This window comes from Corynebacterium sp. KPL4035 (assembly GCF_037908325.1).
Classification (GTDB): Bacteria; Actinomycetota; Actinomycetes; order Mycobacteriales; family Mycobacteriaceae; genus Corynebacterium; species Corynebacterium kefirresidentii.
The window spans coordinates 1-112,900 of record NZ_JBBMGF010000002.1 but is presented as its reverse complement, the minus strand read 5'-3'; the positions used below and the strand labels follow the sequence as shown (position 1 = coordinate 112,900).

Annotated in this window: 110 protein-coding genes, 3 tRNA genes and 2 pseudogenes (1 of these 115 cut by a window edge); 50 read left to right on the top strand and 65 right to left on the bottom strand. The window is 58.1% G+C overall.

The window, feature by feature from the left end:
* Positions 1 to 83 carry the 3' portion of a hypothetical protein gene (locus WMP96_RS02335; protein ID WP_340432097.1) on the top strand. 496 nt of this gene lie to the left of the window's left edge, so 83 of the gene's 579 nt are visible here — the last part of the coding sequence; the start codon falls outside the window, past its left edge; it ends in the stop codon at positions 81 to 83.
* Here the strand turns inward: WMP96_RS02335 and WMP96_RS02330 are convergent.
* From WMP96_RS02330 to WMP96_RS02315, 4 genes are all read right to left on the bottom strand, one after another.
* Positions 80 to 775, bottom strand: coding sequence for a CPBP family intramembrane glutamic endopeptidase (locus tag WMP96_RS02330; RefSeq protein WP_301716441.1), 696 nt, complete (start codon positions 773 to 775; stop codon positions 80 to 82). The two genes, WMP96_RS02335 and WMP96_RS02330, sit on opposite strands and share 4 nt — an antisense overlap.
* A gap of 5 nt (positions 776 to 780) precedes the next feature.
* Entirely contained in the window at positions 781 to 2,238 is a 1,458-nt protein-coding gene (locus WMP96_RS02325; protein ID WP_340432094.1) for a phytoene desaturase family protein, read from the bottom strand.
* A gap of 306 nt (positions 2,239 to 2,544) precedes the next feature.
* Positions 2,545 to 3,198, bottom strand: coding sequence for a rhomboid family intramembrane serine protease (locus tag WMP96_RS02320; protein WP_239206158.1), 654 nt, complete (start codon positions 3,196 to 3,198; stop codon positions 2,545 to 2,547).
* Between the two features lie 109 nt (positions 3,199 to 3,307).
* Positions 3,308 to 3,838: a peptidylprolyl isomerase gene (locus tag WMP96_RS02315; RefSeq protein WP_034656094.1), complete on the bottom strand. Its 531-nt coding sequence runs from the start codon at positions 3,836 to 3,838 to the stop codon at positions 3,308 to 3,310.
* Positions 3,839 to 3,907: 69 nt separating this feature from the next.
* Between WMP96_RS02315 and WMP96_RS02310 the strand changes: the two genes are divergently transcribed.
* Positions 3,908 to 4,567 carry an HAD family hydrolase gene (locus WMP96_RS02310; protein WP_301716439.1) on the top strand — a complete coding sequence of 220 codons (660 nt, stop codon included), beginning with the start codon at positions 3,908 to 3,910 and terminating at the stop codon, positions 4,565 to 4,567.
* Here WMP96_RS02310 and WMP96_RS02305 read toward each other — a convergent pair.
* Positions 4,527 to 6,164 (bottom strand): dihydroxyacetone kinase family protein, encoded by a 1,638-nt coding sequence (locus WMP96_RS02305; RefSeq protein WP_248099362.1) that lies wholly within the window; start codon positions 6,162 to 6,164, stop codon positions 4,527 to 4,529. The two genes, WMP96_RS02310 and WMP96_RS02305, sit on opposite strands and share 41 nt — an antisense overlap.
* A gap of 142 nt (positions 6,165 to 6,306) precedes the next feature.
* Here WMP96_RS02305 and WMP96_RS02300 point away from each other — a divergent pair, with 142 nt between their 5' ends.
* Positions 6,307 to 6,945, top strand: coding sequence for a DedA family protein (locus tag WMP96_RS02300; RefSeq protein WP_340432089.1), 639 nt, complete (start codon positions 6,307 to 6,309; stop codon positions 6,943 to 6,945).
* Positions 6,946 to 6,993: 48 nt separating this feature from the next.
* Here WMP96_RS02300 and metE read toward each other — a convergent pair whose 3' ends face one another.
* Positions 6,994 to 9,264: a 5-methyltetrahydropteroyltriglutamate--homocysteine S-methyltransferase gene (gene metE, locus WMP96_RS02295; RefSeq protein ID WP_301716438.1), complete on the bottom strand. Its 2,271-nt coding sequence runs from the start codon at positions 9,262 to 9,264 to the stop codon at positions 6,994 to 6,996.
* On the bottom strand, positions 9,251 to 10,183 hold the full coding sequence (locus WMP96_RS02290; protein ID WP_301716437.1) for a methylenetetrahydrofolate reductase: 933 nt from the start codon (positions 10,181 to 10,183) through the stop codon (positions 9,251 to 9,253). The genes metE and WMP96_RS02290 overlap by 14 nt, the downstream gene beginning before the upstream one ends.
* 282 nt (positions 10,184 to 10,465) lie before the next feature.
* Between WMP96_RS02290 and WMP96_RS02285 the strand changes: the two genes are divergently transcribed.
* The 3 genes from WMP96_RS02285 (at position 10,466) to WMP96_RS02275 (ending at position 12,110) form a co-directional block, all read left to right on the top strand.
* Complete coding sequence (locus tag WMP96_RS02285; RefSeq protein ID WP_340432086.1) at positions 10,466 to 11,203, top strand: hypothetical protein; 738 nt, start codon at positions 10,466 to 10,468, stop codon at positions 11,201 to 11,203.
* 133 nt (positions 11,204 to 11,336) lie between these two features.
* Positions 11,337 to 11,540 (top strand): hypothetical protein, encoded by a 204-nt coding sequence (locus WMP96_RS02280; RefSeq protein WP_005326240.1) that lies wholly within the window; start codon positions 11,337 to 11,339, stop codon positions 11,538 to 11,540.
* Positions 11,541 to 11,639: 99 nt separating this feature from the next.
* Positions 11,640 to 12,110 (top strand): GNAT family N-acetyltransferase, encoded by a 471-nt coding sequence (locus tag WMP96_RS02275; protein WP_023020214.1) that lies wholly within the window; start codon positions 11,640 to 11,642, stop codon positions 12,108 to 12,110.
* Here WMP96_RS02275 and WMP96_RS02270 read toward each other — a convergent pair.
* Entirely contained in the window at positions 12,107 to 12,355 is a 249-nt protein-coding gene (locus WMP96_RS02270; protein ID WP_005329702.1) for a hypothetical protein, read from the bottom strand. The genes WMP96_RS02275 and WMP96_RS02270 overlap by 4 nt on opposite strands.
* Before the next feature lie 208 nt (positions 12,356 to 12,563).
* Positions 12,564 to 12,636: transfer RNA gene (locus WMP96_RS02265), tRNA-Ala, on the bottom strand.
* Positions 12,637 to 12,803: 167 nt separating this feature from the next.
* On the opposite strand from WMP96_RS02265, the gene WMP96_RS02260 reads away from it, so the two are divergent.
* Complete coding sequence (locus tag WMP96_RS02260) at positions 12,804 to 13,667, top strand: polysaccharide deacetylase family protein (protein WP_301716436.1); 864 nt, start codon at positions 12,804 to 12,806, stop codon at positions 13,665 to 13,667.
* Positions 13,667 to 14,215 carry a DNA-3-methyladenine glycosylase gene (locus WMP96_RS02255; protein ID WP_301716435.1) on the top strand — a complete coding sequence of 183 codons (549 nt, stop codon included), beginning with the start codon at positions 13,667 to 13,669 and terminating at the stop codon, positions 14,213 to 14,215. The genes WMP96_RS02260 and WMP96_RS02255 overlap by 1 nt, the downstream gene beginning before the upstream one ends.
* A gap of 12 nt (positions 14,216 to 14,227) precedes the next feature.
* Here WMP96_RS02255 and WMP96_RS02250 read toward each other — a convergent pair whose 3' ends face one another.
* The 6 genes from WMP96_RS02250 to gyrA all read right to left on the bottom strand — a co-directional run bounded on the left by WMP96_RS02250 (position 14,228) and on the right by gyrA (position 18,584).
* Complete coding sequence (locus WMP96_RS02250) at positions 14,228 to 14,713, bottom strand: MarR family winged helix-turn-helix transcriptional regulator (RefSeq protein ID WP_301716434.1); 486 nt, start codon at positions 14,711 to 14,713, stop codon at positions 14,228 to 14,230.
* Positions 14,714 to 14,779: 66 nt separating this feature from the next.
* Complete coding sequence (locus WMP96_RS02245; protein ID WP_301716433.1) at positions 14,780 to 15,208, bottom strand: MmcQ/YjbR family DNA-binding protein; 429 nt, start codon at positions 15,206 to 15,208, stop codon at positions 14,780 to 14,782.
* A gap of 161 nt (positions 15,209 to 15,369) precedes the next feature.
* Positions 15,370 to 15,442, bottom strand: a tRNA-Ala gene (locus WMP96_RS02240).
* Between the two features lie 9 nt (positions 15,443 to 15,451).
* Positions 15,452 to 15,528: transfer RNA gene (locus WMP96_RS02235), tRNA-Ile, on the bottom strand.
* Between the two features lie 161 nt (positions 15,529 to 15,689).
* Positions 15,690 to 16,028, bottom strand: a complete 339-nt coding sequence (locus WMP96_RS02230; RefSeq protein ID WP_023020209.1) for a DUF3566 domain-containing protein — start codon at positions 16,026 to 16,028, stop codon at positions 15,690 to 15,692.
* 3 nt (positions 16,029 to 16,031) lie between these two features.
* On the bottom strand, positions 16,032 to 18,584 hold the full coding sequence (gene gyrA, locus WMP96_RS02225) for a DNA gyrase subunit A (protein WP_301716431.1): 2,553 nt from the start codon (positions 18,582 to 18,584) through the stop codon (positions 16,032 to 16,034).
* A 78-nt stretch (positions 18,585 to 18,662) separates the two neighbouring features.
* Between gyrA and WMP96_RS02220 the strand changes: the two genes are divergently transcribed.
* Genes WMP96_RS02220 through WMP96_RS02200 form a run of 5 tightly spaced genes read left to right on the top strand, consistent with a single transcriptional unit; the run spans position 18,663 to position 21,520 of the window.
* Positions 18,663 to 18,884 carry a CopG family transcriptional regulator gene (locus tag WMP96_RS02220; RefSeq protein WP_086588404.1) on the top strand — a complete coding sequence of 74 codons (222 nt, stop codon included), beginning with the start codon at positions 18,663 to 18,665 and terminating at the stop codon, positions 18,882 to 18,884.
* Positions 18,885 to 18,890: 6 nt separating this feature from the next.
* Positions 18,891 to 19,151: a cell filamentation protein Fic gene (locus WMP96_RS02215; protein ID WP_301716430.1), complete on the top strand. Its 261-nt coding sequence runs from the start codon at positions 18,891 to 18,893 to the stop codon at positions 19,149 to 19,151.
* Between the two features lie 37 nt (positions 19,152 to 19,188).
* A complete protein-coding gene (locus WMP96_RS02210; RefSeq protein ID WP_023020205.1) occupies positions 19,189 to 19,545 on the top strand; it encodes a hypothetical protein in 357 nt (118 codons plus the stop codon).
* A 20-nt stretch (positions 19,546 to 19,565) separates the two neighbouring features.
* Positions 19,566 to 20,003, top strand: a complete 438-nt coding sequence (locus WMP96_RS02205; protein ID WP_301716429.1) for a DUF6918 family protein — start codon at positions 19,566 to 19,568, stop codon at positions 20,001 to 20,003.
* A gap of 41 nt (positions 20,004 to 20,044) precedes the next feature.
* The gene (locus WMP96_RS02200) at positions 20,045 to 21,520 is read left to right on the top strand and encodes an MFS transporter (protein WP_340432080.1); all 1,476 of its coding nucleotides are present in this window, start codon (positions 20,045 to 20,047) and stop codon (positions 21,518 to 21,520) included.
* A 70-nt stretch (positions 21,521 to 21,590) separates the two neighbouring features.
* On the opposite strand, the gene gyrB is transcribed toward WMP96_RS02200, so the two are convergent.
* From gyrB to dnaA, 5 genes are all read right to left on the bottom strand, one after another.
* Complete coding sequence (gene gyrB / locus WMP96_RS02195) at positions 21,591 to 23,660, bottom strand: DNA topoisomerase (ATP-hydrolyzing) subunit B (protein WP_301732839.1); 2,070 nt, start codon at positions 23,658 to 23,660, stop codon at positions 21,591 to 21,593.
* A 157-nt stretch (positions 23,661 to 23,817) separates the two neighbouring features.
* Positions 23,818 to 24,387, bottom strand: coding sequence for a DciA family protein (locus tag WMP96_RS02190; protein WP_340432078.1), 570 nt, complete (start codon positions 24,385 to 24,387; stop codon positions 23,818 to 23,820).
* Positions 24,380 to 25,573: a DNA replication/repair protein RecF gene (gene recF, locus WMP96_RS02185; protein ID WP_301716426.1), complete on the bottom strand. Its 1,194-nt coding sequence runs from the start codon at positions 25,571 to 25,573 to the stop codon at positions 24,380 to 24,382. Before recF ends, WMP96_RS02190 begins: the two co-directional genes overlap by 8 nt.
* Positions 25,573 to 26,754: a DNA polymerase III subunit beta gene (gene dnaN / locus WMP96_RS02180; protein WP_248100278.1), complete on the bottom strand. Its 1,182-nt coding sequence runs from the start codon at positions 26,752 to 26,754 to the stop codon at positions 25,573 to 25,575. Before dnaN ends, recF begins: the two co-directional genes overlap by 1 nt.
* A gap of 699 nt (positions 26,755 to 27,453) precedes the next feature.
* Positions 27,454 to 29,091, bottom strand: a complete 1,638-nt coding sequence (gene dnaA, locus WMP96_RS02175) for a chromosomal replication initiator protein DnaA (protein WP_340432074.1) — start codon at positions 29,089 to 29,091, stop codon at positions 27,454 to 27,456.
* Between the two features lie 669 nt (positions 29,092 to 29,760).
* Between dnaA and rpmH the strand changes: the two genes are divergently transcribed.
* From rpmH to WMP96_RS02140, 7 genes are read left to right on the top strand one after another with little or no spacing between them, the layout of a single operon-like run.
* Positions 29,761 to 29,904 carry a 50S ribosomal protein L34 gene (gene rpmH / locus WMP96_RS02170; protein WP_003847033.1) on the top strand — a complete coding sequence of 48 codons (144 nt, stop codon included), beginning with the start codon at positions 29,761 to 29,763 and terminating at the stop codon, positions 29,902 to 29,904.
* A gap of 3 nt (positions 29,905 to 29,907) precedes the next feature.
* A complete protein-coding gene (gene rnpA / locus WMP96_RS02165; RefSeq protein WP_023020197.1) occupies positions 29,908 to 30,270 on the top strand; it encodes a ribonuclease P protein component in 363 nt (120 codons plus the stop codon).
* A 47-nt stretch (positions 30,271 to 30,317) separates the two neighbouring features.
* Positions 30,318 to 30,533 carry a membrane protein insertion efficiency factor YidD gene (yidD, locus tag WMP96_RS02160; RefSeq protein WP_259887629.1) on the top strand — a complete coding sequence of 72 codons (216 nt, stop codon included), beginning with the start codon at positions 30,318 to 30,320 and terminating at the stop codon, positions 30,531 to 30,533.
* Positions 30,534 to 30,546: 13 nt separating this feature from the next.
* Entirely contained in the window at positions 30,547 to 31,524 is a 978-nt protein-coding gene (gene yidC, locus WMP96_RS02155) for a membrane protein insertase YidC (RefSeq protein WP_239206128.1), read from the top strand.
* A 29-nt stretch (positions 31,525 to 31,553) separates the two neighbouring features.
* Entirely contained in the window at positions 31,554 to 32,153 is a 600-nt protein-coding gene (rsmG, locus tag WMP96_RS02150) for a 16S rRNA (guanine(527)-N(7))-methyltransferase RsmG (protein WP_049359070.1), read from the top strand.
* A gap of 10 nt (positions 32,154 to 32,163) precedes the next feature.
* The gene (locus tag WMP96_RS02145) at positions 32,164 to 33,012 is read left to right on the top strand and encodes a ParA family protein (protein ID WP_023020194.1); all 849 of its coding nucleotides are present in this window, start codon (positions 32,164 to 32,166) and stop codon (positions 33,010 to 33,012) included.
* 6 nt (positions 33,013 to 33,018) lie between these two features.
* Entirely contained in the window at positions 33,019 to 34,059 is a 1,041-nt protein-coding gene (locus WMP96_RS02140) for a ParB/RepB/Spo0J family partition protein (RefSeq protein WP_301732842.1), read from the top strand.
* A gap of 592 nt (positions 34,060 to 34,651) precedes the next feature.
* Here the strand turns inward: WMP96_RS02140 and WMP96_RS02135 are convergent.
* From WMP96_RS02135 to WMP96_RS02100, 8 genes are all read right to left on the bottom strand, one after another.
* Positions 34,652 to 36,013, bottom strand: coding sequence for an MFS transporter (locus WMP96_RS02135; RefSeq protein ID WP_436406969.1), 1,362 nt, complete (start codon positions 36,011 to 36,013; stop codon positions 34,652 to 34,654).
* Between the two features lie 94 nt (positions 36,014 to 36,107).
* Complete coding sequence (locus tag WMP96_RS02130) at positions 36,108 to 37,289, bottom strand: N-acetylmuramoyl-L-alanine amidase (RefSeq protein WP_023020191.1); 1,182 nt, start codon at positions 37,287 to 37,289, stop codon at positions 36,108 to 36,110.
* Between the two features lie 85 nt (positions 37,290 to 37,374).
* Positions 37,375 to 37,698: a thioredoxin gene (trxA, locus tag WMP96_RS02125; RefSeq protein WP_023020190.1), complete on the bottom strand. Its 324-nt coding sequence runs from the start codon at positions 37,696 to 37,698 to the stop codon at positions 37,375 to 37,377.
* A gap of 6 nt (positions 37,699 to 37,704) precedes the next feature.
* Positions 37,705 to 38,631, bottom strand: a complete 927-nt coding sequence (gene trxB / locus WMP96_RS02120) for a thioredoxin-disulfide reductase (RefSeq protein WP_023020189.1) — start codon at positions 38,629 to 38,631, stop codon at positions 37,705 to 37,707.
* Between the two features lie 84 nt (positions 38,632 to 38,715).
* The gene (locus WMP96_RS02115) at positions 38,716 to 39,264 is read right to left on the bottom strand and encodes an RNA polymerase sigma factor (RefSeq protein ID WP_023020188.1); all 549 of its coding nucleotides are present in this window, start codon (positions 39,262 to 39,264) and stop codon (positions 38,716 to 38,718) included.
* 82 nt (positions 39,265 to 39,346) lie between these two features.
* Positions 39,347 to 41,872: an aminopeptidase N gene (gene pepN, locus WMP96_RS02110; protein ID WP_340432064.1), complete on the bottom strand. Its 2,526-nt coding sequence runs from the start codon at positions 41,870 to 41,872 to the stop codon at positions 39,347 to 39,349.
* 253 nt (positions 41,873 to 42,125) lie between these two features.
* Complete coding sequence (locus WMP96_RS02105; protein WP_301716420.1) at positions 42,126 to 42,359, bottom strand: hypothetical protein; 234 nt, start codon at positions 42,357 to 42,359, stop codon at positions 42,126 to 42,128.
* Between the two features lie 4 nt (positions 42,360 to 42,363).
* Positions 42,364 to 42,936 carry a hypothetical protein gene (locus WMP96_RS02100; RefSeq protein ID WP_301716419.1) on the bottom strand — a complete coding sequence of 191 codons (573 nt, stop codon included), beginning with the start codon at positions 42,934 to 42,936 and terminating at the stop codon, positions 42,364 to 42,366.
* A 242-nt stretch (positions 42,937 to 43,178) separates the two neighbouring features.
* Between WMP96_RS02100 and WMP96_RS02095 the strand changes: the two are divergent.
* The 3 genes and pseudogenes from WMP96_RS02095 to WMP96_RS02090 all read left to right on the top strand — a co-directional run.
* Positions 43,179 to 43,376: pseudogene (locus tag WMP96_RS02095) on the top strand (IS256 family transposase); the annotation flags it as partial.
* A 114-nt stretch (positions 43,377 to 43,490) separates the two neighbouring features.
* Positions 43,491 to 43,757 carry an integrase core domain-containing protein gene (locus WMP96_RS11720; RefSeq protein ID WP_366918349.1) on the top strand — a complete coding sequence of 89 codons (267 nt, stop codon included), beginning with the start codon at positions 43,491 to 43,493 and terminating at the stop codon, positions 43,755 to 43,757.
* Positions 43,758 to 44,181: 424 nt separating this feature from the next.
* Positions 44,182 to 44,817 (top strand): hypothetical protein, encoded by a 636-nt coding sequence (locus tag WMP96_RS02090; RefSeq protein ID WP_301716418.1) that lies wholly within the window; start codon positions 44,182 to 44,184, stop codon positions 44,815 to 44,817.
* Positions 44,818 to 44,937: 120 nt separating this feature from the next.
* On the opposite strand, the gene WMP96_RS02085 is transcribed toward WMP96_RS02090, so the two are convergent.
* The 5 genes and pseudogenes from WMP96_RS02085 to WMP96_RS02065 all read right to left on the bottom strand — a co-directional run.
* Positions 44,938 to 45,237: a hypothetical protein gene (locus tag WMP96_RS02085; RefSeq protein WP_301716417.1), complete on the bottom strand. Its 300-nt coding sequence runs from the start codon at positions 45,235 to 45,237 to the stop codon at positions 44,938 to 44,940.
* A gap of 168 nt (positions 45,238 to 45,405) precedes the next feature.
* Complete coding sequence (locus WMP96_RS02080; protein ID WP_248100268.1) at positions 45,406 to 45,939, bottom strand: YceI family protein; 534 nt, start codon at positions 45,937 to 45,939, stop codon at positions 45,406 to 45,408.
* Between the two features lie 215 nt (positions 45,940 to 46,154).
* Positions 46,155 to 49,583 carry a murein biosynthesis integral membrane protein MurJ gene (murJ, locus tag WMP96_RS02075; RefSeq protein ID WP_301716416.1) on the bottom strand — a complete coding sequence of 1,143 codons (3,429 nt, stop codon included), beginning with the start codon at positions 49,581 to 49,583 and terminating at the stop codon, positions 46,155 to 46,157.
* 18 nt (positions 49,584 to 49,601) lie between these two features.
* Positions 49,602 to 51,797 (bottom strand): DUF6049 family protein, encoded by a 2,196-nt coding sequence (locus WMP96_RS02070; protein ID WP_301716415.1) that lies wholly within the window; start codon positions 51,795 to 51,797, stop codon positions 49,602 to 49,604.
* A pseudogene (locus tag WMP96_RS02065) lies at positions 51,797 to 52,435 on the bottom strand (NUDIX hydrolase); the annotation flags it as partial. The pseudogene WMP96_RS02065 and the gene WMP96_RS02070, both read right to left, overlap by 1 nt.
* 43 nt (positions 52,436 to 52,478) lie before the next feature.
* Between WMP96_RS02065 and WMP96_RS02060 the strand changes: the two are divergent.
* From WMP96_RS02060 to WMP96_RS02045, 4 genes are read left to right on the top strand one after another with little or no spacing between them, the layout of a single operon-like run.
* The gene (locus tag WMP96_RS02060) at positions 52,479 to 53,915 is read left to right on the top strand and encodes a CCA tRNA nucleotidyltransferase (RefSeq protein ID WP_301716414.1); all 1,437 of its coding nucleotides are present in this window, start codon (positions 52,479 to 52,481) and stop codon (positions 53,913 to 53,915) included.
* A complete protein-coding gene (locus WMP96_RS02055; RefSeq protein ID WP_301716459.1) occupies positions 53,915 to 54,511 on the top strand; it encodes a YqgE/AlgH family protein in 597 nt (198 codons plus the stop codon). Before WMP96_RS02060 ends, WMP96_RS02055 begins: the two co-directional genes overlap by 1 nt.
* A gap of 39 nt (positions 54,512 to 54,550) precedes the next feature.
* Positions 54,551 to 55,279 (top strand): AzlC family ABC transporter permease, encoded by a 729-nt coding sequence (locus WMP96_RS02050; RefSeq protein ID WP_301716413.1) that lies wholly within the window; start codon positions 54,551 to 54,553, stop codon positions 55,277 to 55,279.
* Positions 55,280 to 55,609 (top strand): branched-chain amino acid transporter permease, encoded by a 330-nt coding sequence (locus tag WMP96_RS02045; protein ID WP_301716412.1) that lies wholly within the window; start codon positions 55,280 to 55,282, stop codon positions 55,607 to 55,609.
* Positions 55,610 to 55,621: 12 nt separating this feature from the next.
* Here the strand turns inward: WMP96_RS02045 and WMP96_RS02040 are convergent, their stop codons facing one another.
* From WMP96_RS02040 to WMP96_RS02020, 5 genes are all read right to left on the bottom strand, one after another.
* A complete protein-coding gene (locus WMP96_RS02040) occupies positions 55,622 to 55,930 on the bottom strand; it encodes a hypothetical protein (RefSeq protein ID WP_301716411.1) in 309 nt (102 codons plus the stop codon).
* A 15-nt stretch (positions 55,931 to 55,945) separates the two neighbouring features.
* Positions 55,946 to 56,911, bottom strand: coding sequence for a bile acid:sodium symporter family protein (locus WMP96_RS02035; protein ID WP_301716410.1), 966 nt, complete (start codon positions 56,909 to 56,911; stop codon positions 55,946 to 55,948).
* A 101-nt stretch (positions 56,912 to 57,012) separates the two neighbouring features.
* On the bottom strand, positions 57,013 to 57,378 hold the full coding sequence (locus tag WMP96_RS02030) for a Rieske (2Fe-2S) protein (protein ID WP_301716409.1): 366 nt from the start codon (positions 57,376 to 57,378) through the stop codon (positions 57,013 to 57,015).
* Between the two features lie 85 nt (positions 57,379 to 57,463).
* On the bottom strand, positions 57,464 to 57,685 hold the full coding sequence (locus WMP96_RS02025) for a hypothetical protein (RefSeq protein ID WP_301716408.1): 222 nt from the start codon (positions 57,683 to 57,685) through the stop codon (positions 57,464 to 57,466).
* 340 nt (positions 57,686 to 58,025) lie between these two features.
* Positions 58,026 to 58,496: an SdpI family protein gene (locus WMP96_RS02020; RefSeq protein ID WP_301716407.1), complete on the bottom strand. Its 471-nt coding sequence runs from the start codon at positions 58,494 to 58,496 to the stop codon at positions 58,026 to 58,028.
* 192 nt (positions 58,497 to 58,688) lie between these two features.
* Between WMP96_RS02020 and WMP96_RS02015 the strand changes: the two genes are divergently transcribed.
* Complete coding sequence (locus tag WMP96_RS02015; RefSeq protein ID WP_340432053.1) at positions 58,689 to 59,900, top strand: dicarboxylate/amino acid:cation symporter; 1,212 nt, start codon at positions 58,689 to 58,691, stop codon at positions 59,898 to 59,900.
* A gap of 68 nt (positions 59,901 to 59,968) precedes the next feature.
* Here WMP96_RS02015 and trpA read toward each other — a convergent pair whose 3' ends face one another.
* Genes trpA through WMP96_RS01985 form a run of 6 tightly spaced genes read right to left on the bottom strand, consistent with a single transcriptional unit; the run spans position 59,969 to position 66,657 of the window.
* Complete coding sequence (trpA, locus tag WMP96_RS02010) at positions 59,969 to 60,835, bottom strand: tryptophan synthase subunit alpha (protein WP_340432051.1); 867 nt, start codon at positions 60,833 to 60,835, stop codon at positions 59,969 to 59,971.
* Positions 60,835 to 62,040, bottom strand: coding sequence for a tryptophan synthase subunit beta (trpB, locus tag WMP96_RS02005; RefSeq protein WP_301716404.1), 1,206 nt, complete (start codon positions 62,038 to 62,040; stop codon positions 60,835 to 60,837). Before trpB ends, trpA begins: the two co-directional genes overlap by 1 nt.
* Before the next feature lie 13 nt (positions 62,041 to 62,053).
* Complete coding sequence (gene trpCF / locus WMP96_RS02000) at positions 62,054 to 63,460, bottom strand: bifunctional indole-3-glycerol-phosphate synthase TrpC/phosphoribosylanthranilate isomerase TrpF (protein WP_340432048.1); 1,407 nt, start codon at positions 63,458 to 63,460, stop codon at positions 62,054 to 62,056.
* Positions 63,460 to 64,494, bottom strand: a complete 1,035-nt coding sequence (gene trpD, locus WMP96_RS01995) for an anthranilate phosphoribosyltransferase (RefSeq protein WP_340432046.1) — start codon at positions 64,492 to 64,494, stop codon at positions 63,460 to 63,462. The genes trpCF and trpD overlap by 1 nt, the downstream gene beginning before the upstream one ends.
* Position 64,495: 1 nt before the next feature.
* Positions 64,496 to 65,143, bottom strand: coding sequence for an anthranilate synthase component II (locus WMP96_RS01990; protein WP_301716700.1), 648 nt, complete (start codon positions 65,141 to 65,143; stop codon positions 64,496 to 64,498).
* Positions 65,140 to 66,657, bottom strand: a complete 1,518-nt coding sequence (locus tag WMP96_RS01985) for an anthranilate synthase component 1 (protein WP_301716701.1) — start codon at positions 66,655 to 66,657, stop codon at positions 65,140 to 65,142. Before WMP96_RS01985 ends, WMP96_RS01990 begins: the two co-directional genes overlap by 4 nt.
* Positions 66,658 to 66,979: 322 nt before the next feature.
* Here WMP96_RS01985 and WMP96_RS01980 point away from each other — a divergent pair, with 322 nt between their 5' ends.
* Both WMP96_RS01980 and WMP96_RS01975 read left to right on the top strand, forming a co-directional pair.
* Entirely contained in the window at positions 66,980 to 68,461 is a 1,482-nt protein-coding gene (locus tag WMP96_RS01980) for an NAD-dependent succinate-semialdehyde dehydrogenase (protein ID WP_445292938.1), read from the top strand.
* Between the two features lie 352 nt (positions 68,462 to 68,813).
* Positions 68,814 to 70,025 (top strand): MFS transporter, encoded by a 1,212-nt coding sequence (locus WMP96_RS01975; protein ID WP_301716703.1) that lies wholly within the window; start codon positions 68,814 to 68,816, stop codon positions 70,023 to 70,025.
* Positions 70,026 to 70,305: 280 nt separating this feature from the next.
* Here the strand turns inward: WMP96_RS01975 and WMP96_RS01970 are convergent, their stop codons facing one another.
* Both WMP96_RS01970 and WMP96_RS01965 read right to left on the bottom strand, forming a co-directional pair.
* Positions 70,306 to 70,938, bottom strand: coding sequence for an MOSC domain-containing protein (locus WMP96_RS01970; RefSeq protein WP_301716704.1), 633 nt, complete (start codon positions 70,936 to 70,938; stop codon positions 70,306 to 70,308).
* Between the two features lie 10 nt (positions 70,939 to 70,948).
* Entirely contained in the window at positions 70,949 to 73,531 is a 2,583-nt protein-coding gene (locus WMP96_RS01965) for a hypothetical protein (RefSeq protein ID WP_340432040.1), read from the bottom strand.
* A 173-nt stretch (positions 73,532 to 73,704) separates the two neighbouring features.
* On the opposite strand from WMP96_RS01965, the gene leuS reads away from it, so the two are divergent.
* On the top strand, positions 73,705 to 76,551 hold the full coding sequence (leuS, locus tag WMP96_RS01960) for a leucine--tRNA ligase (protein ID WP_301716706.1): 2,847 nt from the start codon (positions 73,705 to 73,707) through the stop codon (positions 76,549 to 76,551).
* Here the strand turns inward: leuS and WMP96_RS01955 are convergent, their stop codons facing one another.
* Entirely contained in the window at positions 76,552 to 77,193 is a 642-nt protein-coding gene (locus tag WMP96_RS01955) for a hypothetical protein (protein WP_340432037.1), read from the bottom strand.
* 332 nt (positions 77,194 to 77,525) lie between these two features.
* Here WMP96_RS01955 and WMP96_RS01950 point away from each other — a divergent pair, with 332 nt between their 5' ends.
* Positions 77,526 to 77,996, top strand: a complete 471-nt coding sequence (locus WMP96_RS01950) for a MarR family winged helix-turn-helix transcriptional regulator (protein WP_301716708.1) — start codon at positions 77,526 to 77,528, stop codon at positions 77,994 to 77,996.
* 62 nt (positions 77,997 to 78,058) lie between these two features.
* Here the strand turns inward: WMP96_RS01950 and WMP96_RS01945 are convergent, their stop codons facing one another.
* Positions 78,059 to 79,033: an MDR family oxidoreductase gene (locus tag WMP96_RS01945; RefSeq protein ID WP_301716709.1), complete on the bottom strand. Its 975-nt coding sequence runs from the start codon at positions 79,031 to 79,033 to the stop codon at positions 78,059 to 78,061.
* 78 nt (positions 79,034 to 79,111) lie between these two features.
* On the opposite strand from WMP96_RS01945, the gene WMP96_RS01940 reads away from it, so the two are divergent.
* Entirely contained in the window at positions 79,112 to 79,702 is a 591-nt protein-coding gene (locus WMP96_RS01940) for a VanZ family protein (protein ID WP_301716710.1), read from the top strand.
* Here the strand turns inward: WMP96_RS01940 and WMP96_RS01935 are convergent.
* The 4 genes from WMP96_RS01935 to WMP96_RS01920 all read right to left on the bottom strand — a co-directional run bounded on the left by WMP96_RS01935 (position 79,699) and on the right by WMP96_RS01920 (position 83,215).
* On the bottom strand, positions 79,699 to 80,448 hold the full coding sequence (locus tag WMP96_RS01935) for a DUF364 domain-containing protein (protein ID WP_301716711.1): 750 nt from the start codon (positions 80,446 to 80,448) through the stop codon (positions 79,699 to 79,701). The two genes, WMP96_RS01940 and WMP96_RS01935, sit on opposite strands and share 4 nt — an antisense overlap.
* A gap of 82 nt (positions 80,449 to 80,530) precedes the next feature.
* The gene (locus tag WMP96_RS01930) at positions 80,531 to 81,505 is read right to left on the bottom strand and encodes an NAD(P)-binding domain-containing protein (protein ID WP_301716712.1); all 975 of its coding nucleotides are present in this window, start codon (positions 81,503 to 81,505) and stop codon (positions 80,531 to 80,533) included.
* Positions 81,505 to 82,122, bottom strand: a complete 618-nt coding sequence (locus WMP96_RS01925; RefSeq protein WP_301716713.1) for a response regulator — start codon at positions 82,120 to 82,122, stop codon at positions 81,505 to 81,507. The genes WMP96_RS01930 and WMP96_RS01925 overlap by 1 nt, the downstream gene beginning before the upstream one ends.
* Positions 82,115 to 83,215, bottom strand: a complete 1,101-nt coding sequence (locus WMP96_RS01920) for a sensor histidine kinase (RefSeq protein ID WP_301716714.1) — start codon at positions 83,213 to 83,215, stop codon at positions 82,115 to 82,117. The genes WMP96_RS01925 and WMP96_RS01920 overlap by 8 nt, the downstream gene beginning before the upstream one ends.
* Positions 83,216 to 83,368: 153 nt before the next feature.
* Between WMP96_RS01920 and WMP96_RS01915 the strand changes: the two genes are divergently transcribed.
* Both WMP96_RS01915 and WMP96_RS01910 read left to right on the top strand, forming a co-directional pair.
* Entirely contained in the window at positions 83,369 to 84,352 is a 984-nt protein-coding gene (locus WMP96_RS01915) for an ABC transporter permease (RefSeq protein ID WP_301716715.1), read from the top strand.
* A gap of 1 nt (position 84,353) precedes the next feature.
* Positions 84,354 to 84,995 (top strand): ABC transporter ATP-binding protein, encoded by a 642-nt coding sequence (locus tag WMP96_RS01910; RefSeq protein ID WP_301716716.1) that lies wholly within the window; start codon positions 84,354 to 84,356, stop codon positions 84,993 to 84,995.
* Here WMP96_RS01910 and WMP96_RS01905 read toward each other — a convergent pair.
* Both WMP96_RS01905 and WMP96_RS01900 read right to left on the bottom strand, forming a co-directional pair.
* Positions 84,992 to 86,569, bottom strand: a complete 1,578-nt coding sequence (locus WMP96_RS01905) for a bifunctional ADP-dependent NAD(P)H-hydrate dehydratase/NAD(P)H-hydrate epimerase (protein ID WP_340432032.1) — start codon at positions 86,567 to 86,569, stop codon at positions 84,992 to 84,994. The two genes, WMP96_RS01910 and WMP96_RS01905, sit on opposite strands and share 4 nt — an antisense overlap.
* A gap of 18 nt (positions 86,570 to 86,587) precedes the next feature.
* Complete coding sequence (locus tag WMP96_RS01900; protein ID WP_340432030.1) at positions 86,588 to 87,403, bottom strand: Fpg/Nei family DNA glycosylase; 816 nt, start codon at positions 87,401 to 87,403, stop codon at positions 86,588 to 86,590.
* Positions 87,404 to 87,530: 127 nt separating this feature from the next.
* On the opposite strand from WMP96_RS01900, the gene WMP96_RS01895 reads away from it, so the two are divergent.
* Positions 87,531 to 89,027 carry a DUF1846 domain-containing protein gene (locus WMP96_RS01895; RefSeq protein ID WP_023020147.1) on the top strand — a complete coding sequence of 499 codons (1,497 nt, stop codon included), beginning with the start codon at positions 87,531 to 87,533 and terminating at the stop codon, positions 89,025 to 89,027.
* A gap of 109 nt (positions 89,028 to 89,136) precedes the next feature.
* On the top strand, positions 89,137 to 90,072 hold the full coding sequence (gene trhO / locus WMP96_RS01890; RefSeq protein ID WP_005326978.1) for an oxygen-dependent tRNA uridine(34) hydroxylase TrhO: 936 nt from the start codon (positions 89,137 to 89,139) through the stop codon (positions 90,070 to 90,072).
* Here the strand turns inward: trhO and WMP96_RS01885 are convergent.
* The 6 genes from WMP96_RS01885 to WMP96_RS01860 form a co-directional block, all read right to left on the bottom strand.
* Positions 90,069 to 90,821 (bottom strand): aminotransferase class IV, encoded by a 753-nt coding sequence (locus WMP96_RS01885; RefSeq protein WP_301716718.1) that lies wholly within the window; start codon positions 90,819 to 90,821, stop codon positions 90,069 to 90,071. The two genes, trhO and WMP96_RS01885, sit on opposite strands and share 4 nt — an antisense overlap.
* The gene (locus WMP96_RS01880) at positions 90,812 to 92,671 is read right to left on the bottom strand and encodes a chorismate-binding protein (protein WP_301716719.1); all 1,860 of its coding nucleotides are present in this window, start codon (positions 92,669 to 92,671) and stop codon (positions 90,812 to 90,814) included. Before WMP96_RS01880 ends, WMP96_RS01885 begins: the two co-directional genes overlap by 10 nt.
* A gap of 18 nt (positions 92,672 to 92,689) precedes the next feature.
* The gene (locus tag WMP96_RS01875) at positions 92,690 to 93,172 is read right to left on the bottom strand and encodes a hypothetical protein (RefSeq protein ID WP_239206484.1); all 483 of its coding nucleotides are present in this window, start codon (positions 93,170 to 93,172) and stop codon (positions 92,690 to 92,692) included.
* Between the two features lie 9 nt (positions 93,173 to 93,181).
* Positions 93,182 to 94,153, bottom strand: coding sequence for a universal stress protein (locus WMP96_RS01870; protein WP_340432025.1), 972 nt, complete (start codon positions 94,151 to 94,153; stop codon positions 93,182 to 93,184).
* A gap of 87 nt (positions 94,154 to 94,240) precedes the next feature.
* A complete protein-coding gene (locus tag WMP96_RS01865; RefSeq protein WP_049359192.1) occupies positions 94,241 to 94,741 on the bottom strand; it encodes a MarR family winged helix-turn-helix transcriptional regulator in 501 nt (166 codons plus the stop codon).
* Between the two features lie 54 nt (positions 94,742 to 94,795).
* Complete coding sequence (locus WMP96_RS01860) at positions 94,796 to 95,884, bottom strand: inositol-3-phosphate synthase (protein WP_023020139.1); 1,089 nt, start codon at positions 95,882 to 95,884, stop codon at positions 94,796 to 94,798.
* Positions 95,885 to 96,002: 118 nt separating this feature from the next.
* Between WMP96_RS01860 and WMP96_RS01855 the strand changes: the two genes are divergently transcribed.
* The 8 genes from WMP96_RS01855 to dnaB all read left to right on the top strand — a co-directional run bounded on the left by WMP96_RS01855 (position 96,003) and on the right by dnaB (position 103,710).
* Entirely contained in the window at positions 96,003 to 96,380 is a 378-nt protein-coding gene (locus tag WMP96_RS01855; protein WP_340432171.1) for a DUF5318 family protein, read from the top strand.
* Between the two features lie 75 nt (positions 96,381 to 96,455).
* Positions 96,456 to 98,708, top strand: a complete 2,253-nt coding sequence (locus tag WMP96_RS01850; RefSeq protein WP_301716720.1) for a transglycosylase domain-containing protein — start codon at positions 96,456 to 96,458, stop codon at positions 98,706 to 98,708.
* 6 nt (positions 98,709 to 98,714) lie between these two features.
* Complete coding sequence (locus WMP96_RS01845) at positions 98,715 to 100,112, top strand: glycosyltransferase family 87 protein (protein WP_301716721.1); 1,398 nt, start codon at positions 98,715 to 98,717, stop codon at positions 100,110 to 100,112.
* Complete coding sequence (locus tag WMP96_RS01840; RefSeq protein ID WP_023020135.1) at positions 100,109 to 100,297, top strand: hypothetical protein; 189 nt, start codon at positions 100,109 to 100,111, stop codon at positions 100,295 to 100,297. The genes WMP96_RS01845 and WMP96_RS01840 overlap by 4 nt, the downstream gene beginning before the upstream one ends.
* A 122-nt stretch (positions 100,298 to 100,419) precedes the next feature.
* Positions 100,420 to 100,710 (top strand): 30S ribosomal protein S6, encoded by a 291-nt coding sequence (rpsF, locus tag WMP96_RS01835; RefSeq protein ID WP_023020134.1) that lies wholly within the window; start codon positions 100,420 to 100,422, stop codon positions 100,708 to 100,710.
* A 49-nt stretch (positions 100,711 to 100,759) separates the two neighbouring features.
* A complete protein-coding gene (locus tag WMP96_RS01830) occupies positions 100,760 to 101,311 on the top strand; it encodes a single-stranded DNA-binding protein (RefSeq protein WP_086588342.1) in 552 nt (183 codons plus the stop codon).
* 48 nt (positions 101,312 to 101,359) lie between these two features.
* Positions 101,360 to 101,812, top strand: coding sequence for a 50S ribosomal protein L9 (gene rplI / locus WMP96_RS01825; protein ID WP_023020132.1), 453 nt, complete (start codon positions 101,360 to 101,362; stop codon positions 101,810 to 101,812).
* Positions 101,813 to 102,279: 467 nt separating this feature from the next.
* Entirely contained in the window at positions 102,280 to 103,710 is a 1,431-nt protein-coding gene (gene dnaB, locus WMP96_RS01820; RefSeq protein ID WP_023020131.1) for a replicative DNA helicase, read from the top strand.
* Position 103,711: 1 nt separating this feature from the next.
* Here the strand turns inward: dnaB and WMP96_RS01815 are convergent, their stop codons facing one another.
* The 4 genes from WMP96_RS01815 to WMP96_RS01800 are packed head-to-tail and all read right to left on the bottom strand — an operon-like array spanning position 103,712 to position 107,878.
* Positions 103,712 to 104,215 carry a VanZ family protein gene (locus WMP96_RS01815; protein WP_408918631.1) on the bottom strand — a complete coding sequence of 168 codons (504 nt, stop codon included), beginning with the start codon at positions 104,213 to 104,215 and terminating at the stop codon, positions 103,712 to 103,714.
* Complete coding sequence (locus WMP96_RS01810) at positions 104,205 to 105,506, bottom strand: MFS transporter (RefSeq protein WP_340432019.1); 1,302 nt, start codon at positions 105,504 to 105,506, stop codon at positions 104,205 to 104,207. The genes WMP96_RS01815 and WMP96_RS01810 overlap by 11 nt, the downstream gene beginning before the upstream one ends.
* A gap of 9 nt (positions 105,507 to 105,515) precedes the next feature.
* A complete protein-coding gene (locus WMP96_RS01805; protein WP_340432017.1) occupies positions 105,516 to 107,669 on the bottom strand; it encodes a heavy metal translocating P-type ATPase in 2,154 nt (717 codons plus the stop codon).
* An 8-nt stretch (positions 107,670 to 107,677) separates the two neighbouring features.
* Positions 107,678 to 107,878 (bottom strand): heavy-metal-associated domain-containing protein, encoded by a 201-nt coding sequence (locus WMP96_RS01800; protein ID WP_023020127.1) that lies wholly within the window; start codon positions 107,876 to 107,878, stop codon positions 107,678 to 107,680.
* A gap of 64 nt (positions 107,879 to 107,942) precedes the next feature.
* On the opposite strand from WMP96_RS01800, the gene trxA (WMP96_RS01795) reads away from it, so the two are divergent.
* The gene (trxA, locus tag WMP96_RS01795) at positions 107,943 to 108,365 is read left to right on the top strand and encodes a thioredoxin (protein ID WP_445292937.1); all 423 of its coding nucleotides are present in this window, start codon (positions 107,943 to 107,945) and stop codon (positions 108,363 to 108,365) included.
* 84 nt (positions 108,366 to 108,449) lie between these two features.
* Positions 108,450 to 109,187: a PspA/IM30 family protein gene (locus WMP96_RS01790; protein ID WP_086588336.1), complete on the top strand. Its 738-nt coding sequence runs from the start codon at positions 108,450 to 108,452 to the stop codon at positions 109,185 to 109,187.
* On the opposite strand, the gene WMP96_RS01785 is transcribed toward WMP96_RS01790, so the two are convergent.
* A complete protein-coding gene (locus tag WMP96_RS01785) occupies positions 109,184 to 110,281 on the bottom strand; it encodes an NYN domain-containing protein (RefSeq protein ID WP_301716726.1) in 1,098 nt (365 codons plus the stop codon). The genes WMP96_RS01790 and WMP96_RS01785 overlap by 4 nt on opposite strands.
* Positions 110,282 to 110,484: 203 nt before the next feature.
* Between WMP96_RS01785 and WMP96_RS01780 the strand changes: the two genes are divergently transcribed.
* Genes WMP96_RS01780 through WMP96_RS01770 form a run of 3 tightly spaced genes read left to right on the top strand, consistent with a single transcriptional unit; the run spans position 110,485 to position 112,627 of the window.
* A complete protein-coding gene (locus tag WMP96_RS01780; protein ID WP_023020124.1) occupies positions 110,485 to 110,859 on the top strand; it encodes a GntR family transcriptional regulator in 375 nt (124 codons plus the stop codon).
* A complete protein-coding gene (locus WMP96_RS01775) occupies positions 110,856 to 111,659 on the top strand; it encodes an AAA family ATPase (RefSeq protein WP_301716727.1) in 804 nt (267 codons plus the stop codon). Before WMP96_RS01780 ends, WMP96_RS01775 begins: the two co-directional genes overlap by 4 nt.
* Positions 111,656 to 112,627 (top strand): beta-carotene 15,15'-monooxygenase, encoded by a 972-nt coding sequence (locus WMP96_RS01770; protein WP_301716728.1) that lies wholly within the window; start codon positions 111,656 to 111,658, stop codon positions 112,625 to 112,627. The genes WMP96_RS01775 and WMP96_RS01770 overlap by 4 nt, the downstream gene beginning before the upstream one ends.
* Positions 112,628 to 112,900: the final 273 nt, after the last annotated feature.

The following is a 112,900-nucleotide window of genomic DNA, read 5'->3' as shown; positions in this document are numbered from 1 at the left end:
TCGCCGCTGCGACTCTCTGGCTCATCGGCGCAGGCTTCCTTATTTGGCAGCGGCGAGCACGACCCAAGGTACAGCAGGATTAACCGTTAAGTGCGACCAGGAATACCACGGCGTTGTTTACGCAGTGTATGAGAAACGGCGCAGTGAGGGATCTAAACCACAGTCGTGCCACAACAAGTGATGTGCCAGCAAAGAAGAGGTAGACCACGACCATGGGGATGCCGTGCATTACTGCAAAAATGGCCACTGTTGCGGAAGCAGCTGTGGCGGTAGGCATCTTTCCTTGCAACCAATCAAAAAGGATTCGTCGGAAGGCAACTTCTTCGATTAGGGGAATGACCACTGCACCGCACACGGCCGCGAGCACAGAAGCAACAGGACTGATGCCTATACCATCAGCAATACTTGAAGATTTTTGCTCAGTACCAAAAAGCCATCCAATCACTCCCGTAGCCGCGCCACCGCCCAGCAGGGTAAGCGGTATCCACCACAGGAGGTGCCAAAGCGAATGTGTACAGGGGAGAAATCCGAGTTCGCGGTGGGACCAGCCTAGACGCCGACAGAAACCGTACCATAAAATGCCCAACCCACTAATCGCGCCGCCTAGTGAAACCCCCAGGGCAACCCAGGACCGCTCCCCGCCGGAAAACAGCCCACAGGCGATACCGACAATCGCCGCACCAGCGAACATGGCAGCTACACTTGCTGCCGCCCACGCCATATGCACACCTCGGACCGGAGGATGAAGCTGAGAATTCTTCGATACAGTAATCATACTGTCTAACGTTCCATCCCCCGTCTAATACTTGGGAATGATTTTATTTGCGAGTTCCGTGCTTCCTCGGCGGCCCACCATCCCGGCATACCGTGCACACCAGCACCGGGAGCGGCGGAGCTGGAGGCCATATATACTCTCGGAGCGAGGCGATGCGGATGGGGCGAAAGGCGTGGCCGCAGGAGAGTTTGCAGCCCAGTCATGGATCCGCCGGCAATATCGCCGCCCACCAGGTTGGGATTCCACCGCTCCAGCTCGGCCGGGCTAGTGGCGTGGGTAGCCAGGATGGTATCCCGAAAACCGGGGGCAAAGCGTTCGATCTGCGCAGTAATCAGCTCGGTTACCTCACCCGGATAGCGCTCCGCATAGCCGCGCGGGACGTGCGCATAAGTCCACAGCGTAAGCCCACGGGAAGGGTCGGCCACGTATTGTTGGCATGCCATTACTAGGGGGTGATCGGGCATGCGCCGCTTGCCAACGTCCCCCTCTGCCTTACAGATCTCCTCCACCGTGCCTCCCACATGCACGGTGCCGGCCTGGCCCACGCGCGGGTCGGTCCACGGCACGGGCTCGCTGAGGTGGAAATCCACTTTGAAGACGGCGCTGCCATATCGCCAGCGCGCCAGGCTCCGGCGAACACGGCTGGGAAGCTCCAGCCCACGCAGCCCCAGGATCTGCTGCGGGGTCAGGTTCACAATGATCGCCTCGGCTGCGGGCAATTCCCGCAGGTCGCGAACCTCGCATCCGGTGTGGAGGCGGGCATGATGGGAACGGAGGAGGTTTAAGAGGGCGTCGATAAGAGCGCCGGTGCCGCCCTCCACTACGGGCCAGCCGCGGGTCATGCCTAGCCCGCCAAAGAGCAGGCCGAATGCGGAGGTAAATGGCCTCGTAGGCGAGGTAATCGCGTGTACCGCGCTGCCCGCAAAGAGGGCGCGGGCTTGTGGCGTAGCAAAGGCCGCTCGGCCGAGCTGACTGGCGGGCACGATGCCGGCCGCGCCGAACTGTGCCAAGCGCACGGGGCGATCGGGCCAGCGTACCAGCGGCGTTAGTGCATTCCCCACATGCTCATCAATGTGCCGGACAATGTGTCCGTGCAACCGCGTCCACGCGCGGGCATCGGCTCCCAACTCCGCGGCCGTATCCGCCAAGGAACCCTGCAAGACCCCGGCCGGGGCTCCCTCTAGCGGATGGGCCATGGGATAGGGGGCGTTAAGCCACCGCAAACCATGGGATTCCAGATCGAGGGCGCGGAACGCCGGACTCGCCACGCCAAAAGGGTGCCCGGCCGCTCCGAGATCCACAATCGTGCCCGGAAAAATCTCCGCCGAGGAGGCTGCCGCACCACCGGCCCAGTCGGCCCGTTCGTAGATATCCACGCTCCAGCCAGCCATGGCCAAACGCGCCGCGGCCGTGAGTCCATTAGGTCCTGCGCCGACGATCACAGCGCGAGGTTGATTAGCCACAATGCTCCTTATGCAGGTCAGTACCCAAATTTATCAGTCTTGCTCACACAGTGGGTAGAAAGTTATCCACAGGCTGTGGAGAAAGCCTGTGAAATGTGAATTTCACACAATTATTAACACCCTGTGGATAACTGTTTTCACGGACTTCCACAGGCGGATTTTCTTACTTCCGCACGGTCTAGACCAGCGCGATCAGGGAAAACTCCGGAAAAGCGTTCGGTAAATTACAAAAATGTAGTTATCCACATTGTGGATAAACATTGTGGAATTATTTCGCACATGCTTTCCGGTGATCAAAATTCACAGTTATCCCCAAAACCCAGCTTGTTGGGCTAAGAGCGCGAGGATTACCGCGGCCACCACAACAACACCGCCCCAGCGAAGAGAGGGGCTTTTTCGATAGAGAAAAAGGCTCAACACGAGGCCTGTGCACAACCCACCCAAGTGTCCCCACAGGGATACGCCATTGGCCAGGAAGGTATAGGCCACGTTCGCCACAACCAAGGCGATGGGCGCGCGGAGATCGAGCCCGCGCTGGCGATAAGCACCTACCAGCATGACCATGAGTGCGAAGAGCGCACCGGAGGCGCCGACGGTGGGGGTATTGAAGTCGAATTTCAAGATCATGGCGGATGCGCCTAGGCAAGAGGTGAAATAAGCGGCAAGATACAACCCGGTGCCAAGCGTCCGCTCCACTTCCCTGCCTATGAGCAAGAGCATGATCATATTCACCGCCAAATGGCCCGCGTCTAGGTGCATGAACTCCGAAGACAGCGCAGTCTGAGGGCGGAAGGGATAATCCGGTCCCCACAGGCCCCAATCCGCTGCGAGCGGGGAATCATAGAAGGTGGCTCCTAGCGTGCGCGCCTGCACCGCGGTAATCAGCCAAGCGATGATGCAGACGGCGGCGATGAGCGCGGTCGCTGGGGTAGCGCGAACATAGTTTCTCACCATGGTCATGAAGTTGTCAGTCCTTTAGGCGGGGGTCTGGCTGTGGATAGCTCGGGAAAACTGCAACGAGCCCGCCGCCGCACGAATAATGCGGTGACGGGCCCGAGGAAAAAGGCGATTACGCGATATCGATGGACTCGATAACAACGTCCTCGTGCGGACGGTCCATGCGGTCGGTATCCACCTTGGCGATCTTGGATACAACCTCCTGGGAAGCAGCGTCAGTTACCTCGCCAAAGATGGTGTGGTGGTTGTTCAGGTGCGGGGTCGGCGCCACGGTGATGAAGAACTGGGAGCCGTTGGTGCCCGGGCCGGCATTAGCCATGGCCAGCAGGAATGGGCGGTCGAACTGCAGCTCCGGGTGGAATTCATCCTGGAACTGATATCCCGGGCCACCGCGGCCGGTGCCGGTCGGGTCGCCGCCCTGAATCATGAAGTTATCGATGATGCGGTGGAAGATTGCACCGTCATAGAACGGTCCGGACTGCTCGCCCTTTGCGTTCTGGGAGGAGTAGTCCTTCTCGCCCTTGGCCAGGCCGATGAAGTTTTCAACGGTTACCGGTGCATGGTTACCGAAGAGATCGATAACAATGTCACCGTAGTTGGTATGCATCGTTGCAGTTGCGGTCTTCTGAGTCATGCCAGCCATTGTAAAGAATTTAACGCGTGCCTGCCGCGCATGACATAACGCTGTCAGCGATCGCGCTAGCCTGAAGGCATGATTCGCGCGCTTCTTTTTGATCTGGATGACACCTTGCTCGATCACACCGGCGCGGCTCGAGACGCGGTGGATCAATGGTGCCGCCAGCTCGGCCTGCCCGAGGGCCAGCATGCGCGGTTCGCGGCCATTGAACGAAAGTGGTTTCAAGCCTATGAGCGCGGCGAGGTCTCCCACCACGGCCAGCGCGCGGCGCGCTGCCGCGAATTCCTCGGCCAAGAAATGAGCGATGCCGAGGCGCTGGCCGCCTATGACGGCTATCTTTCCGCCTATCGGGAGCAATGGCGCGCTTTTTCCGACGCCCTGCCCACCCTCACCTGGGCTCTCGAGTCCGGCTTTCAGGTAGGCATACTCACCAACGGCGAGCGCGAAATGCAGCAGGCGAAGCTGGAGGCTACGGGCCTTGCGCTTGCCGACGTCCTCCTCATCCCCACCGTCGACCTCGGCTGCCCCAAACCACAACGGGAGGCCTACCTCGCTGCTTGCCGCCAGCTCGAAGTAACCCCCGCAAACACACTCATGGTGGGCGATTCCCTGGCCAACGACGTACAGGGAGCTCGCACAGCGGGTCTGCATGCGCTCCACCTCGACCGTACCGGTAAGGGAGATCTCAGCTCGCTTAGTGCGCTGAGAGAGGCTCTCCCCCAAAGAGCCAGCTGACCACGATGGCGCCCGGATCGATAACGCCCTTGCTGCGATCTCCCAGGTAGGAGGCGCGGCCTTTCTTTGCCGCGAGATCCTCGGTGTCGAGGGCGCCGGCATGGGCGGCGTCGAAAAGCGCCTGCAAGGTCTCCGCATCCGGATCCTTCACACCTAGCTCGCGGGCTTTTTCTGCAGCCGGAATGAGGGCATCGAGCATGGTGCGATCACCACGCTGGGCGCCGCCAAGCTCGTGGATTAGGTCAGCCGCTGCGTTGAGCCCATCCGCCAGCGACTCCGCCCGAGCCAATTCATTAAAGAGCGTGCCGAATACGGCGCCGGAGGTACCACCGGCGAGGACGAGCAGGCGCTTGGCCAGCCCGGTGAAGATCTCGGTATCCGTACCGCGCAGGGGAAGCTTGATGCCACCGAAGGCAGCCTCCATGTTCTGGCCAAAGTCGCCGTCGCCGGCCCGGCGGTCTAGCTCAGTAAGCGCTTCAAAAGAGGCTTGCAGGCGTTCCACAAAGGCGGTGAGCCACTGATTCTCTTCGCCCTCGGTAGAAAGTTCATCCTGGAAGGTGATGGTGGCGGGTTCCACCGCCTTCGCGCGGCCCAGGGTGTGCGGCCAGGCGGGGGCGGCAGTGGGGGCGTCGACAAGCTCGAGCAGCTCCGCATCTGCCTTGAGCAGAGTAAAGGAAGCACCGTGCATATTGACCGCGGTGACATAGGAACCCACCAACGACCGGGCTACGGTGACGCCACGCTGGGCCAACTGCGCGGCGGCCTCACCAAAGAGCAAACTCAGCTCCAGCGGGGTGGTGCCGCCTAGGCCGTTGACCAGGCACACCACTTCATCGCCTTGACCCAGCTCAAGGGCTGGCACGATCTTATCCAGGACCTGATTTACGATAGCGCTCGCGCTATCTACCTGCTCGGTGTGGGTGCCCGGCTCACCGTGAATGCCCACACCCACCTCCATCTGGCCGGCTGCAAGATCAAAGGTCTCGCGGCCGGTAGTCGGCATAAAACCGGCACCCAACGCCACGGACATGCTCCGAGAATTATCCGCGGCGCGCTGCCCTAATTCAGCAACCTTATCCACGTCATCGCCGCGGTAGGCAGCAGCTCCTGCGACCTTTTCCACCAGGATGGTCGCACCCGTACCGCGGCGACCGGGGCCGTCCTCATTGCCATCGGTGGCAATATCATCGGCCACCAGCACCGTGCGGGTGTCTACCGCCTCGGCGGCGTTGCGAGCGACGGTAAAGTTCATGACGTCTCCGGTGTAATTCTTCACCACATGGACTACTCCCCTGCCCTGGTCAGCCCACTGGGTGGCCTCGCTGACCTGGACCGCGTTCGGGGAGGTAAAGAGCAACCCCGGGCAGGCCGCTGCGAGCATGCCCTGGCCGACAAACCCGGCATGCATCGGTTCGTGACCGGAACCGCCACCGGAAATCACCGCCACTGCCGGATCACCGTCCGCGGTGCGCAGCGGCGTGGAGCGGCCAATGAAGCCAACGTCGTGCCAGCGAGCATCGGGGTGGTTGGCGATGAGCCCAGCGAGGGCGTCGGAGAGAAAAGTGTCTTGACTATTACGGAATGCGGAGTGGTTCATACTCCCAGGCTAGTGATGTTTCTTACCCGGAAGCTAGGAGGAGAAAAGAAACATATCGGTTCCATTCGGACACCCAGTGGATTCGCAGCTACTTTGCAGTTTGCGGAGGATACTAAAAGAACCACTAAGAAAGGATCCGCACATGGATTTCTTGTCCTCCCTCCACAACCTTATGGACGCAGGTTCCCTGCTCCAAAGCTTTGGACCTTATATTCTGCTCGGCGTCGCCGTGGTCATCTTCATCGAGTCCGGCGTGCTTTTCCCGTTCCTGCCGGGTGATTCTTTGCTCGTTACCGCGGCCATCCTGCGCCACGAACTCGACATCAACGCCTGGCTGCTCTTTGTCGTGGCCGCGGTGGCCGCCTTTGCCGGCGACCAGGTGGGCTTCTACTTGGGCCGCCGCTTTGGCCGCAAGCTTTTCAAGGACGATGCCCGCGTTCTGCGCACCGAACACCTCGATAGCGCGGAAGACTTCTTCCAGCGCCACGGCCCGGTGGCCCTTGTATTGGGCCGATTCGTACCAATCGTGCGCACTTTCGTCCCCTTCGCCGCCGGCACCGCGGAAATGAGCTACTCCTCCTTCTTGCGCTGGAATATCCTCGGTGGCATCGGCTGGGTAGGCTCCATGCTGCTGGTCGGCGTACTTCTGGGCGGTATCCCGGGCATTGCTCACTCCATCGACATCATCATGCTGATTGTGGTGGCAATTTCCGTGCTGCCGATGATCATCGGGTGGATCAACAAGCGCCGCAAGGCAAAGCGCGAAATCCCGGCCAGTTAAGGGCTAGTTGCCCATTTCCCAGCCGGGATTCTATGAGGTTAAGAGGACTTAGAGGGAATCACGTACCTCATCGCGAGCCAGCACCATATTGCGCAAGGAGGCCTCGGTCTCCTCGTAGCCGCGAGTCTTAAGGCCGCAGTCTGGATTAACCCACAGGCGCTCGACCGGCACGTGCTTGAGCGCAGCGCGGATGAGCTCGGCCATCTCCGCCACGGAGGGCACGCGTGGGGAGTGGATATCGTAGATGCCCGGGCCAATCTCGGAATGGAAGGTCTCGTCGATATCTTCGAGCAGTTCCATGCGGGAGCGGGCCGCCTCGATGGAGGTGACATCGGCATCGAGGCCGGCAACGGCATCGATGATTTGGCCGAACTCGGAGTAACACAGGTGGGTGTGGATCTGGGTGGTCGGCTTGGCCTCGAGTGCAACGAGGCGGAAGGAGCGCACGGCCCAGTCCAGGTAGGCCCTGCGGTCTTCCTCACGCAAAGGCAGCAGTTCACGCAAGGCGGGTTCATCGATCTGAATGATGTCGATGCCGGCCTCTTCCAAGTCCCGGACCTCATCCGCCAGCGCGACGCCGAGCTGGTCCGCAGAGATGGACTGGTGGACGTCATCACGCACGAAGGACCAGGCCAGGATAGTCACCGGGCCGGTAAGCATGCCCTTGACGTGGTGCTCCGAGAGCGACTGGGCGTACTTGGACCACTCGGTGGTCATCGCAGCCGGGCGGGAGATGTCGCCTACGACTATTGGCGGGCGGGTGCAGCGGGAGCCATAAGACTGGACCCAGCCGTTTTCGGTGGTTACGAAACCATCGAGCAGCTCGGCAAAGTACTGGACCATATCATTGCGCTCTGGCTCGCCGTGTACAAGTACATCGAGGCCGAGGCGCTCTTGCAGCTCGATGACGGACTTGACCTCATCCTTGAGTGCGGCGTTGTAATCGGCGTCGGAAAGCTCGCCCTTGCGGTGCGCCGCACGTGCTTGGCGGATTTCCTTGGTCTGGGGGAAGGAACCGATGGTGGTAGTCGGCAGCTGCGGCAGGCCGAGTTCCTTTTGCGCCTCGTTGCGCTCGGCAAAGGCGGGCTCGCGCTTGACCTCGCCGGCCGGCAGCTCCTCGATGCGCGCCTTCACCGCCGCGTTGTGGATGCGCTCGGATTCGGCACGGGTGCGCACTGCGCGGTCGCTGATGCTATAAGCCTCTGGTGCCTCCAGCGGACCCTGGGAGAGGGCGACGACTTCCTTGACCTTCTCGTTGGCGAAGGAGAACCAGGTGGCGACGTCTGCAGGCAGCTTGGTTTCTGCCTCCACGGTGTGCGGCACGTGCTGCAAGGATACGGAGGTCGATACGGACAGGGAGTCGAGGCTGCTCTCTAGGTCCTCGTACTTGGAGCGCAGGTCACGCAGGTTGGCGGCCCAGACATTGCGGCCGTCGATAAGCCCGGCAACCACGTGAGAGTTCAGCTTCTTCACGCGCTCAAGGTAGCCCTCATCGAGAGCCAAGGTGCCCACGGACAGATCCACCTGGACGGCCTCTGGCTTAAGTTCCGCCAAGACCTCAAGGCCCTTGCGCGCGGAGCCATAAGGGGTGGTGAGGTAGACCTGCGGGCGGTTATCCGCACCCAAGATGGCCTCATAGGCGCTCTTGATGTGGGCAGCAAGCTCCTCATCGGTGGCAACGGTCAGGTCCGCTACCAGGGCAGGCTCGGCCAGCTGTACCCACTTCACGCCGGATTTATCCAGCTCGGCCAGTACCTCCTGGTAGGCCTTGACGGCATCATCCAAGCGGTCGAGCGGGGACTTGGTCGCGCCCTCGGCCTGCTTGGACAGGGCCAGCAGGGTAACCGGGCCGACGAGGTATGGGCGCACGGTGTGGCCTGCTGCGCGGGCTTCTTCCACCAGCTTGATAACGCGCTGTGGGCGCGCCTTAAAATCCTGGTCATCAGAAATTTCCGGGACGATGTAGTGGTAGTTGGTATCGAACCACTTAGTCATCTCTAGCGGCGCGGTGTCCTTATTGCCGCGGGCCAAGGTGAACTCATCATCCAGGGTTTCGCCGGCTACGGCGCCTACGGTCAGTGCGGTCTCGAGCACCTGGTCGTAGTAAGCGACGTCGGCAGGAATGGCGTAGTCCTCAGTAAGACCGAGGTCGCGCAGGCGGTTATAAGTATCCAGGCGCAGAGAGTGTGCGGCGGACTCGAAGGTCTCTGCATCGATGCGGCCGGCCCAGTAGGATTCCAGCGCGCGCTTGAGCTCGCGGTTAGCACCAACGCGCGGATAGCCTTCAATCGTCGCCTTGGGGAAATTATTGTTCGTCATTGTTTACTCCGATTCGAGATAACAGGTCTTGCGTAATGTCGGGATTGTTGTGGGTATAGATATGGAGGCCTTCCGCTCCCCCGGCCACGATGGTGCGGGCCAATTGGGCGCTAAGCTCCATGCCGATTTCGTATTCCTCTTCTGGGGTTTTCGCTGCCGCGAGCCGAGTGCGCACCCTTTCGGGTACGGCAAGCCCGGACAGCTGCCCCATTCGTTCCAACCGGCGCAGGCTGGTCATGGGCATAATCCCCGGAATAAGGGGAATTTTCACCCCGGCCAACTCCGCCCTTTGGGCGAAGCGGAGGAAATCCTCGGCATCAAAAAAGAGTTGGGTGATGGCGAAGTCCGCGCCGAGGCGCTGCTTATTGAGCAGGACGTCGAAGTCCTCGTCCTCGTTCTTGGATTCAGCATGGCCGCTGGGATAGCACGCCACGCTTACTGCGAGTCGGCCGGCAGCAAAGCGGGCCGCTTGGTGGCTCTCCAATTCCCGGATGAGGCGAACCAGTTCATCGGCATGCTGAAGGTAGTGTTCTGGCATGCCCCCTTCAGGGAGGTCACCCCGCAGAGCTAGCAGGCCACGCACTCCGGCATCTACCAAGCGATTAATCCACCCGATGAGCTCGTCGCGCGAGCCGGCCGTGCACGCCAGGTGCGCCAGCGGGCGCATAGCGGTGTTCTGCGAGATTTTCTCAATGAAGGCCGCGGTTCCCTCTAGCCAGCCGGAGCGCTGGGAACTGGTTACCGCGATGTAATCGGGGTGATAGCTTTCCAGGACCTCTAGCAGGCGGTCGATCTTGGCGGCATCGGCATCGTGGCGCGGTGGGATTACCTCGAAGGAAAGGGCGAGGCGCTCAGGTACATGGGATTCCTCTTCGCTTTCATAATCCAAGGGCGCGGAAGCCGAAAGTCGCGGGCTCATAGTCACCTCCTTTGCTGGTCGTCGTCGGTGCGTTGACAAAAACGTACCAAGCTGTTCAGTTTGTGCGGTAGCGATTTTGCAATGGTATTACCATTGCAAGCCCGCAAACTGCGAGGTTGGCGAAAAATTGGCTGAATAATAATCGCACATTCTGAACCAAGCGGTCTATTTGTGACCCGTTCCCCCAGCACGCCGCCGCGCTCACGGTGGTACACCACCCACTACGTCACTATGCTGGGTGAAAGCGAATTGATAAATCTGAGTTAAGGAGTGTTCCACCCCATGAACCCCACCACATTGAACCTGGCCTTCAAGACCGCATCGAACCTGTGGAGCCAGTTCAACAACTACCGCGAAGAAAAGTCCCGCGAAGCCTACACCGCCCTAGAGGAGGCTGCGCAAAAGATGGACGAGCGCGATAACGGCAGCTTCGCCGAGTCCCGCCGCCAGGCGGGCGCCGTCACCCGCGCCGCACACTCCCGCCTCGAGCGCGCCCTGGAGGAGTTCAACAACTACCGCGAGGACGCCACCGAGCGCCTGAACGACGCCAAGGAAGAGGCCACCAAGAAGGCTAAGAAGGCCCGCAAGCAGGCCAAAAAGGATTCTCAGAAGGCGCAGAAGAACCTCAAGAAGAAGTCCGCCAAGGTAGCCAAGAAACAGAAGAAGCAGAAGTCCTCCAAGGGCTGGATCTTCGCCGGCATTATCGCTGTGCTTTCCGCCGCGGCCGGTGCCGCCTACTACTGGCTGCGCTCCAACGACAAGCCATCCCAGACCCCACCGCCCGTGGATGACTTCCAGTCCGCCTCCCACACCGCCCCTGAGTCCACCTTGGTCTACACCTCCACCAGCGAGAATGACACCCAGTCTGACCTCGTTGAGGAAGGCGCTGTACGCGATGAGGAACTGCTGGGTTCCATCGACGAACAGCTGGCCAAGCACCGCGAAGAAGAAGCAGCTCAGCCGGCCGACACCACCCGCATCACCGATGACCACCAAAACGAGGGCAAGCACCGCCTGTAGACCAAAGAATAAATACGCTTTCCACCCCGCCGTGGGGGTATATTCAGCGTTGCCTAGATCTCATTTCTTTGCTTAGACAAAAATCTCTTGATTGAATTCCCACATTAGGGATCTTTCTACAAGGAGATGAACAATGAGCTTTGAGTCCCTCACCGTCAAGCTCAAAGACGGCTCAACGTACTACTTCCCAGCGGGTGCGGTGTCTAAAGACCCTTCCTCTCGCGTGGATAACCTGCGCTTCGCCATCGATAACGGAACCACTTTCCACTCCGTAGACGAGGCCGGTATCGAGCGCGAGTTTAACGGTCACGACGTCCGCAATTACCACCTCGCCTAAGCGGCAGCCACATCCCTTCCCCACAGGTCACTGTCCTGTGCGGAGGGGATTTTCGCATGCGTACCCCGTGCTGCACCACTGGCGTCTATCGTGGATTCCATGGAACTTCGCGCAACCCAAGAATCTGACCGCACCTACCTCGCCCGCCTCAACTTCCTCACCGATACTTTCGGTGACGAGCACGGCGAGCTCTCCCCTGACTTCGCCGCTGATTTTGCCTTCTACGTGGAAAATTGGGATCCCAACCAGGGCGGTTTCATCGCCTGGGAGGAGCTTGTCCCGGCCGGTGGCGTGTGGCTCAATTGGGGCACGGAGGACAACCACGGATTTGGCTTTGTCGAGCCCGCCATTCCGGAGCTCGCCATCGCGGTCGAGGCCCGCTATAAGGGACAGGGCATTGCCACCGCGCTTATCGACGCCGCTATTTCCCTCGCCTACACCCTGCATGCCCCCGGCATCTCGCTAGCCGTCCACCCCGATAACCCCCGCGCCAAGGGGCTCTATGAGCACCTCGGCTTTGAACACGTGGGCAGCCACGAGGGACACTTTGTGATGCTGAAGCGCTTCTAAAGCGAGCGCAGGCGGGCGTGCGTAACGTAAATCGGCTCATTATCCACGGCCGTCTTAAATTCCTCGGTCAGCCCAGCCATAACCGCCTCGCGCGCCTCTTCACGAGTGCCGTGAAAGCTCATGACCTCGCCATCCACTGCGGCCTCGCCACGTTTGCGCACCACAACGTATTCTGCGCCTTCCGGCGCCGAGACTTTCTTCTCTGTGGAGGTAAAGGGATCGTTGTAGCGAACGTTGGCGGCCATGGTTAGTCTCCTAATGGTTTCGCGTAATAGTAATAATTCCCCACTTACTGTACTTAAAATTTCCTCCCCGCGACCGTGCGCGTACATCCCTGCCATTTCCGCCGACAAAAATGGAGTTTACATCGAAAAATCGCGACATCGCCCCCTAGCTGCCCTTGCGCAGAGAAAAGTCCGGCGCCCTCCGAAGAGGAAACCGGACTTCATGCTGTGGAGCATAGGAGAATCGAACTCCTGACCTTCTGCTTGCAAAGCAGATGCTCTACCAATTGAGCTAATGCCCCAGTGCCTACACACTTTACTACCGCAGCCGAAGCAACCACAAACCGCTTAAAACCTGAACCACTCAAATCACTTTGGACACTTTAGGCATGTCCTATCACTTTGGTTACATTCGGGCGCTAGGGTCATGGGCACATCATGTCCACTTTCCCTCATTTTTAGGAACACTATGCGCCGCATCCTCACCTCTGCACTCACCGTGCTTATTGCCGCCGCCATGCCAGCAGCCGCTCATGCACAGTTACCGCAAATCCCGCGATTGCCTGCATCTTCAAGCACGGATATTCAAGGAGAAATCAACCATCGCCTCGAGGATGCCCGCGCACAGGTCGAAGATTTCAGCTCCCAGGCATTTCCACACTCTGCCCCCGGGAAGAAGGCACCCGCCGCCCCAGCTCCAAAGAAGCCGCAGCCGCGCAGCGAAGGTGGCGTCGACTGTGCCAATTGCGTAGCTATCACCTATGACGACGGCCCCGGTGCCGAGACCAACCGCCTACTGGACAAGCTCAAGGCGAAGAACGCGCACGCAAGCTTCATGGTGCTAGCCCCCAACGCATATCAGCATCCTGAGCTGCTCAAGCGCATGAAGGCCGAGGGCCACACCATCGGCAACCACACCAAGAGCCACCGCCAGCTCAACACCCTGTCCTATGACCAGGTATCCCAGGAAATCGACGCCGGCAATGCCGCCATCAAAAAGGCCACCGGCCAAGGCACGCGCTGGGTACGCCCGCCCTATGGCGCGACCAACGCCACCGTGGATCAGGCCACCCGCGATAAGGGCGTCTCCCAAGCGTTGTGGGACGTCGACACCGTGGATTGGAAGGACCGCAACTCCGACCATGTGTGCTCCGCGGCCGTCCAAGGCGCCCGCGCCGGCTCCATAGTGTTGATGCACGATATCCACCCCACCACCGTGGACGCCGCCGATTGCGTTATCGACGGCCTGCGCGCCAAGGGCCTCGAGCCAGTTAGCCTAGATCGCCTCCTACGCACCCCCGTGGCAGGTAAGCGCTACTACGCTCGTGGTTAATGATTGATTTTGCCCTGACTGCCGACGCCGTCGCTCCCCAACTCCTCGGCTGTACCCTCACCCATGCCGGGGTAAGCATCCGCCTCACGGAGGTTGAGGCTTACCTCGGTGCCGAGGATTCCGCTGCACATACCTTCAATGGCAAGACCCCGCGCAATGCGGCCATGTTCGGTCCGCCGGGTAGGTTCTACGTCTATATTTCTTATGGTATCCACCGCAACGTCAATATCGTTTGCGCCCCTGATGGCACCGGCCAAGGCTGCCTGCTGCGCGGCGGCGAAATCATCGAGGGCGCCGATATCGCCTTCGCCCGCCGCGGCACCACCGATTTTCATAATCTTGCCCGCGGGCCAGGAAACTTGGGCAAGGCCTTAGGCTTCACGTTGGAAGATAACCACCAACCAATTCAGATTGTTGAGCGAACTTCCGAACCAGAATGGGTACGCGGACCGCGCATCGGCATCTCGAACAACAAGGAAGCACCCCTGCGGTTTTGGATCCCTTTCGATAAAACCGTCTCGGGCCGCCGCGGCTATCCCAAAAAGTAACGAGGAAGCTGCCTAATAGCGCCCACCGTAGCGCTCATCATTCTCAATGGCTTTAATGATCCGCTGATTGATCTGCAGCATCTGGCGGATCTGCGTGCGGGCCAAGTTATCCATTACGGACTTCCGAGCCTGCTTAGCGTGTCCAGGCGCGGTCTCTACTACCTTATCCCAGCCGCTATCCGTCAGCTGTGCCATGGTGGTGCGGCCGTCAGTCGGGCACGGCTGGCGCACGACCCACCCTTGCTTTTCTAGGCGCGTAACGACCTGGCTCAAGCGAGACAAAGATCCATTGGCGGTAATCGCCAGATCACGCATACGCATCTCGCGATTTTCCGCCTCAGATAGTCGAGAGAGCACCGTATATTCAAAAAAGCTCAGGCCTGCGTCATCGCGCAGCTGAGCATCCAAAATATTGGTCAAGCGAATATTTACGCTCATTAGGGACATAAATGATGCGAGTTCTTCATCATTTAGCCAGTAGTCATCGCGCTCGGTCATGGGATTTATTCTATCAACTTGGCTTTGATTCTAAAGTGACTCATCACTGCCCTAAACGCAAAGACCTTAGTGCCCAAAGGACGTATCGATCGGCCGCTGCCCTCTTGGCAGCTTCTCCGCCACCAAACGATAGGAATCCGTGACTAACTCCTCTATCAGCTGTTGGTCCAGTTCTGCGTGTGGGTAGACGGAAACCCAATGCCGCTTATTCATGTGGTAGCCCGGCGCAATGAACGAATACTGCTGCTGTAGCGCTTGGCAGTCCTCCGGCTCGGCCTTAATGATCATTTGCTGTTGACCTGTCACCGCTGTCAGTAACAGGAAAATTTTGTCGCGTACCTTGAATACTTCCCAGTCGGGCCCGAAAGGATGCTGTACCTGCGAGCCGAGCATCTCTTCGGCGCGCTGCCGTGCAACTGTGTAGAGGCCACTGCCATCCATCATCGGCTCCCTCTTCGAGACTGGCTTAGTGCTGTCTTCAACGATATCGTCCATCCAAACCTCGGTTTTCGTCGACGGTTTTGCCGGTTTATATGGACGAAAATGGTGATCCGAGTGGAGCGCTCGCCATTGTGTCACTTCTCAGTGCGCTTGGGAACGACCGCGGAAATAAAAAATGTCCGGCCCCTCCGAAGAGGAGGCCGGACTTCATGCTGTGGAGCATAGGAGAATCGAACTCCTGACCTTCTGCTTGCAAAGCAGATGCTCTACCAATTGAGCTAATGCCCCATTGTTCCGTGGTGGGCCTAGCTGGAATCGAACCAGCGACCTCATCGTTATCAGCGATGCGCTCTAACCGACTGAGCTATAGGCCCTTGTGCGGAACGAGAACTAACTCTACATACTATCCCCGGATTTATACAAATCGCCTGCTCAAGAAGCTTTTCAGACCATTAGCAAAAGGGGAAGATTCGTACTGAAGAAAGAAAAATGCCGGCACCCGAAGGTACCGGCATCTTCAAACGCAAGAGAGGTGCTAGCGGTTGTCTAAGTCGACTCGCAGGCCGCCAAAGACGTCCACGATGGCGTTATAAATAACCGCCATCAGAGGCGCCAGCAATGTAAGGAGAACGGCGAAAATAACGCCGATGAGCGCGGAGGCGGAGATGACGACACCGAAGGTGACCTCGAATCCGCCGCCGACGCCGCCGACGAGGCTATTGAGCGATTCCCAAATCCCCACCTGGTTCAGGCCAATATAAAGCAGGCATACGGCCAGCATCCAGGCGATCAGTCCGACGAGTGACAGGGCCAGACCGACGCGGAACGCCGAAATAGGCGAGATTCGCGTAATCGTTATGTCTCGTCGTGCCATTAATTACTCCTCATCCTTGGAAGCATCGCCAGCCTTGTGCTCCTGCTGGACCTCATCCACGGTCTTTTCGCCCTTAGCCACGGCCTGAGCGTCTTCCTCACCATCTTCTTCCACGTTGCGGTCGATGGCAAGCAGTTCGACATCGTCACCCAGGTTGACCAAGCGCACGCCCATCGTGGCACGGGAGGACGGACGAATCTGGTCCACCTCGGTGCGGATGACGCCGCCGGCGGAGGTAATGGCGAAGATTTCATCATCCTCATCCACAGAGATGGCGCCGATTAGCTTGCCGCGCTTCGGGGTGTACTTGAAGGTCATGACACCCAGGCCACCGCGGCCCTGCGTAGTGTATTCCTCGATAGCGGTGCGCTTACCGTAGCCGCCGGAGGTGGCAACCAAGAGGAATTCGCCATCGTGGACCACGGACATGGACAGCAGCTGGTCATCGCCGCGGAAGCGCATGCCCTTCACACCAGCGGTAGCGCGGCCCATGGGGCGCAGCTGGTCGTCGTCCGCAGTAAAGCGGATGGCCTGTCCTTGCTCGGAGGTGAGCAGGATGTCGTCGCCCTCGGAGACGAGCTGTGCGCCAATGAGAGCATCGCCCTCGTTGAGGTTGATGGCGATAAGGCCAGCGGAACGCGCGGACTCATAATCGGTCAAACGGGACTTCTTCACGCGGCCCTGCTGGGTAGCGAGAACCAGGTAAGGAGCATCCTCGTAGGACTGGATCTGGATGACCTGGGCAATCTTTTCTTCCGGCTGGAATTCCAGCAGGTTTGCCACGTGCTGGCCACGAGCGGCGCGACCGGCCTCTGGCAGCTCATAAGCCTTGAGGCGGTAGACGCGGCCGAAGTTGGTAAAGAACAAGATCCAGTCGTGAGTGGAGCAGACGAAGAAGTTCTTGACAATATCGTCCTGCTTGAGCTCAGCGCCGCGTACGCCCTTGCCACCACGCTTTTGCGCCTTGTAGGAATCCACCTTGGTGCGCTTAGCGTAGCCCGTAGAAGTAATGGTAACTACAACGTTTTCGCGGGCAATAAGATCCTCATCGGTCACATCGCCGGTTGCCGGAATGATTTCGGTGCGGCGTTCATCGCCATACTTATCGACGATCTCTGCCAGCTCATCGTGGACAATCTGGCGCTGGCGCTCCTCGCGGGCGAGGATATCCTTCAGATCAGCGATCTCGCGCTCGATTTCCGCCAACTCATCGATGATCTTTTGGCGTTCCAGGGCAGCCAGTTTGCGCAGCTGCATGGCCAGGATGGCGTCGGCCTGGATATCGTCGACGTCGAGAAGCTCCTTCAAGCCCTCGCGTGCCTCGTCCACGGTGGGCGAACGGCGGATGAGGGCAATGACCTCATCGAGCATGTCTAGGGCCTTGACCAAACCGCGCAGAATGTGGGCGCGCTTTTCGGCCTCATTCAGGCGGTACTGGGTACGGCGAACGATGACCTCGATCTGGTGCTCCACGTAGTAGCGCAGCATCTGATCCAGGCGGAGGGTGCGCGGCACGCCATCGACAATGGAGAGCATATTCGCGCCGAAGGACGTCTGCAGCTGAGAGTGCTTGTAGAGGTTATTGAGCACCACGCGAGCCACGGCGTCGCGCTTGAGGGTGACGACGATGCGCATGCCAACGCGGTCGGAGGATTCATCCTCAATCTTGGAAATACCCGCGATCTTGCCGCTGGCCACGGACTCCGCGATATTGGAGATGAGGTTATCCGGGTTGACCTGGAACGGCAGCTCGGTAATCACAATGGTCTGGCGGGATCCAGACTCCTCGATGGAGGTCACACCGCGCATGCGGATGGATCCGCGGCCGGTGGTGTAGGCATCCTTGATGCCCTGATCGCCCACGATGAGGCCCGCGGTGGGGAAATCCGGGCCCTTGACGCGTTCCATGCAGGCTTCCAGCGCAGCCTCTTCATCGGCGTCTGGATTATCCAGTAGCCAGTAGATGGCCTCAGCCAGCTCGTTGAGGTTATGCGGAGGGATATTGGTGGCCATACCCACGGCAATGCCGCCCGAACCGTTCATCAGCAGGTTTGGAACGCGGGACGGCAGTACGTCCGGCTCGCTGGTTTTGCCATCGTAGTTGGGCGAGAAATCAACGGTGTTTTCGCGGATATCGCGCACCATCTCCATGGCCAGCGGAGTGAGCTTACACTCCGTATAACGCATTGCTGCTGGGCCATCGTTACCGCGGGAGCCGAAGTTACCCTGGCCATCCACCAGTGGGTAGCGCATATTCCACGACTGGGCCAAGCGCACCAAGGTGTCATAGATGGCGGAGTCACCGTGCGGGTGGAACTGACCCATGGTGTCCGAGACCGGGCGGGCGGACTTTACGTAGCCGCGCTCCGGGCGGTAACCGGAATCGAACATCGCGTAGAGGATGCGGCGGTGCACCGGCTTTAGTCCATCGCGCACCTCCGGCAGGGCACGGCCGACGATGACGGACATGGCGTAGTCGATGTAGCTCGACTCCATCTCCTCATTAATGTCAATGGGAAATATGCGATCAAAAAGATCGTCGTTATTGTCACTCATAACGCCAGATTCTACCCTTTAGCGCCTTTCAGGGCCCGAATTACCGCACGCATGGTATCACCGTGGTACCACTAAGGCATGGCAATGACATTGCGGCTTACGGCCGAACAAGACCACGCGCTCACCCTGCTGGCCTCGGCGCAGGGTACCTCCAAACATGAAGCGGTAGTGCGCGCCATCGTTGCGGCGGCAGCCCGCACGCTTGCCGACGCCCACGTGCAATCCACCGCCCGCGCCCTCCTCCCCGGCCGCGCTGAACTGGAGGCGGAAATCCGCCGCGCCCGGCCCACTCAGTCCTAGGTGATTATGAGTACCGAACAGCTCTACCTTTTGGCACGCGAGTTTTGCGCGCGCTTTAACGTCCGCATCACCAATTTTGCTGCTCTTGCGGCCGCTGCGGCGGCCAGCACTGCCAAGGTGGAAGGAATAGCCATCCACGATAGCCACCGCGATGCCGCCCGCGCTATGGCGGAGGTTTTAGCCCGCGTTCCGGCGCTGAGCGGGTATAACGCAGAGTTCGCAAAGTTCACCGTGCGCGTCTACCTTAGTGTTAAAGAAGTTGCCTAAGTTTTGGGAAGAGTGACCCAAGGAAGGAACTAGCACCATGTCCCACGTCAAGAAGATCGCCGTATCGAGCCTTACGGCCGTTGCCCTAGCTGCCACCGCCGTCACTGCTCCTACCGCTACTGCAGCTGAGGCGGATTCCTGGAAAGACGAGGTAAATCCGGAATTTGAACAGGGCCAGACTGGTGGTTCCTCTACCGGTTCTTCCCAGCTGGATCTCACGTTGATCATCACCGCAGCGGCCGCGGGCGTCACCGCCCTGGCCAGCGCCGTGGCCCTCTACTCCCCCAACGTGGATCTGGAAAAGGCAGCCCGCGATGCTGGCTTGGGCCAGATCGCCGATCAGATTGCTGCCATTCAGGCCAACCTTCCTGGCCTGCCGGGACAGCCGGCTTAATTCGCGTAAGGTGGTGCAGCATGGCACATCTTTCTGAACTTATGTCAGGTCCGCAGCGCACTGCGGTGATAAGCGATTGTGGCGAGCTGGTTGAGAGGGTCGTCGCCAAGCAATCGGGCATTACCGGCATGGCGCTGAAGGGCGCAGTCGCCGCCGCGAAGAAGGTCGACTCCGCCATCATCACCAAGGCGCTAAGCCGCGTGCTACCGGATGTTCTCGACGCTATGGACCCGCACTGGCAAGAGTTTGAAAACAGCTCTGAGCAGGATTTCGGTTCCTTCCTGGAGCCGCGCAGCGCCGAGGTCAGTGATGCCATCATGGCGGTAGCCGATAAGCATGCCGAGCAGGTCAACTCCCCCGCACTATCCAAGCCTTATAACTCCCTGCGCGCTAAGGCTTCGAAATTCCTCACCCCTGCGGTTCCGGATTTCGGCCGCGTGCTGCAGAAGCATATGTAGATTCCGGCAGTTGAATCGCCTTCTAAACGCCAGGTATAAGTGTGGAAGTGACTACTTCCGCAGCTAACCAGACCGAGTACCCTGCCGGCCAAGATCCCGCTCGCTGGCGGGTACTTATCGTTTTGCTCACGGCGCTCTTTATGTCGCTGCTGAGCGTATCCATTGTTAATGTGGCCCTGCCCTCTATTCAATCGGGTTTAGGGGCCTCTAATTCGGATGTACAGTGGGTGCTCTCCGGCTATGCGCTCACCTTCGGCGTCATCCTCGTGGCGGCCGGCCGCGCCGGAGATCTCGTCGGCCGCGGCGGCATCTTTCTAGCTGGCATCGCTATCTATTCCATCAGCGCCGCAGTCGCCGGTTTTGCCCCTAATGCTGAGGCACTCAATGCCGCCCGCTTTATCCAAGGCATAGGTGCTGGCCTGCTTACTCCCCAGGGTGTGGGCATGATCCAGCAATACTTCCGCGGCCCCGAGCGGGCCCGTGCCTTCGGCTATTTTGGCTCCACGGTGGGCCTCGCCGTGGCCATTGGACCGGTACTTGGTGGCCTACTCATACGCCTGGGTGGCGCGGACCTGGGCTGGCGGTTGACTATGCTGGTCAATTTCCCCGTCGGCCTTTTTGCCATCATCTTGGGATTGATGTGGTTTCCGCGGCCGCTGTTTTCTCGTGTACGCGATGAAATGGGCAATAAACTGGGAATTTTCAAGACCCTAGCCACCCTTGATCCCATTGGTGCTGTCATCCTTGGCGCCGCCGTGTGGGCCATCCTCTTCCCCTTTATGGAGTCTTCTGGAACACCTGGCGTGTGGTGGCTGCTGCTCCTGGGCGCGTTTTTGCTGGTGGCATGGGTGCTGTGGGAGCGACGACACAAGGCCACCGGTCATCCACCAATGGTGGATCTTAATATCTTTGCTACTGCGAGCTTTCGCAATGGCACCATCATCGCCACCTTATGGTTCATGGGCATTACCAGCATTTGGGTGCTCGTCGCGCTCTACTTCCAAAGCGGTCTCGGGCACTCCGCCCTCGCTGCCGGATCCGTAGGCATTCCGGCCGCTTTGTTGAGCTCTATTTCTGCCACACTGGCCGGCCGGTCAGTGTCCGTCCACGGCCGCAAGGTCGTGGTTATCGGCATGATGGTGACCATCTCCGGGCTCGTTTCCACCATTGCGCTCATCTGGGCCACCGAGCAATGGGGTACCAGCGAATGGTGGATGGTCCTGTCGCTCTCCTTGGTGGGCGGCGGGCAAGGCTCGGTCATCTCCCCTAACCAGACGCTCACCTTGGCACATGTCCCTCAGGCCTACGCTGGATCGTCGGGCGCTGTCCTCCAGACCGGCCAGCGCATCGGCACGGCCATCGGTCTTGCCGTCATCACGGCCACAGTCTTTGCCACCCTGCACGGCACGAACGCGGACTGGCCGCTTTCCATCGTCGCCGGCTTCGGCGTCATCCTAGCCATGTGCCTAGCCTCCCTGGGATTCGCCGTAGCGGATCAGCGCAGCTCCCAGGCCTAGGGCTCGCGCTTTAAAACGCCACAATTAAAGCCCACCGCAGTATTTTCCACGGTGGGCTTTGTGCTGCGGTTTAGATGTCTAGGAAGCGGACGTCCTTGGCGCGGCGGGTAATGAAGGAGCGGCGGGCCGAGACATCGTCACCCATGAGGATGGAGAAGAGCTCATCGGCGCGCTGCGCGTCTTCCAAATCCACGCGGCGCAGGATGCGGGTGCTCGGGTCGAGCGTAGTTTCCCATAGCTCGGCGGCGTTCATCTCGCCCAGACCCTTGTAGCGCTGGATGCCGTCATCCTTGTTGATCTTGCGGTTTTGCTCCAGACCCTCGGCCAACAGCTTATCGCGCTCGTCGTCGGAAAAGGCATAGCCCGGAGTGCCCTTGGACCACTTGAGCTTGTACAGCGGCGGGTTAGCCAGGTACACGTGCCCGTCCTCAACCAGCTGTGGCATAAAGCGGAAGAGCAGGGTCAATAGCAGCGTAGCAATGTGCTGGCCGTCGACGTCAGCATCGGCCATGAGCACGATCTTGTCGTAGCGCAGCTTCTTGATATCAAACTCCTCGTGGATACCGGTACCCAGTGCAGTAATAATCGCCTGGACCTCAGCATTCTTGAGGACCTTATCCATGCGGGCCTTCTCCACGTTCAAGATCTTGCCGCGCAGAGGCAAGATGGCCTGGAACATGGAATCACGGCCGCCCTTAGCGGAACCACCTGCGGAGTCACCCTCCACGATGTAGAGCTCGGAAATCTTCGGGTCCTTGGAGCGGCAATCCGCGAGCTTGCCGGGCAATCCGCCCAGGTCGGTGGCGGATTTGCGGCGCACCATCTCGCGGGCCTTGCGGGCAGCCATGCGAGCATGTGCGGAGGACACGGCCTTATTGATAATGGCCTTTGCCTCAGCCGGATTGGCATCGAACCAGTCATTGACGTGCTCGTTCACCGCACGCTGGACAAAGCCCTTGATTTCGGAATTGCCCAGCTTGGTCTTGGTCTGGCCCTCGAACTGCGGATCGCCCACCTTGACGGAAATGACGGCGGCCAAGCCCTCGCGGCAGTCATCGCCGGAGAGGTTGCCATCCTTTTCCTTGATGAGCTTATGCTCCTTGGCATAGCGGTTCATCAAGGAGGTTAGGGCCGCGCGGAAGCCTTCTTCGTGCGTGCCGCCCTCGTGGGTATTGATGGTATTAGCAAAAGTGTGCACGGACTGCTTATAGCCCTGATTCCACTGCAGTGCTACTTCCACCTCATGATCTTCGCCCTTGGCATCGAAAGAAACGATAGTCGGGTGGATCGCGGTCTTGGACTTATTGAGGTACTTGACGTAATCGGTCAAGCCATCCGGGTAGTGGAAGGTGACCTTCTTGCGGCGCTTCTTTTCCGCCGCAGCTTCCGCCGCTTCACCGGATTCTTCGTTGAAAGTATCGCCAGCGTCCGGGGCATCATCGAAGGAGGTTTCATCCGCACTGGTCTCGCCGGATTCTGCATCGGCTATTTCTTCCAGCTCGATCTGCTCTTCGGTAACGCGCTCATCGATGAGCTCAATGGATAGGCCCTTATTCAGGAAGGCCATTTCCTGCAGGCGGCGAGCAATGATGTCGTAATCGTACTCGGTAGTTTCAAATACTTCCGGATCCGCCCAGAAGCGGATCTTGGTACCCGTGCCGCGGGCGTTGCCACCCTCAACGAGATCATCCGGGACGGCATTCTGGAAGTTTTGATACCAGTGCTTACCATCGCGTTTAATTTCCGCTTCTACGCGGGTAGAAAGTGCGTTCACCACGGAAATGCCGACGCCGTGCAGGCCGCCAGATACGGCGTAGGAGTCGGAGTCGAATTTACCGCCAGCGTGCAGCTGCGTCATGACCACTTGGACGGTAGGTGCGCCGGAGGCGTGCATTTCTACCGGGATACCACGGCCATTATCGATGACCTCGACGCCGCCATCTTCCAGCAGTTTGACGGTAACCTTATCGGCGTAGCCGGCCATAGCCTCATCGACGGAGTTATCAACGATCTCCCAAATGAGGTGGTGCAGGCCGCGCGAACCGGTCGAACCAATGTACATGCCGGGGCGCTTACGGACGGCCTCGAGGCCCTCCAGGATCGTAATTGACCCGGCATCATATGCGTGTTCTTCAGCCACGGATTCGTGCTCTCCTTTTGGCTATAGCTAATTCTAAGACCTTAACTATTCTACACGGATACCCCCTACTGAAAGACACCCCACACCCGTGAGAGATAGGAATCTGGCGCGCTCTGAGGTTATTTAGGATTTAAAGGTCGGATCCAAGTGCAACTTATTAGCCATACGTATCTTGCGATCCTTGTGGTTTCACCCACTGCCGCCCCTCATAATTTCGCTGCTGCTTGGGCCCATGAATGCGCAGCTCAACAATGACATCCGGGCCTAGGCGGTCAGAGATTTTCCGCAGGATTTGTCGCTGCAGATAGCGCAGCTCCGTAGCCCAGGTGGAGTTATCGCAGGACACATAGACAACCTTGTCCTTAATCCGTTGCGGCTGCGTATGGGCGGCGATGCGCTCGCCCACGAGATTCTCCCAATTACCCATCACCCAACCATTGGCCAAGTCGTGCTCCCAGCCGCGATTGACTACCTCGCGGCTGATTTGGGCTCCCAGGCTCGGCACCGCCAGCGTTCGCCGTTTCTTCCTGCCATCTGGTCCCGTAGGAATGCCCCGTTGATAGCCCATATACCCCTGCTTTTGTGCCTTCTCCAGAGAGGGCACCGGCATCTTTGGCACAGGGCGGGTTAGCTTCGGCGGGTTCTTGGAGGTGGACCGTAGCAATTTAAAGTACTGGGTGACAGGATCAATGCGCTGCTTGCCGACGCCCCCTTGTTCCTCACTCATCCTTGTCACCATCCCCATCCTCAACGGCATCCTCAGCGCTGAGCTTGGAGATGCGGCCGGTATCGGTATCTTCCACGCTCACGCGGTAGCGCACGATGGGTTCCAAGTTCCCCGGTAGGTCCTCATCTACCGCCGCGGTAATGAGCACCTGCTCGGCCTCGGCGGCCAGGTGGACAAGCTGCTTGCGGCGCTTGGCGTCAAGCTCGGCAAATACATCATCCAAAATGAGCACCGGATCCGATCCTCCCTCTTGCCGCAGCAGATTAAACTCCGCCAGGCGCAGCGCAATGGCATAGGACCACGTCTCACCATGGCTGGCAAAGCCCTTGGCCGGCTGATCACCCAGATTAAGCACCAGATCGTCGCGGTGCGGGCCCACCAGGGAAATGCCGCGTTCAATCTCGCGCTGCCGGGCGGTGGCCAACTCGGTAAGCAAGACGGCCTCTAGTACCTCGCGATCCGAGGTATCGATAGTGGACTTATATTCCACCTGCGCCGGCCGCGATTCTGGTGCCAGGCCGGAATAAGCGGCGGGGATGTGGTCCAAGAGGGCGTCGACAAGCGCAAGGCGCGCGGCGATTACTTGGGCGCCGAGCCGGGCAAGCTGCGCATCCCAAGTATCCAAGGTAGCCAATGCGGCGGCACCGTCGCTATCGGAATAGCCGCGGCGCAGGCTGCCGGAGGCTGATTTCAGCAAGGCATTGCGCTGCTTGAGTACCTTGTCATAGTCGGCCTTTACACCCGCAAGGCGCGGAGTCCGCGAGGCAATGATGCTATCGAGATAAGCGCGCCGTCCGGCCGGCTCCCCGCGCACCAAGGCCAAATCCTCCGGGGAAAAGAGCACCGTTTTTACCACGCCCAGCAGCTCACGGGGGCTGCGCAGGCGCGTGCGATTGATCTGCGCTTGATTGGCCGCGTGGGGTTTAATCAGCAAATGGGTAGTGAGCTCGCGGCCCTGGTTCACCGCGGTAATAGACACCCGTGCACTATCGGCACCCTGCCGCACCAACGGTGCATCGTGAGATACGCGATGGGAGGAAAGATGGGCAGTATAACCAATGGCCTCGACGATATTGGTCTTGCCAAAGCCATTGCGCCCGACAAAAAGGGTGATCCCGGGCCCTAGCTGCACATTAAGTTCGGGCCATGAGCGAAAATCCCGAACATCGAGATCCCTGACGTACATTAGCCCGGCAGGCGAACCGGCATGAGCAGGTAGGTGAAGTTGGTCTTCGGCGTGGGGAAGTTGCCATCTTCATCGGCCTCAGGCAGCTCTTCCGGTTCTGGGATCATAATGGCTGGGCGGGAAGGCTCGGTGAAGCCGAAGACCACGCGGTCGGTGTTGATGACGGCCAAGCCATCTTTGAGGTAGCCCGGATTGAAGGCAATGAGAAACTCATCGCGGCCATGGAAGGCGCACGGCAAGGTCTCGGTCGCATTACCGGCATCCGCGCCGGCAGATAGGGTTACCTGACCATCGGCGAATTCCATGCGAATCTGTGCATTGCGATCCGTCAGCAAAGAAACGCGACGGATTGCTTCCTGCAGCGGAGCCACCTCAATGGAGGCAATATTGGTGTGATTCTTCGGCAGCAGCGGCTGCACATTGGGGAAGTCCGCATCCAGCATGCGCGTGGTGGTTTCGCGGTTATCCGCGTGCAAACCAAAGAGACCATCCGCACCAATATTGTCATCGGTACCTACGGCAATCTCTACCGGAATGTTGAGATGCGGGTCCAGGGAACGACCGGTTTCCTGGAGGGTCTTAGCAGGTACCAATAGCTTGGCTTCGACATCCGGGGACTTCGGCTCCCATTCCAAGGTGCGCATGGCCAGACGGAAGCGGTCCGTTGCCGTCATCTCAATGTCTTTGCCATGGATATCCATGTGCACACCGGTGAGCATAGGCAAAGTGTCATCCTTGCCGGCTGCGGCAGCGACCTGGTGGATGGCCTCGACGAAAAGCTGTGGCTGGATAGTGCCCGTAACCTCTGGCAATACCGGAAGCTGAGGGTAATCATCCAGTGGGATCAGTGGCAGCTCGAAGCGAGAGGAACCACAAGTAACCAGTGCCTTGGAATCTACCTGGGAGATCTCTACTTCCTTGTTGGGCAAAGAAGCAACGATATCGGAGAGGAGCTTGCCGGCTACCGCAATCTGTCCGGGCTCATCCACCATGCCGGCGATGCGGACGCGGGTAGAAACCTCATAATCGAAGCCGGTGAACTCAAGACCATTGTCATCCGCGGTGATCAACATCGCGCGAAGCACGGGCTGAGTGACCTTGGAAGGCAGGCTGCGAGCAACCCACGCTACGGCGTTGGCAAGGTCATCTTTGGCAACGCGAAATGACACGGCTTCATCCATGGTGCGAAGAGCTCCTCTGAGGCAAGTAGGAAATTTGTTACTTACAAAAGACTGGCTTCCAACTTACCGCATTGGGCGCGGTGCGCCACAACGTGTAATTCCATCTTTGCCCGCTCGATCCGCGCCTGGCCGGAGGCGGGGCGGGCCGAATTCCACACACCCTCTTTCTTCTATACAGATCAGAGAAATAATTTAGTAGTAGTAATAAGCGGTGTGGGATCTGTGGGTAACTAGGTAAATGACAAGTTCATGGCGCAGATCCGGGGTGTGGCAAATCTTGTGATCTTGCTGTGATCAATCGGGGTGAATTGTGGACAACTAGTGGGATCGCCGTTTTATCCACAGGTTTTGTCATTTGATCACTGATCTACACACAACACTGATCACAGGGTGGTTCTCCCAGCACAAGGCCTGTGGAATTAAAAACTGTGAGTAAGATCTATGAATTACAAAGTTGAAATTACACAAGTGTGAATAACGCTGTGGATAACCTTTCTTGCAGATAAACGGCCCTTTTTAGAGGGTTTCGGGCCTTATTTGTGAAATTACACGGGTGTGCCGGTGCGGCGTGGAGGATTCTGTCTAGCTTTCTAGCTGGTTTCAACCCCAAGTGACCCGGGCGAAATCTGGGAAGCGGGATCGGGAAAACAAAAGCGCCCTCCTTATATAAAGGAGAGCGCTGAGGCAGCACGCTAAGACTTAGGCGCGACTGCGATTCTTGATGCGTTGGGTAAGCGCCTGGATCTCGTCATAGGTATTGCGCTTTTCAGTCATCTCTTTGCGGATTTTGCGATCGGCATAAATGACGGTGGTGTGGTCCTTACCGCCGAACTGTTCACCGATCTTGGGCAGGGATAGCTCGGTAAGCTCGCGGCACAAATACATTGCCAGCTGGCGAGCATGCGCTACCGCGCGCTTCTTGCCGGCGCCGCGCAGAGTTTCTACATCAATATCGAAGAAGTCTGCCGTGACCTCCATGATTGAGGTAGCGGTAATCTTTCGATCAGCGGAATCCGGGGCCAAATCGCGCAATGCGATTTCCGCCATCTCTACGTTGATTGGCTCATCTACCAAAGAGGAATAGGCCGAAACACGGATAAGTGCGCCTTCGAGCTCGCGAATGGAAGATTCAAAGCGCGAGGCAATGAGCTCAAGCACGGAGCGATCCACCTCGGTGCCGTCATTTGCCGCCTTCTTCATCAAAATCGCGATGCGCGTTTCCAGATCTGGTGGCTGAATATCGGTAATAAGACCGCCTTCAAAGCGCGTGCGGAGGCGATCCTCCAGCGTTGTCAGCTGCTTCGGCGGGCGGTCCGAAGACAAAATGATCTGCTTATTGGCTTGGTGCAGCGCATTGAAAGTATGGAAGAACTCTTCCTGGGTGGATTCTTTGCCCTCCAAGAACTGGATATCATCGACCATCAAGATGTCGAGATTGCGGTAGCGCCGTTTGAAGGATTCCTGGCGGTCATCACGCAGCGAATTAATATAGTCATTCGTAAATTCTTCCGAAGACACATATTTCACGCGCAAACCCGGGTGCAGCACCTGGGCGTAATTACCAGCGGCGTGCAAAAGGTGCGTTTTGCCTAGACCAGAGCCACCCCAGATGAATAGTGGGTTATATGCACGGGCGGGATTTTCGGCCACGGCAACGGCTGCACCATTGGCAAAACGATTCGAAGACCCGATAACGAAGCTATCGAAGGTGTGCTTCGGATTCAGTGAAGTTTCACGGTTGGGATCATGTGCCGGAGCCTCGCGCGGGATGCGAGCGGAATTAGAGCTAGCATCGGTGAAATTTCCCGCGGACTGCGCCTGCTGCTGGTTATAGTGCTGGGCAAGCTCATCCAAGCTGGCTGGGGCATGGCTGGATTGCCAGTTGTTTTGGGCGGGTGCCGGTTGTGAACCGGTATCAGAGTGTTGCGGGCGCGGAATGTAGTTCTGGGGAGGCTCCGTGCGCTGGGGTTGTTGCGCTTGCGGAGCCTGCTGCTGTTGCGGGGGAGCTGCCTGGGGAGAAGGCTCTGTGGCTGGTGGTTGTGGTTCTTGCGGAGTAGCCAAGGTAACCGCGAAGGAGCAGGGACGTCCGAGGTGTCGGGTTAAGGCCTTGGCGATGTACTCGCCCAATTCATTTTCGACCACATTTTTGGCATCGAGATTCTCGGCGGCGACGAGGGTGTAGCCCTCGACCATCATGATGGGGCGGACCAGTTGGAGGTAAAGGCGCTGTGAATGGGAAAAACTAGGGACCTCGGAATTGGGTTGCTCGGATTGTGCGAGCAGGTCATCAACGACCGCGCGCCAAATGGCATGCAGGCTCGCTTGTGGGTCAGTCACAACAGGCTACCTTTGTGGAATTTAGTCGGGAACGGGTGGACATTGAATAACAATTTTCACCGTGGATTCCACCGTGGTTTTCACAGTGGTTTTTATCGAGTCACCTCGATCTCCACAGAGTTATCCACAGGTGTGGATGAAAGAGTTATTCACAGCTTAGTTCATGGCTGTGGATAACTCTTCATAGGCCGGTTTATGGCATTAAGCTGCGGAAACTACAAAAGTCTCAAGCGTTGATTTAGAGTTATCCACATGCCAGGCTTGGCTGTGGAATTTGATTCTTCTGTTGTACCGCCGAAGCGGCGGGTGTGTCTAGTGAGAAAAATTCACCCCCTGGACGCCGATCTGGATAGGTCTTCCAGTGCGGTGGATTCGGCGCAGTAAGAGCCCGGAATCTGGCCGCCTAGCTGCAGGAAAAAACATTTATGTAATTTCGGGTGTACCCGGGTGTCGATTTGTTTCTAGCGGCAGAAATCACGTAATCTGGCATGGTCTATTGCAACAAAGAGTTGCGCGTGAAAGTGACAGCGTCACCTCGCACTGGCTGGGCCCGTCGGCTCGCCGTGCACCGGAGAGACTGTGATGCGTCAGGTTCATGGAATCTAATCATCAGTGGGTGCGCCGCTGTTAGCGGTGGTGTGCCTACGCACAACTTCAAGGAGAATTAACGTGGCAAAGGGTAAGCGCACGTTCCAGCCGAACAACCGTCGTCGTGCTCGTAAGCACGGTTTCCGCACCCGCATGAGCACTCGTGCAGGTCGCGCAATCGTTGCGGCTCGTCGCAAGAAGGGCCGCGCAAAGCTGACTGCGTAAGTTATGCTTCCGGCCCAGCACAAGCTCACATCGCCGACACAGTTTCGGCGCACGATGAAGGGCAGTCGCCGGGCGGGCACTCGTACGGTAGTCGTGCATGCGCGCGATAACGCAGGTACGGACAAGGAAGCCGAAATCGCAGCCACTGGGCCGCGCTTTGGCTTAATTGTTTCTAAAGCCGTCGGGAATGCAGTGGTTCGCCACCGCACCTCCCGACGGCTTCGCCATGTGTGCATGACTTTCATTCCCAAGCTGCCTGCCAGCGTGGATGTGGTCATTCGTGCACTGCCCGCTAGCGCCACTGCTAGCAGTGAGCAATTAGAAAAAGATCTTGCTAAAGCACTGCGCAAGCAATGGGATATCTAAATTCCCGCGGGGAGGAAATTCCCCCAGCCAGAGGATTGGCCAAACCAATGGTCAAAGTGGTTCGTTTCTACCAAAAACATGTCTCTGGCCTTAAGATGGTATCGACCTGTCGGTTTGAACCGACATGCAGTGCTTATGCCCTTGAAGCGCTATCCAAACATGGCGCATTCAAGGGTACGGCGATGGCAATTGCCAGGGTCTGCAAATGTGGCCCCTGGCATCCGGGCGGATTTGATCCGGTTCCGGATACCAACAACAACTGAGGATTAAACACTCGTGCTTAATTTCATTTATTGGCCAATTTCGGCCGTTTTATGGTTCTGGCACTGGCTGCTTTCCCTCGTAATGGACCCATCCTGGGGCATTACGTGGATTCTGGCCATTGTGCTGCTGACCTGGACGCTTAAGGCGCTGATGGTCAAGCCGACTATCAGCCAGATTCGTTCCTCGCGCAAAATGCAGGAAATCCAGCCTAAGGTGCAGGAAATCCGTGCGAAGTACGGCAACGATCAGACCAAGGCTGCACAGGAAATGCAGAAGGTCTACAAGGAATCTGGCGTTCGTCCAATGGCCGGCTGCCTGCCGGTATTCGTGCAGATTCCAATGTTCGTTGGTTTGTTCCACGTACTGCGCTCCTTCGACCGCACCGTTGCAGTAGCCGGTGGCATTGGCCACCCCAGCGGCGATCCAATGTCCATTGAGGAAAACGCTAATACCGCAAACTACATCTTTAAGCCGGACCTGGTCCAGCAGTTCTTGGATGCCAAGATTTTCGATGTCCCGCTGGTCACCAACCTGCGCTTGAACTCGCCGATTGTGGAGGGCGTAACCACCAGCCAGGCCGCCGTAATCATCGTTCCGATGATCGCCATCATTGCGGTCATGACGCACTTCAACGCCCGCATGAGCCTAAACCGCCAGGAACAGCGCCGCGCCGCCGGTAAGACCCAAGCGCCACAGGGCCAGAATGCGGAAATGATGCAGCAGCAAATGGCCATGATGTCCAAGATGATGCTCTGGGTCATGCCAGCCATGTTGATCTTCTCCGGCTTCATCTGGCCAATCGGTTTGCTGTTCTACATGATGGCCAATACGGTCTGGACCTTCTTCCAAACCCGCATCGTCTATGCCAAGATGGACCGCGAGGAAGAAGAAGAGGAAGCCGCGAAGGCTGAGGCCAAGCGCACTTCCGCACCTAAGCCGGGTGCCCGCAAGAAGGACAACCGCACCAAGAAACAGCGCAAAAACAAATAAACACGGAGGAGAACCCCATCGTGTCCAAGATGGACCCGTCAGTAGTATTCGGCTCCCGCTTGCCCCTCGCGCAGGCTTACCATGATTCGCTCGCTACAGACGGGTCCACTCGTGGTTTTATAGGCCCACGGGAGGTGCCGCGTTTGTGGGACAGGCACATTATTAACTGCGCCGTCGTCAAGCAGGCAATCCCCGAGGGTGCCACGGTCATCGATGTAGGCTCGGGCGCCGGACTGCCTGGCATTCCGCTGGCCATTGCGCGTCCAGATCTGCGGATAACCCTGATCGAGCCGCTATTAAAGCGCTATAACTACCTCAACGAGGTGGTAGAAGAGCTCGGTCTCGACAACGTGACGGTCCTGCGCGGCCGAGCTGAAGAAGGCCCGATCAAAAAGGCCGTGGCGGGGGCCGATGTGGTGACCTCGCGCGCCGTCGCGCCCCTGGGAAAGCTTGCGAAGTGGTCGCTGCCGCTAGTGCGCAAGGGGGGCGAGATGATCGCACTGAAGGGCTCTTCCGTACACGAAGAACTAGAACGCGATGCCGCTGATATCAAGAAGGCCGGCGGTGGAAAGGCCGAGGTCAGCACCATCGAGGGAACCACGATCATTCGTGTCCCGCGCGTGAACTAAAGTAGACGGCATGACTAATCCGCGCCTTATCACCATTGCTAACCAGAAAGGCGGCGTAGGCAAAACCACCTCCGCCGCCAACTTGGCCGCAGCGCTTGCCGCAGAGGGCAAGAAAGTGCTGGTGATCGATCTCGACCCGCAGGGAAATGCTTCCACGGCCATGGGTGCGGAACATAATTCCGGCACCGATTCCAGCTATGAGGTGCTCCTCGGGGACTGCAGCGCCGAGAAGGCTATGCAACCTTCTTCGCACAACGAGAACCTTTTTTGCATCCCCGCCACCATCGATTTAGCTGGCGCGGAGATTGAAATGGTCTCCTTGGTACGCCGCGAATTTCGGCTTTATGACGCCCTGCATAATGGCTTCCTCGAGGAGCATGGCTTCGAATACGTTTTCATTGACTGCCCGCCATCGCTAGGTTTGCTTACCATCAATGCGATGACGTGCGCGGAAGAGGTCATCATCCCGATTCAATGCGAGTACTACGCCCTCGAGGGTGTGGGCCAGTTGCTGGGAAATATTTCCATGATCCGTGAACACCTCAACGAGGATCTGCATATCTCCGCCGTGCTGTTGACCATGTATGACGCCCGCACGCGCTTGGCAGAAGATGTGGCAGATAACGTTCGCGAGCAATTTGGTGCCGTGGTGTTGGGCAATGTTATCCCGCGCTCCGTGCGCGTTTCGGAGGCGCCGGGATACGGTACTACGGTTATTGATTACGCTCCTTCGTCCACCGGTGCCCGCGCCTATCTTGCGGCGGCGCGCGAGCTTAACCGGCGCGGCGATTATCGCCCGCACCCGACCACCGGGGCGATTGGCGTGAGCCCAGAGATTTACGCGGAATTGGAAGGATAGGAACTCATGGCAGAACAGAAGCAAGGTGGACTCGGCAAGGGTCTCGCCGCACTCATCCCATCCGGCCCTGATGCCCCTACCCGCAAGCCGCGGCTGGGAGATTCCGCGGCGGATATCATCTTGGGAAATGCCACCCCGCAGCCTGGCCGCAAGGGCGGCGACGGCAAGCGTGTAAAGGGCGCGCCCACCATTCAACAGGGTTCTGGCTCACAATCTTCGAAGAAGCGTCAGGCCACCCCGGCTCCCATCGGTGCGACCTACCGTGAGATTTCCATTGGGGATATCATCCCTAATCCGAAGCAGCCACGCACCGTCTTCGACGAGGATGAGCTGGGCGAGCTCGTTCACTCGATCCGCGAGTTTGGCCTCTTGCAGCCCATCGTTGTTCGCCCTTCCGAGGAGGGTGGCTTCGAGCTCATCATGGGTGAGCGCCGTTGGCGCGCTTCTTCCAAGGCGGGTCTGGCTACTATTCCAGCCATCGTGCGCGATACCAAGGATGACAACCTGCTGCGCGATGCCCTGCTGGAAAACATCCATCGCGTGCAGCTCAACCCTCTGGAAGAGGCACACGCCTACCAGCAGCTATTGGAAGAGTTTGGCGTTACCCAGAACGAGCTGGCGGACCGCATTGGCCGCTCGCGCCCACAGGTGACCAATATGCTGCGCCTGCTTAAGCTGCCGGTAGAGGTACAAAAACGTGTAGCCGCTGGTACCTTATCCGCCGGCCACGCGCGTGCGCTTCTATCTTTGGATGACACGGAGGCGATGGAATATATAGCCAACCGCATCATCGCGGAGGGCCTGTCTGTCCGCGCCACTGAGGAGGCAGTCACCCTTTATAAGCGCGATGGCAAGCCGGCCGAATCAAAAAAGAAGCAGTCGGCGCCACAGCCACAGTACTTTACCGATTCTGCCGAGCGCCTATCGGACCGCTTTGACACCAAAGTCACCGTGACCATGGGCAAACGCAAGGGCAAGATGATCGTGGAATTTGGTGATCAAGAAGATTTTGAGCGCATCATGGCACTAATGCAGCCAGGTGGATAACTTTCGAAAGATGGAAAGTTTAAACAAATGCTATTTTGCGGTCACTTAAAATATTCGATCTTTTAATCCCAAGGCAGGCTTTAGTAGCAGCACTGATTATTTAACTCCTAAAGTCAGGCTAATGGCTTTCTGAACTTTCGATTGACGTCTCCAGGTATTTAGATTTGATACGGACGTAGGATCCCAAAGGGGGTCTTGTGTCGTTCAATAGAATGTTGCTAACTTTGGGATGATGAATTATTTGCAATTATTGCATTGCTGCCGATTTTGCTTTATGTAGTTAAATACCTCTCTGTGAAGTTTTACAATTCACTTGCAAGGAAATCGGTACTCTTTGTCAAAGTGAAAAGTAGAAGAAGTAATTGGTACACCCCTAAATTGCACTTTTGATCTGCTCGGGTTGAAAGGCCGTCAGAGAGGGACGTTGGCGTTACTCTCCTATTCTGATTCAGAATCGTTCAATGACAGCTACAGCCTGTCAAGCAGAGCGTGTTCGACTCGGATCATTTGTCCGAAACTCCACGAATTGACCATAAAATAGTCACAGTGAAGATTATGGGAATCGGATGGCTCAGTTCTACCGTTGTTTAGGTTACTTACCAAAAATAAACGGACTTTTAGATTGTTCCGTTTCAAAATCAGGGCTAAGAGGGATACCTTTTCTTTCTTGGAGAAGCAAGATAGCAGTAAAACCTACGAGGCTTGCAGCTACTAGATAGATTGTAACCGCAACTGTTGTGCCTGTTGCATCTACTAAAGATGCAGCGATCATAGGTGCAAATGCGCCGCCGAGAATTGATCCAATGGCATAAGATATCGATACCCCTGATGCACGAACGGATGCAGGGTAGAGCTCAGCATACATGGCGGACTGGGCACCATAAGTTAATCCTAGGCCTACAGTTAGAAAGATAAGCGCGACATAAAGAAGGCCCAGTGAAGCTGAGTTGACCAGTGGGAAGAGTATTCCAGCTCCAATTGCCTGTACGAGAAATCCAATGAGATAAGTCCTTCGTCGACCGATATAGTCCGACACCCAGCCGGCGAATAGCGTGAATATTAACCAAGTTACGGCAGACAAAGTAACTGCGTTGAGCACATCACCGCGCTCAAAGGAAATGGGTCCTTCTGGGTTGGTGGCATAATTTTGAATATAGCCTCCTGCTGTCATATAACCTACAGCTCCGTTGCCTGCAAATACCAGTGCGGCGACAAATACAAGAGGTAGATGCTGTTTGAAGAGAACTCCAATGGGATTCGGGCCCTCATGACTTTTGTTGCCCGCTATAACTTTGAAAACCGGCGATTCATCGACGCCGATTCTTACTACGTAGCCCACGACAACCAACACGAAGGAAAGTAAGAAGGGGACGCGCCAACCCCATTGAAAGAATGCATCTCCGGGCGCAATTCTATTCATAATGGATAAAATTCCCGAGGACATGAGAAGACCGATGGGAACTCCAATTTGGGGTCCGGCACCGTAAAGGCCACGCTTCTGGTTCGGAGCATGTTCAACCGCCAGCAATACCGCTGATCCCCACTCCCCTCCAGCGGATACGCCTTGAATAATGCGGAGAAAAATGAGCATAATGGGAGCCCATAGACCTACCGTTTCGTAAGTAGGTAAGAGGCCGATTAACGTGGTTGCGCCCCCCATGGAGAAAAGTGTGACCATGAGGACGATTCGTCGACCGTAGCGATCTCCATAGTAGCCGGCTAAAAACGCACCGAGGGGCCGAAACAAAAACGATAGGCCCACAGAAGCGAAAGACACGATGCTGGCCAAACTTCCGGTTAAGGGAGAAAACATTACTTGGTTAAAAACGAGTCCGGCTACTGCAGCGTATAGAAAATAGTCGTACCATTCAATCGCCGTACCGATTGTGGTTGCAGCTACTACACGTCCCATTTCCTTGGGAGAGATCGCGGAGGGGCTCGAAGCATCCATCATGAAGATCCATTCAAATAGTAGAAATGAAGATTATCAGTAGATACTAATCGAATGATTCGCTTCGAACCAAGATTTGTGGGCAGATCTCGTTGACTTAGGACTGCTCAGCTTGAAGGAGTTCAGAAAATTTATAGGTACCTGTCACAACTGTATCCTGATCCATGAGATACATACGCTTTACCGCGATGACGATGGCCTCAGCAATATCGTCGCGGCGGGACGGATTGGTGAGGATCTTTATGTCTTCTGGGTTGGTGAGGTAGCCCAGCACGATCTGGATGACCGGCATTTGGGTCAGGCGAAGCAGATCCCAGGTGCGGCCGTGGTTGCCGCAGTCCAGCAGCTCGGTGCGTGCGACAATCTCACGCTGGATAAAGCCGGATAGGGTCTCACCAATAAGCGAGGAATTGCCGGATTCGGAACCGAAATAGAAGGTGGCAACACCATTGGCCTTCTCATTGGGGTAGGAATCACAAGCCAAAGAGATGACAATGTCCGCATCGAAGGCGTTGGCCAACTCCGCGCGGGACTTCACGTCCGCATCGGAGGTCCGAGGACGGGAGATGATGGTCTCCATGCCGGCGGCAATCATGCGTCCCTCGATGCGTTGGGTGAGGTCCCACAGGATCTCTTGCTCAGAAATATCACCAAAGCGTCCCTTGACCTGTTGGCCGGCGTCGCCGCCGCTCAAGGCGGGATCGATCACAACGCGCTTGCCCGCCAGTTTAGGGCCGGCGTTGCGCACGCGCTCGCGCTCTTGGATATTGTGCGCGGATCCGCCGGTGATACGGCGGCCAAGCAGACTGAGGGCGCGGATGGTGGCGGGACCGCATACACCATCTTCTTGCAAGCCACAGTTGTGTTGGTATTCCTTGAGCGCCGCGTAGGTATTGGTGCCAAAATGGCCGTCTACGCGCTGCTGGTAAAAGCCCAGCTCCTGCAGCTGTTGCTGGAGCTGCGAGATATCATCACCCACGAGCTCATTTGCGGGCTCGTAGGCAAGTACACGGCTGCCGAGCGTATACGAGGCCTGGCGCAGTTCGCGCAGGGTGAGATCATCGATCTCTCCCGTGGGCACGATGCCGCGCGATTGCTGGAAGGCCTTGAGGACCTCAGACAAATTGGCATCAAAGCTCTTGTCGCTCTCGGAGTACTTCTGCTTTTTCCACGCAGAAAGTTCCCCCTTGAAATCTGACAAGAGGCCGAGACGGGCCAAGGTGGCGCGAGCCTCAGCTACACGCACGCTTGTATCGCCGACTCGAAGAACGCGGTTCACGTCTTTTACCCCTTTCACAGCCCGTGTTTAGGGGCCGCATTTCAGAATTTCTACACGCTTAATCTAATAGGAATTAGATTAACAGTTAAAGTTGCTTTTTCACTTGCGCCACGATGTCATCTTTAGAACGCAGACCAACAAATTCGTCTACCTTCTCGCCGTGGTTGAAAATCAGCACGTTAGGGATGGACATGATCTGGAACATGGCACCTAGGTTGCGCTCTTCGTCGACGTTGACTTTGGCGATGGTGACCTCGCCGTCTAGCTCCTCTGCTACCTCTTCCAAGATGGGGGATAGCTTCTTGCAGGGGCCGCACCATTCGGCCCAGAAGTCGACGACGACGGGCTTATCGGACTCGATGACGTCCTTGCGGAAGGTATCGGTGGTTACTTTCTTGACGTTGCTCATACTGAATTAACGGCTTTCTGCGAGGAAATGTTCCGCATCAATTGCCGCGCGGCAACCGGAGCCGGCCGCGGTAATTGCCTGCTGGTAGTGGTCATCCACCAAATCACCGCAGGCAAAAACGCCAGGCTGGGAGGTCTTGGTGGTGGGTTGTTCAACTACAACATAGCCATTGTCATTTAGCTCGACCTGACCATTGAGGAAGGAAGAGCGCGGATCATGGCCAATTGCTACGAACATGGCAGTCACGTCCAAGGTAGAGGTCTCGCCGTTGGTGACGTCCTTGAGCTTGAGACCGCCAACTTTGCCGTCGGCTTCAATGACCTCTTCGACGACCTTATTAGTCTCCCATTTAATCTTCTCATTGGCCTGGGCGCGCTCCAGCATGATTTTAGAGGCGCGGAAGTTCTCGGAGCGGTTCACAATGGTGACGGAGTCCGCGAACTTGGTGAGGAAGGTTGCTTCCTCCATGGCGGAGTCGCCGCCGCCGATAACAGCAATATTGTGGTCCTTGAAGAAGAAGCCATCGCACGTAGCGCAGGTAGAAACGCCGCGGCCGGTAAGTTCTTCCTCACCTGGAACGCCAAGGTGGCGCGGGGCGGCACCGGTGGCGAGGATGACGGCGCGGGCCTCGAAGAACTCGTCACCCACGTGCAGCTTCTTAATATCGCCTTCTAGCTCTATCGAGTCAACGACTTCCATGCGCAAATCCGCACCGAAGCGGATGGCCTGGGCGCGCATTTCCTCCATCAGCTCAGGGCCCATGATGCCCTTTTGGAAGCCGGGGTAATTTTCTACCTCGGTAGTATTCATAAGCTCGCCGCCGTACTCGAAGCCCTCGAAGACAATCGGGTTGAGCTCGGCGCGTGCCGCGTACAGCGCGGCGGTATAACCGGCAGGGCCGGAACCTACGATGGCAACATCGTGGACGGTCATTGCTAACTCCCTTAAATCAGAGTGTGGTTTCGCGTAACGCCATGAGTCTACCCGCCACACTGACAAACGTCGGTATTAGCAAACTCACCCAATGGCCGCGCGTAGGACTTCCCTCGCTCGGGCGCAGCGGGATTTAATGGTGCCGGGCTTTACTCCTTGAGCAGTGGCAACTTCTCCGACGCGGAACCCGGCGACGTCGGTAAGCACCAGCGCTTCGCGTTGATCCTCGCGCAGCAACTGCATGGCTTCGCGCACCGCCAGCTGCTCCGCTAGGTTTTCGGAAGGATTATGCGCGAGCAGCGGGTTGCGATCGTCGTCGAAGTCCTCCGTATCTAATGAGGCATTTTCCCTATTCGAGCGATGGTTGAGGTAGTCATAGCCAGAATTTTTCACCAGCCGGTGTAGCCAGGTTGATAGCGCGGATTCGCGGCGATACGAGTGCAGGTTGCAGCTGGCGCGCAGGAAGGCTTCCTGGACCACATCTTGGGCATCGTGATCGTTTTTGGTGTAGCGGCGTGCCACGGTGGTCAGCCGCGTGCGGTGGCGTTCCACGATGGTGGAAAAGGCCTTATTATCCCCTTCAATGAAAGCATCAACTAATTCTTCGTCACTGCGGTCATGACTCAGTGTCATATGTAGATTCCCCCCGGATCAACAACTGTTAACCACAGTGTGACCCGAGGGGAAGCAGAGCGCGAGCGCTGGACAGTACAGTCTATTGACCAGCCCGCACGCGAAGCGTGCGCCGCAGATTATCGCGACACTCGAGCAGCACGCGGCGCAGTGCTCCTGGCAGCTCACGGTGCAGCAGACGGGTGGTGGCGTCGTCGGCCATGGGCAGCTGTGGATAGAAGCCGCGGATGAGGCGGTTGGCAATCTCAATCGGGTGCGCGGCCCAGATCTCTTCCACGCGGGAGAAGAATTCCTCCGCAAAGGCCTCCTGCAGTGCAGCTGAGCGCGGGGCATTGAATCCGGCGACCAGCGCGTCTACCTCGGCATTGGAGTAGGCGCCCGGCGTGAGCGCCTTATCGAACGCGGCACGCTTGGTCTCTGGCGTGGGGAAAGCGTGGCTGGCTCCGAGGAATTCCGTAGCGCCGGTCAGCGTATTATCGCGCTGTTTTTCTTTCTCCAACTCGTCTAGTTCTACGGCATTTCGGGCGGCGAGTGCGCGCAGGATGGACCAGCGGATTTCGGGGTCCAAGCGAAGGCCGGCAATGTCACCGGAGAGCAGGGCCTTAAGGCGCGCGGTGCCTGATTCCTCCGGCGTTGCGGCGAGTGCGCGGATGGCGGCGCGAGCGAGTACAAGCTGGGCGTCCGAGGCTGGTTCGGCCTCGTCCAGATGGCCCCAGATCGCCTCGGCATAGTCGGTGCGGACCTGCTCGCGGTCGGCTTCCGAAACATAATGGGCAATCGCAAAATTGGCATTTGCGCAGGCAGTAGCCAGCAGCGTCGTGTTGGTCTCGTAGGCTTCGTGCTTGACGACGACCCCCACATAATCAATCGCCGACATTTCCCCATCGCGGGTGAGGTTCCATAGTGCGGTCCAGATGATAGCGCGGGTGAGATCATCTTCGATTTCGGTCAGGCGGTTCCCTGCCGTTTCTAGGGAGGTGTCGTCGAAGCGGATTTTGGCGTAGGTATGGTCGGCGTCGTTAAGCAGCAGCAATTCTGGGGCCGGAAGGCCGGCCGCCTCATCGATAATGGTGCGGGTGGTGTCATCGCCGGCGGGGAGATCGATGTCGATCTCGCGATACTTGTGTAAGTCGGCATCAAAAAGCGAGGCGGTCAGGCGGTGTGGCCGGCAGACGTCCTCGGCTTCTGCAAGGATGGCCAGCTCCGCAATCTTCTCGCCTTCGGTGTGCAGCTCCGGGATGAGCGTATCTGGACCCCACGTGCGCAGCCAGGCTTGCGACCAAGCATCAAGATCGCGGTCTGTGTGCTTTTTTAGCGCCTTCAGGAGGTCATCAAAGGTGGCGGCGGCAAAGGCGTGCTCCTGGAAGTAGTCGCGCGCCCCAGCGTAGAAATTATCGCGACCGACATAGTGCACCAGTTGCTTGAGCACCGCCGCGCCCTTGGCATAGGTGATGCCGTCGAAATTCTGGCGCGCGGCATCCACATCTGGGATTTCCGCCTTGATTGGGTGCGTGGTGGGCAGCTGATCCTGCAGGTAGGCCCAATTCTTGCGGGCGCCGGCAAAGTTAGCCCAGGCCTCGGTGTACTCGGTGCTGTGCACAGAAGAATCCGCGCCCATGAACTCTGCGAAAGACTCCTTGAGCCATAGGTCATCCCACCACTGTGGCGTAACCAAGTCGCCGAACCACATATGGGACATCTCGTGCAGGATGGTATTCGCGCGGCCGGCATGCTGCGCGCGGGTGGCGTGGGAGCGGAAAATGTAGTTCTCCGTGAAGGTGACGAGACCAGGGTTTTCCATCGCGCCGAGGTTGTATTCGGGCACAAAGATGGAATCGTACTTGCCCCACGGGTAGGGGTAGCCAAAGTTCTGGTGGAAAAAGTCCATACCCTGGGCAGTAAGGTCCAAGATTTCCTCGTCGAGGTACTCAAACATGGACGCGCGCGCAAAGGCGCGCAACTGTGCCGAGTGGCTGCCATCCGGGGCGGTCCACGTGCGCTCTTGATACTGATAAGGGCCTGCCGCAAAAGAAGTCAGGTAGGTCGACAGCGGCGGTGTCGGCGCGAAGGTGACAGTGGCGAGATTGTCATCCTCATTGCGCTCGACTTCTGGTTGGTTAGAGAGGATCTGCCACTGCTTTGGTGCGGTCATGCGCACGTGGAAGACGGCCTTGAGATCCGGCTGCTCGAGGCAGGGGAAGATGCGGCGAGCATCGGAAGGCTCGAGGTGTGAGTACAGGTAGGTCGCGTTATCGGCCTGATCGTGCATGCGGTGCAGGCCCTGGCCGGTGCGCGAATAGCGAGAGTGACTGATGACCTCGATGGTCAGCTCCTCCCCTACCGGCACGCCGTGTAGCCGGATGATGCTGCCATCAAAGTCCACCTCCTGCGGGGTGCCATTGACCTTTAGCTCAGCGACCGATTCTCCCAGGTAATCCAGGAAGAGCTCGGGCTCATTGCTGGTCAGCTCGAGGCGGGTAGTCACGCGGTAGGTGGGGCTATCGAGTACCTCCGAAAGATCAAGGTGGAGGTGATAGGCGCGCAGGTCCACCGCTGCTGCGCGTTCTTGGAGCAATTCGTGCTGCGTCTTATTTTGTGGTGCGGTCATACTTAGGAACTATAGTTACCTCCGTCACGTAGGGTGCGGGGTTGGGGTCCTAAGTTCCGCTGCCTTCTAGGAGCAAAATACCCAGCGGTTATCGGGACCTCGCTGTGGACCTGTTGGATCAGTTTTGCCTATCCCACACTCTGCAAGTGGCGCAAGATGTCAGTGACCATCAGCAAGCGTTACACCACACTAAAGGACACAACCACTGCGCTGTCACTCTTTTGCCTATTTGGTATTTACAGTCCCTTTATTTTTAGCTGACCGATTTTAGTAATCTAACCAAGAACAAGACTAGGAAAATAATCCCGCAGGCTGTAGCGGCAATGAACATTTGTTGAGCTTGCTCGAGCAGCCGTGTTGCCTCGTCCAATGCATCTCCAGTGTGAATATAGGTCAGTGCATTGTGGGTTGCATTAAATCCGATGGCGAATCCTACACAAGTTATTAGCAACGCTGTCAGCTCGAGTAGCTGAAGAAGTAATTTCATCTGTTTAACCTATGTGGTGGCACTGCTCACCCCGGAACTTACCAGCGATGTACAAGCGCGCACATTGCTGCGAACCTGATTTTACATAAACATTATGTGGTCCATTGTCGGCCACGGCTCCAAAACCGCAACCTGTGTGGGTTTTGCCGACAAAAGTACGGTGGATTTGTGCCCCGTTGCGATTTTGATAGTCGACTCGCCAGTTGCAAACAGTTGAAGGGACTCGATACTGCACTCCTTCATTTTCAATATGGTTCCGAGAGCCGATTATCCTGTGCTGCAATTCTCCTGTGGTGACTTTGAAATTGTTTCCTTTATAGGTGAAGCCAAACCCGTTGATTGGTTGATATCCAGAGGCGCTGAGGGGTTGAATTGCTTTCCCAGGGGTGCTGTTTTCTTTCGGCACATAGTTATACGCTGTAGGGTCAGCACTTTGGGCTTCGCCTCCCTCAATAACCTGGTAAGAGGTCTTTTCTTTAGGAGGAGCAGCTTTTACATCGGTGGCATCGGCTTCCCCTACTGATGTAACAGCAGATACAGCAACCAGCACGGAAACCATTAAGAATTTTTTAATCATATGAAAACTATGTCACTGCTTCTTGTGCTCCGCAACTTCTGCAGCATGGTTTGTGTCACACTTAAGCATCATCTGAGACGGCCCACTTCTCGCCCTAGTGGGGTTGCCTGCAAATCGTGGACACGTTGTAGGGCTACCTAGTGGTTGGGCGGCTATTTCTTTTTTGCTGGTGGTTAGACCAATCTGCTTCTCGAGGTCGACGAGGCTGACCATCCCGAGTGTGGAGTGCCGGCGGTCTGGTCCAGTCGCTGAACGCTGAATTGCGTAAAACCACCCGTAACAGGGGGCAACTCCCGAACGACACTGAGGCGCTGAAAGTGCTGTGGCTAATGATCTCCAACATCGAAGACAAGCGCGCTGTCCAGCGAGCGGAGAAGGCGAAGCACAACATTGAATGCAACAGCTTTATTGAAGGGATGAATGCCACCGGGTGGAAATAATCCATCAACCAACTAGCCGTCGCTTGCCCCGACCGATTCGCGGACCACTTATAAACCAAACCCCGCACACAAACAACTTGACACGCTCACAACGAGCGACTTGCTCAGCACGGGATTGCCGCTTCCACTGGGACGGTTGGTGGCTTCTATGACAATGCTCTGGCTGAAAACGTTAACGGCTCCTACAAGAACGAGCTGATCCATACCCGAAGGTGGGATGACGTTGTCGAGGTAGAAATCGCGACGTTCGAGTGGGTGTCATGGTGGAACGAGACAAGGCTCCACCAAAGATTGAGATACCGAACCCCGGTCGAGGTGGAAACCGAATTTTGGAAGCAGAACCCGCCACAGGCAATAATAGAAATCAAGGCAAATGCCTAGGAACAAAACTCGGGGCACTTCACCTGGGTATGCATTAAAAGCATATTCAATAAGGTTTTCTTCATTGTTTCCCGAAAGTGCCACTTTGGTTGCCCCTGCCACAGACGGGGTGCCAGCCTGCGCTGCGCTTAGTGCAAGTTGGTGAAGATGGATGCCTCCGACCTATCAATCCATGCTTGGCGTCTTCAAACCCTTATGGCGTGAAACTGCGCGCGGAGGTGGGCACTCTCGTCTCAGCACGCAAGATTTGCGAAAGAACCTAGTTGCCGCCTCAGGTGCACAGTATGGTGGGCCTCACGACTAGATCTAAAGACGTGCAAGAAAATAATCGTCCGAAAAAATCAATAACCTCGGCGATTTACTCCTACTTTCGTAGTGCAGGGATCGTTCCGAGGCTTTCAAGATAAAGACTAGCATTTCCATAATGAGTAATCCAAGGTCGACCCCCGTACCGCTATCGCAATGGTTTTCATCCGCGCGGATGAGCCGGTACGCCGATCACCCCACGCCAGAGACGCTATATCTTTGGAATACTCACCTCACGAAGACCTATCTCGCTGACATTGAGCATGTTGAAGTGCTTCTTCGAAATTGCATTAATATTGCCCTAACCAGAAGGTACGGTGACCGATGGTTTGATGACGATCGAATACCTTTCAACGTTGCAGCAAAGAAGAACATCCGCAAAGCGAAAAGACGAGCTGGAGGAGAAGGGGCCCTACCGGGAAAAATCATTGCTGAACTCAGCTTCGACTTCTGGCGTTACCTTTTAAGTAACCACTATCAAGCAAGCATCTGGCCTCAGGTAAAGAGGGCGTTGAAGAAACCCCCTGATAGCAGACAGCAGTTCGAAGAGCTTGTAGTCATTGTTTATGAAATGAGAAATAGGTGCTCTCACCACGAATCAATCGTTCAACAGCGCGATAGAGCCCGTGAAGTCGCACATCTCGACTCCGTTGATAACGCTATCCAAGAAATAGCGGGTTTCATTGATCCTCATGCAGCAACATGGATCAAGAACAATTCCAGAGTCTCCGCTTTACGAGCACAGCGCCCTTAGGCCCATATCGCAGTGCAAAGTGGGAAACTGAAACCGTCATCATAGTTGGTGTGCATTCTAACTATTTTCCGTTGAATCATGCCGCCGCCTCGTTCGCTAACATCCAAGGATTACTTTTCGCTAGGCAAGGAACGACGTTTCAAGAAAGTCCTCAAGACTCCAATAGTCAGGATCGAACCAAGCAACGCCCTCGTCGACTTCGATTGTGACTAAGTGGTCAGGCAATAAGATGAGGAAATTATTTGTCTCGGTGCGGATTCCTTGGCGTTGTAGCTCTTGTGCGACTCGTTCAGTGCTCTTCTGTGCGGTCTCGGCGGGGCGACGATTAAGGTCAACGCCATAGAAAGTATCCGCGATTGGTACCTCCATGTACTTCATTTCAACGGTGACGCACTTGCCATCCTCCACGCAGCACAACATTTTCCATGAAAATTACTTTTTATGTCTTCATGTTCACGCTGAAATGCCTTCCCAAGGGTAAGGAGTGGCTGTACCGCTATATCGGAAGACGACGAAAAAGCCCGCAGCCAGAAGGTGGCTGCGGGCTTGGAGAAGCTTAATGCTTCTAGTGTGTCTGGGGCTACGGGTCTACTGCTTGATAGCGGAGACCTCGAGCTCAATCTTGATCTCCTCGGAGACCAGCACGCCGCCGGTCTTCAGCGGAGCGTTGAAGTCGATGCCGAAGTCCTTGCGGTTGATCTTGGTGGTTGCCTCGAAGCCCAGGCGGGTATTGCCAAATGGGTCCTCAGCGGTAGCAACATCTTCTACATCGAGGTCGACGGACTTGGTGGTGTCCTTGATGGTGAGGTCACCGGTTACGGTGCCGTTGCCATTCTCATCAACGTTGAGGTTGGTGGCCTTGAAGGTGATCTCCGGGTACTGCTCTACTGCGAAGAAGTCCTCGTTCTTTACGTGTGCATCGCGGTCATCGTTGCCGGTGGTGATGGAAGCGGTGCGGATGGTTGCCTCAGCAGCGGACTCGGCGATGTTCTCGGCCACGGTAATGGTGCCCTCAAAATCGGCGAAGTTGCCACGGACCTTGGTGACCATTGCGTGCTTGGCGACGAATCCGATAACGGTGTGGGCTGGGTCTAGTGCGTAGGTACCTGCTGCGAGGGACATAGTGAATACTCCTAAGATTGTTGCTTGCGTTACACCCCACAGTGTACGCACTACTCCTAAATAGTCAACACTTGAAGTAACAAAGTTTAGAAATCGCAGCTCATGGAGTTTTGTGTTGAGGAAAAATAAAAATTAAGGCCGAACTGAAGGCGATTTTCTTCAGTTCGGCCGTTATTTCATGGACCGCAATGTGGGTTCACGTATCCGAAGTTTTCCTAGGGCTGTCCAACGAGCCCAATGTCTGCGATGGTTGCCTTATTGGACTTGGGTAGCTCGGTGATCATGAGCAGCAGCCCGTCGAATTGCTCGGGGGTTTTCTCCAGCTCGATGTCTTCCTTGCCGTTTTTGAACTTGCCTCTTGCCAGTTGGTACAGAGAGCCGGCCTGTGGGTTTTCTGGGTTGAAGCGGTCACGATTAACGCCATAGACGGCATACTTCGCCCCAGTCGAATTGGATTGCACCACCGGCAAGACTGCGAAGTGCGTTGGCGAATCCACAGTGACGAGGATGCCGGTGTCCTCCTCTTCGGTGGACCAGGTGGTGGCCGTTTTGCCGTCGATAAGCGCAGCGTCGTCCTTGTTATCAGGGACGGTAATCGCAGAGGAAGGCTGGAGACGCACCGGCGGGGTATCCGGAATGTCCGTGCTGCCGTGGATGGTTTCGCTGACCGGGTTAGGCGCCTCCACATTGCTGAGCAAGGACATGATCCAGGTGGTGAGCGCGGCCATTGCCACGACGAAGATGGTGGCGAAGATACCGATGACGATGACGCCGGAACCGGAATAACCGCGGCCGCCGAAGCCAGGCTCTTGGGCCGGGTCATCCTCTTGGGCCGGTTCTTCTTCTGCCTTTACCGGCAAGGCCTCGGGTGCTTCCTCCGGTTCCTCCGGTGCGAAGTCGTGCAGGCGCTGGGCGATGCCGGCCAAGGTCAGCGCTTTTGCCTCCTGCAGCTGTTCCATCTTTTCCTCGCGGCTGTCCTCATCAGCACTATCGAGGGCAAAGTGCGCGTCCTCGACGCGCTGGGCGGCCTCGTTGGCCGAGAGGTTGGCATCTTCAGAAATATCGCGCAGCTTCTTCGGCGAAGGCTCCGTGGACTCCACGAGCAGCTCCAGGGCGGAGCTGAGGGCCTCGCGGTCGGTGGCGGCGGAGGTGCCATCCAGTACGGCGGGGAAGGCCACCTTGACTACACCGTCGGTAGAAACGCGGAAGCGGTCGCGGTGTTCCACTCCGAGGATGAGGCCGGCATCGTGGGCAGCGGCGGCGTCAGCAAATAGCGGCGCAGTAGCACGAGCCACAGAATGGGGGTCGAGGTTATCGGCCTCAGCCACCTGCTTGAGGGAGGTGCCCTCGAACCAATCCGCCACCACCAGGCAGCCCGTGCGGTAGGACAGGACTTGGATATTATCCGCCACGGTATCGAGCTCCAGCTCGGCAAGGCGGCGGGTATTGCGCGAAATCTCGGCGGAGCGGCGGGCGGCAACTCCCGGAGTCGATGGCGCAATCGGTGCCAGGCTATTGGTATCGACGAACGTCAACGCGACTAGGCGGCCGGTGGACTGCTCGCGTGCTTGCCAGAACTGTGCACCGGTGACCGCACCGTGATCTTGGAGCAAGCGGAAGCGACCATCCGATACCGGGGCGCCCGGCACGAGGCGTGGGCCGCGGACGATACCGGCGGACATTGGTGGCGGTACCAGGGTGGCATTGAAGGCATCCTGGGTGAATACCGGCCGGATTTCCGGCACGTCGGGCTCCTCCAGCTCGATAGCCTTGGAGGAATCGACCTTGATGAAGCGGGACATGCCCGGGATGCGCTGCAAGGCGCGGGCCAGGTTCTGGACCTCCGGCAAGGAGGACTTAGAGAGCACCAGGCCGGTGGCGATGAGGAAGATGACTCCAAGCACCGCGACCTTGATCAGCGAGACGATGGAGGGCAAATTCTCTGGAAGGAGGTAATTCACGCCCCAGTACAGCACCCAGGAGACAACCAAGCCTACGAGACCGGCACCAGAAGCCCACAGCACGGTCTGCGTGACGGCTTTGCCGCCGAGGCTGCCGAGCTTGCGCTTGAGCAAGAAGCCACCGATGACCGCACCGGAGACGAAGCCAAAGCCATTGGCCGTACCGAGCAAAATCACCACGCGGTCCGGGTTGGACGTCATCAACGGGGCCAAAAGCGTAAGGACGATCTTGGTCAGCGTGATGCCGGCGATGATGAAGGTCGGCGTCCAGGCTTCCTCGCGGGCATAGAACACGCGCAGGTGCAGCAGCACTAAGGCATACGGGATGAGCGTGAAGGCGGAGAAGCTGATGGTCAGGCCAAGCTGCTCGGCGCTCTCGGCGCCGTAGGCACCGTATTGGAAGAGGGCTCGGGCAATCGGTACACCAAAGCCGGTCATGAAAATGACGATGGGGATAAGCGCGATGAAGGTCAGCTTTGAGCCCAAGGTCAGATCGCGGACTACGGCATCAACATCGCCGTCGGCGGCGTTGCGGGACAGGCGCGGCATGATGGCCGTCAGCAGCGTCACGCCGATTACGCCATAGGGCACCTGCAGCATGAGCCAAGCATTCTGATAGACCAGTGGGGCGCCGGCATCCGCATAGGCGGCTACGCGGGAGGTGATCACGTAGCCCAACTGGGAGATAGCCACATAGGTGATGATGGCCAGAGCCATGCCACCGAATTGCTTGATGCGGGCATCCAAGCCCCACTTGGGGCGCAGGTTAATGCCGGCCTTTTTGAGGTACGGCAACAAGATGAGGCATTGCACCATCACCGCCGTGGTGGTGCCCAAGCCCAATAGCATGACGTGGGGATCGGCTACCGGGGTGGGCTCGTGCGGGTCGAGCTGGCCGGGCAGGAAGCGATAAGCCAGCAGCACGCTAATGGAGATGACGTTATTGACTACCGGCGCCCACGCACCTGGACCAAAGATATTCTTAGTATTAAGAACGGCCTGGAAGAGGGCGAAGAGGCCGTAGAAGAGGATCTGCGGCAGCAATAAGAAGGCCAAGGAGGTTGCCTGCACGGCATTGGCCTTGGAATCTTCCGGCAGCATCATCCTCGTTAAGAAGGGTGCGAGCACCACGGAAGCAATGGTGACTATGCCCAAGATGGAAAAGGCCAGGGTAAATAGCCGCCGGACAAAGGTCTCGCCTCGGTCCGTGTCTTCTTTTTCGGCGCGTACGAGAACGGGCACGACCAGAGAGGTCAGCACGGCACCCAATACGATCTCGGTGACGAGGTTGGGGATCTGGTTGGCGCTACTAAACGCGGTGCCCACCGTGGCACCGAGAGTGGCGCCGATGAGCATCTGGCGCAGGAAGCCGGTGACACGGGATAGCAGCGTCGCGATGGCCATCGTGCCCGTCGCGCGGATGACGTCCTGATTGGATGATTCGTTTTCCGCGTTGCGTCCGGTGAGCGCGGACTTGTCCTCCTCGGGAGGAACGGTGGTGTCCTGCACCGCGGGCGTGGGGCGCTTTTCTGGCACCGGAGCGGGAGGAGAGGCGCGGACGATTCGGCCGCGGGCACCCGCTGGGGCGGGGTGCTCTGCCGGCACGGCGGCATCCTTCGGGTCAACTACACCCGCAGGTGACTTCTCCACGTGTTCGGCCTCGCGGCCAGTTTTATCAGTCATAGAGGATACAACTTCAACTTACTTTTTAAGCCTTTGTGATTTTTTGCGCCGATGGCGGCCTAGCCGGAAGAGAGTGGCGAGGACCAGCGCAAGAGCGCCGGCTATGCCGACGCCATACACGCTTACGATACCGGCACGCGTTTGCACAGCGATACTGATCGGCTCCGAGATGGTTTGCTTTTCTGGGGTGGCAAGCCACAGGCCAATGTCTGTGCGATCGACGTCCTTAGGCATATCGGCGGTCATGGATACAGTAATAGAGCCCTTGGCCGGAATACGGACACTCTTGGGCGTGTTGAGGCGCGCGCCATCGGGGGCATCGTATTGCAGCTTGGCCTCCACCGGTAGCGGAAGCCCATTTTCTGCCACGATGAGCAGCGGCGATGACTCGGATACGCGGGTATAAACATTGCCCGGTGGGATAAGCGCCACAGAAGATCGCAGATCGCGCAAAGTATTCGAATGCACATCCATCGTGTGGGTGAACCTTCGCCGCGCTTCAGCATTGCTGCCCAAGCTATCGCGGTTGGTCAGCGAAAGCGCGGCCAGCAAATCCCGGCGCAAAGGCAGGACGAATTCATAGGGAGTCAGTGCGATATCTGGATCATCGACCATGATATTCATCAGCTCATCGGTATAGCGGGCCTGCTGCTCCACGCGGACGATATCGGATTCGGCGAAGGCGGCGGGATCACTAAAGGGGCTGCCAGGCAGTGACCCCGGAACGGCGGTTTCCTGCTTGAGGCTGCCGACGGTACGCGCATGGGACTGGCCGGAATCGATGAGCGCTTGGGCGGAGTCAAGCGCGTATTCGGCGGCGCTGGGATCCAAGTAATTGGGCAAACGCGCCACGGTGTCATCGCTAGCGGCCAAACGCAACGCGGCGCCGCCGGTGATGGCGCGGGAAAGTTCGGAATCGAGCGAGTAATCGTAGCGTAGCTCCGGGTTGGAATAGCCCACCGTCTGTGGCTTGGAGCCGGTTTGGGCTAAAAGGGCGCCCAGGGAGGCGTCGAAAGTCACGGCGTGGCCAGGCCACGAAGTATTATCAGCCACCAGTGCGGGCAGGGGCAGTTGTTGATCCACATAGCCGGAGCCAACCGCGAGGACAGAGGTTGCTGGCTTGGTGCCGAGGATTCGCTCGATGGTGTGGTTGCCGCGCTGCAGCCCCTCGTAGGTAAGGAAGGGATTATTCGCCTTGGCCACGGATGAGGCATTAGCGTTTGCCCACGGCATAGACATAAAGCAATCGAGTTCACGCAGGCGCTTGAGCCAGCGGGCGGCATCCTCTTTGCCAGTGCCGGGTTCGAGGTGCACATCGTCGTTGTTATTGAACCACGAATCACGCAGGCGCTTAGGACGCTCCGCCTGAGCCGGGCGGGCAGAGCCCACCTTATAGCCCTCCGCCATGCGGTTGACCGTGTCCAAGAGGGCGGGATCGATGGCTACGCAGCCTGCCCCGCGCAGATCGTGGTCCGCATAGGTGCTCACCAAGCGATCGAGCCGGCCGCCCTCAGCCAGCTCGGTGGCTAGCTCATCGGAGGCGAGAATAAGGTCTTCTCCCCCAGCGCCGCCTGGTACCGAGTCGATATCGGCGCTAATGGGATAGACCACGGTGAGGTCGTGAGGTTTGGGCTCCGAGGGGGCATCGCCAAGCGCCTGCTTCTTTCCCTGCACCTGGCCTATTAGGCGTTCTTCCGCAAAGCTGACCGCTTCGCCGCCGACAGTGCCGGTGAGGGTAAATAGCAGCGGATAGGCGCCGGCGTCTTCGATGGCTAGGGTCTGCTCGCCGTGTAAGGAGGTGGGAACCTGGAAGGTAACCTCTCGGGTTTCGCCCGGTTGCAAGGGCGCGGTGGTGGTGCTGGGGCCGTAATACGGGAATTCGCCGGTGGCCAGCTGCGTGCGAGCCTGTGCGGTACTCTCCACGGCATCGCCACGGCGGCTGGTCAGCTGGAGGTCTTCCATGGCTTCATCGGTGGGATTGTGCACCTGGAAGGTAAGTTTCAGTTCCTTGCCCACGGTGAAGGGTTCGGCCTTGATGAGATCGAGAGTGGCCCGCTCTGGTCCGCGCGCGCCCAACCATGCCTGGATATCCTGCTGTTTTCCCGCAGCCGAATCCATCTGCGCGGCGGCCTCTGGCAGCGGCAGGCACAATCCCCACCCCGCTACCGCCAGGCAGCCGCCCACGGCGGCCCAAGACTTCAGGCGTTGGCGCATTACCGTGGGGTCACTTTCCCCGCGGCGGCTTCCTTTCGTGCGAGATCGGGAAGGAGATCATGCGCGATGCGCGCCAATTTGCGCTCGTCGGCGTAGGCCAAATGCTCGATGAGTTCAGAGACGGGAATCCATGCGACCTCGGTGACCTCCGGATCCTCATCGTTCATGATGCCGTCTACAAAGCGCAGCAAGTGATGGTGCACTGTTTTATGGATGCGTACCCCATCAGAGACGAACCAATAATCAATCATGCCGAGGTCTGCAAAAACCTCTCCGGAAATGCCGGTTTCCTCCCATACCTCGCGCTCAGCGGTGACTTCTTTGGCCTCGCCATTTTCTACGTGGCCTTTGGGCATGGACCACAGCAGGCGTCCGCGACGGTCGAGGCGGCCGATGAGCGCCACATAAAGCCGGGAAAGATCTACCTGGCCAGTGGCATCGACGCACTCCGCCAAACCAGAGACAACAAGGCCGCCGGCGGAGGTTTCATCGCGGGTTTCCATGGCCGTGGATTGGCCATTGCCACCGCGGTAGGGCCTGCGCTGCTGAGTGCTGCGGCGCGCGCGATTATCCGGCCGGCGGCGCCGCCTGCGCCGGGACCGGTTACGGTTGCGGCCGCCTCCCTTAGAGGGGCCCTGTTCTTGGTTAGTCATCCCTGCCAATCGTAGTAGACTCTCACCCGTGAATTTTCAGGACACTCAGCTAATTGGCGTTCTTGCCCGCGCGGAATCCACCGTCTCCTCCCTCAGTGACCTGCTGGGCGGTTTGGTGGAGAAATTTGCCGCCCGTGGTTATTCGCTCTACCTTGTGGGCGGCTCTGTGCGCGATGCGCTTTTGGGCCGCTTGGGAAATGACCTGGACTTTACTACCCCGGCCCGCCCCGAGGTGGTCAAGGAGATCCTCGATGAGTGGGCCGAAACCGTGTGGGATACCGGCATAGACTTCGGTACCGTCTCCGCGGCCTACAAGGGCCAGCAGATTGAGATCACTACCTTCCGCTCCGATTCTTATGACGGCCAGTCCCGCAATCCGGAGGTGGTTTACGGTGACACCTTGGAAGGCGATCTTGTCCGGCGCGACTTCAAGGCCAATGCGATGGCCATTGAGCTGCTTGCCGACGCCTCCTTTAAGTTCCACGATCCCCTCCACGGCCTCCAAGACATAGCTGACCGGGTGCTCGATACTCCGGATAAGCCGGAGATCTCCTTCCACGATGATCCGCTCCGCATGCTGCGTGCGGCTCGGTTTGCCTCCCAGCTAGAATTTCGCGTGGCCGATCGCGTCGTGGAGGCCATGCGGGATATGGCTGGCGAGATCCAGCGCATCACCGTGGAGCGCGTGCAGGTGGAGCTGGATAAGCTCATCTGCGGCACAGCCCCGTGGGATGGCATTGATCTACTGGTATCTACGGGAATCGCGGACTATATCTTCCCGGAGATCCCCGCGCTACGCATGACCGCGGACGAACACGCGCAGCACAAGGACGTCTATGCCCACTCGCTCAAGGTGCTAAGCCAGGCTATGGATCAAGAGGAAGATGGTCCTGATCTTGTCCTGCGCTGGGCGGCGCTGCTGCATGATATTGGCAAGCCGGATACCTTCGATAACACCGATGGCAAGGTCTCCTTCCACCACCACGAGGTGGTGGGTGCCAAGCTCGCCCGCAAGCGCCTGCGGAAGTTGAAGTATCCCAAGGCCACCACGGAGGCCATCGGCCAGTTGGTTTATTTGCACATGCGCTTCCATGGGTTTGGGGAAAATCAGTGGACTGATTCCGCCGTGCGCCGCTATGTCACTGATGCCGGCGATCTCCTTCCCCGGTTGCACAAGCTGGTGCGCGCCGATTGCACCACCCGCAATGCCAAGAAGGCCCGTCGCCTCCAGCGCACCTACGATCAGCTCGAGGAGCGTATCGAAGAGATCGGCCGCAAGGAGGACCTGGCCCGCGTGCGTCCAGACCTCGACGGCAACGAGATCATGGAAATCCTCGGCCTTAAGCCTGGCCCTGAGGTGGGCCAGGCGTGGTCTTATCTCAAGGAGTTGCGTCTGGAGCATGGACCCCTCGAGCGCGAGGATGCGATTGCGAAGTTGCGCGAGTGGTGGGATTCTAAACAGTGATGTTTGCCGATAGATTATTCAACGCCCTCGAGCGCAATGACCCCGCCCCCGGCCAGCTGCTCATCTCCGCTCCGGGCATGCTTTCGCCGGAATTCGCGCGTTCCGTCATTCTTGTCATTGAGCACAATGACATGATGACCTTCGGCGTGGATCTGACCAAGCGCTCCGAGGTGGCGATTTTCAATGTGCTGCCGGAATGGCTTCCCGTCGTGGCCAAGCCGCAGGCGCTGTATATTGGCGGCCCGCTCAATCAGCAATCCGTCGTAGGGCTCGCGCAGACCAACCAGGGCGTCGATCCGGACAAGCATGACCGACTTACCCGCCTCGCCCCGCGCCTCGCGCATGTGGACCTGCGTGCCGAGCCAGAAGAGATAGAGCCCCTGGTCTCGGGCATGCGCATGTTTGCCGGCTACGCCGAGTGGGGCCCAGGCCAGCTCGAGGAGGAAATCGAGGCCGGCGAATGGTTCGTCTCTCCGGCCCTTGCCCAAGACGTTATTACGCCGGGCCCGGCCGACCTCTGGTCCGATGTTATGAAGCGCCAACCCATGCCATTGCCGCTGTATTCCACTTACCCTGTCAACGTAGAAGACAATTAATTCCTATCGAGCTGCAGGCAGTGGGCTACACTAGCCCGCATGCGTGAGGATATTGCACAAGGCTTGCGGGATACCTGGGCCGCCGCCATCGGCCTCATTCCCCTTGGCCTAGCCTTCGGCCTGCTCATGGTCCAATCCGGCTTCAGTTGGTGGTGGACGCCTATTTTCTCCATCGTCATCTACGCCGGCTCGATGGAGTTCCTCGCCATTTCCATGGTCACCGGCGGCGCCACAGCCGTGGCTTCCCTAGTTACCGGTTTCATGGTGAACTTCCGCCATATTTTCTATGGCCTCACCTTTCCCCGGCACCACATTCGTTCACGGGTGGGCCAGGCTTATTCCACATATGCGCTTACCGACGAAACCTATGCCATCGTCTCTTCCCTCCCCGCCGATGAGCGCCCGAGTGGGAACCAAATACTCACCATCCAAATTTTTTGTCAGGCTCTGTGGGTAGGCGGTGGCATTGTCGGTGCTCTCGCCGGCCAGGTGATTCCCTCTACCGTGCAAGGTATGGAATTCGCCCTGGTGGCGCTCTTCGTCGTGCTGGCGATGGATTCCTTCCGCAATAACCAGGATTTTTCTTTGCCCTTAAGCGCGGCGATGGTGGGAATCCTCGCGGCCGCCTTTGCTCCTGGACAACTCCTTATGGTGGCTCTCAGCGTCTACTTCATCCTGCTCGTTATTCGGTACCTATCCCCACGCGTCGATGCCGCTTTTAGCTTGCGTAGGCGAGACGACCTGAAGCGATTCCGGGAGGAGTGCTAAATGCCCGCTGTTACCCTTGCTTCTATTGCGGCCGTCCTGGTTCCCGTCGGCCTAATTACCGTAGTACTACGCCAACTTCCTTTCTCCTTTGTGAAATGGATGAAGGATAGTCAGTTCTTTTCCTTGCTCGGCATGATGATGCCTGTCGGAGTGATGACTATTTTGGTGGTGTATACCGTGCACGGGCAGGCCGGCGCCCCCGGTGGTATTTGGGCGGCTCTCCTTGGCGTGGTGGTCACCTTCCTGCTTCACCTGTGGAAGCGGGAGTCAGCGCTGTCCATTTTCGGCGGAACCGCCTTCTATATGCTCCTCGTCAACGGAGTCTTTTAGCCCTTGCGACTCTTATAGGCCGAACTTGGCGGTGGCTTCGGACCACAGGGCGTCGAACCGAGACTGGTCCACGTACTGCGCGCTAATGTCCGGAAAATCATCATAGGTATCCGGGTGAGGAACAACCTCTTGCGGCTGATCTACGTTTCCCGTGGAACTAGTTGGTGTTGCTACCCCGACGATGACATCCGAGGGATCCAGTGCAATCATGCGCACCATGCGGCAGCTGCTTGCATCGCGCTCTTCCATTTCCGCCATGTGGATCGCTGAGCCCACGCCGGGCACGTTCAATTCGGTTCGTACGTACAGGTAGTTCGTCATGGCTTCTAAGTGTAGCTACGTGCTAGGACGCTGCGCGTAACGGGCCGCTAGCCACGAGCACATCATCAACTGAACCTGGTGATAAATCATCAACGGGAGGATGAGTAGGCCAAGGGATGCGCCGCCAGAAGCGAAGATGACCGACGCCATTGGCAGTCCCGTGGCTAAAGACTTTTTCGATCCACAGAACTCGATTGCAATGGTGTCGGCGCGATTGAATCCCATCTTTTGGCTTGTCTTTCTGGTGAGCCACAGCATGAAGGCGACGAAGGCAGCAGCGAACACAACTAGGAAAGCCAGATCCCACAGGGAAATAGAGGACCAAATTCTGTCCACCATACCCTTAGAAAAAGCGGAATATACCACCATCGCGATTGAGCCGCGGTCCACGACTTTAGTGGCCTTGCTTTGCGCAACCTTCCCCACCCAGCGCCGAGTAAGCTGACCTAAAACAAATGGCGCCAACAATAGGAGGGCGATTTCGCCGAATACTGACGTATCGATGTGAACTTTTCCCCCAGGCCCCATCAGGAGCATGACGAGCAATGGAGTGATGATTACTCCCACCAAGTTTGAGGCGGAAGCCGATACGATCGCGCCGGCCACGTTCCCCTTCGCGATTGAGGTGAAGGCAACCGAAGACTGCACCGTGGATGGAACCAACGTGAGGAATAAGATACCTAAGTACATGTCGTGCGATACGACAGCGGTGAGTGGCCGCAGTGCTATGCCTATTAGCGGGTAAACCACAAAGGTAAAGGCGAGAATTGTGAGGTGTAGCCGCCAGTGTTTTAGTCCGTTGAGGGCTTCTTGAGTGGAAAGCCTCGCGCCATACAGAAAGAAAAGTAGCGCGATGGCTACGTTTGTTAATTGGCCGAATATGTCAGCAAAGCTCCCGTGGGCTGGTGCGATTGTCGCAATGATGACCGCCAGGATAATGAGGACAATAAGCGGGTCGGGCTTCTTCAAACGCTGCAGCATGCTAAGAGTTTAAACCCGATTCGTCTTCACATGTTGCAGATACTCGGGCCAAGAAGACACAACCCGTGTAGTTTCACGTGAAACCACACGGGAAATGCACTCTAGGCCGTGGCGACGTTAGAGCCGTCTTGATTAACTTCGAATTCTTCCAATGGATCGCGCCCTGGGCCGGAGATTACGCTTCCATCGCTGAGATTGTAGGAGGTGTTGTGTGCCGTGCAGGTTGCCGTCATGCCATCGATCTCGGTGATTGGATTACCCTGGTGGGGGCACGTTTGGGAGTAGGCCTTAAACTCGCCTTCCTTGGGCTGGGTGAAGATCACGCCATCGACAATCTTAGCGGAGCCAATCGGAATCTCGGTCGCCGCAATTTCTGCGGACGGAGAGGAGCCACAGGCCGCGGCGTAGGCGCCTGCAAATGTGGTGGCGGTTCCAAGCAAGAACATTCGACGAGAGCACTTAATCATGCCTCTACTCTAGCTTGTCGGTCTTGTGTATTATGCCGTTCCCGTTTGCCCGGTTGAAATTATAGTTTCACGTGAAACTCTGAACTTAGTCAGCTAGGAGTCCCTCCCACGTCTCCGGAGAGCCATCGGAGGTAGCGATAAGTTCATAGGTACCGGAGTCAATTCCTAGATCGTCAACGATGCTCTGTGCAGATTGCTGTTCGTGTGCTTCTGCTACGGACGTCGTTACCTTGTGGTCTTGCTCAGCGTAAGCGCCGATCACAAAAGTTGAAGCGGCGATGGCCGCCAGGGCGGTACTTTTCTTCATGCACTATATTCTGCCCTTCCGGGGGGCTGGTTGCGCTTTTGCCTGTCAGGGTTCCATGACACCTTTACGTAACCTCTACCCTCTCTCGCAGAAACTGGACAGCAACGGTAAATCAACTATTTGTTTATCCAAGTATGGGGTCAATCAAGAACACGGGATATTGAGAAATTCGACAGTTACTAAAAACACACAACACGCGGCCCTTCCTAATACCGTCACGGTTACTAAACATAAGTGCTTGTGGATGCCCTCTATTCACATGGGATAGCTACAAAAATTCCCCTTCTGGACGGAAGATGAATCTTTCTCCAGAAGGGGTTGGTTGCGCAGCAGTGCGTGGCTACCTGTCGGATTCGCGAGCGGCGTGACGGAGCGCGTCTACATCAACCTGGGGGGCGGATGCTGCGGTGACCTCTTCCCCACCGCAACCGTCGGAACCACAATTACAGGATTCTCCACAACCCTCCTCATCCGCGTGTGCTTGTTCGTAGAGGAACGCGGCACGTGAGCCGAGGTTAGAACCGATGGAGAGGGCTAGAACAGCGGCCACAAAAGTAAGAACCGGGATGAGCCACATCCAGCCTTGAGCACGAAGCGCGACGATGCCGCCAAAAACTAGACAGACACCGCTAAGGATCCAGAATGGTCCAGCGACGCGATGGGCATTGTCCCATGCTTCACGAGACTTGCGAATTTCCTGTAGGCGCAAGCCGATATAGCTGTTTCCAGGTAGGCGCTTGGTTGAGGCCAAGGCTCCCACGACGATAAGAAAGACGGCGAGGATTAAAAAGATGATTCCCACAGCGATCATGTACTTAGTTTAACCTTGTAGCGCCAAGATAAAAATCGCGGCTGGGGCGAGTGTTCTGAATATGCCTCCGGTCGGGTAGTATGCATTTAAGGTCAATCGATAGATATTGAATCGACCGTTGCCTCTGTACCGCGCTGTTTCACCTTGAAATTGTTTACCAAGGGGCGAAACACCCGATTTGATTGTAAGTACATGAATCTCAAGAAACTCTCGGAATCTTTACTGTTCCGCATCATCGTCGCCATCATCCTTGGCGTGGTGGTGAGCCAATTCGCGCCAGAATGGTTTGGCCGAGTATTCGCCACCTTCAATGGACTCTTTAGTAACTTCCTCAATTTCTTTATTCCGGTCCTCATCTTCGCGCTTATCGCCCCGTCGGTTGCTGGTCTGGGGCGGGGAGCCGGAAAATGGTTGGGTGTTACTGCAGGCATTGCCTACGGCTCAACGATTGTTGCGGGTCTTCTTGCCTACGTACTTGCGCACTGGCTCTACCCCGCAATGCTCAGTGGTCAGGATCTGATTACAAATGTCTCCGATATCGATGAGGGCGCACTCACTCCGTACTTCGAGGTGGAAATGGCGCCGCCTTTTGAGGTTATGACGGCGCTCTTGTTGTCATTCTGCATCGGTGTAGCGATGACTACAGTGAAGTCCGATACCTTGTATGCGGTCACAAAGGAATTGGAGAGCGTAGTAGTCAAGGTCATTTGGGGCTTTGTAGTGCCAATTCTGCCCTTCTATATCTTCGGCATGTTCTTGGGCCTGGGCATGAATGGCAATTTGGGCTCGGTGCTCTCGGCCTTCGCCAAGGTCCTCATTCTGGCAGTTGTCATGACTCTGGTTTACCTGGTGCTTCAGTACATTATCGCTGGTGCAATTACCGGCAAGAATCCTTTCAAAGCACTGCGCAATATGGTGCCGGCATACTTCACCGCACTGGGAACCTCCTCCTCCGCCGCCACCATCCCGGTGTCTTTGGAGTCCACCTTGAAGAATGGCATTTCGAAGCCGGTTGCAAGCTTCGCTATCCCGCTGTGCGCGACCATTCACCTCTCTGGTTCCATGATTAAGCTGACGCTCTATGCCTTTGCGATTGTGTACATGGCGAACCTGGATATTAGTACGAGCACCGGGCTTGGTTTCATCTTCTTGTTGGGGATCATGATGATTGCGGCACCAGGTGTGCCTGGCGGCGCGGTCATGGTCGCAGCTGGACTACTGGCGGACATGATGGGCTTTGACGATGGCATGGTGGCACTGATGATCGCGGCCTATATTGCAATCGACTCGGTTGGCACTGCCGCCAACGTTACTGGCGACGGCGCCATTGCGATGATCGTGGACAAGTTCGCAGGCGACAAGAAGGGCCCTACTGAAGAGGAACCTGCAGAAGCAACCGCGTAGAGGCTTTCTTAATTCGGACCCCTTCTCAGCTGCTGATAGCTGATAAGGGGTCCTTCTCGTCTTCAGGACTACTTTTGAGTCGCTGCCTTCATACGAGCTACATACGCGGAGAGTTCTTTATGCAATGCATTCTCATCGGAAATGCGGCCTGGAGTTCCTTCCACTGGCCTGCCTTCCGCGTCTGTTTCACGTGAAACGTGGCGATCAATAATCTTGGTGATTGCGGAGCCTGTAATGGCCCCCGCTGCCCCAGCGGTCACGGCATCGCGCACGTGTTGCGGCTCGGAAATGCCGAATCCCAGCAGTACTGGAGGTCCGTCGAATTTATTGATGTTGGCGACGACATCTTCGAGCCCAATAGTCTCAGATTCCTTTTCGGCACCCGTGACTCCATCTCGTGATACTGCGTAGATATAGCCGCGTGAGCTTTGAGCGACGCCCTCCAGGGTGTGCGCAGTTGCGCGGGCCGGGGCGATAAATATTGGATCAATACCGGCTTTTTCTGCTGCGGCGATGAAGGGAGCGCCTTCGCGCACGGGGACGTCGGGAAGCAAGATGCTGTCCGCGCCCGCTTCTGCAAACTCGGCGTAGAAGCGGTCGAAACCCCGAGTGAACGCCACATTGCCGTAGATGAGCATGCCGATGGGAAGCTCGGGAAATTCCGCGCGGATTGTTCGCACCTGTTCTAAGGCGGAATCTACGGTGGCGCCGCCGTCGAGCGCGCGAAGGTGGGAGGCCTGAATGGTGGGGCCGTCGGCCACTGGGTCAGAAAATGGAACGCCTAGCTCCAATGCATCGGCTCCGGCCGCGACGACGGTTCGCACGATGGCCAGCGTGTGCTCCGGCGTGGGATCGCCCAACATGAGGAATGGGACGAAAGCGCCCTCTCCCCTGTTGTGTAGTGAGTGGAATAGGTCTTCGAATCGGCTGCTCATTAGTTCCTCTCCTGGAGCTTAAATTCTGGGTGGTTCTCAAGGGTGTGGCGAACGTAGTCGATGTCCTTATCGCCGCGGCCGGAAAGGGAGACCAAGATGGTGATGTCCTCGTCCTTACGCTTCAGGGCGTAGGCCAACGCGTGAGAGGATTCGAGGGCCGGAATGATGCCTTCCTTAGTGGAAAGAAGCTGGAATGCTTCGAGTGCTTCGGCGTCAGTAATGCCGACATATTGCGCGCGGCCACTGGCGTGTAAGTGCGCGTGCTGTGGTCCTACACCTGGGTAGTCGAGTCCGGCGGAAATCGAATAGGATTCTTCCACTTGGCCGTCCGCGTTGCGCATGAGGTAGCTGCGGGCGCCGTGGAGAATGCCAACCGTACCGTTGTTGATGGTCGCACCGTGCTTGCCGGAGTCTAGGCCTTCGCCGCCAGGTTCGGCGCCGACGAGTTCGACTTCCTCTTCTTCAATAAAATCTGCGAACATACCGATTGCATTAGACCCGCCGCCGACGCAAGCCACTACAACATCCGGTAGCCCACCGGTGCGCTCAAGCATCTGGGTCTTAGCCTCTTCAGAAATGACCTTGTGGAACTCTCGGACGATGGTTGGGAATGGATGGGGTCCGGCCGCGGTACCGAGGAGATAGTGGGATTCATGGAAAGTGGCGGTCCAATCACGGAGGGCTTCATTCACCGCGTCCTTAAGAGTTCCGGATCCGGTGTCGACGGCGACGACCTTCGCGCCCATCAGCTCCATACGGAATACATTTGGCTGCTGTCGGGCCACATCTTTCGCGCCCATGTAGACCACACACTCGAGATCCAGTAATGCGCAAGCAAGTGCAGTAGCGGTGCCGTGCTGGCCCGCTCCGGTCTCCGCAATAATGCGTGTCTTCCCCATCCGCTTTGCTAGCAGTGCCTGGCCGAGAACTTGGTTCGTCTTGTGTGCTCCACCGTGTACGAGGTCCTCACGCTTGAGGAAGATGCGCGCCTTGCCTCCGAGGTTCCTCGCCTCTGTAATTGGCGTGGGACGGCCGAGATAGTCACGCAAAAGCGCGCTTAGCTCTTTGCGAAAGGCTGGGTCGTTTTGTGCATCGATAAAAGCCTTCTCAAGTTGGTCGAGTGCTGGGATGAGGGATTCGGGGACGAACTGTCCGCCGAATTCACCAAAGTATGCCGGAAGGAGCGTTTCACGTGAAACTGTCATCGTTCTCTTCTTTCTATGGGTGTGTGTAGTTTCGGATGGTGCCAAAGGCTTGGGCGATCAATGAGGAGTCCTTGCGGCCGGGCGCATACTCCAAGCCTGAGTTGAGGTCCAGTCCCGAGGTTCCGATTCTTAGTGCCTCTTCGAGGTTCTCTACCCGGAGCCCTCCGGCGAGGAGAGCTTTCTCCTTCACTTCAGGGGGAATCGTCTGCCAGTCAAATGTGGTTCCCGTCCCGCCACTGCCGGAGTCGAGGACAAGAGCGCCTACCTCTGGTACTAGGTCCGGTGTCAAGGCAGCGAAGTCAGGGTTATTCATGTCGATGGCTCGCCAAAGGCTGAGGCCATCAGCGACGCCGCGAACATCTTGAAGGAATTCCAGCTCTGCTTCCCTACTGCCTTGGAATCGGGCGTGAAGCTGGAGAACGTTGAGGCCGGGGATCCTGGTTAGGTTTCCTAGCGTCTCCAGATCCGTAGACCGCGTCACGGCTACGTACTCCAAATCTGGTTCCGCGGAAATGATGCTCTGTGCGGTTTCACATGAAACACTGCGGGGCGAATCCGGTGCGAAGATGAGGCCTCCATAGCGGGCTCCAGCAGCGCGGGCTGCTTGTGCGGAGGAGGCGGTGGTAAGGCCACATACTTTATTGGTACCAAAGACTAGGTCGCGCGCCGCCCGATCGATGTCCTCTTGGGAGGTGAGTTGCGAGCCTACAAGGAAGGCATGCGCGTGGGCTCCTAACCGGCGGACGGTGGCGTTATCTCGGATTCCAGATTCGGAAACTATCACCTTTCCGTCTGGAACATGGCGGGCTAGGCGTTCGGTGCGGCCTAAATCAATGCTGAGGTCGTGGAGATTGCGGTTGTTGATGCCGATGATATCGACGCCAAAATTCACCGCGCGATCGACTTCGTCCTCCGTGATCGCTTCAGTCAAGACGTCCAGGCCGAGTTCGTCCGCCAGTGCCTTGAGCTCACCGTAGGTGTCATCGTCGACGATAGACATCATGAGCAAGATGGCATCGGCGCCATAATAACGCGCGGCATAGACCTGGATGGGATCGACAATGAAGTCTTTGCACAGCACCGGCACATGGGTGGATAGCGCGACAGTCTGTAAATGGTCATAGTCGCCGCCAAACCGATCGGGCTCGCACAAGACCGAGATGGCGGAGGCGTAGCGAGAGTAGATCCGGCCAATATCGCCCGGGCGATAGTCCTCGCGAATTTTGCCAAGGGACGGTGAGGCAGACTTGCACTCTAAGATGAAGCGGTTGCTGCCACGGAGGGCGTCGGCAAGCGAACGCTCCGATCGTGGCACACTAGCCAGGTCTACGTGGGATAGCCGCTCACGGAGTGCGGGCAGGTGAGTGCGGCGCTCGGCGACGATCTCCTCGAGCACCGTAGGTAAAGCGTTCTCTGACATTAATTCTCCTCCCCTACTGCATAATTTGTGCTCTCGTGGAGCGAGAGCCATTCTTCAACAGCGCCGCTGCCAATCAGTTCCTTTGCGTGGGTGACTCCCGCCGCGATAGTCTCCGTGGTCCCGTTGAGGTAAAACATGGCGCCGGCGCTGGCGGCAATGGCGTCACAATGGGCGGGCTCGCCACGGCCGGCAAAAACCGCACGGAGGGCTTGAGCATTGGCGGCACCATCGCCGCCGGCTAGGTCTGCTAGCTCGTGGCGCTTGATGCCGAGGTCTTCTGGGGTAAGCTCATAAGAGACAATCTCTCCGTCGTTGAGCTCCCAGACCTGTGTCGTGCCGTGGGTAGCGATCTCATCCGTGCCAGCACCATGGACGACCAAGGCGCGTTCCCGGCCGAGCTCTCGGAAGACTTGCGCGATGAGTTGCCCTTGGGCCGGGTGTGCGATGCCCATGATTTGCAGTGACGGGCGTCCTGGGGACAGGAGGGGACCTAGTGTATTGAAGATGGTGGGGATACCTAGCGCCTTGCGCACCGGTTGTACATGGGCGACCGCTGGGTTGTAGGCCGGGGCGAATAGGAACGTGAAGCTGGAGGCTTTAAATTGGCGCACCGCCCGGGCGGCGTCTAGGTCCAGTGGGATATTCAGGGCTTCGAGAACATCGGCCGATCCGGACTTGGAAGAGACCGAGCGGTTGCCATGCTTGATCATCCTCACTCCCCCGGCGGCGGCAACGAGGGAAGCGCCCGTAGTGATATTGATAGTATTCGCGCCATCGCCACCAGTGCCGGCCGAATCCATGAGTCCTTCTCCGGTGAGGGGGAAAGGATAACCCACTTTCAAGAAAGCTTTGGCCGCGCCGGCAATATCTGCGAAGGTCTCGCCGCGGGTGCGGATATGGGTAAGAAGCGCCGCGATATGAATATCGTCGTAGTCGCCCACGGCCAAGGGGGTAAATACCTCCATGGCTTCTTCGATGGTGGGCTGAGAATTATTCAGGAAGGCTTGCAAGGTACGCAGGGGTGTGTGATTCATTTTAGTGCTCCGTATCCATAGTTGCGGGTGTATATAGTTGGTTAATGCAACGCTCAAGCATGGCGGGGCCGCGGGGCGTGAGGATGGACTCGGGGTGGAACTGCATGCCGAGGGCCCTACCATCGTCCGTTTCGGCCGCCATGGCTACCTCTCCGATGTCCGTGGACGTACGCGCGAGGCATCTCATCCCCCGAGGGAGGTCCGTACATCCAAGCGAGTGATAGCGCGCCACCGGGACTTGCGTACCAAGGTGGCCCGGTTGGTCCGGCTCGGTATCGGTGGCAAGGCCCTGAAAGACGGGGTGCATAACGCCGGCCTCGGTCAGGGTCATCGGGAGGGACTTCCCGTGCACCGGGCCGCACGGTTCGACCGCGCCGCCGTGGTGCTCGAGTAGCGCTTGGAAGCCGAGGCATACGCCGAGGATTGGGGTGGTGCCTAAGGTGGCGCCGATAAGCTCCATCATGCAGCCGGCGTCCCGTGGATGACCGGGGCCCGGGGAAAGCACAATGATGTCGGGTTGCGTGTGCAGCACGTCGTGCACCGCTACGGTATTGCGAAACACGGTAATATCGAATCCAGCGAGGGCATCGACGAGGTTGTAGACAAAAGAATCGTGGTTATCCAGAAGGACAATATGCGGCGAGTTCATCGCTGTACCTCCAATTCGGCTCCGTGTGCCATGGCGATGGCATGGAGGACGGCGTAGGCCTTATGCACCGTTTCATCGGCCTCGGCTTGCGGCACTGAATCCTTGACCACGCCGGCGCCGGCCTGCACAACTGCGGTGCCGTCCTGGACGTAGGCCGAGCGGATGACGATGCAGTTATCCATGGCTCCATCGCCGCGCAGGTATCCCACCGCCCCGCCATAGGAGCCGCGGCGCTTTCCCTCCGTGCAGCGCACCAGTTCGGTGGCGCGAAGTTTGGGCGCTCCCGTAAGCGTTCCCATGTTCATGCACGCGCGGTAGGCATCGAGCGCATCGAAGTCCGGGTGGAGCGTCGCCGTGACGCGGGAGACCAGGTGCATGACCCGTGAGTAGCGGTCAACGTGCAGGAGTTCTGCCACTTGCCGGCTGCGGGGCACGGCCACGCGAGCGAGGTCATTGCGTGCAAGGTCCACTAGCATCGTGTGCTCCGCAATCTCTTTCTGGTCTGTACGCATTTCTAGCTCGTTGCGAATATCTAGTTCATGGTTGATGCTGCCATCCGGGTTGAGCCCGCGTGGGCGAGTTCCGGCGATGGGATAGAGCTGGACCTGCCTATCTTCTGGTGTGAATTTGAGATTTGATTCTGGCGAGGCGCCGAAGAGCTCATAGGCGGCACCGCGGACGTAGAACATATAGGGCGAGGGGTTGGTCTCGCGTAGCGCCCGGTAGGCAGCCAGGGCGTTTGGGCATTCCACGGTGAAGGCGCGCGCGGGCACTACTTGGTAGATATCGCCGGCGTGAATATTGCCTTTAAGCTTGTCGACGTCCGCCCGAAACCCTGCATCATCCACATCGGCCATCGCCCGGATCTTTTCCTTTTGGGGCACCGCGGGACGAGCGGCCGCCGGCAGTGAGGCAAGAGAGTCCAACTCTTCCTGCAGGCGCTTGTCGTCGATGTCCCAGCCTTCTAAGCGTGCGGTCCCCTGTAGGTGGTCTACCGCCAGGACGGTTTGGGCTACCAAGAATTCAAAGTCCGGGTAGGTGTTGGCCCCGGGCTTAACCTCGGGCAGTTCCTCAAAAGTAGCGAGGTAGTCATAAGCGAATCCACCCCCAAGGAACGGCAATAATGGAGAGGAATAGTTGGCTTCTAGTTGCAAGAACCGCAAAATATCGGCGGTAGATTCGGCAAGAAGCCGTTCCCGCTCGTCGGGCTGTGTGGACAGCGAGAATTCGAAAATCGCCACGGTAGTTTCACGTGAAACTAGGCGATGGTGGAACCGGTCCTCGAGGGAAGGGAGGAGCGTCTCCCCTGCTTCCGTGAGAGCGTGTACCTCGACCCTCTGGCCGTGGCACGTTACTTTCAGGGCCGTCTTGAGTACGGCAAGGCAATTGAGATTCTTCTTGGTCTCAATGTCCGCGCTTTCAAGAAGTAGGGAGTCGTGCGGTTGTGCGAGGGCGTCAAAGATTGCGGCTGCATCGCTGCCGTAGGAGATATGGCGAGTGGCGGTGGATGGCATTGCAGTGCCCTTTCGATGGGTGTGGGGAACGGGGAAACGGATAGTGAGTTTCCGCGAGCAGAGGCACTAAAACGCCAAAAGGCCCGCAGAATGCGAGCCTAAAAATGGGAGGTGGAATAGGGCCCGCGGGTTACGCGCGCCACCACCAAACAGTAGTCATCTTCTTCATAGCAGTCATGCTAACCTACATTTCTATAACCTGGCAGTTAATCGTTAAAAATATTCATCCTCCCCCCTATGTGCTTGTGCTTGGCGCCGAACAAAGAAAACCAGCTAACGAATCGCGGTACTGTGGAGTGCATTCACGCAATGGAGAAAGGTGATGAATATGAGCATCGACCAGAAGGAACTACTAGCGAAGGTCCCCACTCAGCTTTTGATTGGCGGACAGTGGCGCGACACGTCTTCCGGCGAGACCTTTGACGTAGAAAATCCGGCGACCGGCGCGACCATCGCCACGCTGTCGTCGGCGAATTCTGATGATGCGGTGGCTGCCCTCGATGCTGCCTGTGCGGTACAAGATGAGTGGGCGCGCACCACCCCGCGCGAGCGCGCAGATATTCTCCGCCGCGCCTTTGAATTGGTACACGAGCGCGCCGATGAGTTCGCCACCCTGATGACCCTTGAAATGGGAAAGCCCTTTGCCGAGTCGCAAGGTGAGGTCACCTATGGCGCGGAATATTTGCGGTGGTTTAGTGAGGAAGCTACGCGTGATTATGGCCGCTACTCCCCTGTCCCGGAAGGCACCTTGCGCATGGTTACCCGCCGCAAGCCCGTGGGTCCGTGCCTATTGATTACTCCGTGGAACTTCCCCCTAGCCATGGCCACCCGAAAGGTTGCCCCAGCCGTTGCAGCGGGCTGCACCATGGTTCTGAAGCCGGCCAAGCTGACGCCGCTCACCGCGCAGTACTTCGCGCAAACCATGCTCGATGCCGGCCTGCCACAGGGCGTGCTCAATGTTGTCTCCGGCAGCTCCGCGTCGGCCATTTCAGAGCCCTTGCTTGCCGACGCCCGCTTGCGCAAGCTTTCCTTCACCGGTTCTACCCCAGTGGGCAAAACCCTCCTGAAGGGTGCCGCGGACAATGTCTTGCGCACCTCTATGGAGTTAGGCGGTAATGCACCGTTCATTGTTTTCGAGGATGCGGATATTGACCAAGCGGTTGCGGGAGCTATGGGCGCCAAGATGCGCAATATTGGCGAGGCCTGCACCGCGGCCAACCGTTTCTTGGTGCACGAGTCCGTGGCAGAGCAGTTTACGCAGAAGCTGACAACAGAGTTTGAGAAACTTGTCGTTGGTAATGGCATGGACGAAGGCGTGACGTGTGGTCCGCTGATTGAGGCTAAGGCCCTCGACAATGTTGCAGCCCTGGTTGAGGATGCGGTGGACAAGGGCGCGACAGTTGTCACCGGTGGCACCCGCGGCGAGGGCGCGGGCCACTTCTATGCGCCCACTATCCTGAGCAATGTTTCACGTGAAACTCGCGTGGCTCAGGAAGAAATTTTTGGACCGATTGCGCCCATCCTTACCTTCAAGGACGAAGCGGAAGCACTAGAGATTGCGAACGATACGGAGTACGGACTTGCCTCCTATGTATATACGGAGAATTCCGATCGCCTCTGGCGCGTTGCCGACGGCCTCGAGTTTGGCTTAATGGGATTCAATGCCGGTGTCATCTCTAATGCCGCTGCCCCATTCGGCGGTGTCAAGCAATCTGGTTTAGGACGCGAAGGCGGCGCCGAAGGTATTGAAGAATATACCTCGGTGCAGTACTTGGGTATACGTGATCCTTATACCGGAGCCTAAAGGTTTGAGTGCTTTACAAGGCGGGAGAAACCAGCCGGGTTCCCTTTGCGCGATCCGGCTCAAGCTATTTATGCAAAGTCTCGTGAACAGCGTTTCCTAAGCGTGCACGAATCTGTGCTACCTGCCCAGTGGGTAGCATTGTGCCAGCTCAAGGCGTGACGATTGCCGGTAGCCGCCTAAACGAGGGCGGCTTCGATAAGAGCCTGTAAGGGCTCTTGATTCACCTTTGCAGCCTGCGGGGCGTATAGTACCCCTCCGTATAATTCAATTTCTATTTCCTTCGTCTGCGATGCGCGGTCTTATGGCCAGCGCGTGGAGAGGGAATTTTCTTTTTGTTATTTGGAGTGAGTATATGACGCCTACAGAATCTGCAGCGGCCAAGCCGCAGCTGATTACGCCTACGTTTGTCCTTGCGTGGGTGGCTAATTTTTGTCAGTTCTTGGTCTTTTACCTGTTCGTAACCACCATGGCCCTCTACGCGGTAGAGAGCTTCGGGGCATCGGATACCGTCGGTGGTTTCGCCTCCAGTGCCTTTGTTCTGGGCGCGACGTGCATGCGCGTGTTCTCCGGCTGGATCGTGGACCGCGTGGGCCACAAGAAGGCGGCCTTGACTTCCTTGGCCTTCGTCACAGTTGTAGCTGTGGCGTACTTTTTTGCCCATAATGTTGCGGTCTTGATTATCGTGCGAATGGTGCACGGCGCGGGCTATGCCTTGACCTCCACCGCACTCATGGCGGTGGCGCAGTCCGTTATCCCACACGAACGCCGTGCGGAAGGCACCGGATACTTCGCCCTGGGCACTACCCTTGCAACCGCGTTTGGTCCAGCTATCGGCCTGCTCTTAGCCAATAACATCGGCTACACCACGCTTTTTGCTGCCGCCCTTGGTGCAAATATTGTTTCCCTGATCCTGGCCTTGGTGCTGCGCTATCCGGCCGAGGTTTCCTCCGAAAAGCCGGCCTTTACGTTGAGCAATGCCGTGCACCCCAACGTGGTGCCCATCGGTCTATTCATGCTCCTCGTCGGCATCGCCTACTCCGGCGTGGTGACCTACCTCAACGCCTACGCCCGCAAGGAAGACCTGGCCACCGGCGCAGGGCTCTTCTTTATCGGCTATGCGGTCACGATGCTCATCATGCGCTTCTTCTTGGGCCGTATGCAGGACCATAAGGGTGATAATGCCGTGATGTACCTCGGCTTGGCCGCCTTTCTCGTGGCCCTGCTGATCATGGGCTTCCCCACCAATGACGTCATGCTGGTGGTCGCGGGCGCCTGCACCGGTTTGGGCTTCGGCACCCTCAGCCCCGCCTGCCAAGCCATCTCCGTGCGCTCGGTTCCTACCGCGCAGATGGGCGCCGGTATCTCCACCATGTTCCTGCTCATGGACCTCGGTATTGGCCTAGCCCCGTTCGGCCTGGGCCCCATTGTTGGGGCAACGGGCTTTGACACGATGTATCTCATTCTCGCGGGTCTCGTGGTCATCGCCGCTATCTACTACTTCTTCGTGCACGGCCGCTTCCCTAAGGCGAAGGGGCACCATCTGAGCTTTGAAGCGGGCAAGTAACACAGCCACTGCCCCTCCTTCGCACTCGGCATGAAAAGCACGCCAGCGCTAAGCGCTGGCGTGCTTTTGTTTTGCGCGCACTCCGGGCAAGAAGAGGGTGCTGGCCTCGCCGGTAAGCTAAAGGCCCTGATACAGCCTGCGGTCCCGGAAGTAGAGTATGCGCCGAGACGCGCTGAGCTCGACATGAGGACGCGGCAAGGCGATACCTTTCGAGCAGTGCCAATAGTGATGGGGAACGTTCAAGGTGGATTGGATCGGCGGACTATGAGCCCTCGTGTAACTAGGTGCGAAGCGAGTTCTGTTGGTGAGTGGGCAGGCAGCCAGCATCTACAACGCGCCGGGCAAGGGCGCGGTCGCCCATCTTGGCGGCAAAGGCCATGCGCATGGTGATGCCGTGGCTGGGTGGGGTATCCAGCTCAATGGCGTCGCCGGGGCGAATGCGGCCGGGGGAAATGATGCGCAGGTAGGTACCGCAGTCGCCACGCGCGGTCCAGCGCTTGAGCCAGCCGCGCTCCCCTAGCCAGCCGGCGAAGGTGGCACACGGTTGGCGGGGCACGGATACCTCAAGCACGGCGGTGCCGATGCACACGCGCTGATTGATGAGCAGAGCAGACAGATCGATGCCCTGCGTGGTGAGATTTTCGCCAAAGCCCCCGGAGGCCAGCGGGCGGGAAAGTTCAGATTGCCAGTAATCCAGTTCCTCGCGGGAGTAAGCGTAGACGGCCTTATCGTTGCCGCCGTGATGTTGGGTGTCACCAATTATATCGCCGCGCACGCCGGACCCATCGCCGTAATGGGGTCCGGGCGCTGCCAGATCGATAAAATCCTGCGGCTGCTTGTCGATGCCCGAGAACTCATGCCGCCCGCTCGGGTCCGGCCGGCGGACGGCGACATTGGTAGAGATGACCTGCATGCCTGCCACCCTAGCTGAGCGTGAGCGCCTCCGCGGTGAGAATATCGCGGTAGAACAGCTGCGGGGCGAGGGAGACGGCCTCGGCGAGCTGTGGGAGGGCGTCGTCAAGCGCTGCGGCGAAAGCAGGGTCCGCCAGCTTGCCATTGGCCACGCCGCGCGCCGTGATGGCAAAGACATAGGAAATAAACGGCATCCAGGCGGAATCGCCGAGCTCCGAATTGCCATCGCCAAAGGCGTCCAGCGCGAGCAGGGTATGCAGGACGGACTTATCGACGCCCAGCTGTTGCAGCGTCACCCGCAGCTGCATTGCGGTGCTACGCAGGTTAGAAATGGTGCCCAGGCGGGTGAGCGCAAGGTCATTGGCAAAGCACTCGCGCAGTGCGGCAATGCGGTGGGCATCATCGCAGAGCTGGTCGCTGTCCGTTGCTGGCGTAGGTGCCTCGCCCGTTGCACTCATCAGCAACATGGGGCGGGTGACATCGTCGACGCCGGTGGACGGCACGCGCGCGAGGGAGGCGGAGCCGTGGGCTTCGACGTAGTCATGGGCGGCGTCGGCAAGCGCGGCCAAGAGTGAGGAAGGCTCGGCGGCCGACTCCTCGCGCTCCTCGCGGCGGAAGGTGCGGGAGACCAAGCCGGTGCGGACAAAGGCGCGCATGCGCTGCCCCGGCTCAAAGTCTGCGGCCATAAGGGCATCCATGCTGGCGCGCGGATCCGCCTCAATCTCCTCGATGATTCCCTCGAAGGTTTCCTTGGCCTTGGGGGCTAGGCGGCGCATAGCCGCGTAGGTAGGCCACATACCCTCGGTGTTTTCGGTTTCGCCGTCCTGGAAGATGATGAGGGCGCTCGCCGGCGGGTACTGCGGCGCGGCCAAGTCGCTGGCCGGCTCATCCTCGCGGAAGTCCACGATGAGGTGGCCGGCGTCCAGCAGCTCCTCGGGCAGCTCAAAGCCTTCCTCCGTGGGCTCCAGCGGTTGCGGCTCGCCCGCAGGATTGCCCAGCGGCCACGCCCAAGCCAGCAGCTCTACCTCCTCCTCATGCGCCTGCTCGGGGACGAGGATGCCGTCCTCAATGGTTGCGCGGGCGACCAACGGTGCCTTGCGCACGGTGGCGATGGCGGCATAAATGAGGTCGCTGGCCGCGGTGGCCTCATATTCCATGACGCGACGCTCAAAGCTGCGCTTTTGGTGCGCTGCGCGCTCCTTTTCCGGCAGTCCTTCGAGGTATTCTTCATAGGACAACGTGGACCACAGGAGGTAGAGCTCCAGCGAGGTCTTCTTCGTCAGCGCCGACTTCAGCGCGCGGTTAGGCACGGACAGGCTGGTGGCGGCCTCCGTAGAGCCATTGGCGGTGACAAGGTCCCTAATCTTCTGGTTTTTATCAATAACCACGAACTTTGCCAGCGGCAGAGGCTCCGGCGAGTGGATGGTAAAGAGGGCATCGGCATCGAGCTGATCTGCCAGGATGACTTGTTTATCGAGGTAATCGACTGGTTCGGCCGCGGTGCGCTTGACCCGGGTACGAATCGTCGCCGGTTCCACCTGGAAGGTCAGCTCATAGCCGGCCTCGCTGCCGATGGTCTCCTCGCGTACGCTCTCGTCCTCACCAAAGACGCGCTGGCCCTTTTTCATCTGGATGGGCTTATTCGGCGCAGAAGCCAAGGCATAGCTAAACGGAGAAAGGTTGCCCAGGGCGTCGATGAAGCGGAAGTTAGTGCCACGCGGGCCCTCGTTTTTGGCGCGCATATGCAGTGTTTCCGCGAAGTTAAGGTACTGGATATCCACCAGTTCCTCATCCTTGTACAAGCTAAAGCGGTAACGGCCTACCCAGGGATCTTCGAAGGCATCTGCCGGGAGTACCTCGTGGATGCCCTCCGGTAGCTCATCCTCTAGCACGGCCTCCTCTTCCCCACCGATGGGGACGTAGGTCAATTCCATGCTGAGCTCTGTGTTCGCGATGACGCGCGGTGACTGGGTATAGACCAGCTCGCCATCTAGCCCGTGGGCATTGGGCAGCGACTTGACGGCCATATCCCAGACAAAGTCAGGGCTGCCAGACACCTTGATGGTGGCGGGCTCCTGTTGTGGTGCCTCCACCGTGAAGGATTGGCTCACCTCTAACGGGAAGATGGACCAACCCTCCCAGGCGCCGTGTGGGCGAGGCTCGCCGGCCTTAGCCTTGGTGAATTCCGTGCCAGCAGGGGCGATGCAGGTATATGAGCCTTTAGGCATCGCTGCGGTGGTATCGACCGGACGATGGGTGGAATCCAGCACTAAGCCGCCATTGGCCACGCCAGGGAATTCCAAGGTGTGCTCTTCAAAGGAGACGCTCAGGTGGCTAAAGGGGTGGGGTATGCTGATCCACAGCCCGGGCTCCTCGCCCTCCACGTAGTAGAACTTACGAGTGTCCTCGCTGTCGTCGAGCAGCTGAGCGGACACGGTCCACTGGGGATCCTCTGGCTCATAACCTGCGGTTAAGGCTGGTAGGTACAGCTCCAAAGTGTGGGTAGCTGGGGAGAGGCGCAGGTGCGGAATCCCCTGAAATACCGCTGCGTCTGCAAAAGATGAAAGCTGGCTGCGAAACCTCTCCTGGCTCATTTACCCCAGCCTAGATCATTTTCATGCAGATCTGCATTTTGGCTGCGAGCGGGGGAAATGACCCGAAAGCCGGGGGTGAGTCCAGCGGAGAATTTGGGAGCGCGTGCCCAGTAGGACGCGGAATGCGCAGCGAACTACACCGCACCGGCACGCGGCTATTACACTGTGTGATTATGACTACCCAGAGCGATTCCACCTCGTACCGCTATACCCCGGAGCTGGCGAACCAGATCGAGAAGACCTGGCAGCAGTACTGGAAAGACAATGGCACTTTCAACGCCCCGAACCCGGTAGGCGAGCTCGCCACCGATGCGGGCGAGCTGCCTAAGGAAAAGCTCAATGTGCAGGATATGTTCCCCTATCCCTCCGGTGCGGGCCTGCACGTGGGACACCCGCTGGGTTATATCGCCACCGATACCTATGCTCGCTATAACCGCATGCTGGGCAAGAACGTGCTGCACACTTTGGGCTACGATGCCTTCGGCCTGCCGGCCGAGCAGTATGCCATCCAGACCGGTACGCACCCACGGACCACCACCGAGGCGAATATTGAAAACATGCGCCGCCAGTTGGGCATGTTGGGACTCGGCCACGATCCGCGCCGCTCCGTAGAATCTACGGATCCGGAGTTTTTCAAGTGGACGCAGTGGATTTTCCTGCAGATTTATAACTCCTGGTTCGATGAGGAGCAGCAAAAGGCTCGCCCCATTGCGGAGCTCATCAAAGAACTAGAAGCCAATAAGCGCACCACTAAGGACGGCCGCTATTACGAGGACCTCACCGAAGAGGAAAAGGCCGCAGCAATTGATGAATTCCGCCTAGTTTACCTGTCTAATTCCACGGTGAACTGGTGCCCAGGCTTGGGTACCGTGCTGGCAAACGAGGAGGTCACGGCAGAGGGCAAGTCCGAGCGCGGCAACTTCCCCGTATTTCGCAAGAACTTGTCCCAGTGGATGATGCGCATTACCGCCTATTCCGATCGCCTGCTCGATGATCTAGAGCTTTTGGATTGGCCGGAGAAGGTGAAGTCCATGCAGCGCAATTGGATTGGGCGTTCCCGCGGCGCGGAGGTCTCCTTCCCCGCTGAGGGCTATGAGATCGAGGTCTTTACCACTCGACCGGATACGCTTTTCGGCGCCGAGTACGTGGTGCTGGCCCCAGAGCATGAGCTTGTCGACGTCCTCCTCTCCCCCATCCCTTATGACGATGACGTAGACGAGCGTTGGACCTACGGTCACGATGATCCCAAGGAGGCCGTGGAGTCCTACCGCACCGATATTGCCGCCAAGTCTGATCTAGAGCGGCAGGAAAACAAGGAAAAGACCGGCGTCTTCCTGGGTACCTATGCCACCAATCCGGTTTCTGGCAAAAAGGTCCCGATCTTTATCGCCGACTACGTGCTGACCGGCTACGGCACCGGCGCCATCATGGCAGTTCCAGCGCACGATACCCGTGACTACGAGTTTGCCAAGACCTTCGGCCTGCCCATTACGGAGGTTGTTTCTGGCGGCAACGTGGACGAAGAAGCCTGGGCCGAGGACGGTGCCCTGGTTAATTCTGCCAATGACAAGGGCCTAGATCTCAACGGCCTGAATAAGGCCGAGGCTATTGCCAAGGCCATTGAATGGCTGGAAAAGGACGGCTCTGGCCGGGAAAAGGTGCAGTATAAGCTGCGGGATTGGCTCTTCGCCCGCCAGCGCTACTGGGGCGAACCCTTCCCCATCGTCTATGACAAGGATGGCTTTGCCCACGCCCTGCCAGAATCCATGCTGCCAGTGGAGCTTCCAGAGGTAGAAGATTATAAGCCGGTTTCTTTTGATCCAGAGGATAAGGATTCCGAACCACAACCCCCGCTAGCTAAGGTGCGCGACTGGGTCGAGGTAGAACTTGACTTGGGTGACGGCCCGCAGACCTACTTCCGCGATACCAACGTAATGCCGCAGTGGGCAGGTTCTTCCTGGTACCAACTGCGCTACATCGATCCCCGCAACGATGAGGCATTCTGCGATATCGAAAACGAGCGTTATTGGACGGGCCCGCGACCGGACCAGCATGGTCCACAGGATCCGGGCGGTGTCGACCTTTATGTCGGCGGTGTCGAGCACGCCGTATTGCACCTGCTTTACTCCCGCTTCTGGCATAAGGTGCTCTTTGACCTGGGATTTGTCAGCTCTCAAGAGCCCTACCGTCGCCTGTACAACCAGGGGTATATCCAGGCCTATGCCTACACCGATTCCCGCGGCGTGTACGTGCCAGCTGCTGAGGTAGAAGAAAAGGACGGCAAGTTCTACTACAACGGAGAAGAGGTCAATCAGGAATACGGCAAGATGGGCAAGTCCCTGAAGAATGCTGTAGCTCCGGACGATATCTGCCGCGACTTTGGTGCCGATACCCTGCGTGTGTATGAAATGTCCATGGGTCCGTTGGACACCTCCCGCCCGTGGGCTACCAAGGACGTCGTCGGCTCCCAGCGCTTCCTGCAGCGCCTGTGGCGCCTTGCCGTCAATGAGGACACCGGAGAGCTGGCCACTACCGACGCCAATTTGAGCGAGGATGATCTCAAGCAGCTGCACCGCACCATCGCGGGCGTGCGCGATGATTATGAGAACCTGCGGCTCAATACCGTGGTGGCCAAGCTCATCGAGTACGTCAACTACCTGACCAAAACCTATCGCACCGAGGCACCGCGCGCCGCCGTCGAGCCAATTGCCCAGTTGGTCTCCCCCATCGCCCCGCATATCGCGGAAGAACTGTGGCAGCGCTTTGGCCACGACGAGACCATTACCTATCAGCCCTTCCCCACCTTTGAGGAAAAGTACCTGGTAGATGATGAAATCGAGGTGCCGGTACAGATTAACGGCAAGGTAAAGGCCCGCATCAACGTAGCTGCCGATGCCGACCAGGAGGGGGTCTTCGAGGTTGCTCTGGCCGATGCCAAGATCGCCGAACTGACTAGTGGAAAGAACGTAGTGAAGAAGATCTACGTGCCGGGCCGCATGGTCAATCTCGTCGTCAAGTAGTTACTCCTCCCAAAATTCCGTGGCACACAGCGCTATGCCGTGTGCCCGGATTCCCTGGCCGACCTCCAGTTTCTCGTTCACAATGAGCGGCAGGCCGTCGAGGTCGCATACCCAAAACTCCCCCATGCCCAGCTCATTGCTGTGCTTGGCGATGCCCCCGATGGTTCCCGCCACCTCTACCTGCGGGTTGAGCATACTGGGCTTTAAGTTCCGAGAAAAGCGCTCGGTAGCAGGAGAATTCAAAGAAAATTCCTCTGGCTCCCCCACCTCGTAACGCAAGGCCACAACCGCCGGCTGGACCTGTCCCTCTAGCTTTTCGCCTCCGACGGGGTTTCCCGCTGGCAGGGCAAAGGGTGCATCCGCCAGTGCTGCGAACCGTAAATCCCCCGTTTCCACAATGCCGATATAGGGAGTTGCGCGATAAATCGTTCCCAGGGCCTGTTCCCCTCCCCGATACGAAGGAACTGCGGCCCACTCCCCTTCGTACTCCATCGCGGTGATCGCCATGTCGGACGGATCTGCGTGAAAAAGGACTCGATCAAATCCAGGTGCATCCCATATTTCGCGGCTCGTGGGTAGCTCTGCGATGAGCTCTTCAATATCCATTAGATCGAAACCACATGTGCTAGATAGCTTATCCATGCTCGCCATTTTAAACACTTCGGTCGCTTCTCCCGAGACGCCGTTTGTTCCAGCGGACGGATCGCTACCAAGACTCTTTGTTTAACTATTTAATTTTTGCGCCAATAACATAGCAGTTAAAACATTTGGATAAGCCCGCCAATAGTGTTCCAAAATCAAATCAATTATGATTTTGGCCCTAAAGATGTAGGGGCATTAAATTGTTGACGTGCTATACGCCCGCCGTATTAAAGTAGTAGGAGTTGTTGTATCAACTCCCGATCGCCTAACGGGTTGCTAGATCAACTACGCTGTATAAGCTGTTAAATAACGGCAACCGAAGGAGGATAGCCATGCGTGTGGAGCAGAGTGCGGCATGGGGAGATTTTGTCACTATGCAAGAGCTGCTGCATGCGCGACTTTCTGCACAGTTGCAGAGAGACTCTAGTCTAAGCGAGGCGGACTATGCGGTCTTGGCGGTGTTGCATCGCCGCCGCAAAATTCATACCCGTCCGCACGAATTGGGGACGGAACTACGATGGGAAAAATCGCGCCTGCATCGACAGCTGGTGCGCATGGAATCACGAAAATTAGTCTCCAGGCGGGAAGCACCGGAACTTGGGCCTCGAGCCATTGAAGTCACTGTGACGGAAAAGGGAAGTGCCGCCTTCGGTGCGGCAATAGCGCGCCACACCGCCGCAGTTGATGAAATCGTGGTGAGCACCCTTAGTGACGAAGACCTACAAACTTTGGGGGAAATTTCTCGGAAGTTGTTGCGTGGGATTGATGAGCAGGGCGCTGGAGAGTTCGCTTCTGAAGCCTAACCGCGTATGCAAAAGGCACCCGCCATGACGGCGGGTGCCGGGGAATATTAGCAGGGCGCAGCCTAGGCAATTTTAAGGACGGTGCGTCCGTGGTGGGTGCCCTCTAGAAGGGACTTGGATTCCTCGACCACGTCCGAAAGTGGAATCGTTGTGGTCAGGGACTCAAGAATGGAACGGTCTAGCTTCCGAGCCAAGAGCTGCCAAGCGTTCTGGCGGTAGTGCAGTGGGGCGTCTACGGAATTGACGCCGGCAAGGTGTACGTTGCGCAGAATGAACGGCAGCACGGTGGTGGGAAGATCCGGGCCGGCGGCCATACCGGTGGAGGCGACGGTGCCGCCCCAAACCGTGCGAGCCAATACATTGGCCAAAACGTGGGAGCCGGAGGTATCGACAGCACCGGCATAGGTTGCCTTCTGCAAGGGTTTTCCGGTCTCGGCGAACTCGGCGCGGTCCACAATGGTGTGGGCACCGAGCTCGTGAAGGTACTGGGAATAGTCATCGGGACGGCCGGTCATGGCGTGGACCTCGTACCCGGCATTGGACAGGAGGTTCACGGCGATGGAGCCGACACCGCCAGTTGCGCCGGTGACCAAAACGGGGCCGTCGGGAAGCCCGCGCAAGGAGTTGACGCACAGGGCAGCGGTATAGCCTGCGGTACCGACAGCGGCTGCCTGCTCAGCGGTGAAGTCTGCGGGGAGCGCGACCGTGGCCTGGGAGTTAACGCGCTGCTTCGGGGTGTAGCCGCCGTGGCGGAATTCGCCAAGGCCATCACCGAAGGAGGCAACCAGGGTGCCTACCGGTAGGCGCTCTACGCTGGACTCGGCAACGGTGCCGACCACGTCGATGCCTGGGACAAGTGGGCTGGTGCGCATGACACCGCGGTCGCCTGCGATTGCCATGGCGTCCTTGTAATTCAGGGAAGAATAAGAAACATCAACGGTAATGTCACCCTCGCCGAGGAACTCTCCCTCTTCAAAGGAGGTCGTGACGGTTTTGTCTTCGTTGCGAGTTACTAGTAGCGTGCTCATGCTCACCATCGTACGTTAAATGTGATGCAGGGATTCGACAGCGAATCTCCCGGGAATTTTTCAGACAGGCTTGTTAAATTGGGCATTATGACGACGACCACTGGATCCACCCGCACTTCGCACCAGGTAAGGGCGCAAGGCGCGCCTTCCAAGCGCACGTTGTGGCGCAGTGCTGGCGTTGCCTGCGTGGTCGTTGTGGTGGCTATTGCCGTAGCTACAGTGGGCAAGCCGTTTATTGATATTCCCGGCGTGCTCGATGCCTCTGCACATGCCCGCCGCAGCCTGGATCTGCAAATGTTCAACGGCTTTAATAACCCTCATCCGTGGTGGGGACCGTGGACCAATACCTTGGGCAATATAGCGCTCTTTTTCCCACTTGGCGCGTGCTTGGTAGTGATGGGGCAACATTCGCGCCACGTCCGCTTTGGCCGTGGCGGAACCATCCTTCTAGCCATGGCGCTCAGCTTGGGCATCGAAACTACCCAATATCTATTCTCACTGGGCTTTAGCGATGTCGACGATGTGGTTTTCAATACCCTTGGAGCGGCCTTGGGCGCGTTCCTAGTTAGCCGCAAGAGCGCACAGGCGCAGCTGCGAGCCGTCCGCGCTATCGGCTGGATGGCGGCTTTGGGCTTGGGTGCCCTCGCCGCCGCGATTGTGGCCGGAGTAATTGTCTAAGTACCCAGGCTGACGCGGTGCCCGAAATTAAACATATCGAGGGAATCTCCCTCTTCGAGGCACTCAAACATACCGGCGGCGTCGGTGGGAACTATGCCGGTGACCTGTGATACTCCGTAGTCCTGAAGGAGAATAGGGGCCAGGGGCGTTGAGGGCCCCAAGATCACATTGAAGGACTCGCGGGAGAGCTCGAGCAGGCGGGGAGCGGTCTTATTAACAAAGGCGGAGCCGGTAATGAAGACATAATCGCACTCGGGCAGTATGTACTCGGCGGCGGAATCGGGGTAGTCGCCCTCATTGAGCGAACGCTCTAGCATATAAAAATCCGCCGCCTGGTTGAGCGCCTTAGGCGCAAAAGGGAAGTGGCCAATGACGGCGACCTTCTTACCCGCGACGGCTTCGCGGAAGGGACCGAAGATGTGGGGCCAGGGGGCGTCGGCAAGCGCAAAGCCATGTTCATTGGCCACGGAAGGCGTGGCGTAATAGGAATTGAGCGCAGCCATGCCGAAGGACGCCTCTGAGAAATTCCAACTCTTGGCCAGCTGTGCGATGGCACGTAAGGGAACGCCGGAGTACTCAGCGCTCATCTGGGCGGGGCGGGAGGTTGCTGACATGGTCATGGCCACGCCGCAGCTAGGACTTTCGGTGTAAACGCGGGTCCACCGCGGGTTTTGGGCAGCGCGGGAGACCACTATGTCACGGGGAATGGCATCGATGAGGTCATCGTAGAGATCCCAGGCGGACATGAATAAACCAGCTTTTCCTTATTGTTTGGCACTGCTTGTGAGGAGGCAGTTTAGTCGAATAGGTGGGGAGTACCCTATAGCTTTAGTCACATATATTCGCAACGGCTTGCGCAGTCTGTTTAGCAAAGGGGCTTACCCCAGTAATGGTGGCGGAGCCGGGTCCGGTCCAGGTGCCGTAGCCTACGAGGAAGAGACCGTCGACGGCGGGGGAGGTACCATCAAGGAGCCCGCGGATAGGCCGGAGAGCAGGCCGGAAACCGGTGCACCAGATGAGATGGTCCGCGTTGACTTCAGCAAGAGAAGAAAACATGGGGGTGGCCTGCAAAAGCCCAGAATCCCGTGCCCGCAGGACAGGTGGAACCATCACAATATCGCCCAAGTTGGAATCCGCGCCGGGGTCTGGCTCGCCGCGCAGCATTGCGTTGAGGCGGGCGCGATTGCGCTGAAACAGGACTCGACCATCAACATCATCGGGCATCCACCGCGGGGAGCTGCGGGTGTACCAGGTTGTCTCTACGCCGGAGAGTAGGAGCTCGGCCGCGATTTGGGCACCGGAATTGGCCGCGCCCACGACCGCCACGGTAGATTCGGCAAAGTCCGCGGGGCCTGGATAGAAGGCGGAATGCCATTGCCTTCCGCCAAAGTTGCCGGGGTAGTAGGGGATAAAAGGTGCGGACCACGTGCCCGTTGCCGCTACGACCGTGCGCGAGGTGAGTTTCTCTTCCCCCGCATAAACGTGGAAGTACGCGCCGTCATGGGTCACCTCATCCACTGTGACTGGCCGACGAATGGGCAGTTCATAACGCTGCTCATAGCGTGCAAAATAATCAATAACGTGGCTGGCCGGTGGAAAGCCCTCGTAATGGGGCATGGGCCATCCCGGCAGGTTGGAAGAGGCCGCATTGCTAAAAAGCGTCAGGGAGGGCCAGGTATGGCGCCAGGCTGCGCCAGGACCGGATTCTGCATCCAGAAGGACAAAATCTAGGCCCTTCTTGCGCAGGTAATAACCCACCGCGAGGCCTGCCTGGCCGGCACCAATGACTATGCAGTCCAGCATCAAATGAGCTTTCTCTCTCGTGCCACGGTCACCGCGGCGGTGCGGGTTTCCACGCCCAACTTTTGGAAAATATGGATGAGGTGGGTCTTGACCGTGGCCTCGGAAATGAACAGCTGCTTGGCTAGCTCCTTATTAGAGGAACCGCTAGATAACGCCCGCAAGATTTCCAGCTCGCGGGTGGACAGTGATTCTTGCGGTCGGCCCACACGCTGGGCGAGGAGATCCACAACCTCCGGCGCTAGGGTGCGGCGGTGCGCGGCGGTATTGAACACGGCTTCGTGCAACGCCTGCTCGGGGGAGTCCTTGAGCAGGTAGCCCATCGCGCCGGCTTCCACGGCGGCGAGGATATCGGCCTGCGTGTCATAGGTGGTCAAGATGAGCACGGGCGGGCCGCCGGCGTCTACTACGCGCTTGGTGGCTGCGATGCCATCCACGTCGGGCATCTGGATATCGCAGACTACAGCGTCTACCTGCGGGGCATCTGCAGTAAAAAGCTTATCCACATCCGCGCCGGTGGAGCCCTCCATTACTACCTCGACATCGGAGAAGGTATTGAGAATGGCGCGCAGGCCGGCGCGGACCACTGGGTGATCATCAATCAGCATGACATTAACCATTGCTTCGCTCCTTCAGCGGTATACGGACGGCCAGGGCGGTGCCTTCGCCCGATTCTAGGTTCATAGTGCCGCCCACGCTCTCCACGCGGTCGCGCAAGCCGGTAAGCCCGAAGCCATGATCCTTATTATCCCTGCTAGGGGAGGCGGTTACGCCGCATCCATTATCAACAACGTCCAGGGTGACAGCATCTTCGAAAAGTCCGAGCGTGACCACTGCACGCGAGGCGTGGGCGTGTTTGATGACGTTATTGAGACCCTCCTGCGCGGCCCGCACAATGACCTTTTTGATCTGGGCAGGCACCTTGCCGCTGCCGGAGACCACCAGTTCAAGGGTGGTATCTTCGCCCAAGGCTTTCACGCGGCTGCGCATCTGGGATAGCAGGGAATTGAGCTGGGTTTCCAGCCGCTCATCGGGGCCGGCGAGCTCCCGGACAAAGCGGCGGGCCTCGGCCAGATTCTCGCTGGCGACTTCCTCGATAATTTCCAGCTGCTCCTCTTTGGTTGCTGGATCAGTGGTGCCGCGGGCCGCACGGGAGAGCAGCAGAATAGAACTAAGACCTTGTGCGACGGTGTCGTGAATCTCGCGAGAGAGCCGCTCGCGCTCCTCCAGCCGGCCGGCTTGGTGCTCGCTTGCGGCTAGCTCGGCCTGGGTTTCGCGCAGCTGCTTGGCGATGTCCCTATGGTGCGCCGCCTCCGCCTGCAGTCGCCGCTGGATGAAAAAGACCGTGGCCGCAAAGGCGGTACCGATAAGCGGTCCTACCGCAGCAGCGATGGTCCAGCCCTCAGGATGTAGCCAGGCGGGGATGAAAGCGGCAGCCGCCCACAATATGGCGATGGAGACCAGCCCAGGCACGGTGGGCAAGGCGCGCAGAAAGACAAAAATAAGTGGGAACTCCAGCCACATGAAATCCTGCGCATGGACCATCAAGCCCAGCCAGAGGAGGCAAAGTCCACCCAGCCACAGCCACGTGGGCAACCAGCGTTGTGCGGCATACACCACGGCGAGTGCGATGGCTAAGCCAATAACGCGGGCATCGAGCCGGCCGTCCACGTAGGCACGCGCTACGCCGAAGACCAGCAGAAACGCGAACATGGCGTGCAAACCATAGACCCATAATTTCTGTCCTTTAAACACAACCACCCAGGATATCCGCGCAAGGGTGGACAGTGAATCAACCACTTGGTTGACTAGAGGTTCAGCGAGCTGGCCGATTACTTCTGACCTGCATAAAGCGAATATAGAAGTATGTTCCTAGCAATCAGAGAAATCACCACAGCGCGCGGCCGCTTCGCGCTCATTGGCGGCACGGTTGCGCTCATCACCCTTTTGCTCGTGATGCTCTCCGGCCTAACGGAGGGCCTTTCCAAGCAAAATACTTCCGCTTTGGAGTCCCTGGAAAAGGAGTACCCGTATATTTCCTTCTCCACCGAGGATCCCTCCTTCAGCGAGTCCGCGATGCATGCCGGCGATATCGCCAGCGACGGTATTCCCCTCGGCGCGGCGCAGACCAAGCTGGAGGGTCACGGCGGCGTTGCCGTCCTCAGCTTGCCAGCCGGCACCCAGGTTCCGGGCACCGATAAGACCATCCCAGAGCAGGGCGTGCTCCTGCCAGATTCCATCGATGCGGCCGAAACCGTCCCCCTAGGCGGCGCCGACTTCTCGGTGGAGGGCACCGTCCCGGAGACCATGTACTCCCACTCTGCGGTGGTATGGGCTTCCACCGAGTCTTGGCAGCAGATTAGCCACGCCCCGAAGGGCGTGGTGGGCACCGCCGCACTGTATAAGTATGAGGTTCCCGGCTCCGTCAAGGTTTCCAAGTCCTTCACCGGTCTAGCGGGCTATCAGTCTGAACGCGGCTCGCTGCTTACCATGCAGGGCTTCTTGTACGGCATCTCCGCGCTAGTCACCGTCGCTTTCTTGACCGTATGGACCATTCAGCGCACCCGCGACCTGTCTATTTTGCGCGCGCTGGGCGCCACCGTGCGCTACCTGCTGCGCGATGCCCTGGCACAAGCCGCCATCATCTTGGCTGCCGGCACCATCCTGGGCGCTGTCGTTGGGTGGGCGCTCGGCGCGCTCGCCTCCGGCACCGTTCCTTTCGATGTCTCTTTGCGCAGCATTGCCGTTCCTGCGGTTGGTATTTGGGTCCTCGGTATGGCCGGCGCCCTCGTCGCTACCCGCCGCGTAGCTAAAGCCAACCCACTCGATGCACTTGGAGGAAACGCTTAACATGTCCACCATTCTTGATATTCGCAATGCCACCGTGACCTACCAGGACGGCGAGACAACCACTACCGCGCTTGCCGACGCCTCCCTCAAGGCCGAATCCAATAGCCTGACCGCCATCGTGGGTGAGTCCGGTTCTGGTAAATCCACGCTACTATCCGTAGCCGCTGGGCTTATCACCCCGGATTCTGGTTCCGTACAGGTAGATGGCACCCGGTCCATCATCTTTCAGCAGGCCAACTTGCTGTCCTCGCTCAATGTGCGCGACCAACTATTGATTATGGATCACATCGCTGGCCGCAAGCTGCGCCCACAGCGCGCCGATGAGCTATTGGACTTTGTGGGCCTGGCAGGTATGGGAAACCGCCGCATGGGCCAGATGTCTGGCGGCCAGCGCCAGCGCGTCAATATCGCTCGTGCGCTCATGGAGCAGCCAGACCTGCTGCTGGCGGATGAGCCTACCTCCGCGCTCGATTCTCACCTTTCCCAGGAGATCATCCGCCTTTTGCGCGATGTCACCCAAGAGATGAAAACCGCCACCGTGCTGGTGACCCATGACCGTTCCCTGCTGACCTTCGCTGACCGCGTGGTTGAGGTCAAAGACGGTCACGTTTCCGAGCAGGAGAAGGTTTCCGTGCTCAGCTAGCGCCGCATCACTAGCAACCGTGCGATTGCTTGGGGCACCGCCGCGGCAATCTGGGAGGCAGAGCAAATCCCAAAGCCGTCTGGGGTGTGGGCGGCAATAGCGGCAGCGTGTTGGTGTATGGCTGCGGCGTGCAAAATCTCCGCAATGATCCCCTTCGCATCTACCTCAGCAAAATTCAGCTGGGCTAGCGTGGCGCCGAGGATGCCAGAAAGCACGTCACCGGATCCGGCGGTAGCTGCATAGGAGTGCCCCGCGTTCATGCCATAAATTTCCTGCCCGGGGGCCGTGACCGTGGTGATCCGGCCTTTGTGCAGGACAAAGCAGTCGAGTGTCGCGGCAAGCTCCTGCAGGCGTACGCTTAAGCCCTCCGAAAGATCGAGTGCGCGGCCAAGCGTAGCCGTATAGAGCCGCTCAAATTCCCCGGCATGCGGGGTAAGAACCGCGCAAGGATGATCGTGTACAAGTTTGCGCAGATCCTCATTGCTAGCCAGCACCGTGAGCGCGTCTGCGTCGATAACTGTGGGCAGTTTGCGTGCCAGCACAGCCCGTAATTCCGCTGCCGCTTCCGGCCCGGTGCCTCGTCCTGGGCCTACTACCCAGGCTTGAGCATGGACCTTTTCTTCAGCGCTTGCATGGGGCACTACCTCCGGCAGGCTTGCGACTACAGAGTCATTTCCTACGACGCGGACCATGGAGGGGGTGGCCCGCACCGCGCCCGTGGCGGCGAGTATGCCCGCGCCGGGAAAGGCGTTGCTGCCGGCGCATACCGCGGTAACCCCACCGGTGTATTTAGTGCTTTTCGCCCCGGGCGTCGGATCCAGGATTGGCCCCGTGCAGCCCACCGGCTTTGGGGCGGAAACCTGGCCTTGGTCACCCGTGAGTACCGGCTCGGTTGGCCACTGATAGGGCAAGGGGATGGTGGGTTCATTGGCGATATGGCCCACCGGTTCTGCGGTGGCAGACAGCTCTTCTGCAAAAGAGCGCGGCGCGCCTGGCAAGAGGAGATCGCAGAGCACCACCGCGCCGCATTCTGGGGCACAGACGTGTCCGGCGCGGGCCCAGCCAAAGCTAATGGTCACGTCCGCTTCCACCGCATCGGTCGCAGCCACACCGGTATCGGCGTTAATCCCGGAGGGGATATCCACCGCTAGGACTGGAACGCCACGCTTTTTGGCTTCGGCATAGGCGCTGAGCGGGGCACCGGAAAGGCCGCGGGTGGAGGAGAGGCCGGCGACGGCGTCGATAAGCAGATCGGCAACCTCCAGACTGTGCACAATGGTCCCGCCGGCCGCGGTAAACGCCTGCAGTGCGGGTTCGTGGGCGCTATCCGCCGCGAGGATGGCCTCGACTGAATAACCATCCTCCGCCAGGAAAGCGCCAGCGTAGAGGCCATCGCCGCCATTGCCGCTTGGGCCGACGAGGATACTCACTCGCCGCCCAGGGCCGAGCATGGCTGCGGCCGTGGCTGCTACGCCGCGCGCGGCCAAGCGCATGAGCTCATCGGCAAAGTCTTGCTGGGCTAGAAGGGAATGCTCCGCCGCACGGACGGCAGCAACGCTATAGGCATATCGCATGCCCGCCAGGATAGGCCTTTAAGGAGCCGGCTGGCAGGTCGGACACCAGAATAGGTTGCGTCCCTCCATGACTCTTTCCGCCACTGGGGTGCCGCACACATAGCAGGGCAAACCGGCGCGGCGATAGACATATACCTCCCCGCCATGGTCGTCTTTACGCGGTTCGCGCCCCATGGCTTCGGGAGAATACTCGGGCCGAACCGTATCGATGCGGCCGTGCTCCACCCCGTACTCCATTAGCTGCACTAGGTCGGCCCACGTTGCGTCAAAGGTTTCACGGGAAACGTCGCGGCCAGGCAGGAAAGGGGAGAGGCCATGGCGAAAGAGGGTTTCCGCGCGGTAAATATTGCCCACGCCGGCATAGAGGTGCTGGTCCATCATCAGCGAGCCAATGCTGCGTCGCGATTTGTGCACCTTGGCCCATAAGGCCTCCACATCGGCGTCTGGGCGCAGCGGATCCTGGCCTACCTTGGCCAGTTGTGCGCGGTACTCCTCTTCTGTAAGCAAGCGGCAAAACTGTGGTCCGCGCAGGTTGGCGGCCTCGGTGCCATTATCAATGCGCACCCGAATCTGTCCGCCGGTCTCCTCGCGGGGCTCGAAGCGCAGCTTGCCGATGAGCCCTAAGTGAATATAGAGGATATGGCGCGGATCCGGAGCGGTGAAGTGTACAAAAAGATGCTTACCGTAGGTTTCGGCCAGCTCGATGCGCTCGCCATCGAGAATCTCCGCCTCCGCCGCGAAGCGCCCCTGCGGGCTGGTCACGCGCAGCGGCATACCGCGATAATCCGCGTTGAATTTATTGGCTAGGCGGTGGATGACGTGACCTTCAGGCATAGAAGCCAGTCTAATCGGGAAGAATTTTCGGCCAAACCTGCCGCTAACCAGCCCACTTATTTGGGAGGTGATAATAGCGTAAACTCGAAATGCGGAATGATTTAACTCAGGGGAAGGCTTTCAAATCATGACGCACAAAATCGGCTTTGACCGCGAGAAATATATCGAGCTGCAGTCAAAGCACATTCACGCCCGCCGCGAGGAAATTGGCGGCAAACTCTACTTGGAGATGGGCGGCAAACTTTTCGACGATATGCATGCCTCCCGCGTGCTGCCGGGTTTCACCCCGGACAATAAAATCGCGATGCTGGAGCGCATCAAAGAGGACGTAGAGATCCTCATCTGCATCAACGCGAAAGATATCTCCCGCCAGAAGGTGCGCGCCGACCTAGGCATCCTCTACGAAGATGACCTGCTGCGCCTTGTAGATGTATTCCGCAGCCGCGGATTCTTGGTGGAAAACATCGTCATGACCCAGCTGGAGGAGGGAAACTCCCAGGCCGAGGCCTTCATCGAAAAGGCAGAGCGCCTTGGCCTCAAGGTGGCCCGACACCGCGTTATCCCTGGGTACCCCACCAATACGGACCTAATCGTGTCCGAAGAGGGTTTTGGCCGCAATGAGTTTGCGGAAACCTCCCGCGATCTTGTCGTTGTCACCGCGCCGGGCCCTGGCTCCGGCAAGCTGGCCACTGCGCTCTCGCAGGTTTACCACGAGCACCAGCGCGGCAATAATGCTGGCTACGCTAAGTTTGAAACTTTCCCTATCTGGAATCTCCCCCTTGAACACCCCGTGAACTTGGCCTATGAGGCCGCCACGGTGGACCTCAACGATTCCAATATTATTGACCACTTCCATCTGTCCGCCCACGGTGAATCCACCGTGAACTATAACCGTGATGTGGAAGCATTCCCGCTGCTGCGCACCTTGTTGGAAAAGCTCACCGGCACCACCCCGTATGAGTCTCCCACGGACATGGGCGTGAACATGGCTGGGTTCTGCATTACTGATGACGCCGTGTGCCGCGCCGCCGCCCAGCAAGAAATCATCCGCCGCTACTTTAAGGCTCAGGTGGAAGAGGCCCGCGCTGGCTTGGGTACCGAACAATCTGAGCGTGCCGCGGTCATCATGGCTAAGGCCGGCATCAAGGTAGAAGATCGCCCCGTGGTGGCGCCCGCGCGCCAACGTGCGGAAGAAACCGGCGAGCCTGCCTCTGCTATGCAGCTGCACGACGGCACCATGATCACCGGCCGTACCGCGCCTCTGCTGGGCTGCTCGGCCGCGATGCTGCTCAACGCCCTGAAGCACCTGGCCGGCATCGATGACGATATCCATCTGCTTTCGCCCGAATCCATCGAGCCGATTCAAACGCTTAAGACCAAGCACCTGGGTTCCAAGAATCCACGCCTGCATACCGACGAGGTGCTCATCGCCCTATCCGTGTCTGCCGCTAAGGATGATAATGCCCGAAAGGCACTAGAGCAGATCAAGGAGCTTGCCGGGTGCGATGTTCACACCACCACCATCCTGGGTTCGGTGGATGAGGGAATCTTCCGCAATTTGGGCGTGCTCGTGACCTCTGATCCCGTCTTTGCTCGCAAGAAAGCGCTGTACCAGAAGCGCTAGGTTCTGAGTAGAGGGTCGGCCCTTTCAGCCCGTGCTGGAGGGGCCGCAGTCTTATAAAGAACAACTACAAGATTGGGGATCTACCCAGCTGCAGGCCTAAGATTGGGGCGTGACTATTGGCAAAGTTCTCCTGTATTACTGCTTTACCCCCATCGAAGATCCCACCGCAATCATGCTGTGGCAACGCACCCTGTGCGAGTCCCTGGGGCTCAAGGGGCGCATCCTTATCAGCGAGCATGGCATCAACGGCACCGTTGGCGGCGATATGGAAGCCTGCAAGCGCTACGTTCGCCAGACCAAAGAATACCCAGGCTTTAAGCGCATGCAGTTCAAGTGGTCCGAGGGCGGGGCGGATGACTTCCCACGCCTTTCGGTTAAGGTACGCGATGAGATTGTGGCCTTTGGCGCGCCGGGAGAGCTGAAGGTGGATGAGAACGGCGTCGTCGGTGGCGGCGTGCATCTCAAGCCAGAAGAGGTTAATAAGCTGGTAGAAGAACGTGGCGAGGAAGTCGTCTTCTTTGATGGACGCAACGCCATGGAGGCAGAGATTGGCAAGTTTAAAAATGCCGTCGTTCCCGATGTAAAAACCACGCATGACTTCATCGAGGAAATTGAATCGGGCAAGTACGACTGGATGAAGGATAAGCCGGTGGTGTCCTATTGCACCGGCGGTATTCGCTGCGAAATCCTGTCTTCGTTGATGAAGAATCGTGGTTTCAAAGAGGTCTACCAGATCGATGGCGGCATCGTGCGCTATGGCGAAAAGTACGGCAATGATGGCCTGTGGGAAGGCTCAATGTATGTCTTTGATAAGCGCATGCATCACGAGTTTGGCCAAGGGCTCCAGGACCCAGGCTTTATCCAGCTGGGCCATTGCGTGCACTGTGGCAAAGGCACGAATACCTTCCACAATTGCATCAATGAAGATACCTGTCGCCAGCAGGTGCTCATCTGTGATGACTGCATCCAACATGTAGAAACGCAGCACTGCGGCCGGCCAGATTGCGCCGAGGTGGCAGCGCAGCTAGCCAAGCAGGAGAGCTAGTCGCGCGCCGTTTCCTTGTGGAAGGAGTCCCACCACCACTGTTGCCACGTGGCGGTGTGCGGGTTGCAGGGCGGATAGACGATGCCGGTAGGTGTGTATAGTTCGGTCACCGGGCTGATGCCGTGCAGCGAGTTGAGGAACCACAGGGGGCATTCGGTGGCGAGCTCCAGGGTGAGCGGGCGTGTTTCGGTCCGTATGCCTAGGGCCGCGGCGCGCCGGGTGACCTGGTGCAGCGTGATGCTGGGCAGCGCCGTCCCGGTGGGGAGCACAAGAGTCTCCCCGTCCCAGGCGACGAGCGCGCCGGTGGTGGTCTCCAGCATGGCACCGGAGGAATCCACAATGACGGTGTCATCGGCACCGTCGTCCTGGTATTCGGCGCGGTAGCGTGCCAGTGCCGGGAAATCGGGGCCCTTGACCAAAGGCTGCGAGCGCGGGTCGGGTGCCTGCGCATAGGTTAGCCGGGTGACTGGGCGTGCTGGGGGTGCGGGGCGAATATCAAGGCGCAGTTGTCCTGCAGCTAGCGAGATGCGGGGAAAAAGATCGCCGGGGGCGAAGCGCTGCAGCATCGCAGACACGAACCCAGCGGGAAGCGGCCCCGCCACCGACTCGAAGCGCCGGAGGTGAAGGCGAAGGGCGCTTGAGTGGGCGTCGCCAAGCATCCGCCAAGAATCCGCAACGTCAAAGGGACCGGGATGGGGTTGGCTGGGAATAAAGCCGCCCTCGTGCCAGAGATAGGTACTCACTGCCATGCCCCTAATACGGACTGCGCCTTAAGGTTGCGCTCTGCTAGCTCGGCGGCCGGATCCGAATCCAAAACGATGGCCCCGCCGGCCCCGATAGTGACCTCGCCGCCCGCGCGTACGGCCGTGCGGATGACCACGCTGAGATCGGCTTGTCCATCAAAGCCCAAGTAGCCCACCACGCCGGAGTAGACCCCGCGCGGGCCGGTCTCGAGCTGATCGATGATTTCGCAGGTGCGCAGCTTTGGCGCGCCCGTCATCGAGCCGGGAGGAAAGGTGGCGCGGAGGGCATCGACCGCAGTGGCATTGGCGCGCAGCGCTCCGGTAATGGTGGACACCAATTGATGAACCGTGGCATAGCTTTCTACCTGCATCAACTTCGGTACGCGTACGGTTCCGGGCTCGCATACCCGGGAAAGATCATTGCGCAGCAGGTCGACGATCATGAGGTTTTCGGCGCGCGTCTTCGGGTCCGTGGTCAGCAATGCGGGATCCTCGTCGGCGGAGATAGTGCCCTTAATCGGCTTGGCCTCCACCTCACGGCCGCGCACGGTGAGGAAGCGCTCAGGCGAGGCGCTGCAGACTTCCACGCCATCGAAGACGAGGTGCGCGGCATAGGGAGCGGGATTGTGTGAGCGCAGTTGGGAATAAAGCTCCCCCTCGGCCCCGGCCGAGTAGGTATCGGTCAGGCAGACTTCGTAGCTCTCCCCGGCGTGCAGGAACTCCTGAGCGCGCTTAATCCGCTCCAGGTAGCCGGGGCTGCGCCAGGCGTCTGCGCTTAGCGACGCCCCGCGGCCCTCCCCAGTCTCCTGTGGTTCATCCGTACTCAAGGCGGCTTCTAATCGGTCCAGCAGTTGCTCGGCGCCGTCGCCAGCCAGGCAGCACAGATGCGCTGTTTCTTCCTGGTGGTCATAGACCATAAAAGACTGCGGCCGCACAAAATAAGCATCTGGGTAAGGGGAGCGGTGGCTTAACTCAATGGGCAGGGTGAGCTGGGCGCACTCATAGCCTAGGTAGCCGATAACCCCGCCGGTGAAAGGAAGTTCTGGAGCGTTGGCGACGCGGGTAGCGAGCTCGCGGTCCAAGAGGGCAAGGATATCGGGGGCGTCACCAAGCCGATAGCGGAAAGAACGACTCAACGCGCCGGCAGTATCTCCGAGGATGGAGTAGCGCCCGCGCGGATCCGCGGAGTCGAGGAAGAAGGCATCTTTTCCTTCGGCGCGCAGGGTAGCAAAGACCCGCGGGCAGTCCACCGCGCCGGGAACCTCGCGGTGGAGCAGGCGGAACCCACTCAGGAAGTTGCGCATAATATCCCGGCCGTGCTGGGTAAGCACCGACTCCGGGTGGAATTGTACGCCCCAGTGCGGCAAACCATCGACCTTGAGCGCTTGAATGACGCCATCCTCGCTACGGGCATGAACGGTGATACCGGGGACCTCGCCAATCTGCAGGGAGTGGTAGCGCACTACCTCGAAATTTTGCGGGATTCCGGCAAAGATGCCCTCGCCCGAGTGGCTAATAGAGGAGACAAAACCGTGGCGCGGTTGTGGCGCACGAGAAACCTGAGCGCCGGCCAACAGGCCCAGCCCTTGGTGGCCAAGGCATACGCCCAGCACCGGAATCTCGGCCGCTGCTGCGGCGGTGATGATGGCTCGGGCAGCACCGAAGTCCTCCTCCCGCTCAGGCGTGCCCGGACCGGGAGAAATCACCACATGAGAAAATTCGCCGGCACGGACGCGCTCGGCCAGTCCTTCTGCCTCGCCGGCAGCAATAACGAGTGGGTGACGGCCGTCTACCTCTGCAATGAGGTGAGCCAGGTTGAAGGTATAAGAATCGTAATTATCAAGCAGGAGGATCATCGGGAGGCGGGAAGTTTTCTATGCGGCAGCCGAGTCCATGAGAAATAGCTGGATATCGGTAATGGTCCAGAGCATGAAATTGCAGGCCATCACCCAGAAAATGGCCATCCAACTGCGCCAGCGCAGATATCGGTGTAGCTTGCGCACCATGATGACGGCGCAGCCAATCATGCCGAAGAAGGGAATGATCGGGGTGGTCAGGCTAAAGAAGGTGCGCTGCCCATCGGTGCAGAGCCACGTAGCGGTGCCATCTTCGCATAAAGGACCGCCCATAAGCCTAGCGGCGAGCGCGACCGCGAAGCCATAGAGCGCAGAGATGACAAGGACTGCGAGCATGTACCAGACGGCTTGCCGGGTAGAGCGGCGGTTAGCAGCGGCAATCTCTAAAGGATCCGGCTCATCGGCCAGCTCATCGAAACTCTGCGGTTCAGGGCGGCGCAGATTAGCATAGTCAGCATCGGATGTCAGATCGTTTTCGGGATGCTCTGGTCGCTGGCTCATACCCCAATCCTAACCGCAGGCTGGGTGGACCAAGATGGGCACCCGAATATGCGGCAGCAGCTCCGTGGCAGTAGAACCCAAGAATACGCGGGCGATGGGGCCTTGCGGGGTGGAGGCCATAAGCATGAGATCGCCCTTTTTCCACTTGAGCGAATCCACTGCGCCGCCCCAGCCGGCACCGGAACCAATTTCAGAGGTGACATCCAGCTCTGGGAATTTCTCCTGGATGCAATCGCGGGCGCGATCCAGCATGGCAAGGGAATCCTCGAGCCACTCCGCCGCCAGCTCGAGCGCCATATCGTGCTTATCCTTCGACGGGGTACTGAGCAAGCCCTTTGCCGAGAAAGCCAGCAGGCGCAGCGGCAGGTTCCAGCGATTGGCAAGCTCGGCTGCGGCGAGCATCTCATGATCTTCGCGCGGGCTGTGTTCAGTAATGGCAAAGTTAAAGCGGGTGACGCCGTGCTTGGACAGCTTTACCTTGCGAGGCACCAAGCCCAACGGTTGAGGAGAATAATGTAGCAAGGTATCGGCCGTAGAGCCGGCGAAGAAACGCCCCTTGGGTGCGGCCTGGTTGGGCCCCAAAATGATGAGGTCTGCCTCGAACTTCTTGGCCATTTCCGTCAGCAGATGGGGGCGCGAAGGGCCGTCGACCAATAGGGAGGGTTTCTCATCCCAGCAGCTACGCGGCACTCCGGCCTTATCGAGGGCGGCACGGGTAGCGGCGGCACAGGCCTCCTTTTGTCCTTTAAACCATTTTTTATATTTTCCGCCCAGTTTGCTGAGGGAAGTAGTAGTCCACGGCTGGAATACGGTAGAGATGACGCGTACCTGGATATCAGCGGTACGGGAAAGCCACGCGGCACACTCGAGTGCCTCGGTGCCGGAGGAAGAGGGGCTCCAAGAAATAAGGATGCGAAGTGGCTTTTCAGCCGAGCCCTTGCTCAGGGCTGGGAGATGTCCATCGGAAATATCAGTTGCCATACTGTACGAACTAGTGAGAGATTACGGTTTTCGCTTCTCTCAATTATCACGTTAAGCCGGAGAAAAATGAAATCACCGCGGGCAAAACTAGCGCTGTTCGCCGTTCATTGTGGGGCGATAGACATCTGCAAGCTTGGAGATGACAGTGGCTACTTCATTCGCGGTATCCAAATCTTCAGGCTCTAGCCACCGCATGATTTCTGCCAAGGCCGAGGCGCGCTGCTGTGAAACGATGGCGAGTTCAGATTCGCCCAATTGCGTCAGCGCTACCAGGACACCGCGGCGGTCTTCCTCATCGCGGTGGCGTTCCACGTAGCCGCGGCGCTCTAGCTGATAGAGCGCATTAGAGGCGGTGGGCATGCGGATAAGCTCTGCCTGCGCGATGGTGGATACGCGTGATGGGCCCCGCATACGCAGCTGGTTCATGATGGATACCTGGGAGGTGGTCAAAGAAGAGCCCTCTGCCGTGCGCTGGAAAATAAGGATGAGCTTATTGAGCGCCGGTTGGATGGAACGCGCGACCTCGACGGCATCCTCGTATGTAGACGGGGATTGAGCGGGGCCCTTCTCCTCATGTTGCTGCGTCATAGAAAACGATTGTATAGCTCGTTTTCTCTGCGCGGTAGTTTGGAAGTCAAAAAGTTAGCTTCCGGCAATAAAATCTTCCAGCTCGGCGCGTGCCACGTCATCGGCCTTTTGCACCGGCGGGGACTTCATCAGGTAGGACGAGGCAGGCAGTACTGGGCCGGCAACCCCGCGGTCGAGGGCAATCTTGGCGGCGCGCACGGCATCAATGATGATGCCGGCAGAGTTAGGTGAGTCCCAGACCTCCAGCTTGTACTCCAAGTTCAGCGGGACTTCGCCGAAGGCAGATCCTTCCAAACGGACATAGGCCCATTTGCGGTCATCGAGCCATTCCACATAATCCGAAGGGCCGATGTGAACATTGCGGTCCTCGCGCTTGCCGGCGATAGGCGAGTTGTGCAGGTTAGAGGTGACGGCCTGCGTTTTGGAAATCTTCTTTGATTCGAGGCGCTCGCGTTCGAGCATATTCTTAAAGTCCATATTGCCGCCCACATTGAGCTGCATGGTGCGCTCCAAGCGCACGCCGCGGTCCTCGAAGAGTTTTGCCATGACGCGGTGCGTAATGGTGGCACCTACCTGGGATTTAATATCATCGCCCACAATGGGCAGCCCGGCGTCTTCAAACTTCTTCGCCCATTCTGGATCAGAGGCAATAAAGACCGGCAGGGCATTGACGAAGGCGCAACCGGCATCGATGGCCGCTTGCGCGTAGAACTTATCCGCATCTTCGGAGCCCACCGGCAGGTAGGAAACTACGACGTCGGCGCCGGATTCGCGAAGGACAGCGGGGACGTCGGCAAGCGGGGCTTCTGATTCCGCAATGGACTCTTGGTAGTAACGGCCCAAGCCATCCAGGGTAGGCCCGCGCTGCACGGTAACGCCCAGGTTCGGGACGTCGGTAATAGAAATGGTGCAATTGCGGGAGCTGCGCGTGGCCTCCGCAAGGTCCTTGCCCACTTTGTCCGCATCCACGTCGAAAGCGGCAACAAATTCCACGTCGCCGACGTGATACGGGCCAAACTGGGTGTGCATCAAACCGGGAATATCTGCATCGGCAGCGGCGTTGCGATAAAACTCCACGCCTTCAATGAGGGACGTGGCGCAATTGCCGACGCCCACGATGGCGACCTTTACCTTCTCGGACAAGGTTTACTCCTTTTATATCCATGAATTGTGATTGTCAGTGACTGCGCAAGACTAAGCCGAAAATTATGCCCTGCGGTGGCATAACACCATGTGGATCGATCAAGAAGAGGTAATTAGGATGATCCGGGTGAATTCCGTTGCCTATAAGCATGTGCTCTCCCACGAGTGGGAACGCGCCCACCATCTGCGCGAATTTCGCGCCGGGCAGCTCACACGGGAAGAGGTATGCGATGCCGATTTTCTGCTGCGCGCCGCAGCTGAGCACCACGGGCACACCATGGATAAAGAAGGCCCAGTGTGCGGCGAGCCTTTGCGGCTTACCCGCTGGGTCTATGGAGAGAACCTCGGCCGGCGTGCTGGGAGCGCCCGTAGTGATAAAGAAATAGCGGAATTTGTCGCCGAGGGCTTGGAGTTTACGGTGCACGAGGTGGAGGTATGTCGCCAGTGCCGGTGGAACCACTTGTTGCGTTCTGCTACTGCTTTTAACGCGTGTTAGTTTCCGGCGCACCGCCTTAGGCAGTAAGCTGCAATTATTTAGTTTGTGATCAGGGATGAATGAGGACACGAATCAGTGACCGAGAAGGAATCTACCGGCAAGTCCACTAAGGTGGCTCGCCCCAGCAAAAAGCAGGCGAAAAAGAAACGCCGCATCTGGCCGTGGGTCGTTTTGGCGTTCCTACTGGTCTTTGTGGCATTGCCCGCAGGACTTTTTGCCTATGCGTACTCGCAATACACCGTTCCGGAGCCCAAGGACCTGGCCAATAACCAAGTCTCCACCATTTACGCGGGCGATAACCAGACCCAGCTCGCCCGTTTGGTGCCGCCGGAAGGCAACCGTACCCACGTAAACCTGGATGAGATCCCGGACTATGTGCAGGACTCCGTGCTTGCCGCGGAGGACCGCGATTTCTGGGATAACTCCGGCTTCTCCTTCACCGGCCTCGGCCGCGCCGTGGTGGGTAAGGTAACCGGCAACGCTGATGCTGGTGGCGGTTCCACCATTACCCAGCAGTATGTGAAGAACACGCTGGTGGGTAATGAGTACTCCTATGTGCGCAAGATTCGCGAGCTTATCTACTCGGTGAAAATGACCAATGAGTGGGAAAAGAAGGATATTCTCAACGCCTACCTCAACACCGTGTACTTCGGACGCAATGCCTACGGCATTCAGGCCGCATCCAACGCCTACTTTAATAAGGACGCCAAGGACCTCACCCCGGAGGAAGGCGCCATGCTCGCCGGCCTCATCCAGTCCCCGTCCGGACTCGACCCCCGCGTGAACCAAGAGGGCTCCGAGGACCGCTGGAACTACGTCCTAGATGGCCTCGTGGGCATGGGTGACCTCACCCAAGAACAGCGTGATGGGATGACTTTCCCGGAGACCCGCGACCCAACCGAGTACTCGGCTTATACCGAGGCCCCGGGCGCCAACGGTCACATCAAAGATCAGGTCATCCGTGAGCTGGAAGAGGTAGGCATCACCGAAAACGAGGTGTCCACCGGTGGTCTGCGCATTACCACCACCATTGATATGAACGTGCAGAACAACACCATCCAGGCAGTCGATGAGCAGATGGCTCCCCTGCAGGAAGATGCACGTGCGGCTTCCGTCACCATCGACCCAAAGACCGGTGCGGTCCGCGGGTACTTCGGTGGCCACGATTCCAATGGTTGGGATTACGCCAACTCCCCGCTGCAGACCGGTTCGACTTTCAAGATCATGGCCCTAGCAGCTGCCCTGCAGCAGGGAATTAGCCTGGATACTAATTACTCTTCTGCTCCTTATCAGCTGCCGGGATCCGATGTGGTTACCAACGTGGGCGGTGGCTGCGGCGTATGCAACCTGCGCGAGGCTACCAAGCAGTCCCTGAATACCTCCTTCCTGCGCCTGCAGGCGGACCTGAAGAACGGTACGCAGGACACCGCGGATATGGCGCATGCCCTGGGTGTGGCTAAGTCCCTGCCGGGCATTGAGAAGACGCTGACGGAAAAGGGCAAGCAGCCATTCGAGGGCATCGTCCTGGGTCAGTACCAGTCCCGCCCGCTCGATATGGCTACCGCGATGTCCACCCTGGCTAACCAGGGTGTGTGGCATAATCCCCACTTTGTGCAGCGCGTAGAAAACGCCGCCGGCGAAGTGCTGTACGAGCACCCTGAAGATGAAGGCGAGCGCCGCGTATCGTCCAATGTGGCCAATAACGTCCTCGAGGCCATGGAGCCGGTAGCCGCGTGGTCCAATGGCGCCCTTGCGGGCGGCCGCGCTTCTGCCTCTAAGACCGGTACGACCCAGATGGGCGATACCGGAAATAACAAGGATGCCTGGATGGTTGGTGCCACCCCGCAGCTGGCCACTGCCGTGTGGGTAGGTACCGCAGATAACACCTCCGCCATTTTCGATCAGTACGGTGGCATCATGTACGGCGCGGGCGCGCCGACCAAGATTTGGAAGGCCGTGCTGGATAACTCCCTGGCCAACTCCGAATTCCAAAACTTCCCGGCCGCCTATCCACTGGGATTCGGCAATATGGGCGCCGGAAGGGCCGCCCCGGCCTATGACCCGAGCTGGGATAGCGGCGCTGGCGATACGCAAAACTACGAGGCTCCAGAGCAGCAGGCTGCGCCGGAAGAAGAGACCAAGCCGGTCCAGCCACAAGAGAAGCCGGAGAGCCCGAAGCCAGCGCCAAGTCCACAGCGTGGCAACCGTGGCAACAATGGCAACAATGGCAACAATGGCAACAACAACCAAGCACCGGCCCAGCAAGAGGCTCCGTCCTTAGATGACCTCATTGGTCCGAATAGCGACCTGGCAGACCTTCTAGGGTAGGCGGCAGTGACAGTGAATTCGCACCAGCGCATTCCCGTCTCCTCAGAGCCGTTGGCCCGCGGAGTAATTGAATTCCTCGGCGGGCCAATGGGCCGTTTTGCCGGCGTTCGCCCCACTCAATGGTGGACCCCGCTGCGCGCCATCATCGCCGTCGGTTGGGTATTTCTGGCTTGCGGATTCCTCTCCAAAGCCAATTGTGCCGGCGGTACCCGCGGTGATGACGGGGTTATTAGCTTGAATTGGGCAGCAAACCGCCAGTACACCTCTTTCTGCTATAACGACATCATCCCGCTCTACGGCGGCCGTGGCCTCGATGAAGGCGGCTTCCCCTATGCCTATTCTTGGCAGGAGGGCGACCTGACCCGCTATATGGAATACCCGGTCCTCGCGGGCTTATTCCAAGGAATGATGGGGTGGATCGCCCGCAATACCTATTCCCTTGTGGAGTGGGCCGGAATCCCGGAGGCCGGTTGGTACTTCGGCCTCACCGCCCTGGTCATGTCCTGTATCTGGGTCGGCGTGCTTTATATGGTCTACCTGTTGGTAGGCAATCGCACGTGGGACACCATCCTCGTAGCGGCCAGCCCCCTTATCATCATTCACGCCTTTAGCAACTGGGATATCCCCTCCATCGCCTTTGCCGTAGGCGCGCTTCTGGCCGCCGCGCGCAAGCGGCCAGTGGTAGCAGGTGTCCTTATCGGCCTTGGCACCTCTTTCAAGCTATGGCCGGTCTTCATCTTGGGGGCATTCTTGGTCTTGGCGGTGCGCAACCGCCGTTGGTCGCAATTTTTCCTAGCCTTACTTGGCGCGTCCGTAGCTTGGATTGCGGTCAACGCGCCGGTGGCAATGAAATACCCGGATGCGTGGCGAGAATTTTTCCGCCTCAACCAAGAGCGCGGTGCGGAGTGGACCACCGTCTACTCAGTGCTCAGCCGCAATACCGGCATGAGTTTTAGCCCAGAGTTTCTCAATACCTTCAGCTTGGTGGCTTTTTTGGCTCTTTGCGCAGCAATTGCGGTGCTGGGTCTGCGCAGCGCGCGAACCCCGCGCATGGCAGAGCTGGTCTACCTCATCGTGGCTGCCTTTTTATTGGTCAACAAGGTGTGGTCGCCGCAGTATTCGCTGTGGCTGGTGGTCCCCGCAGCTCTGGCGTTGCCGCGCTGGCGTCTGGTCTTTAGCTGGGCGCTTGTCGACGCCCTGGTATGGCCCCTATTGATGTGGCACATGCTGGGAACGGACAATAAGGGCATTCCGCACGAGCTTCTTGACGTCGCCGTTATTTCCCGCGATGCCCTCATTATCGCCATGGCTGTATTTATCATTCGCCAGATGTGTGGGAAGGTCACGGATAAGGTGCGCGATGCGCATGGTGGCAGTGATCCTTTGGCAGGAGCATTCGCATGATTGTTACCTATATCGGGATGGCCTCCATCTTCTTAGGCTTTCTCTGCGTGATGGGTGCCTTTTGGCTGTTTCATAACCGCGAGGATCGGCGCGGGCCCATCGTTTTAGGGATCTTGGCTATCCTTTTCCTCACCATCATTCCGGCGACAGCCGCTGTGTTTTTCGCCGCAACTACCACCGGTTAGATTTCTTTTCGCCGGTCACTTGCGGTACTGTAGTGGGGTTGCTTGACGCAACGTACCCTCCTGCTGCATCCGCAAAGGTGATGCAGCCGAAAACTACTAGACCATAGGAGGTGATGAGGTCCGTGCGTCACTACGAAGTCATGATCATTCTGGATCCTAATCAGGATGAGCGCACCGTAACCCCGTCCCTGGATAAGTTCCTCGAAATCGTCCGCCAGGATGGCGGCAAGGTTGAGAACCTTGATGTATGGGGCAAGCGTCGTCTTGCATACCCCATCAACAAGAAGGAAGAGGGCATTTATGCCGTCGTCAACCTGGAGTGCGAGCACACTTCGGTTGCCGAGCTCGACCGCCGTCTGAACCTGAACGACACCATCCTGCGTACCAAGGTTCTGCGCACCGACAGCAAGTAACGGATACTGGGATCAAGCACAATCCACGTAACCGATAAGGAGTAAAGACATGGCACAGGGAGATACCAATATCACGGTGGTAGGCAACATCGTTGCTGACCCCGAGCTGCGCTTCACCCCGGCGGGTGCGGCAGTAGCTAACTTCCGCGTCGCCTCCACCCCTCGTCGCTATAACTCGCAGACGAACCAGTGGGAAGACGGCGAAGCTATGTTCCTGACCTGCAACGTATGGCGTCAGGCGGCAGAAAACGTCGCCGAAACCCTGTCTAAGGGCATGCGCGTCATCGTTACCGGACGCTTGAAGCAGCGTTCCTTCCAGACCCGCGAGGGTGAAAACCGCACCGTATTCGAGATTGACGTCGACGAAGTCGGCCCGTCTCTGCGCTACGCCACCGCACAGGTAAACCGCAATCCACGTGAGGGCGGCAATAACTTTAGCGGCGGCGGCCAGCAGCGCTCGAATAACAATAATCAGGGCGGTTTTGGAGGCGGCCAGCAACAGCAGCCGCAGCAGCAGAACCAGGCTCCTTCTGAGGATCCGTGGAACTCCGCGCCACCAGCTGGTGGTTTCGGAGGCGCTGATTCTGAACCTCCGTTCTAAGTCTGTCACCCGCAACTATTCAACTAACTCAATTGAAAGGCAGGGATCATGAAGCTGATCCTCACCGCTGCCGTTGAGAACCTCGGCGCCGCTGGCGAAATTGTTGAGGTTAAGGACGGCTACGGACGTAACTACCTGCTTCCTCGCGGCCTGGCTATCGTGGCTACCCGCGGCGCAGAGAAGCAGATTGAGGGCATCAAGCGCGCCCAGGAAGCTCGCGAGATTCGCGACCTGGATCACGCACGTGAGGTCCGCAACCAGCTCGAGCAGCTGACGGATGTCAAGGTAGAGGTTAAGACCTCCGAATCCGGTAAGCTCTTCGGTTCCGTTAAAGCAGAAGACATTGTCAACGCCGTCTCCAAGGCCGGTGGCCCAAAGCTGGATAAGCGCATTGTTGTGCTTCCAAAGGGCCTGGTCAAGAAGACCGGCAATTACCAGGTCGAGCTGAAGCTGCACGCTGATGTTATCGGCAAGGTGAACTTCTCGGTCGTTGCTGCCTAACTAGGCGCACGACGGTCCATATAGACCCAAAGACAACAGCAACGCTTTAGGCCTCAAGTTCCTGCTATGTGAGGTGGCAGGTTCTTGGGGCCTTTAGCGCGTTTTCACCGGCTTGTGGATAACTGTGGAAATCTGTGGATAACTCTCCAGCTCATTAACTTTGCGTTTACACCTCGGTTGCTTTATTAACCCGCAGGTCAGGGCCCTTATCCACTGTTAATGTGCCACTTTTCACATCTGCGAAAACCCGTCGTGAGCAGGAGATATGATGTGTGCAGGTCACGGAGGTTTTGAGTTATCCACAAGCATATGCAGGGCAATTGCGGCCCGAGTATGCCGCGACCAGCAATTTCCACACCATCCTGTGGATAACTTCCGGCTTTATACCCAGGGGGTAGTGTCCCGGCGCTAGACTAAACTGAAATTCCGTTACGCTCGCTCGCTCGAATAGCTACAAGGGGGAAGACATGACCAACGCCAGCTTTGACGATGAACACCTGCCGCCGGAGCCGCCGCCCGAGGAGGAACCGGCCCCACGCCGTCGCTTTCAGCAGGAAGAGCCAAAGCGCTATGGAGAATTCCGCCAGCCCCCCGCAGACCGGGAGGCGGAGCAGGGCGTCCTAGGCGCAATGCTGCTGAGTCCCCATACGGTGATGGAAGTCATTGAGGAACTGGAACCGGAGGACTTTTACTATCCGGCCCATACCCTGATCTACCGCGCCATGCTGGACCTTTATTCTGAGGGTAAAGACGTCGATGCTGTCATTTTGGCCTCTCAGCTGGATCGCTTTAATAACCTCGAACGCGTTGGTGGCGCCCCCTATCTGCACACGCTGCTGGCCACGGTGCCGACGGCGGCAAATGCCCGCTATTACGCAGAGATCGTGGCGGAGAAGGCCGTGTTGCGCAAGCTGGTTGATGCCGGCACCCGCGTAGTACAGCTAGGATTTTCCGGCACCGAGGATGCAGAGATCGAGTCCGTCCTGGACCGCGCCCAGCAGGAAGTCTTCGCCGTCGCCCAGCGCAAAACTGCGGAAGATTACCGAGTCTTGGGTGACCTCATTGACCCCACCATTGATGAGCTGGCAGCACTGCAGCAAGCCGGCGGTGTGGAACTAGGCGTGCCAACTGGTTTTATCGATCTAGATAAGCTGACTAACGGTCTCCACGCGGGCCAGATGGTCATCGTCGCTGCTCGTCCCGGTGTGGGTAAATCGACCCTAGCCATGGATTTCATGCGGTCCTGCTCCTTGCAGCATGGTAAGTCCTCGGTAATCTTCTCCCTCGAGATGTCAGCCTCGGAGATTGTCATGCGCCTGCTCTCGGCGGAGTCAGAAGTTAAGCTGGCCGATATGCGCGGCGGCCGTGTCTCCACCGAGGACTGGGCGAAAATTGATGAAACCCTCAACCGAGTGCAAGACGCCCCGCTGTTTATTGATGACTCTCCAAACCTGACGATGATGGAGATTCGTTCCAAGGCCCGCCGCCTAAAGCAGCAGCACGGGCTGGATCTGATCGTCTTGGACTACCTGCAGCTGATGTCTTCGGGTAAAAAGGTTGAGTCCCGCCAGCAAGAGGTTTCCGAATTCTCCCGCCAGCTCAAGCTTTTGGCCAAGGAGCTAGAGGTTCCTCTCATCGCAATTTCGCAGCTGAACCGTGGACCCGAGGCGCGTACTGATAAAAAGCCGCAGCTTGCTGACCTCCGTGAGTCCGGCTCCTTGGAGCAGGACGCCGATATGGTCATGCTGCTGTACCGTCCTGACTCCCAGGATCGCGATAATGAGCGCGCCGGCGAGGCGGATATTATCCTAGCCAAGCACCGTGGCGGTCCAATCGATACCGTGCAGGTGGCACACCAGCTGCACTACTCCAAGTTCGTCAATATGGCCCACGGATAAATTACAGGTCGACCACCGCATTGGGATCGCCCAATCGTGGGCCGAGGATAACCAACACCAGGAAAACCGCAGCTGCGGCAAGCGCTAACCAGCGCCAGACGGGGAAGAAGCGTTCGCCACATAGGCGGGCGAACGCCGCACCGATGAGTGCGCCCACGGTGTTAAATATGAGGTCATCAATATCCGTTCGCCCAAGGGCAAACGCATATTGGCACACCTCCAGCATTAGGCTCAGGCCAAATCCCCACGCCACAGTGGTTTTAATGGAACGGCACAGACTAAACACCAGCATTCCAAACGGGATAAAGAAGGCCGTGTTTCCCGCGTACTCAAATAGCGGACCAAACCAGCTGCCGCCGGAGAATTCATCCAGCGGCACCCAGCGCAGTTCTCGCGCACGCTGATTTTCCGGTTTCCACAAATAGCCGATTTGGTAGAAAGGCTTGAGCGTGGTCAATGCGACCATAACGGCCGTCCACGCGGCGAGGGAGAGCCTACTGAGCAAGCGCTATTCCTTTCTGCTCGGGCAGACTGAAGGCGGCGGCAGCCGCAATGCCAAATGCTGCGGCGAATACAATAAATAACCAGGCCGTCCCACCCGCAGCAAGCAGTGGCGGGACGATTAGTGGGGCCGCAATAGATGCTAGCCTACCGAAGCCTGCTGCCGCTCCCGTACCACGCCCTCGCAATGAAGTGGGATACAGCTCCGGACCGATGGCATAGAGGGCTCCCCAGGCGCCGAGGTTGAAGAAGGAGAGCAGACAACCAGCCAGGATGATCAATGCTTCCGTAGCTGCTGCTCCATATAGGCCGGCTGCTGCTGCCGAGCCGAGCAGGAATACCGCGAGGGTTACCCGCCTGCCCCAGAGCTCGATGAGCCAAGCTGCCACCGCGTAGCCAGGCAGCTGGGCAAGGGTGATAATGAGGGTAAAACTAAAAGACTTCACTAGGGAGAAACCGTCGGCTACTAGCAGAGAGGGAATCCAGATGAAGGCGCCATAGTAGGAGAGGTTTACACAGAACCAAATGGTCCACAACGCTGCGGTCCTCCTTCGTAGCTGCGGACTCCAGATAGACGCTGCGGGGGAAGGTGTGGGCTCTGGGAGGGCATCGTCCAGCGGGCGATTTTCCGCCGCGGCTTCGAAACTGGCAACGATAGCTTCGGCCTCATCATGGCGGCCCTTGGATTCAAGGAAACGCACAGATTCAGGTAGACCGCGGCGCACATAGATTGAATACGCGGCTGGCAGCATGCCAAGGGCCAGGGCCCAGCGCCAACCGGATTCAGATGTGCTCACCACGAAAGTGCCGATGATGGCCGCAAGGATCCATCCCAATGCCCAGAATGCCTCGAGAATGACTACCATCCTTCCGCGGACCCGCCGTGGCGCGAATTCGGATATGAGCGTGGAGGCAACTGGTAGCTCGGCTCCGAGGCCCAACCCAACGATGAATCGGAAGAAGATGAGAACCGCTAGTCCCCCAGCTAGCGCGGATGCCCCTGTTGCCAAGCCGTAGATAAGCAAGGTGAGAGAAAAGACATTGCGGCGGCCGAATTTATCTGCCAGCAACCCGCCAAAGGTTGCACCGAGCGCCATGCCAAGGAAGCCTGCCGATGCCAACCAGGAGGTCTGGCCGGCACCTAGATCCCAGTGAACGGCAAGGGCGGCCATGATGAAGGAGATTAACCCGACATCCATAGCATCAAGCGCCCATCCAAGGCCAGAACCTAGGAGTAGGCGCTTGTGCTTAGAGGTGACGGGAAGGCGATCGAGACGTTCGGTGCGGCTGAGCATGCGATAATCCTAACGCTGAACAGAAAAACCTTTCAGGCGTAGTGAGTTGGTAACCACAAAAACCGAGCTCAGTGCCATCGCGAGGCCGGAAAATAAGGGGTTAAGCAGGCCAAGCGCGGCAACAGGAATGAGTATGACGTTATAGGCAAAGGCCCAGAAAAGGTTGCCCTTGATAATTGCTAGTGTGCGCCGCGAGAGCCGAATGGCATCAGCAGCGCAGCGTAGATCGCCGTTCATCAGGGTGATATCAGAGGCTTCAATTGCCACGTCGGTACCCGCGCCCATGGCGAGCCCAAGGTCCGCCTGGGCAAGGGCGGCGGCGTCGTTAATGCCGTCGCCGACCATCGCCACGGTATGCCCGGAGCGTTGCAGTTCCTTGATGCTATCTACCTTGTCTTCTGGGAGGACTTCGGCTCTGACGTGCTCGATTCCTACCTCGGCGGCCACGGCGTGGGCGGCTCCAGCGTTATCACCGGTTAGCAGGTAAGGGGTGAGCCCAAGCTCTTTCATCTGTGCCACTGCGGCGGCAGAGCTGGGCTTGATGGTATCGCGGACCTCAATGATTCCGGCAGGTTGGCCGTCCACGGAGACAACCACCGGCGTGGCACCAGAGTCTTGTGCCTCGCGGAATGGTGCTTCTAAGTCCCCCAAGGGGCCTTGCGGCTTGCCGACGCCCACTCGGACCCCCTCTACAGTTCCTTCCACGCCGCCCGGAACTACTGCGAATTCGGTAGCCGGTTCCACGCTGCATTCCTGGGCAATGGCACGGGCGATGGGGTGTTCGGAATTGTGCTCGACGGCCGCGGCCAGCTCGAGCACGTCACCGTGGACGGCGGTAACGGACATCTCTCCAGCCGTGACCGTGCCGGTTTTATCCATCACAATGGTGTCGATTTGGCGCGTAGACTCCAAGATTTCCGGGCCTTTAATGACAAGCCCGAGCTGTGCGCCGCGGCCGGTGCCGACGAGAATCGCGGTGGGCGTCGCCAAGCCCATCGCGCATGGGCAGGCCACAATGAGAACGGATACGGCGGCGATAAAGGCCGGGGCTACCCCGCCGAAGAAGAGGTGAACAATCAGCGTAAGCGCAGCTACCGCAATCACCACAGGGACGAAGACCTGCGCGATGCGGTCCACGAGGCGCTGCACTGGTGCCTTGGAGGTTTGGGCATCTGTGACGAGCTGGGCCATCTGGGCCAGTACCGTATCCTCGCCCACCTTGGTGGCTCGCACCTCAATGCGGCCCGAAGCGTTGATGGTTGCACCAGTGACCGCATCGCCGGTACTCACCTCAACGGGTACTGGCTCGCCGGTAATCATGGACGTATCGACGGCCGAGTTGCCCGCCTTCACGATGCCATCGGTGGCGATCTTTTCGCCTGGGCGGACTACGAAGACATCGCCTACCTGCAGCTGTGCAATAGGGATGCGCCGCTCGCCCTGTGCGGTAAGTACCGAGGCTTCCTTAGCTCCTAAGGAGAGCAGCTCCCGCAGCGCCTCCGAAGACTGGCCTTTGGCCCGCGCCTCGAACCAGCGGCCGAGCAGCAGGAACGTAATGACCATGCCTACGGATTCAAAATAGATGTGGTCCATCTGTGCCGCGTTTGCATCCAGCGACATGTGCATCTTCATGCCCGGCTCGCCCGCGTTGCCGACAAACAGTGCCCACAGCGACCAGAAGTAGGCCGCCGAAGTTCCCATGGTGATGAGCGTGTCCATGGTGAAAGAACCGTGCTTAAGGTTCGTCCACGTGGCGGTGTGGAAAGGTGCGCCACCAAAGATGTAGACGATGGTAGCGATGATGGCGCAGGCCCACTGCCAATTGGGAAATTGCAGGGCCGGCGACATCGATACCACCATGAGCGGCAGCGATAAAGCTCCGGCGACAATGGTGCGGCGCAGCAACGCGTCGCCATCATCCTTCTTAGGCTGGGGATCCTCTGCCTTCGTCTCGGCCATGTCGAAAGCGCCGTAACCTGCGCCCTCAACCACCGAAATGAGCTCCTGCGGGCTAACCGTCTGGGAGTCATACTCGATGGCCGCTGCCTCGGTGGCAAAGTTGACGCTGGCGCTTACCCCGTCAAGCTTGTTGAGTTTGCGCTCGACGCGGGAGGAGCAGGAAGTGCACGTCATGCCCGTGACGCCAAGGTCCAAGTGGGACATGGCGGTGCCTACTTCAACGTGTAGCCGGCCTCGGTTACAGCGGCCGCTACCTGTTCATCGGTGAAATCGGTGCCACTAACCGTAACCGCGCCGGTGGTGTGGTCTGCAGTGACTTCGCTAACGCCGGAGATTTCGCCGACTTCTTCCTTTACTGACATTTCGCAATGTCCGCAGGTCATGCCCTCTACGGTGTAGTTCTTGGTGCTCATAATGATCCTTCCTTTGGGTTGATTTCTGTACCGATTTTATACCCCCTAGGGGTATGTGACAAGGATGATTCAGGTACGTTGGAGGAATAAAGCGATACGTAAAGGAGTTAGATCAAGCATGGCTACTATCGATGTCACCGAAGAAAACTTTGAAGAAACCGTTACCGGCGAAGGCATTACGCTCGTAGACGCTTGGGCCGATTGGTGCGGACCGTGCAAGCGCTTTGCGCCGGTTTTTGAAAAGGCCTCCGAAGAGCACACGGATGCTACCTTTGCCAAGCTGGATACCGAGGCTAACCAAGGCCTCGCATCCGCACTGGAGATTCAGTCCATTCCAACGCTGATGATTTTCCGCGATGGCATCTTGGTATTCCGTGAGGCTGGCGCGCTGCCCCCTGCAGCATTGGAAGACCTACTCAAGCAGGTTAAGGAACTCGACATGGCAGAGGTCCGCCGCCAGGTAGAAGAGCCAAATGCGCAGGGCTAATACCTACTAGCTTCCTCGGCGCTTTCTGGTGAGTATCGCTAAACTCGCTAGAAAGCGTCTTTTTTATTTCCAAAGGAGAAGATAATGGCTAACCCTTTCAGCAAAGGTTGGAAGTACATGATGAGTTCCTTCGATCAGAAGATTGATGAGAACGCTGATCCGAAGGTGCAGATCCAGCAGGCTGTTCAGGCAGCCAAGGAGCAGCACCAGCAGATTTCTGAGCACGCCGCAGAAATCATCGGCCATAAGTCTCAGCTGGAAATGCAGATGGACCGCCTGGTGAAGTCCCAGCAGGACTACCAATCTCAAACCCAGCGTGCATTGGAACTGGCAGATGCGGCGGAGGATCCGCAAAAGGCTGCCGAATATAACCAGGCTGCGGAAGTTGTTGCTTCTCAGCTGGTTGCAGTGGAGCAGGAACTGGAAGACGTCAAGCAGCAGTACGCTGCCGCAGAGCAAGCTGCCGCGCAGGCCAAGAGCCAGCAGCAGCAGTCTGAGGCGCGCTTGAAGGAGCAGCTAGCCCAGGTTAGCCAGCTGGAGGCTCAGGCGGATCAAGCAGCGATGCAAGAAAAGAACGCCCAGGCCATTGAATCCATGAATCAGCTAAACCCGGATGATTCCGTGCCTACTCTTGATTCTGTGCGCGCCAAGATTGAAAAGCGCTACGCCGATGCCCTGGGCGCGCAAGAATTGCAGCATGCTACCGGCGGTGATCGCATTAGTGAGATTAAAGCGGCCGGCAATGACATGAAGGCGACTGCGCGCCTTGATGCCATCCGGGCGGATATTAAGAAGAAGAAAGAGCTCGAGTCCGGCGATTAATTCTCTCGGCGAACGTTAATTAAAACCCCACGAATCCCCGAGTGGAAACCATCGCGCAGGTTCACGCGCTGAGTTTCGGTCAGGGTGTATTCGTGCAGGGTTTCGCAGGCAAATTGCAGTAATGGGCGGTCGATCTCCGGGGGAAGCCCGCCGCCCGAAAGCAGGTGTGCCTGGTCGCGCTGTTCGGTGCTAGCAGCGTTATCGAACCACCACGAGGCGTATTGCTGGCCCACGTCAAAGGGGGACTGGAATCCTGCCGAGCTCCACACTTCTTCTGGTAGCGGAACGTATTTAGAGCGCAGCTTGCGGCGCGGCGCCATCATGGATGGCTTGGGCGCCGGCTTCTCCGCGGGAGAGTCCTCCTCGGCGGGGGAATCCTCTGCAGCATCCACCTTGGGCGGAGCCGGCTTGGGCGTTGGGGCCGGGGTGGGCTTTTCGGTAGCACCGAAGGCTGCTTCCACCTCTGAGGGCTCGCCGCATTCGTCCGGCTCCGGCATTTCCTCGCTGTCCTTGTGGGCGTTTTCGCGTACCACTGGCGGAAGCGGGCCTTCCAATACCTGCAATTCCATAGCATCGGCGAAGTCCTCGCGCGGGTCCAAAATGGTGGTGGAATCGCACGCATGGCGCAGGGCGGAGGACATGGAGTCCCAGCCAAATCCATAAAGATGCACGCGGATGCCATTGTCCACGGCTGCTTGGGCACCGGGAATCATGTCTGCATCGCCGCTGACGAGAACAAAATCAGTGAATTGACCCTTCATGGCGGCGATGACCATATCCGCCACCAACCGGGTATCCACGGCCTTTTGGGTGCGGCGCTCACCCCACTCGATGAGCTGGCCAGTGCGTAGTTGTACGCCTTCGCAGGTGCGCAACGCCCGTTGGTAGCGGTGCGGGCCGGTATCGGGAATGCCGTCATACCAGTATTGGCGTTGGATCGGGGTTCCCAGTTGGTTCTCGATCATCCCGCCCATCGTGCTGACCACCTCGGGTAGATCGATTTCTAGTTGCGCGCGAGCTCCGGTGTCCCATGAGTTATAAAAGCTTGCGAGCAAGTATGAGGTATCGACAAAGACAAGTGTGCGTTCAAGCATGGCTCCTAAGTTCCGTTCTAATTGTTCTAAATAAAATTCTTTGTGGTTTCCAGTGTGCCCCATTAGTCACAAAACGTCGATAACCTTGGACAAAATCCCAGCGCAGTAGGGGCAAAAAAGTTTTCTCTTCGGAAGTATTGCAGAGGTGGACTGTTGCCGATATGGTTGGTTACACAAGTAACTAACCAACGAACCGAGGGTTAATGGATAATTCCACCCAACCACTCTTCCGCCAGATCGCTTCCTTGGTGGAAGACGCCATTGTGGACGGAACCCTGGGCGAGGGGGACCGGGCTCCGTCCACTAATGAGCTTGCTGACTTCCACAACATCAACCCGGCCACCGCTCGCAAGGGGATAAGCCTCCTAGTGGATATCGGGGTGCTGGATAAGCGTCGCGGCATCGGCATGTTTGTCGCAGACGGTGCCCTGGCGAAAATCCGCGAGCGCCGCAGGGCCGATTTTGCGGCGGAATACATGGCCCCGCTTGTGGATGAAGCTGTGCGGCTGGGGTACCACCGCGCCCAACTCCATGACCTATTTGATCGCGTTGCAGAAAGCCGAGGAATGTACTCATGATTAAGACACGAGATTTCACCTTTGCCGATGACCTGACGCACGGCCTAGTTGGCCCCAACGGCATAGGCAAAACCACGCTCCTGCGCAAGATCGCCGGCCAAATCCAATCAGGCGGTATCACGGTCTTCGGAGAGCAGCCTTTTGATAATCAATCGGTCCTCAATCGAGTCATTTTGATGGGGATTGATAACCCGCTACCGGATTCCTGGGGCATCGGAAAGCTGGGCGTCATAGGAAAGGCACGGTGGCCGCATTGGGATGATGAGCGGTTTAATGAGCTGCTGGTTCGCTTTGATGTTCCGGCCAAGGCTTATTCTTCCCTTTCCCGCGGGCAAAAGTCTGCGGTGGGCTTCATCTTCGCCGTTGCTTCTGGCTGCGAAGTCATGCTTCTCGACGAACCCTATCTCGGCCTTGACACACAGCGCCGCGAGCTCTTTTATCAGGTGCTGCGTGAGGAACACGGCCGCACCATGATCATTTCCACCCATCACCTCAATGAGGTGGCGGGCCTCCTCGATACCGTCTCGCTGATGGGTGATAACCCCATTTCCGGTCCCATCGATGACTTCATCGAGGGAATTCTGGAGCTCACCGGACCATCCGAGTCCCTCACCGCAGCGGCCGAGGAGCTGGGCCTCCCTGCGCTGAGTAGGCAAACCACGCCCTTAGGGGACCGTGTGCTTATCGACGCCCGCTCCGCTTCGACCGATCCCATTTTTCGCATTGCCCAGGCCAACGGCCTGCGTGTCAATGAGGTCTCTTTAGAGCGTGCGGTGCTGGCATTAGAGGAGAGAGCATGAAACTACTGTGGTACCTAGGCGATTGGTGGCTCTGGACCTTTTTCCTGTTCGCATTATTGGTCATGCCAGTCATGGCAGAGGGAACATGGAGCGTGCTCCCCGTAATCGCTTCCTTGGGGCTCGTGCTCTCCCTGCAGCCTGACTTTCAGAAATATCAACTAGTGGGCCTGGGTTCGAGAATCTGGAACGAACATCGTCGCATTCTCGTCGCACTATTCGCACTAGCGGCGGCCGTGGGCGCTCTCACCGTGCAGCTGTGGTGGGCATTGCCTGTCTATGCAGTCGCGGCGCTATGGGCCATGTATCGCAGCGCTACTCCGAAACGCTCCGGATACACCACTGTTGGCGTGCAACCTTCGAGCGGATTTGGTTGGTTCCCCCACAACTTGGCCGGGCAAACGATCTATCGCCCGCAGGCCCAAGCTTGGTGTGGAGCGTGCTTGGCGCAGATGATTGGCTTAGTTCTCTACCAGTATGAGGACGCGGCTTCAGTGCTCGAATTCCTCGGCATCTTCATCTGGGTACTGACTGTTGTGCTGCTCGGGGCGGTCTTGGGCAGCTTAAGAAAATCCCTCCGCGAATACACGGTTATGGGAGGAAGTCGTAGAGATTGGGCCCTGCATACTGCAGTGCTCGGCCTGATACCTGTCCTCGCAGCCATCAGTATCAGCGCAGCACTGACGAATGACAGTGAACTCGTTACGGCCATCGCATTGCTTAGTGCGACCTGTGCCCCGGTTTTGGTCACGCTGGAATTTCTGGGAAAGAAGAACTGGTACCTATTCATCCTCTATGCGGTCCTCATAGCCGGAATAGTCGTCATTTACGTCCAGACCCCCATCCCCGCAATTGCCAAGTTCTTCTTGGCGGTGGCCTTCTATGCAGTATGGGCATTGACCCTCCCCAGCTACATTCGCCGAGCGAATGTTCACGGCGGCGGAATGAGTCGTTGGATGGGCGTATCTTAAAGCTCCCAAAATAGTAATTGTCCTGGGGATTTGTGTTTGTTTGAGTCGCTGTGTAACTTAATACGAGTCAGCGCGACCGACAGCGCCCCACAGGAACAAGAAAGTTCCTGGCTGAAGCGGCGATAGGAAAACAGGCCCTGACAAAATAAATTTTTCGCTCACGACGAGCTACACGCGCAAGTGTGTCGCTGTTGTGTGGTGGTGATGTTTGAGAACTCAATAGTGTGCCAATGTACTTTTTATTTTTTGTGTGCATGGTTGTGTGTTGATTGG

Bases quoted from the DNA above. Each gene is read 5' to 3' on its own strand.
- WMP96_RS02330 (WP_301716441.1), bottom strand. From the start codon at position 775: ATGATTACTGTATCGAAGAATTCTCAGCTTCATCCTCCGGTCCGAGGT.
- WMP96_RS02320 (WP_239206158.1), bottom strand. From the start codon at position 3,198: ATGACCATGGTGAGAAACTATGTTCGCGCTACCCCAGCGACCGCGCTC.
- WMP96_RS02315 (WP_034656094.1), bottom strand. From the start codon at position 3,838: ATGGCTGGCATGACTCAGAAGACCGCAACTGCAACGATGCATACCAAC.
- WMP96_RS02310 (WP_301716439.1), top strand. From the start codon at position 3,908: ATGATTCGCGCGCTTCTTTTTGATCTGGATGACACCTTGCTCGATCAC.
- WMP96_RS02305 (WP_248099362.1), bottom strand. From the start codon at position 6,164: ATGAACCACTCCGCATTCCGTAATAGTCAAGACACTTTTCTCTCCGAC.
- WMP96_RS02300 (WP_340432089.1), top strand. From the start codon at position 6,307: ATGGATTTCTTGTCCTCCCTCCACAACCTTATGGACGCAGGTTCCCTG.
- metE (WP_301716438.1), bottom strand. From the start codon at position 9,264: ATGACGAACAATAATTTCCCCAAGGCGACGATTGAAGGCTATCCGCGC.
- WMP96_RS02290 (WP_301716437.1), bottom strand. From the start codon at position 10,183: ATGAGCCCGCGACTTTCGGCTTCCGCGCCCTTGGATTATGAAAGCGAA.
- WMP96_RS02285 (WP_340432086.1), top strand. From the start codon at position 10,466: ATGAACCCCACCACATTGAACCTGGCCTTCAAGACCGCATCGAACCTG.
- WMP96_RS02280 (WP_005326240.1), top strand. From the start codon at position 11,337: ATGAGCTTTGAGTCCCTCACCGTCAAGCTCAAAGACGGCTCAACGTAC.
- WMP96_RS02275 (WP_023020214.1), top strand. From the start codon at position 11,640: ATGGAACTTCGCGCAACCCAAGAATCTGACCGCACCTACCTCGCCCGC.
- WMP96_RS02270 (WP_005329702.1), bottom strand. From the start codon at position 12,355: ATGGCCGCCAACGTTCGCTACAACGATCCCTTTACCTCCACAGAGAAG.
- WMP96_RS02260 (WP_301716436.1), top strand. From the start codon at position 12,804: ATGCGCCGCATCCTCACCTCTGCACTCACCGTGCTTATTGCCGCCGCC.
- WMP96_RS02255 (WP_301716435.1), top strand. From the start codon at position 13,667: ATGATTGATTTTGCCCTGACTGCCGACGCCGTCGCTCCCCAACTCCTC.
- WMP96_RS02250 (WP_301716434.1), bottom strand. From the start codon at position 14,713: ATGACCGAGCGCGATGACTACTGGCTAAATGATGAAGAACTCGCATCA.
- WMP96_RS02245 (WP_301716433.1), bottom strand. From the start codon at position 15,208: ATGGACGATATCGTTGAAGACAGCACTAAGCCAGTCTCGAAGAGGGAG.
- WMP96_RS02230 (WP_023020209.1), bottom strand. From the start codon at position 16,028: ATGGCACGACGAGACATAACGATTACGCGAATCTCGCCTATTTCGGCG.
- gyrA (WP_301716431.1), bottom strand. From the start codon at position 18,584: ATGAGTGACAATAACGACGATCTTTTTGATCGCATATTTCCCATTGAC.
- WMP96_RS02220 (WP_086588404.1), top strand. From the start codon at position 18,663: ATGGCAATGACATTGCGGCTTACGGCCGAACAAGACCACGCGCTCACC.
- WMP96_RS02215 (WP_301716430.1), top strand. From the start codon at position 18,891: ATGAGTACCGAACAGCTCTACCTTTTGGCACGCGAGTTTTGCGCGCGC.
- WMP96_RS02210 (WP_023020205.1), top strand. From the start codon at position 19,189: ATGTCCCACGTCAAGAAGATCGCCGTATCGAGCCTTACGGCCGTTGCC.
- WMP96_RS02205 (WP_301716429.1), top strand. From the start codon at position 19,566: ATGGCACATCTTTCTGAACTTATGTCAGGTCCGCAGCGCACTGCGGTG.
- WMP96_RS02190 (WP_340432078.1), bottom strand. From the start codon at position 24,387: ATGAGTGAGGAACAAGGGGGCGTCGGCAAGCAGCGCATTGATCCTGTC.
- recF (WP_301716426.1), bottom strand. From the start codon at position 25,573: ATGTACGTCAGGGATCTCGATGTTCGGGATTTTCGCTCATGGCCCGAA.
- dnaN (WP_248100278.1), bottom strand. From the start codon at position 26,754: ATGGATGAAGCCGTGTCATTTCGCGTTGCCAAAGATGACCTTGCCAAC.
- rnpA (WP_023020197.1), top strand. From the start codon at position 29,908: ATGCTTCCGGCCCAGCACAAGCTCACATCGCCGACACAGTTTCGGCGC.
- yidD (WP_259887629.1), top strand. From the start codon at position 30,318: ATGGTCAAAGTGGTTCGTTTCTACCAAAAACATGTCTCTGGCCTTAAG.
- rsmG (WP_049359070.1), top strand. From the start codon at position 31,554: ATGGACCCGTCAGTAGTATTCGGCTCCCGCTTGCCCCTCGCGCAGGCT.
- WMP96_RS02145 (WP_023020194.1), top strand. From the start codon at position 32,164: ATGACTAATCCGCGCCTTATCACCATTGCTAACCAGAAAGGCGGCGTA.
- WMP96_RS02140 (WP_301732842.1), top strand. From the start codon at position 33,019: ATGGCAGAACAGAAGCAAGGTGGACTCGGCAAGGGTCTCGCCGCACTC.
- WMP96_RS02135 (WP_436406969.1), bottom strand. From the start codon at position 36,013: ATGATGGATGCTTCGAGCCCCTCCGCGATCTCTCCCAAGGAAATGGGA.
- trxA (WP_023020190.1), bottom strand. From the start codon at position 37,698: ATGAGCAACGTCAAGAAAGTAACCACCGATACCTTCCGCAAGGACGTC.
- trxB (WP_023020189.1), bottom strand. From the start codon at position 38,631: ATGACCGTCCACGATGTTGCCATCGTAGGTTCCGGCCCTGCCGGTTAT.
- WMP96_RS02115 (WP_023020188.1), bottom strand. From the start codon at position 39,264: ATGACACTGAGTCATGACCGCAGTGACGAAGAATTAGTTGATGCTTTC.
- pepN (WP_340432064.1), bottom strand. From the start codon at position 41,872: ATGACCGCACCACAAAATAAGACGCAGCACGAATTGCTCCAAGAACGC.
- WMP96_RS02105 (WP_301716420.1), bottom strand. From the start codon at position 42,359: ATGAAATTACTTCTTCAGCTACTCGAGCTGACAGCGTTGCTAATAACT.
- WMP96_RS02100 (WP_301716419.1), bottom strand. From the start codon at position 42,936: ATGATTAAAAAATTCTTAATGGTTTCCGTGCTGGTTGCTGTATCTGCT.
- WMP96_RS02090 (WP_301716418.1), top strand. From the start codon at position 44,182: ATGAGTAATCCAAGGTCGACCCCCGTACCGCTATCGCAATGGTTTTCA.
- WMP96_RS02085 (WP_301716417.1), bottom strand. From the start codon at position 45,237: ATGTTGTGCTGCGTGGAGGATGGCAAGTGCGTCACCGTTGAAATGAAG.
- WMP96_RS02080 (WP_248100268.1), bottom strand. From the start codon at position 45,939: ATGTCCCTCGCAGCAGGTACCTACGCACTAGACCCAGCCCACACCGTT.
- murJ (WP_301716416.1), bottom strand. From the start codon at position 49,583: ATGACTGATAAAACTGGCCGCGAGGCCGAACACGTGGAGAAGTCACCT.
- WMP96_RS02070 (WP_301716415.1), bottom strand. From the start codon at position 51,797: ATGCGCCAACGCCTGAAGTCTTGGGCCGCCGTGGGCGGCTGCCTGGCG.
- WMP96_RS02055 (WP_301716459.1), top strand. From the start codon at position 53,915: ATGTTTGCCGATAGATTATTCAACGCCCTCGAGCGCAATGACCCCGCC.
- WMP96_RS02050 (WP_301716413.1), top strand. From the start codon at position 54,551: ATGCGTGAGGATATTGCACAAGGCTTGCGGGATACCTGGGCCGCCGCC.
- WMP96_RS02045 (WP_301716412.1), top strand. From the start codon at position 55,280: ATGCCCGCTGTTACCCTTGCTTCTATTGCGGCCGTCCTGGTTCCCGTC.
- WMP96_RS02040 (WP_301716411.1), bottom strand. From the start codon at position 55,930: ATGACGAACTACCTGTACGTACGAACCGAATTGAACGTGCCCGGCGTG.
- WMP96_RS02035 (WP_301716410.1), bottom strand. From the start codon at position 56,911: ATGCTGCAGCGTTTGAAGAAGCCCGACCCGCTTATTGTCCTCATTATC.
- WMP96_RS02030 (WP_301716409.1), bottom strand. From the start codon at position 57,378: ATGATTAAGTGCTCTCGTCGAATGTTCTTGCTTGGAACCGCCACCACA.
- WMP96_RS02025 (WP_301716408.1), bottom strand. From the start codon at position 57,685: ATGAAGAAAAGTACCGCCCTGGCGGCCATCGCCGCTTCAACTTTTGTG.
- WMP96_RS02020 (WP_301716407.1), bottom strand. From the start codon at position 58,496: ATGATCGCTGTGGGAATCATCTTTTTAATCCTCGCCGTCTTTCTTATC.
- WMP96_RS02015 (WP_340432053.1), top strand. From the start codon at position 58,689: ATGAATCTCAAGAAACTCTCGGAATCTTTACTGTTCCGCATCATCGTC.
- trpA (WP_340432051.1), bottom strand. From the start codon at position 60,835: ATGAGCAGCCGATTCGAAGACCTATTCCACTCACTACACAACAGGGGA.
- trpB (WP_301716404.1), bottom strand. From the start codon at position 62,040: ATGACAGTTTCACGTGAAACGCTCCTTCCGGCATACTTTGGTGAATTC.
- trpCF (WP_340432048.1), bottom strand. From the start codon at position 63,460: ATGTCAGAGAACGCTTTACCTACGGTGCTCGAGGAGATCGTCGCCGAG.
- trpD (WP_340432046.1), bottom strand. From the start codon at position 64,494: ATGAATCACACACCCCTGCGTACCTTGCAAGCCTTCCTGAATAATTCT.
- WMP96_RS01990 (WP_301716700.1), bottom strand. From the start codon at position 65,143: ATGAACTCGCCGCATATTGTCCTTCTGGATAACCACGATTCTTTTGTC.
- WMP96_RS01985 (WP_301716701.1), bottom strand. From the start codon at position 66,657: ATGCCATCCACCGCCACTCGCCATATCTCCTACGGCAGCGATGCAGCC.
- WMP96_RS01980 (WP_445292938.1), top strand. From the start codon at position 66,980: ATGAATATGAGCATCGACCAGAAGGAACTACTAGCGAAGGTCCCCACT.
- WMP96_RS01975 (WP_301716703.1), top strand. From the start codon at position 68,814: ATGACGCCTACAGAATCTGCAGCGGCCAAGCCGCAGCTGATTACGCCT.
- WMP96_RS01970 (WP_301716704.1), bottom strand. From the start codon at position 70,938: ATGCAGGTCATCTCTACCAATGTCGCCGTCCGCCGGCCGGACCCGAGC.
- WMP96_RS01965 (WP_340432040.1), bottom strand. From the start codon at position 73,531: ATGAGCCAGGAGAGGTTTCGCAGCCAGCTTTCATCTTTTGCAGACGCA.
- leuS (WP_301716706.1), top strand. From the start codon at position 73,705: ATGACTACCCAGAGCGATTCCACCTCGTACCGCTATACCCCGGAGCTG.
- WMP96_RS01955 (WP_340432037.1), bottom strand. From the start codon at position 77,193: ATGGATAAGCTATCTAGCACATGTGGTTTCGATCTAATGGATATTGAA.
- WMP96_RS01950 (WP_301716708.1), top strand. From the start codon at position 77,526: ATGCGTGTGGAGCAGAGTGCGGCATGGGGAGATTTTGTCACTATGCAA.
- WMP96_RS01945 (WP_301716709.1), bottom strand. From the start codon at position 79,033: ATGGTGAGCATGAGCACGCTACTAGTAACTCGCAACGAAGACAAAACC.
- WMP96_RS01940 (WP_301716710.1), top strand. From the start codon at position 79,112: ATGACGACGACCACTGGATCCACCCGCACTTCGCACCAGGTAAGGGCG.
- WMP96_RS01935 (WP_301716711.1), bottom strand. From the start codon at position 80,448: ATGTCCGCCTGGGATCTCTACGATGACCTCATCGATGCCATTCCCCGT.
- WMP96_RS01930 (WP_301716712.1), bottom strand. From the start codon at position 81,505: ATGCTGGACTGCATAGTCATTGGTGCCGGCCAGGCAGGCCTCGCGGTG.
- WMP96_RS01925 (WP_301716713.1), bottom strand. From the start codon at position 82,122: ATGGTTAATGTCATGCTGATTGATGATCACCCAGTGGTCCGCGCCGGC.
- WMP96_RS01920 (WP_301716714.1), bottom strand. From the start codon at position 83,215: ATGTTCGCGTTTCTGCTGGTCTTCGGCGTAGCGCGTGCCTACGTGGAC.
- WMP96_RS01915 (WP_301716715.1), top strand. From the start codon at position 83,369: ATGTTCCTAGCAATCAGAGAAATCACCACAGCGCGCGGCCGCTTCGCG.
- WMP96_RS01910 (WP_301716716.1), top strand. From the start codon at position 84,354: ATGTCCACCATTCTTGATATTCGCAATGCCACCGTGACCTACCAGGAC.
- WMP96_RS01905 (WP_340432032.1), bottom strand. From the start codon at position 86,569: ATGCGATATGCCTATAGCGTTGCTGCCGTCCGTGCGGCGGAGCATTCC.
- WMP96_RS01900 (WP_340432030.1), bottom strand. From the start codon at position 87,403: ATGCCTGAAGGTCACGTCATCCACCGCCTAGCCAATAAATTCAACGCG.
- WMP96_RS01895 (WP_023020147.1), top strand. From the start codon at position 87,531: ATGACGCACAAAATCGGCTTTGACCGCGAGAAATATATCGAGCTGCAG.
- WMP96_RS01885 (WP_301716718.1), bottom strand. From the start codon at position 90,821: ATGGCAGTGAGTACCTATCTCTGGCACGAGGGCGGCTTTATTCCCAGC.
- WMP96_RS01880 (WP_301716719.1), bottom strand. From the start codon at position 92,671: ATGATCCTCCTGCTTGATAATTACGATTCTTATACCTTCAACCTGGCT.
- WMP96_RS01875 (WP_239206484.1), bottom strand. From the start codon at position 93,172: ATGAGCCAGCGACCAGAGCATCCCGAAAACGATCTGACATCCGATGCT.
- WMP96_RS01870 (WP_340432025.1), bottom strand. From the start codon at position 94,153: ATGGCAACTGATATTTCCGATGGACATCTCCCAGCCCTGAGCAAGGGC.
- WMP96_RS01865 (WP_049359192.1), bottom strand. From the start codon at position 94,741: ATGACGCAGCAACATGAGGAGAAGGGCCCCGCTCAATCCCCGTCTACA.
- WMP96_RS01855 (WP_340432171.1), top strand. From the start codon at position 96,003: ATGATCCGGGTGAATTCCGTTGCCTATAAGCATGTGCTCTCCCACGAG.
- WMP96_RS01840 (WP_023020135.1), top strand. From the start codon at position 100,109: ATGATTGTTACCTATATCGGGATGGCCTCCATCTTCTTAGGCTTTCTC.
- WMP96_RS01830 (WP_086588342.1), top strand. From the start codon at position 100,760: ATGGCACAGGGAGATACCAATATCACGGTGGTAGGCAACATCGTTGCT.
- rplI (WP_023020132.1), top strand. From the start codon at position 101,360: ATGAAGCTGATCCTCACCGCTGCCGTTGAGAACCTCGGCGCCGCTGGC.
- dnaB (WP_023020131.1), top strand. From the start codon at position 102,280: ATGACCAACGCCAGCTTTGACGATGAACACCTGCCGCCGGAGCCGCCG.
- WMP96_RS01810 (WP_340432019.1), bottom strand. From the start codon at position 105,506: ATGCTCAGCCGCACCGAACGTCTCGATCGCCTTCCCGTCACCTCTAAG.
- WMP96_RS01805 (WP_340432017.1), bottom strand. From the start codon at position 107,669: ATGTCCCACTTGGACCTTGGCGTCACGGGCATGACGTGCACTTCCTGC.
- WMP96_RS01800 (WP_023020127.1), bottom strand. From the start codon at position 107,878: ATGAGCACCAAGAACTACACCGTAGAGGGCATGACCTGCGGACATTGC.
- trxA (WP_445292937.1), top strand. From the start codon at position 107,943: ATGATTCAGGTACGTTGGAGGAATAAAGCGATACGTAAAGGAGTTAGA.
- WMP96_RS01790 (WP_086588336.1), top strand. From the start codon at position 108,450: ATGGCTAACCCTTTCAGCAAAGGTTGGAAGTACATGATGAGTTCCTTC.
- WMP96_RS01785 (WP_301716726.1), bottom strand. From the start codon at position 110,281: ATGCTTGAACGCACACTTGTCTTTGTCGATACCTCATACTTGCTCGCA.
- WMP96_RS01780 (WP_023020124.1), top strand. From the start codon at position 110,485: ATGGATAATTCCACCCAACCACTCTTCCGCCAGATCGCTTCCTTGGTG.
- WMP96_RS01775 (WP_301716727.1), top strand. From the start codon at position 110,856: ATGATTAAGACACGAGATTTCACCTTTGCCGATGACCTGACGCACGGC.
- WMP96_RS01770 (WP_301716728.1), top strand. From the start codon at position 111,656: ATGAAACTACTGTGGTACCTAGGCGATTGGTGGCTCTGGACCTTTTTC.